Raw genomic sequence first — 115,343 nt, forward strand, 5'->3', positions numbered from 1 at the left:
CAACGAGTCTCCACAACTGGGACATATGGCCCATTTTTGGCTAGTCGCTGGGGACACTCTTCGGCCACTCATTGGGGACGTACGCTGCTGGGGCAGTTGGGGCGACGAGCCGATGATGTCGTGATGCGGGATGGACTGGCACTTGCTACCGACGATTTTGGTGGGGATTTTGCACCCGCATGTTCCGATTCCGCGCCCGTGGAGGCAGCGGAGTTCACGCCCGATGAGTGCCTCGATGCCTTCGTTGCCGCCTTTGGGCTTACAGAGCGCGAGCGCGATATTCTTGAGGTCTTGGTCGTTTCGGACCAGAGCGTTCAGGACATCGCCGCAACGCTCTTCCTTTCGCGCTCAACGCTCTACCGTCACATTTCCTCGATCAACAAAAAGACCGGCACCACCTCACGTGTGGCCCTTATCAACTTCTTCTGGTCCTGGACGCCCAAGGACTAGCTAATCCTCCAATAAGTTGCGGTGGAATAGTCCCTAAATCAAAGTCATGGGGCTTTAAACAGGAACTATTCCACCGCAACTGCTGAGGGGACAGACTGCGGCAGCGGCAGAGGCGTTGGCAGCTGTGGTAGTGGCAACGGCAGCTGGCAGGGTGTTTTCCGTCTGCTCGCTACAGTAGCTCGCCGTGGCGTGCAATGTAGCGGCGCTTTGCCAGCTGGGTGAGCGCGATATAGGCGGTAACGATGCCGATGAGCAGCGCGAAAAAGCTCGCGGGTAGCGTCATGAGGCCGAGTGCATCGGCGATGGGGCTTGCCGGCAGCCAGGTGACAAGCGCCAGGCCTAGCACGGTGAGAGCGCACAGCGCGGGCGCGGCGTGGTCACGCGGGCTCGGCAGGCGCGGGGAGCGCAGCATGTGGATCACGAGCGTCTGCGACCACATGGACTCGACAAACCAGCCGCTCTGGAAGAGCGCGGCGAAGGTCGCCATGCTCGCGACATTGCTCGTAGCGGCGAGCTCGGCCCAACTTGCGCCCACGGCGGCGGGGCACACCACAAAGAAGAGCGCGGCGAAGGTCACGATGTCAAACAGCGAGCTCACGGGGCCCAGCTCGAGCATAAAGCCCTTGATGGACGCGGCGTCCCAGGAGCGCGGACGGGCAGTCCAGGCGTCATCGACGGTGTCCCACGGTAGCGTGATGCACACGATCTCGTAGACGAGCGACAGCAGCACCAGCTGCAGGGCACTCATGGGCAAAAACGGCAAGAACAGGCTTGCGACGGTCACGGACAGCACGTTGCCAAAGTTGGAGCTCACTGTGGTCTTGAGGTACTTGAGCAGGTTGCCGTAGGTGCGGCGGCCTTCGATGATGCCGCGTTCGAGCACGCCCAGGTCCTTCTGAAGCAAGATGATATCGGCGGATTCCTTGGCAATGTCGACGGCCGAATCGACCGAGATGCCGCAATCGCTCGCACGCATGGCGGCGGCGTCGTTGATGCCGTCGCCCATAAAGCCCACGGTGTGGTCGAGCATCTCGCGCATGACGCGCACCAGGCGTGCCTTCTGCAGTGGCGAGAGCTTGGCGAAGAGGTGGGTTTTCTCGGCGCGCTCGGCAAGCTCGGCGTCATCGAGTGCATCGATCTCGGAGCCGAGCAAGACGTTGCTCGCATCGATACCAATCTGCTCGCAGACGGTGGCGGCGACGCGGTCGTTGTTGCCGGTCAGGACCTTGACCGCCACGCCCTTGGCTTCGAGCGTGGCGACGGCTCCCGCGGCACTTGCTTTGGGCGGATCGAGGAAGGCCAAAAAGCCCATCAGCACCATGTCGCATTCGTCGGCGATGCCAAACTCGCCCACGCAGCGCGGATCGGTCTTCTGTGCCACGGCAATCACGCGCAGGCCCTCGGCGTTAAGATCGGCGACCTGCTTGCGAATCTGGGCGAGCTTGTCTTCGGCGAGCGGCCGGGCGATGCCATCGACCTCGACAAAGGAGCAGATCTCGAGCATTTCCTCGGCAGCTCCCTTGGTAACCATCTGGGTTTTGCCTTGGGCGTCGGAGACAACTACGCTCAGGCGACGGCGCGAGAAATCGAAGGGAACCTCGTCGACCTTGGTGTAGCGGTCGCGCAGGCTCTGGCCCAGCATGGAATCGGGTGCGACGGTCGAGGGTGTCACATCGGCACGGTCGATTACGGCCAGGTCGATAAGATTTTTGAGGCCGGTCTGGAAGAAGCTGTTCAAAAACGCATGGCGCAGCACGCGCGCGTCCTCGTTGCCATCGGTGTTGAGGTAGCGCTCGAGCACGATGCGGTCTTCGGTGAGGGTGCCGGTCTTGTCGCAGCACAGGACGTCCATGGCGCCCAGGTTTTGAATCGCCGGCAGCTCCTTGACGATAACCTGGCGACGGGCGAGGTCCTTGGCGCCCTGCGACAGGCTCGTGGTCACGATGACGGGGAGCATCTGCGGCGTGATGCCCACGGCCACGCTCGTGGCGAACAGCAGCGCGTCGATGACGTTGCCCTTGGTGGCGGCGTTGATGGCAAAGACGGCCGGCGCCATAACGAGCATGAGGCGTACGAGCAACATGGAGACGCTCGAGACGCCGCGGTCAAACGCGCTCTTTTCGCCGCGCCCGTTGAGTATCTTGGCGATGCCGCCCAGGTAGGTGTCCGAGCCGGTGGCAACGACAAGCGCCATGGCGGTGCCGTTTTGCACGGAGGTGCCGGTAAAGACGATGTTCTTGCAGGCAGAGAGTGGCGGCGCGGAGCCGTCGGCACCCTCGACGACGGTGACGGCAGCGGTCTTCTCGACTGCCTCGCTCTCGCCGGTGAGTGCGGACTCGATGACAAACAGGTCGCGCGCGGTGATGACGCGGGCATCTGCTGGCACCATATCGCCGGCAGAGAGGCGGATCACATCGCCGGGGACGAGCTCGTCGAAGAGGATCTCGATGCGCTCGTCGTCGCGCAGGGCGGTGCAAGTGTTGGAGACCAGGTCCTTGAGGGCCTCTGCCGCATTGCCGCTGCGGGCTTCCTGGATAAACTTCATGCCGCCCGATACCAGCAGCATGATGCTGATGACGATGACCGTGGAGGGGTCGCGCTGCGGCTCGGGCACGGCGAGCACGTCGATGTAGAGTGAGACCAGCGCGAGCGCGGCGAGGATGCCGGCGAAGGGATCGATGAACGCGCCGGCGATGCGGCGGGCGAGCGTCTTGGTCGGCGCTTCGATGGTGTTGGGGCCGGCGGCATCCAGGCGCTCGGTTGCCTGCTCGGCGGTGAGGCCGTTTGCCGTGGCGTCAAGCAGTACGAGAGCGTCCTCGGCGCTATGGGTGGCGGCGAATATGGTGTTCTTGGACAGGCCGGTGCGAGCGGCAGGGCGCGCCGTGCGGCGGCGCTTGGAGATGGCTTCGAGAACCGTGGCGGTTTTGAGCATCAGCATAGGGTCCTCCTTGTTGAAGGGAGTTAGCGTACGTGTCGTATTGAGTTGCAAAAAACCTAGATGTCGCTCACGTCAAGCTCACGAACTACCACAAAGGGGACAGGCACCTTTGTGGGGGGGTTGACGATCTGCCGGTGGCGTTTATGCGTGTGCGGAGTCCTCGCGGCGTGCCGAGGGCGACATGCAGGTTTTTCGACTAGGACTGCCTTCCATGGCACACCTCCTAAAGGCTGAGCGCAGCGCGCTTTGGGTATCTCGTACCCCTTTTTAATCCGCCCGTATTCTTGATGAGGGGGTTTGACATGTCAACCCCATTGTTCGGAAAACCATTCCCTCTGACAAAGCCTTTACAGAATGCCGTGGCCCCAAAGCGCGCCCGCATCGACGCTTCGCCTGCGCTAAACTGGAAGGCACGTACGCGATTACGAGAGGAGCCCGCATGGAGGCTTACAAGCAAGAGTTCATCAAGTTTATGGTTGAGTCCGACGTCCTTAAGTTCGGCAGCTTTACGCTCAAGAGCGGCCGTCAGTCTCCGTTCTTTATGAATGCCGGCGCTTACGTGACGGGCTATCAGCTCAAGAAGCTGGGCGAGTATTACGCCCAGGCCATCCACGATAACTTTGGCGACGATTTTGACGTGCTGTTTGGGCCGGCCTACAAGGGCATTCCGCTGGCCGTCGTGACCGCAATTGCCTACCACGAGCTGTACGGCAAGGAGGTCAAGTACTGCTGCGACCGCAAGGAGGCCAAGGACCACGGCGCCGACAAGGGCAACCTGCTGGGCTATGAGCCCCAGGACGGCGATCGCGTGGTCATGGTCGAGGACGTCACCACCAGCGGCAAGTCCATCGACGAGACCTATCCCAAGGTTAAGGCTGCTGCCGACGTCGAAATCAAGGGCCTGATCGTGTCCCTCAACCGCATGGAGGTCGGCAAGGGCGGCGTGACCACCGCGCAGAAGGAGATCGAGGCCAAGTACGGTTTCCCCGTCGCGAGCATCGTTTCCATGGCCGAGGTCGTCGAGACCCTCTACAACCACGAGATCGATGGCAAGGTCGTCATCGATGACGAGCTCAAGGCCGCCATCGACGCCTACTACGAGCAGTACGGAGCTCGGGAGTAGGTAGTTACGCGGGTTTACCAACCCGCGTAACCAGTTGACGCTGCAGGCCCGTCAGAGCGGCAATCTGCCTTTCAGCTTCGGCGGCATGACCAGAAGGTCAATGCCGCCTCGTTTCAAGGCACCTTGCTCGCTCTGGCGGGCTTTCGCTCATATGACCCAATCCGCTGTCAAGAGCCACAATGGCCCCGCCGACCGCTTGCAATCGGTCGGCGGGGCCTGCCGTTGAACCCGTCCCGGTCCGCCCCCGGCATGTCGTCGACGCCTTCGGCTCAGTCTCATATCCGCGGATACCGTTCTGTCGGCCCGCACTCCGTTCCTTCGGCGGGGTTCCCCAAGTCTGTCGAGGCGCATGCGGAGGGCTCCGCGCGCACAGCGAAATAGGGGGTATCCCCGAAGGCCGCCCGGCTCGCCGGGACGGGGGCTATGTCTATTCCGCGCCCTCCCGGCACATCATGCCGAGGGCCCAGAGCCACCTCACGAGCTCGGCCGCGGTGGCCGCGTTGGCCTTCGCCGCGGGCACGCCGCGGGCGAGCATCTCCTTGCGCCGCCGCAGGAGCCGCTCGGACCCCTTCCTCCCGTGCATCCTTATCTCGAGGGGCACGCCCGTGTCCCTTGGCATGAGCTTCGGCTGGTGCCGTGCCGCGGCGTAGCACCATGAACCCTCAACGGCCAGCTTCCTCACGAGCGCGTTGCCCGCACCGCTGATGCCTCCGAGCCGCACGGAGTCGCCACTCGACCTCTGACTCGGCGCGAGGCCGAAATAGGCCGTGACCTGCCTTCCGGAACGGAACCTCGTGAAGTCGCCGACCTCGGCCGAGAAGGCTGCGGCCAGCGCGAAGGCGCAGCCCTTGATCGACTGGAGGGCGGCCACCTCCGCGGCGATCGGGCTGGCATCCACGGCGGCCCTGTACTCGGAGAGCAGGTCCGCCCGGGCCTCCGCCGCGGCCTCGACCTCGTTCCTCAGGGCGGCGAGCGTCCGAACCCCGCCATCGTCCTCCGGCCTGACCTTGTCGAGCCACCTCAGGAAGTCGTAGGTCCAGTACTTCCTCGGGTTGCCGGCGGGCGTGGTGCCGCCGTAGACGAACCCTCGCTTTGCGAGGAAGGCGAGCAGCCGCTGCTTGGCGGTCGCCAGGCGCGCGGTCGCCCCGTCGTAGGCGCCGGCGAGGTCCCTGATGCCTTCGACCTCGGGGGAGGGGATCCATACGGGGGAGATGTCGTGGGCGAGTATCGCCTTGGCCATCCTGGCGGCGTCGTTCCTGTCGTTCTTGGAGGCCGAGTCGGCGGCCGACCTGGGGATCTTCGAGACCGCGGCGACGACGCACTCGACGCCGAGCCCGGCGAGCTCCCTTTGCGGGGCGAAGCCGAGGTAGCCGCTCTCGTAGGCCGCGAGCGACGGCCCGGGGAACCCATCCATCCACCCGGCGATCTCGCCCCAGGGGTTGCCGGGGAACCTCCTCGTCACGGCCTCGCCGGTGTCCGCGTCGAGGGCGCAGACGGTGGTCGACCTCAGGTGGACGTCCATCCCGAACGCGGTAGAATACTTTGGCATGGGAGCCTCCCAACCTCGTTGCGGCGCGGCTGCGCCTATGGCACTTCAACATCATTGTCGCAGCCCCGACCCGCGGTCACGAGCGGGGGCTCCTATCTTTTTAGTGCCCTCGGATTGGGTCATAGTGTCTGTCGTTGCCAAAACATCGGCGTTGCCTTGTCGCAAGTAGTCATCGGGGACGTTCTTGTTTGACTAGTCGTTTAAGAACGTCCCCAATGACTAGTCAGAAATGAGCGTGGATAATCTCCCGTTTTTGGCCTGTGTGTGGACTCAAAGTGGGAGATTATCCACGCTCGTTTTAATATGGCTGGGCTGCGGTGCTTATCTAATCGGCTCAGCGTCTTCCCTGAGAATCGAAAGATACTCTTCATACCCGTACTGTCGGTATCTCTGTCTTGACTCGTCGAGTGGACGGAGGATACCCAATTCTTCAAATGATTTGACGAGCGAGCTCGCGGTGCTCCTACCGATATCGAGTCGGGCAGCGATAAATGCGGTGTCGAGGATGGGATGCTCTTCAAGAAGGCTCAGCAGCCTTTGTCCGTTTGCGGCAGTCCTTCCGAGATTTTCGGTAATAGCTGCCGTCGAACGGTTGTGGAGATCAACAAGACTCTTTAAAGACCCTACCGAGTCCTTCGCACTCTCAAGAAGACTGGCGCAGAAAAACTCTATCCATTCCTCGTAAGTGCCTCGCTCCCTTACGGATGTGAGTTGCCGGTAGTACTCGCTTCGATTTTTCTTGAACTGGAACGATGGGTAGAACAAGCAAGAATGAAGAACGCCATCATTGATGAGCATAAGTGTAATGAGAAGCCTGCCCAGGCGACCGTTTCCGTCTAGGAATGGATGGGCAGTTTCAAATTGGTAATGGACGAGCGCCGCCCGCACGATCGGATCCATTTCGACTTGAGGCTCATTGATAAATCGTTCGAGGTCCTGGAGCGTGTTGCTCAAATCTTCAATGTTTGGAGGGACGAACGATGCAGTTGCAATGGTGCAGCCTGAAGGGCCAATCCAGTTTTGTGAGGAGCGCAGCTCGCCTGGATTCTTCTCCGTTCCGCGCACTCCGTCCAGCAGGACCGCATGAACCTGCCTGAGAAGCCTCGTACACAAGGGCATCTTTTTGAGCAGTTCTACGCCGCGGTCGACAGCACGGACATAATTCACGACATCTGCGACATCTTTATGATGGAGTTGGGTTTGCGATGGACTAAGTAGGTCGTCAAACGTGCACTGGGTTCCCTCAATTTGCGAAGAAAGGAGTGCTTCTTTGCGCACATACATTGTCAGATACATGTCGGCGTTGGGAACAAAGTAGAGCATGCCTTCAAGCTCTCCAAGCTTTCGTGAGCATGTGGAAAGCGTGCGATAGGTTTCCTCAGTGAGGTTTAGCTGCCTCAATGATTGCAAGGGCGTTGGCAAAAACGAATAGTAAGCCAATTTCCCCGATAGATTATTGCGGAGCGTTCCCTGGCCGTTCTCCTCGATTTGCATCGCGCCCTCCATATCTTTAGTGCCGGAAACTCGCTATTAGGCTAATCATATCAATTCTAATAACGAGTTTATGGCGAAAATAGTTATTAGAGTCGATTTGAATAATCTAATGACGAGAAGTCGTTATTGCTTTGGTGCAAGGTGGTCGAGTGGTCCCTCGGGCGCAGAGGAAAACGGAGCATTCAACACGAGCGTGGATAATCTCCCGGTTTTGGCCTGTGTGCGGGCTCAAAGTGGGAGATTATCCACGCTCGTTAGATAAGCGTCCGAAAATCCGCGCTCGTCGCTACTTAAGCCCGGGCAGGCGGGTGTAGGGAAACGATCGCTCCAGGAATTCGGCGCAGCGGTCGTAGTCTTTGGCGAAGTAGCTGCTGTAGAGCGAATCGAGCACGTATTGCACGGCGATGTGGCTGGCGAACTGCGTGATGCGATGCGTCATACTCTCGTGGTCACTTACCGTGAGGTAGGCGGCAAAGCCAGGGTGAATGCGAGCGCAATAAGGCGTGCCGATGACGATGACCGGGACATGCCGGCTGCTGAGAATCGGCAAGATGTCCTTGAGGTTGGGGGCAAGGCCGCTGTAGGAGATGACGATTGCCGCATGGTCGGGACCCGAGGCGAGCGCCGTACGCACCTGGGCCTCAGCGCCGTCGTGGCACGTTGCGCTTTTGCCGGCGGAGAGCAGGCGGTCGCGGAACATTCCTGCTGGATAGAGGTTGTGCGAGCCCGTGTAGATGTCGACCTGTCGGGCGTTTGCGATGAGCTTGGCGGCGTGGTCAAGCTGCGTGGGGTCGAGCAGCTCCTGCGTTTCGGCCAGCGTGGTCTGGTAGAGCCCTTCCATGCGCTCCATAACCTGCAGGCGATACTCGGCTTATCGACCCGCGATGCAAAGGAGATACTCATCCCGCGAGCACTACCGGGAAGGGCTTGCGATTCGAGCCCTCACCTTAGCAATTTGATCATTTGGCACTATAATCACCATAGGCATGCGCATAACGTTGCGCTTAATCAAGAGGAGAAAACATATGGGTCTGTTTGACATGTTTAAGAAGAAGGCTGAGCCCGCGGCAGCTGCTGCTCCGGCCTCCATCTCTGCTTCTGCTGGCGCCGACGTGCTGTGCTCGCCTGTCAAGGGCAAGGTCATCAAGATGGCCGACGTGCCCGATCCCGTCTTTGGTGGCGAGGTTCTGGGCAAGGGCTGCGCTGTGTGGCCCGAGGACGACCTGGTCTACGCTCCCTGCGACGGCAAGGTGACCGTCACCATGGGTCACGCCGTGGGCCTGCAGTCCGATAGCGGCATCGAGGTTCTGGTGCACGTTGGCGTCGATACCGTCAACATGAACGGTGATGGCTTCGAGGGCTTCGTCAAGGCCGACGACGTTGTCAAAGCTGGTCAGCCCATACTCAAGATCGACCGCGCCAAGATCGCTGCCGCCGGTTACAAGGACTGCGTCGTCGTGGCCGTGTCCAACACCGCCGAGTTCGCTGACGTCGAGCTCGCCGTCGAGGCCGAGTCTGCCGTCGCCGCCGGTGACGCCATCGTTAAGGTCGTCCGCAAGTAGTCTGCGGCATCCAGAAGATGCGCAAGGGTGGTCGGGTTGTCCGGCCACCCTTTTTTAATAGGCTAAACAGGTGCATTTTATTGCAAGGGGCTTGCTTTACGGGCCATTCGTTCGTCAAATTGAGCCGCCTGCGCTTTTGCGACGCAGGGGGTTGGGCCGGGCCGCTAATATGGACTTGCTGTTACGACGTGCGCTGCGCAGGGAACGCGGCGCCGCTTGTTTGGAGGAATGTCATGAAAAAGAAGCTGCTGCTTGCGCCCCTGATGGCTGCCCTGGTCGCGTGCGTGGTTTTGCTTTCCGGCTGCGGAGGGCCTTCGGTGGAAGAGCTCATCACCAACGACCTTACGAGCCAGTTTGACGAGATCAAGAACGGCGGCGATGATTTCCTCTCCGGTCTGGAAGAGGCTTCGGGCGACGAGTTTGAGCAACTGGGCATCGATCCCAAGGAGTACGCCAAGAGCTATCTCGAGGGCTTTGATTACAAGATCGGCGATGTGACGGTCGATGAGGACAAGGGCACTGCGACCGCCGAGGTTACCATCACCTGCAAGTCCATGAATAAGATCGTCGAAGATTTCGCCACCCAGTATCAGGAGAAGGTCGCCGCACTCGATACGATGCCTTCCGAGGATGACCTGTACAAGATGGCCGGCCAGGTCATGGTCGACGTGACCAAGGCCGCTAAGACCAAGGACACCAAGGTCACCTTTAAATATTCCGCCAACGAGGATAACGAGTGGTCTGCCGACGATTCCGCAACCACCGAGATGATGAATGCGATGATGAGCTAGGGGGTTACGCGGTTCTACGAACCGCGTAACTGCTCGACGCTGCAAACGCCCCTAAGCGGCAATCTGACGTTCAATTTCAAGGGCGCGACCAGAAGGTCAGCGCCCTTTCATTTCACGTCACCTTGCTCGCTTAGGGGCGTTTTCGCTGTCCGTCCTCTACCTGCGGCGTTGCCATGGTAGTCATTGGGGCGGCACTTGGGGACGTTCCTTTTCTGCCGGCAGTTGGGGACACTTCTTTGGTACGGGGGCAGCTAAAAGAGCCCCGTCCCACATTAGCTGCCCGTGGAGGGATGTGCGGTTACTCGCCCAGTACCAGCGCCGTGAGCTCTGCCTGGGTGTCCACCACGTAGTCGGCGCCGGCGGCTTCCAGCTCTGCGCGGCCGCGGAAGCCCCAGCTGACGTCCGCGCTCTTAAGGCCGGCGTTGTGACCGGTCAGGATATCGACATTGGAATCGCCCACATAGAGCGTGGTTGCCGGATCGGCACCCAGCTCTTCCATCACATGCAGCGTGACGGGTGCTTCGGGCTTGGGCGGAAACGCATCGACACGGCCCTGTACCAGCGCAAAGCGCTCGGGACCAAAATACTTCTCGATAAGCGGAGCCGCCGAGACGTGGTCCTTGTTAGTGAGCACGGCTAGCTGCACACCCGCGGCGCGCAGGCGGTCGAGCATCTCGATTGTGCCGGCATAGGGGGCGGTGTGGTCCTCCTTGTGCTCGCCGTAGTAAGCCCTAAACTCGGCGAGCGTCTGCTCAAACATACGGCCGTCGCCCGCGTACTCGGCGGGCATAAAACGCTCAACCAGCTTGAGCATGCCGTTTCCCACCTTGTAGCGGTACTCGTCAACGGCAAACGTGGGCCAGCCGTGCGTCTCGCAGGTATGGTTGCCGGCGGCCGCCAGATCCTCGAGCGTGTTGAGGATGGTGCCGTCCAGGTCAAAGATCACATGGGAAAAAGCTGCTGCCATGAAAGCTCCCGTCATTGGATTTAAAACGCACCTCATAATACTGGGCTTCCGCGTTGGGCGTGCTTGGAATCTGAACATCTCCAGGGATACCAAGCCGCATCGCGCCGACCGTGCGGTTCCGCCCTAGCAAATTCTCGGCAGCTGCTCTCCCACGAGCATGTCGAGGATGCGGGTCGAGCCCCAGCCGGTGCGCACGCGCACGGCGGGACGGGAGCCCTCGGCAAGCGGCAGCACGCGACCGATGATGGCGGCATTCTCGCCGTAGCGGGCGGCGCGCATGGCGCTCAGCGCGGCATCGGCTTGCTCGGCCGGCACCACGGCGACCATCTTGCCCTCGTTTGCCACCTGCAGCACATCGTAGCCGAGCATCTCGCAGGCGGCCTGCACGTCGGGACGCACGGGCACGGCATCCTCGTCAACCTCCATGGCAACACCGCTTGCCTGGGCAAACTCGTTGAGCGTGGACGCCAGGCCACCGCGCGTGGGGTCGCGAAAGCAACGCGTGCCGGGCGCTGCGGCCAGAACGTCGGCAATCAGGTGGTTGAGCGGCGCGGCGTCGCTTTCTATCGTGCTCGAAAAGGCCAAACCCTCGCGCTGGCTCATGATGGCGATACCGTGGTCGCCCAGTGTGCCCGACACCAGGATGACGTCGCCGGGGCGGCAGTTGGCGCCGCTGAGCGCCACGCCCGTGGGAACCTCGCCCACGCCGGCGGTATTGATATAGACGCCGTCGGCCCCGCCGCGCTCGACCACCTTGGTGTCGCCCGTGATTATGGACACGCCCGCCTCGCGCGCCGTCTCGGCCATGGTCTGCACAATCTGGCGGAGCTTATCCATGGGATAGCCCTCTTCGAGGATAAAGCCGCACGACAGGTAGCGCACGTTGGCGCCCGAGGTCGCGACGTCGTTGACGGTTCCGCACACGGCAAGGCGGCCGATGTTGCCACCGGGGAAGAACTGCGGCGAGACTACAAAGCTGTCGGTCGACATGGCGATGCGCCCGCTCGCGGGCAGCGCGGCGACGCCGGCGTCGTTGCCCTCGAGCAGCTCGGGCGACCCAAAGGCATCCAAAAAGACCTCATCGATGATGCGTTTCATCATCTGACCGCCAGAGCCGTGGCCCAACAGGACGGTGCTATCGGTGATGCTATGGGACATATCCAAAACTCCAATCGTGGGTGGTGCCAGTGTGCGGGTGCGTCCAGGCTAGTTACGGTAGCGGTAGTACGCCGCGCAGCTGCCCTCGGAGCTCACCATGCACGGTCCGACGGGGTGCTCGGGCGTGCAGGTGCGGCCAAAGAGCGGGCAGCTGTTCGGCGTAATGGCCCCGCGCAGCACGTCGCCGCAGCGGCATCCACGCGGCTCGACCGTCGCCTCAACGGGCACGTCAAAGCGAGCGCGGGCATCAAAGCGCGAGAACTCGGGGCGGATAGAAAGGCCCGAGTTGGCAATCGGCCCCAGCCCGCGCCACGTGGTGCCGCATGGCTCAAACACCTGCTCGACCAGCTGGCGCGCCACGGGGTTGCCGTCTGCGTTGACGCCACGGCGGTAGGCGTTGTCGATCGCGGGCCTGCCCTCGACAACCATCTGGACCAGCATGCAGATGCCCTGCAGGATATCGACCGGTTCAAATCCCGTGACCACGCCCGGGGTATTGAACTCGTCGACCAAAAAGCTAAAGGGCGCCAAGCCCGTGATGGTGGCGACGTGGCCCGGCAGGATAAAGCCGTCGATGGCGGTCTCGGGGTCGTTGGCGATGGCGCGCAACGCCGGCGGCGTGGTCTTGTGGGCGCAATAGACCGAAAAGTTCAAAAGCCCGCGTGCCTCGGCCTCCAAGATGGCGGCGGCGATGGTGGGCGTCGTAGTCTCAAAGCCCACGCCCATAAAAATGACCGGACGATCGGGGCTTTGCTCGGCGATGTCGAGCGCGTCGAGCGGGGAATAGACGATGCGGATGTCGCGCCCTGCCGCCTTTTGCGCAGCGAGCGAGGTGGACGATCCGGGCACGCGCATCATGTCGCCAAAGGTGGTGATGATGGCGCCGTCTATGTTGGCGAGCGCGATCGCGTGGTCGATGTCGCGGTTGGCGGTTACGCAGACGGGGCACCCCGGGCCACTCAGCAGCTTGAGCCCGGCCGGCATAATGGAGCGAAAGCCATAGCGGCCGATGCTCACGGTGTGCGTGCCGCAGACTTCCATAAGGTTGATGGTGCGGTCGCCGACGAGTTCATGGATGCGTTCGATGAGCTCGCGGGCCAGCTTGGAATCGCGAAATGCCGAAAAGTCGATACCGGAGCGCGCCGGCTGTCCGGCCGCCACTAGTATGCCTCGGCCGGGTTGCTGACCAGTTGGTCTTCTTCGATCAGCTCGGTCATGGCATTAACGAGCTCGAGCGTCTCCTGCGCTTCCTGCTCGTCGACAATCTGGATGCCAAAGCCGGCGTGTACGAGAATATAGTCGCCAACCTGCGCCGTCGGCACGAGTCGTAGCGACACGGGGCGCTCGATGCCCATCATGTCGACGGTGGCCTTGAGGTCGTCGTCGCGTTTGACTACTTTACCGGGAACGGCAAGGCACATATTGTTCCCCTTTTAGACGCTTTGCGCTGGATAGGCGCTCAATAATCCATCAGTTGATGGTAGCGCTCGCGGGGTTTGCGGGCAAACGCGTTACGCCTGTGAGACGGCTGGGCACAGCGGCGTGTGAGGGCGAGCTACTGCGATGCAATCTGCGCAAGACGAGCGCTTGCGACCGCCGCCTGACCGTAGGCGATGCAGCCGTCATTGACGGGTACGGTGTGGGGGACCAAGACAGCAAGGCCCGCGTATTTGAGCTCGCGGGTGAGGAGCTGGAGCAGAAGTCGGTTCATGAACACGCCGCCCGAGAGCGCGACGGTGCCAATGCCCTCGCGCGCGCAGATTTCGGTGGCGATGCGCGCCGAGGAGCGCGCGACGGCGACATGGAAGTCGAGTGCGAGCCTGTCGGCGGGCGCTCCGGCTTCAATTCCCTCCAAAAGTGCCTCAAAGAGTGCTTTCTGGTCCAGCACATCGGGGCCGTCCAGCCACGATGGGCCAGATGTGGAATAGCCGACGTTGTCGTCGGGAAAACGGGCGATTTTGCCGTCCAGTGCACGCCAAGCGGCGGCTTCGAGCTCGATGGCGGGTTCGCCCTCGTAGGTTGCCTGGCCGCAAATGCCCAAAATCGCGGCTGCGGCATCAAACAGGCGACCCATACTGCTGGTGCGCGGACTGTTGATGCCGCGCTCGATCATCGTTGCCGTTATGCTGCGCGTTTGCTCGTCAAGGCTGTTCAAGAGCCCCACGGCTCCCGGGTGCTCGAGCAGGTCGAGCTCGCTGAGCAGGGCAAAGGCGTTGCGGCGGGCATCGTGTACGGATGCGGCGCCACCGGGAAGCGCCCAGGTGCGCAGATGCGCGACGCGCTCAAAATCGGCGAGATGGGCGACAAGAAACTCACCGCCCCATATGGTGCCATCGGTGCCGGCACCCGTGCCGTCGAAGGCGATGCCGAGGACGCGTGTATCGGGCGCAAGCCGGCCTGCGGCAATCGCCTCTGCCATGACGCTCGCGATGTGCGCATGATGGTGCTGGACTTCGATAAGCGGCAGATTGTGCTCCCGTGCCTGCTCGCGCGCCCATTGGCTCGACAGATAACTGGGATGCATGTCGCATGCCAAGGCGGCAGGCGCCAGGTCAAAGAGGCTTTCCAGACGCGTGCGTGCGGCGCTCCAAGCATCGAAAGTCGCGCCGTTTTCGACATCGCCGATATGCTGCGACACAAAACAGGCCGCATGGCCGTCGGTGTCCTCGCGCGTGAGTGCGATCGTGGCTTTTTGCTGCGGCCCGCAGGCGAGCACACAGGGCGTGGCGTTGTCGAGCGCCGGCAACGACAGCGGCTGCGGCGCATATCCGCGTGCGCGGCGCACGGGCATGACGACCCCGTCGACTACGCGTACCACGGAGTCGTCGTAGCGCGACAGAATCGCGCGGTCGTTACCGAGCAGCGCATCGGCGATGCCGGCGGCAACAAGGTGCTCCCATGCAAGGGCATCGTCGGTCTCGATGGGCTCTTCGCTCAGGTTTCCGCTGGTCATGACGAGTGCGCTCATGCCGTGCGCCGCGGCTGCGGCGAGCAGCAAATGTTGAAGCGGGGTGTAGGGGAGCATGACGCCAAGCTCGGGCAAGTCGTGCGCGACGGATGGCGCGAGTTCGAGGGCGTTGGGGGAGCTGTGGGCGTCGTTGCCGGCTGCGCGGCGACGCAGCAGCACAATGGGACGAACACTGCCGGCCAGCAGGTTGCGCTCAATGCCATCGATATGACACAGGCGCTCGGCGTCGGCAAGGCTTCGCACCATAACGGCAAGCGGCTTGTTGCTGCGACGCTTGCGACGGCGCAACTCGCGCACCGCCTGTTCGTTGGTGGCATCGCAGGCCAGGTGGAATCCGCCTAGACCCTTGATGGCGACGATGCCGCCGTCTGCCAGCAGCTCGACGCAGCGTTCGATGATGGCATCGCTGGCCTCGCGCGTGGAGCCGACGGCCGGTGTTGCGTTGACGACCGCTGGCGCAACGCCGCGGTCCGCCTCGCGCCACGTAATATGCGGTCCGCAATCAAAACAGGCATCGGGCTGCGCGTGAAACCGCCGATCGAGCGGGTCGGCATACTCTGCGGCGCAGGTGGGGCACATGGGAAAGCGATCCATCGAGGTGGCCGCTCGGTCATAGGGCAGCGAGCGAATGATGGTAAAGCGCGGTCCGCAGTTGGTGCAGTTGATAAAGGGATAGTGAAAGCGTCGGTCGGCGGGGTCGAACAGCTCGCGCAGGCAGTCGTCGCACGTGGCGATGTCGGGCGAGATGAGCGTCGTGTGGGCAGTTTGATCCTGCGACGCCACAATGCGAAAGCCCTGCTCGTTAGCGGCGTCCCAGTTGCCGGGTGCTAGGTCCACAACCTCGACATGCTCCACGCGAGACGCCGCAGGCGCATGCTCGGAAAGCGCGGCGATAAATTCGTCGAGCGACTCGCTTAGAGCGTGCGCTTCGATATGCACGCCATCGCCCGCGTTGAGCACCCAGCCGCAAATGCCGTGCGCCATGGCCTCGCGATACACAAACGGTCGCATGCCGACGCCCTGCACAATGCCCGTTACATGGATATGCACACGTCGCATGCGACCCTCCTTCATCGAAACCTGTCCCTTATTGGCAGTCGTGTGCCGTTACAGCCCCAGGCTCTGCTCGGTGGCGGCGCAGGTGAGCTCGCCGTGTTTAACGCCGCGCAGGCCCAGTAGACGGTCGGCCAGCTCGTAGACACGCTCGCCGCGACCCTTAAGCGCCAGAATCTCCAAGCAGTTGTGGTGATCCAGATGCACATGCATGGTCGATACGATCTCGTCGGTGTAGTCGTGCTGCACCTCGTCCAGACGGCGCGTCAGGTCGCCGGTGTGATGGTCGTAAATCATGGTGAGCGACCCGATGACCTGCTCGTCGGGCGTTCGCATCTGCTCCTTGGCAATCGAGGTGCGAATCAGGTCGCGCACGGCCTCGGAACGGTTGGCAACGTCGCCGCGGCGCGCAATCTGCTCGTCAAAGCGGCGCAGCAGGTCGTCGGGCGCGGTGACCGAAAAACGGACCAGCTCTGAGGCGGAGCCGCTGCAACGGCAGCCCACGTTGCCGGTCGGCCCGTGCGGATGCTCGTGCTCGCGATCGCAGGCGTGCTCGTGCTCGGCCACGCTACACCAGCTTTACGGAGCCAACAGAGTTATGGTCGGCCTCGATGGCCTCCTCATAGCCCTCGAGTGCGTCGTGTGCCTCGTGGAGCGCCGCCATGGCGGCCTCGAGCTTGGCGCCAATGCGCTCCATATCAAAGTTCTCGGTCGCATGCAGCAGCTGATGGCTCCACTCGTGGGCGAGCTCGATGGTGTCGTCGACCTGCTTGACGCTCATGGCAAGCTGGCTCATGTTCATTCCGACGTCATGCATGGGAAATCTCCTTATGCTCGGGGCAATCCAGTGGTTCAGATTCTACTACGCCCGCACGGGGCGCTACCGCATAAGAAAACGGGTGCGAGTCCGTCTGACCCGCACCCGTTCACTGGGGGCTGTTTGTGATTACCATATTATCCGTGGTCGCGGGCGCAGCACCCGGCTCTCCGGTGAGCGGCGCAAAACCGCTCATGGACGGCAGCACATGACCGGCGTATTACAGGTGCTTCTCAAGCAGCGCCTGCAGCCTGGCCTTGGGCAGCGCGCCAACGGAGCGGTCGATTTCCTCGCCGTTCTTAAAGACAACCAGCGTGGGGATGCTCATAACGCCAAACTTCATGGCCAGGTCCTGATTGTCGTCGACGTTGCATTTGGCGACGGCAAGTTTGCCGCCCAGCTCGTCGGCCACTTCGTCAACAATGGGCGAGAGCGAGCGGCAGGGACCGCACCACGGTGCCCAAAAATCAACCAGCACGGGAAGACTGCCGTTAACGACGGAATCGAAGTTCTCGGGGGTAATCTGCTTAATGTCAGCCATGGTGACCTCCATAGTGCGACGCGGCTCGGCCGCGTAAAACTCAGTACGACCGTGCTTATACCCAACGGCCCGCAATGCAACCACTCGCGGGCGGCTCTTTTATATAATGGTGGGCACGCAAACGATTGGAGAGCGCATGCCCACGTCACAAAGCCAGAAAAAAGAAGCTATCGCCCAGGCGACCGAGCAGGAGCTCGCATCGCTCGCGGGCCGCGGCGTGCGTATCGCAGGAAACGCGTGCTCGCCGATTGTGCTGGTAAAAGGTGATTTAGACGATGCCGAGCGTGCGGGCGGCGAGCTGGCTGCCGGTCCAGACGGCGCCGCGCTGCGCAAGGCGCTCGGTGCCATCGGCTACGCGCCCGAGGATTTCTGCGTGCTGGCAAGTGTTGCCGGCGCGGGCGACGGAGCGGTTGCGATAGGCGAGGGCCTGCCGTGCGAGCTGTTCCGCGAAGCGCTCGAGGCCTTGGACCCCGAGGCGGTCCTGCTGTTGGACGATCGCGCGGCCGATACCATGCGCGAGACCTATGCCGACATGCTCGTGGCAATCGACGACTTCGATACCGCCATGCTCAAGCCCGGCTTGGTCGCCCATGTGCAGGGTCGTCGCGTGCTCGCGCTCGACGGTTTTGAGGCGGCGCTCACTGACAAAGCCGCCAAGCAGCGCATGTGGGCATACATCAAGCAGCTGACCCCGGCAGCCGCGCCGCTGTAGCGGACCGGAGCCGGTAAGGCGGCCCTGACGGGTCGAGCGCGGCGCCGACTTGTCGCGCCCTTACATCACGGCGCGCAGCTCAAACCGGTCGCCGTTGATGCGAAACTGGCAGTTGCCGTTCATGCGCTTCACGGCGAACTTGATGCTCTTGGTGCCAAAGCCGTGGCCCGAATGCTGGGCCACGGGTATGCCGTCGACCATGCGTGGCGGCCGTTCAAAGATGCCTCCTGCGCTATCGAGAGCTCGACTATCCTTAACTTGCCAGCTCGAAAATGGACCTGCCGCATGATTGAATCTTTATTCCAACTTTACACCTAGGTTTACAGCTGTCTTGTCAGCTGTAAACCTAGGTGTCATACTAAAGCCCCAAGATTCGCCAAAAGAGAGGGGCCTTGATGGCACAGAGCGCGAACATGGATGCATCGGAGCTTGCACGCGACATTGCGGCCGGCCTGGCATCGGCAACGACGGCAACGGAGCGCGCGGCATTGGTGCCCGCAGAGCTCGTCGAGGCTATTCAGCAACTAAAAACCCAACGCGATGCGGTGATCCTGGCACACTATTACGTGGCGCCCGAGGTCCAAGCCGTTGCCGATTACGTCGGCGACAGCTTCTACCTGGCTAAGCTTGCCAAGAGCCTGCCGCAGCAGACTATCGTGCTGTGCGGCGTGGAGTTTATGGGCGAGAGCGCCAAGCTGCTCAATCCCACCAAGACCGTGCTGCTGCCCGAGCCGGGCGCGGACTGCCCCATGGCGCACATGGTCAAGCGCGAGACGGTCGATGCGGCGCGCGCCGAGTACGGCGACGACCTTGCCGTGGTCTGCTACGTCAACTCGACGGTCGAGATCAAGAGCTGGAGCGACGTGTGCGTCACCAGTTCCAACGCCGTCAAGATCGTGTCCGAACTGCCGCAGCAACACGTCCTGTTCATCCCCGATCAAAACCTGGGCCGCTTCGTAGCCGAGCAGGTGCCGCAAAAGCACGTCATCCTCAACAATGGCTATTGCCCGCGCCATCACATCATCACCGTCGAGCAGATCGTCGATGCGCAGGAGGCGCATCCCGACGCGCTCGTGCTGGCGCACCCCGAATGCAAGGCCGACGTCCTTGCCGAGGCCGACTACATCGGCTCCACCGCCGGCATCATCAAGTACGCCGAGGATTCGGACGCGAGTGAGTTCATCATCGTGACGGTCCGCGGCGTGCTCTACGAGCTTGAGCGCCGCTGCGAGGGCACCGGCAAAAAGTTCTATTTTCCCGCGGTGCAGCCCACCTGCGTCAACATGGATCTCATCACACTCGAAAAGCTCGTGCGCTGCCTGGAGACGGGCGAGGGCGAGGTACAGATCGGCGTGTCGGACGAGGCGGCCGACCAGGCCAAGCTCACGCTCGACCGCATGCTCGAGTACGCGGCGCGCTAGAACGATGTGACATGAGGGGCAGTCCCTTATGTCACATTACAAGGGAGAGGATTCCTGTGGAAACCAAACAATACCCCGATATGGAGTGCGACGTCGTCATTGCCGGCTGCGGCGTGGCGGGTCTGTACGCGGCCCTCAATCTGCCGACGAGCACGCGCGTGGTCATGCTCTCCAAGGGCGCTGTCGACGAGTGCGACTCGATGCTCGCGCAGGGCGGAATCTGCGTGCTGCCCGAAGGCTCAGACTACGATGCCTTCTTTGAGGACACCATGCACGCCGGCCACTACGAGAACCGCCGCGAGAGCGTCGACATCATGATCCGCTCGAGCCGCTCGGTCATCAACGACCTGCTGGCCATGGGCGTGGATTTTGAGCGCAAGACCGACGGCAGCCTCGACTTTACCCGCGAGGGCGCACACAGCCGTCCGCGCATTGCCTTCCATGCCGACATTACGGGCAAGGAGATCACGACTAAGCTGCTCCAGGCCGTTCGCAAGCTTGATAACGTGCAGATTTTGGAGCACGTGGCCATGACCGACATCCTGACGGGCGAGCGTGACGGCGCCACGGTGTGCACCGGTGTCGTCGCCGTTTCCGTGGACGAGGACAACTCGGTTCGTCCCGCCGACGAGCTGGCAAACGCCGCCGAGGACGTGCATGTCGGCGAGCCGTTTAAGATCCATGCCCGCCATACGCTGTGGGCGACGGGCGGTATCGGCGGCGTGTACGACCATTCGACCAACTACCCGCAGCTCACGGGCGATGCCTGCTACATTGCTCAGGAGCATAGCATTAAGATGGAGCACCTGGACTACGTGCAGATTCACCCCACGGGTCTGTTCTCGCCGCAGCCGGGCCGCACCTTCCTGATCAGCGAGAGCTGCCGCGGCGAGGGAGCGATTTTGCTCAATGCCGCCGGTGAGCGCTTTACCGACGAGCTTCAGCCGCGCGATGTGGTCGCCGCCGCTATTCGCGAGCAGATGAAGCAGGACGGCACCGAGCACGAGTGGCTAAGCTTTGCCCCCGTCGAGCGCGACGTGGTGACCGGGCACTTCGCCAACATCCGCGCACGCTGCCTGGAGGACGGCCGCGACATCTTGGACGAGCCCATCCCCGTTACGCCCACGCAGCACTACTTTATGGGCGGCGTGTGGGTCGACAAGGACGGCCGCACCTCGATGCCCGAGCTCTACGCCGCGGGCGAGACAGCCTGCAACGGCGTTCACGGCAAGAACCGCCTTGCATCAAACAGCCTGCTCGAAGCGCTGGTCTGGGGTCGCCGCGCCGCGTGGTACATGCGTACCGGCGAGTCACTGGCCGTGGAGCAGGCGGGCGATCCCGCGCTCGATGGCCGTCATCGCGCCCTGAGCGCCGACACCCTGGCAATCGATGATTTGGCCCGTGCCGCCGGCACGCAGGCCGTGGAGGAGTAGACCATGAATCCCATTACCATGAAGCTCGTCGTCGATGATTTGATTCTGCAGGCTCTGCGCGAGGACATTACCTTTGAGGACGTGAGCACGGCGAGCGTGTGCCCCACGGCGCGTCCCGCCACGGTGGAGCTTATCGCCAAGGCCGATGGCATTATCGCGGGCCTGGATGTGTTCGCTCGCACCTTTGAGCTGCTGGATTCGCAGAGCTCGGTGCTGTTTGATGTTGCCGATGGTGACGAGGTGCACGCCGGCGACCACGTGGGCCAGGTGCGCGGCGATGCGCGCGTACTGCTTTCGGGCGAGCGCGTGGCGCTCAACTACCTGCAGCGCATGAGCGGCATCGCTACTTACACGCATCGGATGGCAGCTGCGCTAGAGGGCACCAAGACCGTGCTTGTCGACACGCGCAAGACCACGCCGGGCATGCGTGTCTTCGAGAAGGCTGCAGTCGAGATCGGCGGTGGCGGCAACCACCGCTATAACCTGTCGACGGCTGTCATGCTCAAGGACAACCACATCGACGCCGCCGGTGGCGTGGCACGCGCGATTGAGATGGCGCGCGCCCATGCGTCATTTACCGCGACGGTCGAGATCGAGTGCGAGAACCTGGACATGGTGCGCGAGGCTGTGGAGGCCGGCGCCGATATCATCATGCTCGACAACATGACCCACGACGACATGGCTGCCGCGATTGAGCTTATCGCCGGTCGCGCCAAGACCGAGTGCTCGGGCAATGTGGATGCCAGCAATATCCGCGCGCTCGCCGACCTGGGCGTTGACTTTATCAGCTCGGGGGCGTTGACGCACTCTGCGCCGATTCTCGACCTCTCGCTTAAGCACCTGCGTCTGTTGGACGGTAAATAATGGACGCCCGCGAGCGTCGCCGTGCCATCATGGGCGTGCTCGAGCGAGCCAAAGAGCCCGTCTCGGGCAGTGCGCTTGCTCGTGAGGTGGGTGTGAGCCGCCAGATTGTCGTGCAAGACATCGCCCTGCTGCGCGCCGATGGGCACGATATCGTGGCGACCAATCGCGGCTACGTGCTGCAGGAGGCCCCCAGCAGCCCCGCCGTGCCCACGCGCCTGGTCAAGGTGCACCATGGCGTGGAGCAGGCAGGTGACGAGCTCACGAGCATCGTCGACGCGGGTGGTGCCGTGCTCAATGTAATCGTCAACCATCGCGTGTATGGCAAGATCACAGCCGATCTGGACATTCGCAACCGTCGCGATATCGAGCGCTATCTTGAGGGCATTGCCAGCGGCAAGAGCTTCCCGCTGCTGACGGTGACGAGCGGCTACCACTTCCATCGCATTGCGGCAGAGGATGAGCAGACCCTCGACGAGATCGAGGCGATGCTTAAGGAGAAAGGCTACCTAGCAGACCTGATGCCCTACGAGGACGATTTGTCCTAGTCGACGCCGCATCTATAAGTTGCGGTGAAATAGTTCCTAAAATCGGCATCCAAGCCATAAAACAGGAACTATTCCACCGCAACTGCCAAGGGTCCCGCTCCAAATTAGCTGCCCATATAAGCAAAAGGAGGCCTCCGCGGCGATGCGGAGGCCTCCTTTTTGTGCACGGTGTACTTTTGAGTGTGCAAGTGGGGAGTTGTTACTCCTCGACGATCTCGGTGATCGCGCCAGCGGGGCAAGCGTCCTGGCAAGCGCCACAGGCGACGCAGGAGTCCTCGTCAGCGACGGTAGCGACGTCCTGGAGCTCCAGAACGCCAGCGGGGCAGGTGTCGACGCAAACGCCACAAGCGATGCACTCGTCGGCATCAATTACGGGATGAGCCATGGTAGTTTCCTCTCTGTTGACCGACGCTACAGACGATGCGCGCCGGTTTGATTCGGGCAAAAAGATACCACGGGAGCGACTGCTTGCAATACCCTCTGGCCGGCATCTTCATACCGTTCGCCGAGTATGCCAAGGTTTACTAAAAAACGCGCAGGTGGGGCCGGTGAGCTGCGTAAATGTTAGCTAAAGGTGACTCGTAATATAGGGCGATTGAGCGTGCTTGCGGAAACCGCATCCCGTAATCCACGTCCAAAACGGGACACAGTTTCAGGCTCACACCTCAGTCAACTCTACATAGATCTCAATAGATTTGCCGAGAACTCAATCAGCGCATCTACCTGCGCATTTAAGAACCTAAACTCTCAGAGATAAGAAATCTTATATGAATTGACTTAGATTTTGTATATTCCGGCCCATAAGGGGATACACTACATCCTGAAAGACAAGCCGAAGCGCCGCGCGAAAGACCGTCGAGGCGGCGCGAACGCACAAGAGAGAGGGAATTTCTAATGAGTAAGATTCTTGGTATCGACCTTGGTACTACTAACTCCGCTATGGCCGTCCTCGAGGGCGGTTCTCCGACCATTATCGTGAACGCCGAAGGCGACCGCACCACTCCGTCCGTTGTTGGCTTCCGTGCTGACGGCGACCGCGTCGTGGGTAAGGCCGCTAAGAACCAGGCTGTCACCAACCCCAAGAACACCGTGTTCTCCATCAAGCGCTTCATGGGCCGCAAGTACTCCGAGTGCACCTCCGAGATTAAGACCGTGCCGTACGAGGTCAAGGAGGGCCAGGGTGGCCGCGCCGTCGTCGACATCGAGGGCAAGGATTACACCGCCGAGCAGGTGAGCGCCATGACGCTCGCAAAGATGAAGGCCGACGCCGAGAAGTATCTGGGCGAGACCGTCACCGACGCCGTCATCACCGTCCCGGCCTACTTCAACGACGCCCAGCGTCAGGCCACCAAGGACGCCGGTAAGATCGCCGGCCTCAACGTCAAGCGTATCGTGAACGAGCCGACCGCTGCTGCTTTGGCCTATGGCCTGGACAAGCAGGGCACTGACCAGCGCATCCTGGTCTTCGACCTGGGCGGCGGCACCTTCGATGTCTCCATCCTCGACCTCGCCGACGGCGTGTTTGAGGTTCTGTCCACCTCGGGCGACAACCACCTGGGCGGCGACGACTGGGATCAGCGCGTCATCGACTGGATGGCCGATAAGTTCCAGCAGGAGAACGGTGTCGACCTGCGCCAGGACCCCATGGCCCTGCAGCGTCTGAAGGAGGCCGCCGAGAACGCCAAGAAGGAGCTCTCCGCCGCCCAGCAGACCACCATTAACCTGCCGTTCATCACCATGAACCAGTCCGGTCCGCTGCACCTCAACTACACGCTGACCCGCGCCGAGTTCGAGAAGATCACCCGTGACCTGCTCGAGCGCTGCAAGCAGCCTGTCACCAACGCCCTGCGCGACGCCAAGCTTAAGCTCTCCGATCTGACCGAGGTCATCCTCGTCGGCGGCTCCACCCGTATGCCCGCCGTCCAGGAGCTCGTCAAGACCATGACCGGCAAGCAGCCCAACATGTCCGTGAACCCCGACGAGGTCGTTGCCGACGGCGCTGCCGTCCAGGGCGGCGTGCTCACCGGCGACGTCGAGGGCATCCTGCTGCTCGACGTTACCCCGCTGTCGCTGGGCGTCGAGACCATGGGCGGCATCATGACCAAGATGATCGACCGCAACACCACGATCCCGACCTCCAAGACCGAGGTTTACTCCACCGCTGCCGACAACCAGACCAGCGTCGAGATCAACGTGCTCCAGGGCGAGCGCGAGCTTGCCCGCGACAACAAGTCGCTCGGTAAGTTCCAGCTGACCGGTATCCCGGCTGCCCGCCGCGGCGTGCCGCAGATCGAGGTCACCTTCGACATCGACGCCAACGGCATCGTCAAGGTCTCCGCTAAGGACAAGGGCACCGGCAAGGAGCAGCAGATTACCATTTCCGGCTCCACCGCTCTGTCCGACGACGAAGTCGATCGTATGGTCAAGGACGCCGAGGCTCATGCCGAGGAGGACAAGAAGCAGAAGGAAGAGGTCGAGGTCCGCAACCAGACCGACAGCCTGTGCTACTCCACCGAGCAGACCCTCAACGAGCTGGGCGACAAGGTTTCCGCTGACGTGAAGTCCAAGGCCGAGGCCGCTATCGCCGACGCCAAGAAGGCGCTCGAGGGCTCTGACGTCGAGGCCATCAAGGCCGCCGGCGAGTCCCTGCAGTCCGTGGCCTACGAGCTGGCCCAGGTTGTCTACGCCGACGCTCAGCAGCAGACCGACGGTGCCGCCGGTGCCCAGCCTGCCGACGATGACGTTGTCGACGCCGACTACGAGGTTGTGGACGACGAGGACAAGTAATCATGTCCGCCCGTAAAGCTCGCACGGAGACGGCTGCCGCTGGCGCCGCCCCCGTTGACTCTGAGGAGAAGGACGTGAAGATTCCCGTAGAGGCCGTCGACGATACCGAGGCCAACGAGGCCCCGGCCGCCGAGGCTGCCGAGAACCAGGTAGAGGATTCCAACAAGGAGGCGACGATGACCGAGGACGAGATGGTGGAAGCCGCTATCCGCGCCGGTGAGGAAGCCGCCGACAACGACTTTAAGCTCAAGTTCGAGCAGGCCCAAAAGGAGCTTGCCGACGTGCGCAATGAGCTCGATGCTGCGGCAGAGGCCCAGAAGGCCGCCGAGGACAAGGCGAAGGACGCTACCGAGCGCACCGCTCGTCTGCAGGCCGACTGGGAGAACTTCCGTCGCCGCACCGCCAACGAGCGCATCGCCGAGCGCGAGCGCGCGACCGAGAAGCTTGTCACCGCGCTGTTGCCGGTGATCGACGATATCGAGCGCGCGATCGACCATGCCCGCAGCCAGGAGCTTTCCGACGACTTTAAGCAGTTCGTCGATGGCGTTGACGCGGTACATGCCAAGCTGCTCGACGTGTTTGCGCACGAGGGCGTTGAGCCCATCGACCCCAAGGGCGAGGCGTTCGATCCGCTCGAGCACCAGGCTGTGGGTCGCGTCGAGGACGCATCGCAGTATGACGAGACCGTCAACGATGTGTACCAGAAGGGCTACCGCATGGCGGATCGTATCCTGCGCTCCGCGATGGTGACGGTGACCTACGGTGGCGAGAAGCGCCCCGCACCGGAGCCCGAAGCGGCGCCCGAGGATGCTACGGCCGATACGGCCGAGAGCACCGAGGAGTAATTGAGAAGGGCCCCGGGGCAACACCCGGGGCCCTTTCTGGCCTAGTGCCATATGACAGTATGAGCCGCCGTCCGCAGGGGCGGCGGATATAACAGGAGAGGAGCTACGATGGCTGCAGGCAAAACCTTCTATGACATCCTGGGCGTATCCAAGAGCGCCTCCGACAAAGAGATTAAGAGTGCGTTTCGCAAGCTCGCGCAAAAATATCACCCCGATGCCGGCGGCGACGAGGCCAAGTTTAAGGAGATCAGCGAGGCCTACGAGACGCTTTCGGACGAGAAGAAGCGCAAAGAGTACGACCAGATGCTCATGTTTGGCGGCATGCCGGGCGCGGGCGGCGCGTATGGCGGCGGCTACGGTGCCGGCGCGGGCGCCAGCGGCTGGGGCGATATCTTCGACAGCATCTTTAGCGGCAACGGCGCTTGGGGCAGCGATTGGGGCTCGGGCTTTGCCGGGGCTGCGGGCGCTGCCGGTGCCGGCGCGGGCCGCAGCCGTGCTCGCAAGGGCGGCGACCTGTCGCTGACCGTCGATGTTTCGGCCGAGGACGCGTTCCGCGGCGTGACGCACAAGGTCACCTATCGCATTCCCTCGACAGGCGAGCAGCAGACCATTACGGTCTCGGTGCCTGCGGGCGCGGTCGACGGCGGCAAGCTGCGCTACAAGCGTCGCGGCGAGTATGGCGTTGCGGGTGGCGAGCGCGGCGACCTGGTCGTGACCACGCACGTGGAGGAGCACCCGCTGTTTAAGCGCAAGGGCGCCGACGTGACCATGGAGGTACCGGTCTCGGTCTACGAGGCGGCGCTCGGCTGTACGGTGGACGTGCCGACGCCCGGCGGTGCGACGGTTCGTCTGAAGGTGCCCGCGGGTACCCAGACAGGCAAGAAGTTCCGCTTTAAGGAGATGGGCGCGCCCGACGTTAAGCACCGTGGCCGTACGGGCGCGCTGCTCGTCGAGATCAAGGTGCAGGTTCCCACGAACCTGTCTGATGACGAGCGCGATGCCATGACCAAGCTGCGCGAGGCCGACACGCGCGACTATCGCGAGAAGGTCAATCGTTACAAGGCGACGTACTAGGGCGGTCGCGGCGCACGACCACGCCCGCGGGCTTATGATGGACGATAACGAGACGGAAAGGGGTCAGGTAGCATGGCCGAGGACAATAGGAACAAACCGCTGTACATGATCAGCGTGGCGGCCGAGCTGACCGGCATGCATCCGCAGACTCTGCGCGTCTACGAGTCCAAGGGCCTGGTGAACCCCCAGCGCTCGGGCGGCAACACGCGCCTGTATTCGCGTGCCGATATCGAGCGCTTGGAGCTCATCAACCAGCTGACCGACGAGGGCATCAACCTTGCCGGCGTGGTGCGCATCCTCGATATGAAAGAGCGTGCCGAGGAGCGCGAGCGCGAGAACGAAAAACTCCGTGCTCGCGTGCGCCAGCTCGAGGACGAGCTGCACGAGTACAAGATGCAGAAGAAGATCACCTGCCTGGCCCCGCGCGACGGCTCAGTTAACCCCGAACAGGTCATGCGCAAACTTTTGGGCGCAGGCGGGGATCTGTAGGTTACGCCGTTCTGCCGAACGGCGTAACGGCTCGACGCTGCGCGCCGCCCAGAGCGACAATTTGTCATTCAAAAGGCAAGGCATGACCAGAAGGTCTATGCCTTGCCTTTTTCATGCCAACTTGTTCGCTCTGGACGTCGCTCGCTGTCCGTCCTCTACCTGCGGCGTTGCCTTGCTCGCTCTGGTAGTCATTGGGGACGTTCCTTTTGTGCCGGCACTTGGGGACACTCCTTGCGCCAAACCTGTCTTCCCGTCCCCGGCTCGTTCTATGCTTTACCGAGATAAAGTGAACGTGCAGATTCGTAACCCACTCGCAACCGTTCTATGGCACGATATTGAACGAATGTATGCTATGCGCCCGAGCCTTTCGGGCAGAGTGGGAGACAGTATGGTTAAGCTGTACGAGGACGGCATCTACCTGTGCGGCGGCAGCGAGGTTGTGCCTGTGGCCGAGGCTGCCGAGCGCGGTATTACGCAGACGCCCGAGGATGCCAAGCGCGGCACCATCGCGTATTCGATCCTTCAGGCACACAACACGTCCGGCGACCCCGAGGCGCTCAAGATTCGCTTCGACGCCATGGCGAGCCATGACATCACCTTTGTCGGCATCATCCAGACGGCGCGCGCCTCGGGCATGGAGCAGTTCCCGCTGCCCTACGTGCTCACTAACTGCCACAACTCGCTGTGCGCCGTGGGCGGCACCATCAACGAGGACGACCACGTCTTTGGCCTTTCCGCGGCCAAGAAGTACGGCGGCATTTTCGTCCCCCCGCATATCGCCGTCATCCACTCCTTTATGCGTGAGAACTTCGCCGGCTGCGGCAAGATGATCCTGGGCTCCGACTCGCACACCCGCTACGGCGCCCTGGGCACCATGGCTGTGGGCGAGGGTGGTGGCGAGCTGGCAAAGCAGCTGCTGCGCGACACCTACGATGTCGCCTATCCCGGTGTCGTTGCCATCTACCTTACGGGCGCCCCGCGTCCCGGCGTCGGCCCGCACGACGTGGCGCTCGCCATTATCCGCGCCGTCTTTGCCAAGGGCTACGTCAAGAACAAGGTCATGGAGTTTGTGGGCCCCGGCATCGCGAGTATGACGACCGACTACCGCAACGGTGTCGACGTCATGACCACCGAGACCACCTGCCTGTCGAGCATCTGGGCCACCGACGAGGATACGCACGCGTTTTTGACCATGCATGGCCGCGGCGACGACTACCGCGAGCTCAAGCCCGCCGATGTTGCCTACTACGACGGCTGCGTCGAGGTCGATCTGTCGAACATCAAGCCCATGATCGCGCTGCCGTTCCATCCTTCCAACGGCTTTGAGATCGACGAGCTCAACGAGAACCTCGAGGACATCCTGCACGAGGTGGAGCTCGAGGCTGCCAAGATCGGCGAGGGCAAGACGCACTTTAGCCTGCTCGACAAGATCGTCGATGGCAAGCTGCACGTGCAGCAGGGCGTTATCGCCGGCTGCTCGGGCGGCAACTACGACTCCGTGGTCCAGGCTGCCCGCGTGCTCAAGGGCGCCAACACCGGCTGCGGCGAGTTCTCGCTGTCGGTCTATCCCACGAGCCAGCCCGTGGCGCTCGAGCTCACGCGTCGCGGCTATATCTACGACCTTATGGAGGCCGGTGCGATCGTGCGCACGGCGTTCTGCGGCCCGTGCTTTGGCGCCGGCGACACGCCCGCCAACAACGGCCTTTCGATCCGCCACACCACGCGCAACTTCCCCAACCGCGAGGGTTCCAAGCCGGGTAATGGCCAGCTGAGCGCCGTGGCCCTGATGGACGCCCGCTCCATTGCGGCGACGGCTGCCAACGGCGGCATCCTGACGCCGGCGACCGACCTGCCCGAGGAGACTTGGGACGAGGCCTGCGAGTACACCTTTGACGATGCGCCGTACAAGAAGCGCGTGTACTGGGGCTTTGGCAAGGCGGAGCCTGCCGACGAGCTGGTCGAGGGTCCCAACATCAAGCCGTGGCCCGCGATGGAGCCCCTCGGCGACGACATCCTGCTTAAGGTGTGCTCCAAGATCATGGACCCGGTCACCACGACCGACGAGCTTATTCCTTCGGGTGAGACGAGCTCCTTCCGCTCCAACCCGCTGGGCCTGGCCGAGTTTACGCTCAGCCGTCGCGATCCGGCCTACGTGGGTCGCTCCAAGGAGGTTGACGTGGTGGAAAAGCGCCGCGTTGCCGGCGAGGCAGCAGGCGACCTGGCGGCACTCGATGCCGAGCTTGCCGGCGTGTTTGAGGCGCTGGCCGGCGCGGGTGTCGCGACCGATGCCAAGGCGACCGAGTACGGCTCCATGCTCTACGCCAAGAAGCCCGGTGACGGTTCCGCCCGCGAGCAGGCCGCGAGCTGCCAGCGCGTAATTGGCGGCCTGGCCAACATCGTCCACGAGTACGCCACCAAGCGCTATCGCTCCAACGTGATGAACTGGGGTATGGTGCCCTTCCAGATGGAGGCCGAGCCCAACTTTGAGGTGGGCGACTACGTCTTTGTGCCGGGTATCCGCGCCGCGCTCGATGGCGACCTGAAGAACATCGCCGCCTACGTGGTGCGCGCCGATGGTGTGGTTGAGCAGATTAAGCTCTACATTGCCGATATGACGGCGGAGGAGCGTGCCATCGTCAAGGCCGGCTGCCTGATCAACTACAACAAGTTCAAGGCCGCTGCCGAGTAACGTTGCTGTACGCCCCGGACACACCTTTCCCTCGTGCTCACGCGCTTCGCGAGGGTCGCCCGAGGGAAAGGTGTGTCCGGGGCTACCGCGACGTTCTCGTTGGGTCTTGAGGGACGCCAAAAATAGACCTGCTTGATGCCGCCTCTTTATATTGGGGCGGCTTCTTTTTGTCGAAAACCACCACAAAGGGGACAGGCACCTTTGTGGCGGTGGGGAACGAGCTCGATGTTGTTGTGATCGTTGAGCGGTATGTCAATGAGCGGCTCTACAGAATTTCATCCGGGTTGGCGGGTTTGGTTGTTTTGGGGATGCCGAGTTTGGATGACGCGAAATCGTCAACATCGTCCTTGATTCCATCTTTGGTGTAGACGGTGACCGTATAGGTGCTGTGCCCGAATTCGCTCTTGTCGCGTGTCGCCCAGGCCTGCCAGTAGGCAGCCCCGTTTCGCCCTTTGATTTTTCCGACACGGCGGAGTTCTGTTCGCTTTAATTGCTGGTTGCTATAGATGGTTCGACCGGCCTCCTCGGTGAGCCCGCACTGTCCAAGCATCTTGTCGAGGACTTGGTTCATGTGGCGCTCATCGGTGTTTGGTGCGTAGTCGTAGGCGAGGGTGATGGAGTCGAGGGGCTGGTCGTCGATCAAATAATTCATCGTCTGAGGTTCAAGGCAGAAATAGGGGGAGCATCCGTCGACCTTGCCGAGCAACGGTAACTTGGACTGCCAACTTCCGGTGGGAATTGCATATTCGTAGAACACGCCACGGCAGACAAAGGAGAGCGAGGTGGCACGCGAGCCGGCGTCGATCATCCCGCAAAGATCGAAGGGCGAGTCGATACCAAAAGAAAAGGGCGTGATGACGATAAGGAAGAGCTCACGATGGGTATGGCGAGAATGGCGATGACGTTGCGACCGGTGGAATGAGACGGCTTCATATGCGCTCCTCGAGAGAAAGAGCAGGCAAGCTCGATGACAAATGAATAATCTCAGCTAACGATTCAATTTTAATCCCATAACGTGTGACAGCTGGACGTCGAAACCGAGAACCACCACAAAGGTGCCTGTCCCCTTTGCGGTGGTTCTCGGTTTGTCTCGATCTGTAACAGTTAGACCCTAATTTGCCGAGTAGATGTTACAGATTGAGACAAACGGTTGCCGCTGGCCATTTTCTCTCGATCTGTAACATCTAGGATCAAAAATGGCTGCTAGATGTTACAGATCGAGACGGTAGTGCGCCTGGGCAGCGGCGGGCTGACATCTCAGTACCCTATCCCTCAATCACTCATAAAATCTTATATATAGAGACTTAGATTTATGTATAAGATCGCACAAAGCTGGCAACAATACTTCTCGAACAACGTGAAGCCGCCCCGTAGGGCGGCCGCCCCAAGAGAGGTGATTCCATGAGAATCGATAAGCTAGCAATGACGTCGCGCGAGGCGTTGCAGACCGCCATGAGCACGGCTGCCGATGCGCAGGCCGGCGCGGTGGAGCCGATTCACCTGCTGTCTGCCCTGCTCGGTGCCGGCGAGCGCAATATCTCCGTGATCATCGAGCGCATCGGTGCCGACCCGGCCCAGCTTGCACGCTCCACGCAGGATGCCATCGACCATGCGCCTAAGGTTTCGGGCGAGGGCCAGCAGATGGGTCTTTCCAATGAGCTCGTCCGCGTCATCGAGAAGGCCGAGAAGAAGGCCACCAAGATGGGCGACAGCTTTGTGGTGACCGAGCATCTGCTGATGGCGCTTGCCGAGGACAAGGGTGAGGCCGGCCGCGTTCTGCGCGACGCCGGCGTGACCAAGGAGCGCATCGAGCAAGTCTACGAGGAGCTGCGTGGCGATGACCGCGTGACGTCTGCCGAGGACAAGACCCAGTTTGAGGCGCTGGAGCAGTACGGTCGCAACATTTGCGACCTCGCCCGCGCCGGCAAGCTCGACCCGGTCATCGGCCGTACCGATGAGATCCGTCGTACCATCCAGGTCCTGTCTCGTCGTACCAAGAACAACCCCGTGCTCATCGGCGAGCCGGGCGTCGGTAAAACTGCTATCGTCGAGGGCATCGCCCAGCGTATCGTGGCCGGCGACGTGCCAAGCACCCTGCGCGACCGCGACCTCATCGAGCTCGACATGAGCGCGCTGGTCGCCGGCGCCAAGTACCGTGGTGAGTTCGAGGACCGCTTAAAGGCCGTGCTCAAGGAGGTGCAGAAGTCCGAAGGTAAGGTCATCCTGTTCATCGATGAGCTCCACACCATCGTGGGCGCGGGTGCCACCGAGGGCTCCATGGACGCCGGCAACATCCTCAAGCCGGCGCTCGCCCGTGGCGACCTGCACGCGATCGGCGCGACCACGCTCGACGAATACCGCAAGTACATCGAGAAGGACGCGGCGCTCGCCCGTCGTTTCCAGACCGTTATGGTGAGCGAGCCTACCGTCGAGGACACCATCTCGATCCTGCGTGGCCTCAAGGAGAAGTACGAGATCTTCCACGGCGTGCACATCACCGATAGCGCGCTCGTGGCTGCCGCCGACCTCTCCGATCGCTACATCGCCGACCGTTTCCTGCCCGACAAGGCCATCGACTTGGTCGATGAGGCTGCAAGCCGCCTGCGCATGGAGCTCGACAGTATGCCGGTCGAGATCGACGCCACCACGCGTCAGCTCACCCAGCTGCAGATCGAGGAGCAGGCGCTCATGAAGGAGACCGACGACGCCTCCAAGGAGCGTCTGGAGGCTCTGCGCCAAGAGATTGCCGAGGTCCAGGAAAAACTCAACGTGCAAAAGGCTGGCTGGCTCAACCAGAAGAACGCCATCGACCACGTGCAGGAGCTCAAGGGACAGCTCGACGAGGCCAGGAGCGAAGAGGAGCGCGCGACGCGCAACGGCGATCTGGGCCGCGCGTCCGAGCTGCGCTACTCTGTGATTCCGGGCCTGCAACAGCAGATTCAGGATTCCGAGGCTGCGCTCGAGGCACAAAAGCAGCAGGACGGCGAGGGTCTCAACGAACAGGTGACCTCTGATGAGATCGCCGAGGTCGTGAGCGCCTGGACCGGCGTGCCCGTCTCCAAGATGATGCAGGGTGAGCTCGACAAGCTGAAGGGTCTGGAGGGCGAGCTGCATAAGCGCGTCATCGGCCAGGACGAGGCCGTCTCCGCCGTTGCCGCAGCTGTGCGCCGCAGCCGTGCGGGCCTCTCCGATCCGGACAAGCCCATCGGCAGCTTCTTCTTCCTGGGCCCCACCGGCGTGGGCAAGACCGAGCTCGCCAAGGCGCTTGCCGAGTGCCTGTTCGATGACGAGCGCGCGCTCGTGCGTATCGACATGTCCGAGTACATGGAGAAGTTCAGCGTCCAGCGTCTGATCGGTGCGCCCCCGGGATACGTGGGCTACGACGAGGGCGGCCAGCTCACCGAGGCCGTACGCCGTCGCCCCTACTCCGTGATCTTGCTCGACGAGATGGAGAAGGCCCATCCGGATGTCTTTAATGTGCTGCTGCAGGTGCTCGACGACGGCCGTTTGACCGACGGTCAGGGTCGCCAAGTGTCCTTTAAGAACACGATTATCATCATGACGTCTAACGTGGGCTCCAAGGCTATCGCCGAGCTTTCCGGCAAGGACGAGGAGGAGATGCGCCATCAGGTCAACGCGGCCATGGCTCAGACCTTCCGTCCCGAGTTCCTCAACCGTATCGACGATATCGTGGTGTTCCATCCGCTCGGCATGGCGCAGATCGAGAAGATTGTCGACATCCAGCTCGCCGACGTCCGCGCGCGTCTGGCCAAGGAGCGCATGACGCTTGCCATCACCCCGGCGGCCAAGCAGATGCTCGCCGTGGGCGGCCTGGACCCGGTCTTTGGCGCCCGTCCGCTCAAGCGTCTGGTGCAGCGCGAGGTCGTGGATGCCATCGCCGCCGCTATCATCGACGGCACGGTGCGCGAGGGCGATCAGGTGACGGTCGATGTCGACAAGGACGGCGGCTTTACCGTCGTGTGCGACAATACGCCGGCGGCCACCTACGAGGTCCCCGACGCTCAGTAGATTTTGGGTCATGCCTTAAAATCTGCCAGTCGTCTCTAAACGCCAAGGGCGGCGGATCCAATTGGGTCCGCCGCCCTTTTTCGTGCGACAATCGATGATGCTGAACGGATGCGATGCAAGGAGTTATGCAGATGAAAGACGAGATCAAGACAAGCGCGCCGGCGCCCAAGCCCACGTCCAGACCGGCACCCAAGCCGCGCGACCCCTATATCCGTGCCGAGAACGAGGACGACGACGGCTACGATCCCTACAGCGACCGCCGCCCCGAGCGCGAGCCGATGTTCGAAGCCGACCCGTGGCGCTGAGTGCCACCCAAAAGGCCACCAATAAGTTGCGGTGAAATAGGGACTGTTTTGCAGTTTGATCAGCAAAAACCGTCCCTATTCCACCGCAACTGCGTTAGGGATGTGGGTGTTGGGCGGCTGTCTTCGGGCCGGCTAGTCCTGGGCTTTGATGCTTGGCAGGAGAATCTGGGCGAGGTAGTCGGTCTCGAGTTTGGTCGCGGCGTCTGCGTTGCCGTCTTTGCCAACCAGGTCGTTCTTAATCTGGCTATAGGTGTAGCGGTTGCCGGTCGTAAGCTCGACAAGTTCAATAGCCTGGTCCATGGGGTAGGTCGACACGGGGTTCTGCGTGCGCCCGTTGATGGTTTGCGGAATCACGTACGGATAGACAGGGCCGCTGGCGTAGACGGTGTAGCCGTTGCCCAGGCTGACCGTGCCCAAAACCGTATCGCCGTCATCGGGGGTAAAGGTCTCGCCGTCGCGCACTGCGACAAGCGTCACGAGCGGTGTGTTGGTGTCGCTGTCCAGATAAATGCACAGCGTGCTGCCGTTTTGCCAGGTTGCGACCTTGCCATACCACTCAACCGGAATATCGAGCTGATACAGGTTCGTCGCCTTGTGCCGAGCGTCGGCATCGCGGGCGGACTGAGCCTCGCTTGCGCTTACGGCGTTGGCGGCGGCATCGCGGCGCGTAATTGCCGCCTGCTGGAGTATCTTTGCCGCGGCGGCAGAGCTTGCGCCCCCTTCCTCGGCATACTTGGCGGCGGCATCGATCTGGTCGTCAGTCACCGTGTCGGCCGAAGGTACCTTGAGCTTAAAGGTGGCTTGAGCGCGCAGATCCTGCCCATCGCTCTTAATGGTGACCTGCGCCTTGGTGGTCGGGACGGTGTAGATGGTGCCGTCTTCCGCGATGGGGGATCCAGCAATGGAGAACGTGTAATCGCCGGGCAGCAGCTTAATGCCGCGACCATGCTCGTCAACGTAGAGCGTTTCGCTCACGGAAGAACCGTCGGAATCCTGTCCGCTCACCTGCACGGGAATCTTGGAGCCAGTTGAGCAGTCGAGGCCCGCGGCATGCACGCCAATTTGCACCGACATCATCGTGTGCGCACTGGCGGCGACAGCGGCAGCCTGCTCTTGCTGATATCCGTTCCAGGCAGCATAGCCTGCGCCGCCGGCGACGAGCGCGACGGCCACAACGCCGGCAACCATCAGGTTGCGGCGCTTGGGCGACATCTTACGATGACGAACCTCGGCTTCGCGTGCCGAGGGAACGGACGGCAGGGGAATATCGCCCATGGCGATGGTCTCGTCCACGGCAGGCGCAGAGCCTAAGCCAGGGAGCTCGCGGGTCAGCGAATCTTCGGCCGGCAAGTTGTCGAGCAAGATGGTTTCCTCGCTCGTGTCGGATTCGGGCTGGTCGTCGGCCTCGCATTCGGATTCCTCGTGCCCCGCCTCGTCTTCGGTGGGCGCGGCGCCATCGTCTTTTGCATCCTGATCATCGGGCTGCGCCTCGATTTCCGACTCATCCTGTACATCAACGCTCGAATTGCCAAACGCAACATCGTCAAGCGAAATCCGGTCTAGGCTCTCCAGGGCCTCGGCACACGCTTCTGCATCTTGGACCGCGTCCTCTTGGCCCGTCGTCTCATCTTTCATATATCCCCCAAGCTCAATATCGGGACAACACTGTACCCAAAAACGGGACCCTATAGAGCCGCCGCATGATTTGAAATCCGATTTTATATATGCGCATGTTTTTGAATAGATGAATAGAGACGCAATGACAAAAGCCCCCGAAAAGCGAGCGAAACGCTTTCCGGGGGCTCTGCGAGACATTGGATTGAAAATCTGGCGAGCGGGCCTATGCCCAGGCGCCAACAGCGACCAACATGTTACTCGGCGTGCGCGTAATCCACCTTGGCGCGACGAGCGGTAGCCTTCTCCCAATCGCTGGTGCCCTCAAAGACATCCTGCTTGTAGGGATTGCGGCCGAGCTTCTTGGCGCGGTAGGCGATGTAGATGATCGCGGCGACGTTGGCGACCAGCGCGGCAATCGAGACCGCGGTGGCGGCGCCGGGGTCGAGCGTGGAGTGGGTCACAAAGATGGACTCCTCCTGGAAGTACGGGAACACCTGGGCAAACATGCACCAAATGGCCAACGTAAAGGCGCGATTCTGGATCCAGCCGCCTTTGTTCCAGATAAAGGCGGCGACGGTGGGCGCCAGCAGCAGCGCAAAGCCGCAGAACCAGGAGTGGGTGGGCAGGCAGTTGTAGGTGTAGCAGAAGTTCCAGATATCGTAGGCGATGATGTAGACCCAGGTCATGTCGGGCCACAGCATGTCGGTCTTGTCCTCGGAGGCGTAGACGCTCCACCAACCGGTCATGCAGAAGATGTTGATGATACCGGCGATGCCGTTGAACACGTTGTTCCAGCCGGCCAGCTGCCTGGCGCCCTCGGAGGTGACCCAGGTGGACTCGCCCAGGACAAAGAAGTGATAGGCGCTCTCGAAGTCGGACACGACGGCGATCATGATGTTGATGGCGACGATCACAAACGGCCATGCGCGGAACCAATGCGCCTTGCCGATCTTGCCCCACTGGTACTTAATGGCAATGAAGCCCCAGCAACCGGCCAGCGCCGCGTATACCTTGGCGTAGTGGAACCAGCTGTTCTGGTACACATGGGTGGGGTTGGCGAGCGCCCACTCGGCGCCCTGTGAGACGCCGATGGCGATGGAGACGCAGTAGATGGTCATGGCCAGCGGAGCCACGCCAAAGATGATCGCCGCGCCCAGCTTGGTGCGGCGGCCGACCTCGTTGAGCACGATCAGGCCAATAAAGACCATGGCCCAGCCGGCCCAGTGGATAAGGGTATCGCTACCCCAAACATCGAACAGCATGCTGCTCTCCTTTCACACGCCCGCGGCCCCTCTTCTGATCGCGGACAGTTTGGCCAAATGTCGTCAGTTCTGGGGTTTGCGCTCCGGATACTTGGCGGTGTAGCCCTCGATGTGGAGCGTCGAGGCGATGATTTCCTTGACCGTCTCGTCGGGCACATCGGGGTGCGTGCGGATATACATCAACAACCCCATGATGAGGGTGTAGAACGTCTCGTAGACATGGTCGATGCGTAGCTCATGATGGGTGACAAAATCCACCACGGTGGTGTCGCAGATATACTGCGCCACGCGCTGGACTACGTTGTGCAAAAAGCCGCCGTAGAGCGCGCCGCTGCTTGAGGTGAGCGTACTCGGCAGCTCGTGGCCGCTGGCGACCAGGCGCTTAAAGAGCGGGGCGACGGTGTCGAGTGCGCCTTCGATGTCGCCAACCGTGCGGTTGGCATTCCACTGCTCGAGCTCGGAGATAAAACCGTCGATTGCCTCGTCCATGACGGCGGTGACGGCGGCGTCCATGTCAGCGAAGTAGTGGTAGAACAGCGAGCGCGTGCAGCCGGCTCGCTTGGTCACGGCCGATACCGAAAGATGAGACACGCCCAGCTCGGAGCTCACGGTGCGCACGGCATCGAGGATCTCGCGACGGCGTTCGTCGCCCGTCAAGCGCTTTGCCGTGCTGTCGGGCGCGGGGACGGCGTCGGCCACAGAGGTGTTCGCTGCGTTACTGCTCATGTGCTTGCCGCCTTTCATCCGTTTGAGCCTGACCGTTCGCCTAACAGTCTTGAATATTGTTGACGGTTCGTCAATACTGTTTTTGACACAATGTCAACAATAACGGGTGAACGGCGTGGGGGCATGTCGAGCCCGTAAAAAGAGGGGCGCTGCGTGCCTGCCAGGCTGCGACAAGAGAAGGGACGACTATGATTCTCAACGGACCGGGGATTAGCTACACCGAGCCCGATATCGGTGCGGAGTTTGTGCCGCCGCTGCCGGAGCATCCGCGCGAGGCCATCGTCAAACTGTGCGAGCACTGCACTAACCGCCTGCTGCATCGCGACGAGCTGCTGGGCTACGAGTACTGGTCGTTTGCCGAGGCCGCGACTGACGAGCAGGCCGAGGTACTCTGCAAGATGAAGATGCGCCGTCCCTACACGCTGCCCGAGATGGTCAAGCTCACCGGCATGCCCGAGGCCCAGATCGAGAAGATGCTCGACGACATGAGCTACACGGGCTTGCTCGAGTACAACTGGGAAAACCCCGAGCGCGCCAAGCAGTGGGTGCTGCCCATGCTGGTGCCGGGTTCTGCCGAGTTCCTCAACATGCGCGTGAGCCAGCTCGAGGAGCATCCGGTCTATGCTAAGTTCTTTGAGCAGGCGTCTAAGGGACCGCTGTCCAAGGCCACGCCGATGGTGCCGCCCGGCGGCGCTGGCATCGGCATGCACGTCATTCCGGTCGAGAAGGCTATCGATGCTTCGAGCACCTCGGTGCCGATCGAGCATATCGAGCATTGGCTCGACAAATACGAGGGCAAGTATGCCGCCAGTACCTGCAGCTGCCGCGCGAGCCGTCGCGTGATGGGCGAGGGCTGCGCCGACGACCCCGCCGACTGGTGCATCGCCGTGGGCGATATGGCCGACTATGTGGTTGAGACCGACCGCGGCCACTATGTGACGCGCGAGGAGGTCTACGACATCTTGCGCCAGGCCGAGGACAACGGCTTTGTGCACCAGATCACCAATATCGACGGCGAGAACAAGATCTTCGCCATCTGCAACTGCAACGTCAACGTGTGCTACGCCCTGCGCACCTCGCAGCTGTTCAACACGCCCAATCTTTCGCGCTCGGCCTATGTCGCTAAGGTCGAGAAGGACAAGTGTGTGGCCTGCGGTCGCTGCGTTGAGGTGTGCCCGGCCGGCGCCGCCAAGCTCGGCCAGAAGCTCTGCAGCAAAAAGGCCGGCGGACGGGTGCCCGAGTATCCGCGCCAGGAGCTGCCCGATGCCACCAAGTGGGACCACACCAAGTGGTCGCCCAACTACCGCAACGATAACCGTATCGAGACGCACGAGTCCGGCACCGCGCCCTGCAAGACGGCCTGCCCCGCGCACGTTGCCGTTCAGGGCTATTTGAAGCTCGCGGCGCAGGGTCGCTATGACGAGGCCCTAGCACTCATTAAGCGCGAGAACCCGCTGCCCGCCATCTGCGGGCGTGTGTGCAATCGCCGCTGCGAGGATGCCTGCACCCGTGGTCGCGTGGATGCCGCCGTGGCTATCGACGAGGTCAAGAAGTTCATCGCCCAGCGCGATCTGGATGCCGCGACCCGCTATGTCCCGCCCGTGGTGACGCCGACGCGCGCTGGCGGCTTCGATCAGAAGATCGCCATTATCGGTGCCGGCCCGGCCGGTCTGTCCTGCGCCTTCTATCTGGCCGAGAAGGGCTACAAGCCCGTCGTATTCGAGAAGAATGAGCGCCCGGGCGGCATGCTCACCTATGGCATTCCCAGCTTTAAGCTGCAGAAGGATGTTATCGAGGCCGAGGTCGAGATCATTCGCCTGATGGGTGCCGAGTTCCGCTATGGTGTGGAGGTCGGTCGCGATGTGACGCTCGACGAGCTGCGCGAGCAGGGCTTTAAGGCCTTTTATGTTGCCATCGGCTGCCAGGGTGGTCGCCTCGCCGGTATTCCGGGCGAGGATGCCGAGGACGTGACCGTGGCCGTCGACTTCTTGCGCGAGGTCAACAGTGGCAAGATCGACGCGCTGCCCGGCCGCACCATCGTGGTGGGCGGCGGCAACGTGGCTATCGACGTCGCACGCAACGCCTGCCGTCTGGGCTCCGAGCACGTTGAGATGTTCTGCCTGGAGAGCGAGGCTCAGATGCCCGCCAGCGAGGAGGAGCGTCGCGAGGCCGTTGAGGACGGCGCCCACATCAGCTGCGGCTGGGGCCCCAAGGAGGTTCACCTGGACGAGGCCGGTCGTGTGTGCGGCATCACCTTCAAGCGCTGCACGCGCGTCTATGACGACGAGGGTCGTTTTGCGCCCGAGTACGACGAGAACGATCTGCGCCGTGTTGATGCCGACCGTGTCGTCATGTCGATTGGCCAGTCCATTGTGTGGGGCGACCTGCTGGCTGGCTCCAAGGTGGAGCTTGGCCGCGGCCAGGGTGCTCTTGCCGACCCCCAGACCTATCAGACTGCCGAGCCCGACGTCTTTGTGGGCGGCGACGTCTACACCGGTCCGAGCTTTGCCATCGACGCCATCGCCGCCGGTCACGAGGCCGCCGTGTCCATCCATCGCTTTGTGCAGCCGGGATCCACGCTCACCATCGGCCGCAATCAGCTTCGCTACACCGCGCTCGACCGCGACGATGTCGTGATCGAGAGCTACGACAACGCGAGCCGCGAGGTGGCGCATGTCGACCGCGACCGCGAGAAGGCTGCACCCTTTAGCGAGTACGTCGAGACCTTTACCGAGGAGCAGGTGCGCGCCGAGACCGCCCGCTGCCTGGGCTGCGGTGCCTCGATCGTCGATCCCAACAAGTGCATCGGCTGCGGCCTGTGCACCACCAAGTGCGCGTTCGACGCCATCCATCTGGATCGCGACCGCCCCGAGTGCTCAACGATGGTCAAATACGAGCAAAAGCTCCCAAGCCTCGGCAAGTACGCATTGAAGCGTGCAATTAAGATTAAATTTGGGAAGAAGTAAAAGAACCTGACAAGTCAGTGAGCGGCGCAGAGCGTCGCTCACTGACGTTTGGCTGACATCGCACTAACCGTTGTTGAAAGGTTTCTACCTTGCATGAATTGGGAATCGTCTATCACATCATTCGCGATGTCGAGAACGTGGCGCGCGCCAATGGCGTGAGTCGCGTTTCGAGCGTCACGCTGCTGCTGGGCGAGGTCTCGGGCGTCGTTCCCGATCTCCTGCTCGACGCCTGGCGCTGGGCGGCAGATAAAAAGTCCATCGCGCAGGGTGCGGAGCTTCTTGTGGAGCTTGTCGAGGCCGTGACGCATTGCGAGGTGTGCGGCCGCGACTATGCGACCGTCGAGCACGGCAAGACCTGCCCTCATTGTGGCAGCGGCGAAACATACCTGCTGCAGGGCCAGGAGGTCATGATTAAGCAGATCGAGACCCCCGACGAGGACCCGGCAGGCGCTGTCCCCGATGACCCCTCCGACGCCCCCGATGCCGTCGATGCCGCCAACCCTCTCCACATCGCCTAGAATCCCCTATAAGTTGCGGTGAAATAGTTCCTAAATCCAGCCTTCTGGCTCTTAAACAAGAACTATTCCACCGCAACTTTTTTGAGTAGTTTCGTAGTGCATAAGTCACGAAAATAGTCAAGTCATGTCTGTTTAAACAAAATAGCAGTAGTACAAGTACATTCGCACTTGCTTAAAATCATTATTAATGAACAGCCTGCTTGTATCTGTAAAGTACATGGCTTGATGAGCGACGCTCTGGCGGGTAATGAGTCGAAAACCAGCAACGTAATCAATTTGTAACAAACTTAGACGTTTAAACAAATAATCCAACCTTTTGCGGATTTAGCTATAATTCCACAAACCAAACAGGTATACTCCTTTCATGTCGTGTAGGAATTACGTAGACAAAAAGGAGGTTATGTGATGGTAAGTATTGTTCTTGCTAGCCACGGGGACTTGGCAGCTGGAATCAAGCAGACGGGCTCGATGGTCTTTGGCGATCAGCCGTCTGTGGCCGTGGTCTCGCTCGAGCCGAGCATGGGCCCCGACGACTTCCGTGCTAAGGTCGAGGAAGCAGTCGCTTCCTTCGACGACCAGGAGCAGGTACTCTTCCTCGTTGATCTGTGGGGCGGCACGCCGTTCAACCAGATCAGCGGGCTCATCGAGGGCCACGATTCCTGGGCTATCGTCACCGGTGTCAACCTGCCTATGCTCATCGAGGCATATTCGCAGCGCTTTGACGCAAAGAACACTGCACATGCGATCGCAAAACATCTCGTGACTGAGGCTAAGGCTGGCGTGCGCGTCAAGCCCGAGTCTCTGGAGCCCGAGGAGAAGAAGCCGGCTGCGGCCGCCGCTGCTCCTGCAGGCGCCATCCCTCCGGGAACGGTTATCGGCGACGGGCATATCAAGATTGCCCACGTCCGTATCGACACCCGTCTGCTGCATGGTCAGGTGGCTACCACGTGGACCAAGCAGATCAACCCCAACCGCATCATCGTGGTTTCCGACGGCGTTGCTCACGACGAGCTCCGCAAGACCATGATCGAGCAGGCTGCCCCTCCGGGAGTCCATGCCAACGTCGTGCCTATCAAGAAGATGGCCGAGGTCGTCAAGGACACGCGTTTTGGCGACACCAAGGCCATGCTGCTCTTCGAGAACCCGCAGGATCTGCTCAAGGCCATCGAGGCCGGCGTCGACATCAAGGAAGTCAACATCGGTTCCATGGCTCACTCCAAGGGCAAGGTCGTCGTCACCAACGCCGTCGCTATGGGCGATGACGACGTTAAGACCCTCGAGGCCCTCAAGGCCAAGGGCGTCAAGTTCGAGGTCCGCAAGGTTCCTTCGGATGCCTCCGAGGATCTCGACGCCATGTTGAAGAAAGCTAAGGCCGAACTGGCCGCTCAAGCATAGTAAAGGAGGGTCCGATACATGTCTGCAATCACTATTCTGCTTGTTGCGATTGTCGCGTTGCTTGCCGGTATGGAAGGCATTCTGGATGAGTTCCAGTTCCATCAGCCGCTCGTGGCATGCACGCTTATCGGTCTCGTAACCGGTCACCTTCAGGAGGGCATCCTCCTGGGCGGTTCGCTCCAGATGATGGCCCTTGGCTGGGCTAACGTCGGCGCCGCCGTCGCGCCTGACGCCGCTCTGGCCTCGGTCGCTTCTTCGATCATCATGGTGCTCGCCCTCAACGGCGGCGCCACTGATTCGGCCAAGGCCGTTACCGCGGCCATCGCCGTCGCCGTCCCGCTGTCGGTCGCTGGTCTGTTCCTGACCATGATCTGCCGTACCATTGCTACCGCTATCGCTCACGCCATGGACGGTTGCGCCGAGAAGGGCGACTTCTCCGGCATCGAGCGCTGGCAGTACGCTGCCATCCTCATGCAGGGCCTTCGTATCGCCATCCCGGCAGTACTTCTGTGCGTTATCCCGGCCGAGGCTGTTACCAACGCGCCTAACGCTATGCCCGACTGGCTGTCCGGCGGCATGGCCGTCGGCGGCGGCATGGTCGCTTCCGTCGGTTACGCCATGGTCATCAACATGATGGCCACCAAGGAGACCTGGCCGTTCTTCATCCTCGGCTTTGTCCTTGCTGCCATCCCTCAGCTCACGCTGATCGCCCTTGGCCTCATCGGCATCTCCCTTGCCCTCATCTACCTTGGCCTTAAGGATCTGGCCAAGCAGGGTGGCGGCACGGGCGGTGGCTCCGGCGACCCGCTCGGCGACATTCTGAACGATTACGAGTAGGAGGGGAGTGATACATATGGCAGAGAACAAGATTCAGCTCACCAAGGCTGACCGTAAGAAGGTTTGCTTCCGTCATCAGTTCCTTCAGGGCTCGTGGAACTACGAGCGTATGCAGAACGGCGGCTGGTGCTTCGCAATGATCCCTGCGATCAAGAAGCTCTACACCAGCAAGGATGACCAGATTGCCGCGCTTAAGCGCCACCTGGAGTTCTATAACACCCACCCCTATGTTTCCGCCCCCGTCATTGGCGTTACCCTCGCCCTCGAGGAGGAGCGCGCCAACGGTGCTCCGATCGATGACGTCGCCATCCAGGGCGTCAAGGTCGGTATGATGGGCCCGCTCGCCGGCGTCGGTGACCCCGTCTTCTGGTTCACCCTTCGCCCGATTCTGGGCGCTCTGGGCGCTTCCCTGGCCATGTCCGGCAGCATCGTCGGTCCGTTGCTGTTCTTCTTCGCGTGGAACATCATCCGTTACGCTTTCCTGTGGTACACACAGGAGTTTGGCTACAAGGTCGGCTCCTCTATCGCCAAGGACCTCTCCGGCGGTCTGATGGGCAAGGTCACCGAGGGCGCTTCCATCCTGGGTATGTTCATCATCGGCGCCCTGGTCGAGCGCTGGGTGTCCATTTCCTTCACCCCGATCGTCTCCACGGTCAAGCAGTCTGCTGGCGCCTTTATCGACTGGGCTAGCCTGCCTTCCGGTTCCGAGGGTATCAAGGAAGCGCTGACGATGTACAACTCCGTCGGTGCTACCGCCCTTGATCAGATGAAGGTCACCACGCTCCAGGGTAACCTCGATCAGCTCATCCCCGGCCTTGCCGCCGTGTGCCTGACCCTGCTGGTCTGCAAGCTCCTCAAGAAGAAGGTTAGCCCGATCGTCATCATCCTGGCTCTCTTCGCCGTCGGCATCATCGGTCGTTTCTGCGGCTTCATGTAAGCACGCTTCGGCTTAAGACCGAGAGTTGCTAGGTAAGGGCTTTTGAGCCATTGAAACGGACCGCACCCGGTGGGTACACTGGATGCGGTCCGATTGTTTTAATTGGAGGGCGAGGCGCGTATGGCGCAATCTCAGAACAGCACGGTCGATCTGGCAACGCCGGCAACCTGCCTGATGGGGCTTACCAGCCACGGTAACGTGATGGTGGGCAATAAGGCGTTCGAGTACTATAACGAGCGCAATCCCGAGGATTATATTCAAATCCCGTGGGACGAGGTCGACTATATTGCCGCCGAGGTTTTGCGCGGCACCAAGAAGATCACGCGTTTTGCCATCTTCACCAAGGACAACGGTCACTTTACGTTTTCGACGCGTGACGACAAAGAGACGCTTCGCGCGGTCCGCAAGTACATCGACGAGAATAAGCTCGTGCGTTCGCCCGACTTTATCGATGTGACGGCCAAGGGCGCCAAGAGCATCCCCTCCGTCATCAAAAACCTCTTCCACAAAGGCAACTAGCTCCTCATAAGTTGCGGTGAAATAGTTCCTAAATACGGCTTTAGATGCTTCAGACAGGAACTATTCCACCGCAACTTCGAAGTCTAGTCATGCGACGTATGGCGATGCAGTAAATCTGCTACACTAGTACAACATGCCTCCGTAGCTCAGGGGATAGAGCACCGCTCTCCTAAAGCGGGTGTCGACGGTTCGAATCCGCCCGGGGGCACCAGAGAATATGACGGCGTCGCGATAGCGGCGCCGTTTCTGGTTTGTGGGGACCGCCGGCGGATTCGGACCGTCGACGCCCGCGTCACCAATTTCCCCGCGGGGGGAGTTTTCGAATCCGCCCGGGGGCACCAGAGAAATATCGAGCCCGGTACCGCTATGGTGCCGGGCTCTTCTGGTCTAAAGGCATGCCGTAGTTTTTGCTGCTTCAGATAAAGAAAGCGCCCGTTTGCCGGGGGGACAAACGGGCGCCGTTGAGCGAATGTGTTTGCGTCATCAGCCGTTGTGGGCAACGTCTTGATGACTAGTTGGTCGTGCCGGAATCGTCGCCTGAATCAGTACCAGAGCCAGAAACCGAAACCGTCAGCGTGATCGTGTTGTCGGTAGACTGCTTGCCGGTGGGGGAGACGCCCGTCACGGTGGCGTTTTCGTTGCCACTCACGGGGTTGCCGTTCTGATCGCAGAATGCGATGTTGTAGAACCCGGCGTTGTTGAGCGCGGTGACGGCGGCGGAGATGCTCTTGCCGTACAGGTTGCCCGGAACGCTGGCCTTGCCGGACTTCTTGGCGATGACGACGGTGATCGTGGCGCCGGGCTTCTGCTTGCCGCTGGGGTTCCAGCTAATGACGGTGCCCTCGGTGACGGAATCGTTCTCCTGGTAGCTCACGTCGACGCCAAAACCGGCCATGTCAAGGGCGTTGCGTGCCTGGGCCTCGGTCATGTCGGTCAGATCCGGGACGGAGGTGGTGTCAGGACCGCTGGAGACCTTATACGAGATGGTCGTGCCCTTCTCGACTTCCTTGCCGGCATCAGTGCCCTGCTCAAAGACCTGGCCTTCGTCAGCCTCGTTGGCCTCCTCGGTTGCGTTGCCCTTCAGGCCCACGCTTGCCAGCGCGGCCTCGGCCTGGTCCTTGGTCAGGCCGACGAGCTGCGGAACCTCAACTTTCTCGGAGGGCTTGGGGCCCTTGGAGATCACCAGGTTCACCTTGGAGCCCTTGGGCTTCTTAGTGTTGCCGTTGGGGGTCTGCTCGGCAACCTTGCCCTCGTCGACATCGTCGTTATAGCTCTGGTCGACGGTTCCGACCTCAAGGCCGGCCTCCTTGATCTGTTCGATAGCGGTCTGCTGGTCTTTGTTAAGCACATCGGGCACCGTAACCTGCTCGCCCCCGAAGAGTCCGGTGGCGAAGGCCACCACAACGCCAACCACGGCGATTGCGGCGACTACGGCGGCGATAATCTTGTTCTTGTTGGACTTGGGCTGATCGACCTCGTAGGAGCCCGTGGAACCCGAAACGGCGCTGCGGGGGTTGGTCTGTCCGCTTACGCCCGATACGGGGCGAACCATAGCACGCGTGGAGTCAGACAGCTCACGGGTCTTGGTGGCGCCCAGGTCGCCCGCGGCGCCAATGATGCGCGTGGGCTCGGAGACGTTGACGGCGCGGCCGGACAGGTAGTTGTTGAGCACCTGGCGCAGCTCGTCTGCCGTCTGGAAGCGGTTCGCCGGGTCCTTCTCCATGCACTTGAGGATAATGCGCTCCAGATCGGCATCGACGCCGGAGTTGATCTGGCTCGGCGGAACCGGCAGCTCGTTTACCTGCTTGAGCGCAACCGAGATGGCGTCGTCGCCGTCAAAGGGGACGCGACCGGTGGCGCACTCGTACATCACGACGCCCAGGGAGTAGATATCCGAGGTGGGACCGAGGTCCTGACCGCGCGTTTGCTCGGGGCTTACGTAGTGGGCGGTGCCCAGTACATTGTTGTCCTGCGTGAGGTGGCTGTTCTTTGCACGCGCGATGCCAAAGTCCATGACCTTGATGTTGCCGTCGGGCAGCACCATGATGTTTTGCGGCTTAATGTCGCGGTGGATAATCTCGTGCTTGTGGGCGACCGAAAGCGCAGAGCTGATCTGCGAGCCGATCTGCGCGACCTTCTTGGGATCGAGGGCGCCATGGCTCTTGATGCCGCTCTTAAGGTCGGTACCGCGCAGGTACTCCATGACGATGTAGTAGGTATCGCCATCCTTGCCCCAATCGTAGACGCCCACGATATAGGGGGAGGAGAGACCTGCTGCTGCCTGGGCCTCCTGCTTAAAGCGGGCGGCGAAGGTGGCGTCGCCGGCATACTGCGGCAGCATGATCTTGACGGCAACCGTGCGGTCGAGGACCTGATCTTGCGCACGGAAGACGGTCGCCATGCCGCCCGTCCCCACCTTATCCTTGAGGAGGTATCTTCCCCCGAGGACCCTCTGTTCCATTCCTGCTCCTAACTAACTTATTCGCTCAACGATGTGTGTAGTACCAAATCTATGGCCGCTGGGGCCGCGTGGCGCCTTGCCGCTAGCTCATCGGCCGCGGCGCGCCCCAAGTATCCGCTTCGATCACGGGCATCACGCTCCTTGGGCGGCAAGTGCCGCGGTCAGGACGATGCCGGCGATCTTGGCTGCCTTGACGTCGTGTTTGTCGTAATCCTCCAAGGCCACCGAGATGGCGACCGTGGGTGAATCGTAAGGTGCGAAGCCGACGAACATCGAGTTGACGTTGGTGCCGCCGGTCTCGGCCGATCCGGTCTTGCCGGCGACCTTGACGCCCGGAATCTGGGCATCGGTGCCGGTGCCGGACTGGACAACCGCGAGCATGGCCTGCTTGACCTGATCAGCCGTGGTGGCGCTGACGGCCTGGCCGAGCGAGCGAGATTGCGTGGTCTTGACCACGGTTCCGTCGGGGGCGAGCACCTGGGCCACGAAGAACGGGTCCATGACCACGCCGCTGTTGGCGATGGCCGCAGCTATCACGCAGTTTTGCATGACGGTGGTCTGCGGACCTGGCGTGTGGTCCATGCCGACAGGCTGACCGGCGCCTGCCCAGGCGGTCTCCCACTCGGTCATGAGCGAGGGGTCGGCCATGATGGAAGCCGCGGTGGTCAGGTCCTGACCGAGTTTTTGGCCGTAACCAAAGGCGTTGGCAAACTGGACGAGCGAGCTGGCGCCGATCTCGTTGGCCACCTGGCCAAAGACGACGTTGGACGACACGGCAAAGGCCTGTTGCAGGCTGATGGTACCGTAGCTCTCGTTGGCGTAATTGGTGACCGGCGCGTTGCCGATATCCATGGAGCCGGGCGCCTGGTACGTGCTGGTAAGGCTGGCGGTGCCGGTTTCGAGTGCCGCGGAAAGCGTGACGACCTTAAAGGTCGAGCCCGGGGTATAGAGAGCGTCCATGGCGCGGTCGTACATGGAGCCGTCCTCGCCACCGCCCGACTGCATCAGGGCATCGATGTTGGTGTTGTCATAGGTGGGCGAGCTTGCGCATGCGAGGACCGCGCCGGTGCGCGGATCCATAACCACCACGGCACCCTTAAAGCCCTTGAGTGCCTGCTCGGCAGCCGTCTGGATGCGCGAGTCGATGGTGAGCTTGGCGGTGTTGCCCGGTTGGTTTTGGCCCGCGAGCGACGCGAGGGCGTTGTCCCAGCTGGAGTAATCCTTGGAGCCGGTGAGCGTTTCGTTCATGACGCTCTCGACACCAGCGGTGCCGTACTGCTGGCTTACATAGCCCACCACGTGAGCGGCCATGTTTCCGTTGGGGTAGGAGCGGGCGTAGGTGCCGTCTTCCTGTTGCAGCGACTCGGCCAGCGTCACGCCGTCGGACGTGATGATGGAGCCGCGCTGGATGTACTTGGAGCGGGCGATGGTGTGGTTGTTGGTCGGCATGTCCTGATAGTCCTTGGCCTTGATGACCTGGACATAGGTGAGGTTGCCGATAAGGATGGCGAATAGTGCCGTAAAGGCGAGCACGGCGCGGGTCAGTCGATTGGCGAGCGCCACGCGGCCGAGCACACCGGATTCGGGCGTGTCGAGCAGGCGACGGCGCATGCGCGAGCCGGCGGAGTGGCTGCCGCGGTTGTGCGAAGACGAGGTGGCGAAGCGCGTGCCAGCCGGGGAGACCGCCGAGGCGACCTGGTCGTCGGTGATGGCGGCCATGGTGCCGGTGCCGGTGAGCTCGGCCTCGCGACCGGTTGCCTCGTCACCGGCGCGCAGCAGCAGCGCGACGATGATAAAGCTTGCCAGCAGCGAGGAGCCGCCCTGGCTCATAAAGGGCAGGGTGACGCCGGTCAGCGGGATCAGGCGGGTAACGCCGCCAACGATCAAGAACGCCTGGAAGCTGATGGCGGCCGTAAGACCAGTGGCGCTAAAGGCGGCAAGGTCGGACTTGGCACGGGCTGCCGTGGTCAGGCCACGTACGGCAAAGAGCATAAACAGGATAAGAACGGCGCCACCGCCCAAAAGGCCCATCTCCTCGCCGATAGCCGAGAAGATAAAGTCGGACTCGACGACGGGGATGTTGTTGGCCATGCCGTTGCCAATGCCGACGCCAACAAGGCCGCCGTCGGCCAGCGAGAAGAGGGACTGGACAATCTGGTAGCCCTGGCCCTGTGCATCCTTAAAGGGATCGGCCCAGATCTGGAAACGAACCTGGACGTGCGACAGGAACTTGTAAGCACCCACGGCCCCCACGGCCAAGAGCACAAGGCCGATGATGACATACGAGAAGCGACCCGTGGCAACGTAGAGCATCAGCAAGAAGATGGTGTAGAACAGCAAGGCCGAGCCCAGGTCACGTTCGAAGACAACGACGAGCAGGCATACGCCCCAGACTGCGAACAGCGGCAGCAGCAGGCGCAGACGCGGAATCTTAAGACCCAAGATCTTGCGGTTGGAGATAGAGAGCAGTTCGCGGTTCTCGGCCAGGTAACCGGCTAGGAACAGCACGATAAAGACCTTGGCGAACTCGCCGGGCTGAATGGTAAAGCCGGCGATGCGAATCCACAGTTTAGAGCCCGAGATCGTGGTGCCGATAAAGATGGGCAGCATCAGCAAGATGATGCCGATGATGCCAAAGGTGTACTTGTAGCGCATGACTACGTCGAGGTTTTTGACCAGCGCAAGCGTACCTACCATCAACGCCACCGAGATAAACAGGATGACGAGCTGCGAGATGGCGAGCGTGGGCGCCAAGCGCGTCACAAACGTGATGCCAATGCCCGAAAGAACAAAGACGATGGGCAGGATGGCCGGGTCGGCGCCGGGTGCCAGAATGCGCACGGCGATATGCGCCGCGGCGAAGGCGGCAAAGAGACCGATCGGAACGGCAAGTGTCTCAAACGAGATGGCGGCGCCTGCGGTGAGCACGTACATCGCATACAGCAGGATGACGGGGAACGCCGAGGCGATGAGTAAGAGCAGTTCGGTATTACGGCGACTCATAAGCGGCACTCCCTTTCTAATTCTTATCGGAGGCTTCGGCCTCGGCGGACTGTTCGGCGGTATTCTCGGAATCCGATTCGGAGGTCGAACCCTGGTCGGTGTTATTGCGGATCGTTTGCGCGTCGATCACCTGACGGGTCTGCTCCTCGTCGATCTGATGGCGGTACTTGGAGATGGTGTCCTGTGCGTCGTCGATGCTCGTCTGCTGAATACCTGCCTTAAGGCGATTTTGTGTGTCTTCGGGCAGGTCGGACAGTTTGATGGTGGTCGTGCTGTCGAGCCAGTGCAGCTTAAGGCCGAGCGGCTTGCCGGGAATGCCCCGGTAGACCGCGACGGTGTCCTTGTAGGTGCCCAGGTAGTACGAGCCGGTGATGCCTGCGTAGGCCCAGATGGCTGCCGCCAGCACAAAAGCGATGCCCAGTACGGTGGCAATGGTGATGTTGCGGCGGCGGACGCGCTTTGCCTCGCGCATGACGCCATCGTCGACCAGGTCAACGACAAGCACGGTGACGTTGTCATGCCCGCCGGCGACCAGTGCCGCGTCAACAAGGTTGTCGACGCAAATCTGCGCGGTCGAGGACTGTGTGGCGATGTTTTCGATATCGCTATCGGGAATCATGCTCGAAAGACCGTCCGAGCACAGGATCAGGCGGTCGCCTTCCTCGATATGCAGGGTAAAGTGGTCGGCATACATGGCGGGATCCGAGCCCAGCGCGCGGGTGATGACTGAGCGGTTGGGGTGGACGCGAGCCTCGTCTGCCGTAATTTCGCCGGCGTCCACGAGCTCCTCCACATAGGAGTGGTCGCGGGTCACGCGGATGAGCGTGCCCTCGTGGAGCAGATAGGCGCGCGAGTCGCCCACGTGGGCGATGGCGAGCATGTCGTTTTCGATATAGGCGCAGGTTGCCGTGCAGCCCATGCCGGGCTTGCCAAGCCCGTTGAGCGCAGCCTCGATGACCGCGGCGTTTGCAGCTTCGACGGCGGCTGCCAGTCGTGCGGCGTCGGCTGCCTGCGGCGCTGTCTTGGCAATGGTCTCGACGGCGATGGAGGAGGCTACCTCACCGGCGGCGTGGCCGCCCATGCCGTCGCATACGCAAAAGAGCGGCGATTGCACCAGATAGGAGTCTTCGTTATGAGGGCGCACACAGCCAACATCGGAGCGGGCGCCCCACATGAGCTGCGTGGTCGTGCCGGCGTCGTAGGTCGAGTCGGTCTCGACGCGCTCGTCGGTCAGCGGCTCAAAACTCATGGTCGAGCCGGGGTCCTTAAGCTTGGCCTCCACGGCGGCAACGTCAATCTCGGCCGTATCGCCGGGCGAGACGGTGTCGGCATCGTTGCTCGGGTCGTTGACGTTGGGCGTGGCGGGCTCTTCGGTTGTACGGTCGACAGGCTCGTCGTCTTGCGGGGCGACGGCTGCAGACTCGGGCGTCGCGAAGTGCGCGGGCGCGGGCGTGCCGTGGGATTGGGAGACATCCTCCGTCGTTGCTGCGGGTACGTCTTCGGTTACAGACTGCATGGCTTCGGGCGCCGATGCGTCCGCGGGGGAGGGCGCCGCCGCGGGTTCCGGTGCAGATGCGGACTCGGGCGCTGCGGCGGGTGCCGGCGCTACGGGAAACACCGGTGCCGCGGGCTCGGGAGCCGCAAATACCGCGGAGCTCTCGGTAATCGCCGTGGCGACGGGTTCGGCAAAGTGAGCCGGCGCGGGCATGTCTTGCGGGACCGCGGGCTGCTCGGCAGCGGCGTGCACGCCGATGGGGGCGGTGCCGCCGTCAGCGTTGTCCTCGGCATCCTCGTCGTCGGTCAGCGTCGGATATTCTTGCGTTACATGCGAAAGAGGCAGGGAGAACACAGTGTCCTCGGGCTCCACGGGCGCAGGGCCCGTCGGGGCGGCATGAGCCGGCGCGGCCGCGGGGGCGGCCGACGTCTCTGGCATGGTTGCGGACTTGTTCTCCTCGTCGATCATCGACGGTTCACCTTCATGACCACGTCGCCAATCTGGACTTCGTCGCCCTCGCGCAGCGTTGCGGGCTCCACCAGCTGGCGGCCGTTGACGAGCGTGCCGTTAAGCGAGTTGAGGTCCTCGATAATAAGTGCCGGGCCCTGCAGCGAAAAACGCGCATGCGAGGCCGAGACAAACGGTTCGTTAATGCAGATGTCCGACGACGGCGAACGGCCGACGATGACGGGGCCGAGCATATCCACGTGGATGCCGCGGATGCCGCGCGGGCCCTTGTCCACATCGATCGTCCAGATGGCCGAGTCGCGGCGTTGACCGCGGACGAGCCCCACGCCGGTCTTCATGACGGCAAACAGGAAGATATAGAGCAGGACGACCAGGACGATGCGGCCTGCAAACAGGACGATATCGATGTTCATAAGCGACTATCCCCTAAATTCGAACGTGCTCAGGCCAAACGTCAGCAGGTCGCCGTTGCGCAGCGGGCAGCGCGTGATGCGGCGGTTGTTGACGAGCGTGCCATTGGTGGAGTTGAGGTCCTCGATCGACCAGTCCGAGCCGGTAAAGGTGAGCTGGGCATGACGGCGCGACACGTTGGGGTCGCGCAGGGCGATGTCGGAAACCGAGCGCTCGCGACCGATGGTCACCTGTGCGGAGGTGATGGCGTGGCTCTCGCCGCTCACGACGTCGACGAGCTGGGCGAGCGGACGCTGCGGGGCGCGAGAGCTTGCCATGTTGGAGGCGATGCCGGTTGCGGCGCCAAGGCCAGCGGCGGCGCCGGTCGCGGCGGCTCCGCCCATGCCGGCAAGCGCGTCGCGCGAGACGGTTTGGGGCACGGGAATGGGTGCGGCGGCAGGGTCGGGCATATTGGGCGCAAAGGGGTCGGCCACGGCAAGCGGGTCGGGAGTGGCAGCACGAGGTGCCGGCTGCTGCTGCGGCATAGCAGCGGGGTGTTGCTGCGGAGCGGCAAACTGCTGCTGGCCGGCGCGCGGGGCGCTGGCGGCACGGCTCGCGGCCGAGTTGTTCTGGCCCAGGCCGTTTTGGTAGGCGCGCTCTTCCTCGTACAGGCGACCGAGCGTGGGGGCATCGACGTTCTCGGCAAAGACCGAGAACTTGCCGCCGCGCAGCTGCGGGTCGATCATAAAGCGAACGAGGGGCTCGCCGACAAAGACGTAGCGGCGCTTTTCGGCCTGCGCTTTCACAAACTCGCGGACCTCGCGCGAAAGCTCGGGATAGAACGGGGCGAGCATGGGATCGTCGTCGGCGGCAATCAGGATGGTATAGAGCGCCGGCGCGGTGTTGACGCCGTTGATCACCAGAGTCTGATCCTCCATGTCGCGAGCGGCCTGCTTGGCAAGCTTCTTAAAGGAGAACGGGGCACGGGTGGCACCGAAGATGCCGGCCACGTGGTCCTCGAAGATGTTCAGGAAGTTCACGAAAGATCACTCTCCGTATAGGTTCTTTGGTATCCGAGCAAATAAAGGCATATCCCGACGATTATAGAGGATAGGATTCCCGTAACCGCCGCCTTGGCGACGACCGGGCCCGCAAGGCTGGCAATTTCCATATGGTGTGCAAGACAAAACGATACGGCCGAGCCGATGCCGGCAACGGCAATTGCGACGATGGCGGCAAGGTTCGATCCCTGCTCGGCGCGCTTGGCATGAGCATTGAGCAGCAGCGATGTTGCCGCGGCTGTTGCTGCAACCAGCACGATTGCAGCGAGAAGGAGCGCGTCTCCCAGCGCTGCGGCGACATTGCTAAGCCCCAGTACGCCTCCCGCAGAGAGAGCCGCTGCAGCAAGGCGGGCAAAGAGTGCGCCCATGCCCGTGGCTGCCGCGGCGCTTGCCGGGCCGAGCCAAAACGCCGCGATGCTCGCGGCGGCTCCGGCGGCAAGGAGGGCGTCGCCGGTGAGGCAGCCCAGCGCAAGCGCGCAGGTGAGCGTCGTGCTCGCAGCTGCCTCGGTGCGGCCCCAGGCGATCCACCAACCGGACATGGTGGCGGCAAAGAGCACCGCGACGGGCAGCATCGACAGGATGCCCTGCGCCTGCATGGTGGCGTTGGCCATGAGCACCAAAAAGCCCACGGTCGAGATGGCCGAGCCGATCTGCGGGGCCAGGCCGGCTGCCGCACCGATCGCGATGGCCGCCACGACCAGCCCGGGAAGCGCCGCGACGCCGGCTGTCTGCATAAGCAAAAAGCTAAAGGCTCCGCATGAGAGCGCTGAGATGCCGCGCATGGTGTAGTTGCGCGCGTGGCTCCAGCGCGAGCCCGCCCAACCAAGCGCGGGGTCGATCTCGACGGTGTCATCTTCGTAGGGTAGCGACTCCATATCGTCTGCCGCGCACTCGTCATCTGAAAGTTCGCCCACCATCTGCTCCAAGCTGCGACGGCCTTCGCGCACGCTTCCTAAGCCGGCAAGGAGTCGGTCGCAGAATGCCTCAATGCTATCGGGGCGGTCTTGCGGCATGGGGGAGAGAGCGCTCATGAGCGCCGCCTCGGCCCCCGGGGGAAAGTGAGGGATCAGTTCGCTGGGATAGGTGGCGCCGCCGATGATGCGGTCGAGCGAGTCGGCAGGCGTGGCCGCCATAAAGGGGGCACTGCCGCACAGGCCCTCGTAGATCACGCAGGCAAGGGCAAAGACATCGGCACGTTCGTCGACCGTGCCGGTCTCGATATCGAGCTGCTCGGGCGGCATGTAGCCGATGGTGCCGCCGCGCGATCCGCCAAAGCCGCCGGCGGACGACAGCCGCGCCATGCCAAAGTCGGTGAGCTTTACATTGCCCGAATGGTCGATAAGCACATTGGCGGGCTTTATGTCCAGATGAAGCACGCCGTTTGCATGGGCAAAGGTGAGTGCCTGACCCAGCGCGTCGGCAATGGCCGCGGCCTCGTCAAAGGTGAGCGAGTGGCCGTCCACGCGATGCAAAAACTCGGCCAACGACATACCGTCGACATACTCCATAACCAGGTAGGCATAGGCGGTGTCGTGCGTAAAGTCGATAACCTGCACGATATTGGGATGTTGAAGCATGGCGGCGGTATGCGCCTCGCGCAGCACGTCCATGATGTCGCTGGCGGGCATGCCGGCGCCGTTGATAAGGGGGATGCGCTTAATGGCCACGCGACGGCGCAGATGCGTGTCGCGGCAAATCTCGATGGAGCCAAAACCGCCGGTCGCAAGCGTCTCGAGCGGCTGGTACCGCTTGAGCAGCTCGCGAGAGCTAGTGCCCTCCAAGGGAACGTCCGGCGAGAACCGGGCGGTATGTTGCGAGAAAAGCGGCATGGCCAACCCTCGTGCGTTTAAAGTTCGTTTGCGAGCGGCGGGCGCGGGGCCGAGCCGTTCGCGGTGGCATAGATGCTGCTAGTGTAGCACGCTCAGGCGGATGGCGAGGATGGCGGGATGCGAGGCTGCCTGTCTGGCTTGGCCTTCGTCTCGACCCATCCGGAAAGCGCGCCCCAGTTTGCGGCCAAATACTGGGACACGCTTTCCGAATGGGGTGTGCTGCGGAAACTGCGTCCCAGAATATTGACTCAGAACGGGATACAGTTTCCAGATCGACGCTCAAAAGGAAACCGCATCCCGCTTTGATGCGGGGACTGCGGACAAAAGCTGAACCGTGATCTGGCTCGGATTGGAGTTCGCCTGAATCGTTGATGCTGGCTGGTGTGGGCGTGGAGATAAACGAGCAGCCCGAGCGATATAATGACACGTTATGGAGGTCATATGCTCTTTTCCCGCTGTTCTGCCACATCTGCTTTCGCCATTGCGCTCGTCGTAATGGCGGTTACCCCTTATCACCGGTTTTCATCTTCAATCGGCTTGGCATCAGGTGCAATGACCTGGCTCGTTATCCTTGGCGCATGCCTCGCGGCGTTTGGTCATGGTGTTGCGCTCCGCAAGGGGAGAGAAATAAGACGGCCGGGTCGCCTTGGCGTCTTCGGTGTTTTCCTTGCTGCTATTGCGGTGGTTCCCGAATGGGTCGACTTGGCCTTCTATGCTCGCGGAGATTCTATTCCAATCGTGTTTGCACCAATCTGGTTGTTGCATCGTGTTTCGTGTGCCTTGTGCTTCACTGGGTCGTTGCTCCTCTCATATGTAATTTGGGATACGGCGGGCTCTCCTTTGATACGGGGGGCGGCGCGGGACGGCGAAAGGGGGACCCGCCGATCGCAGAGCACGCTTTTTGCAGAAACAATAGTTGTCCTGTCTTGCCTGCTGTTTTGCTGTCGAATTTCATGGAGAGTCGTTCCCGAGCCATGGGGGATGCCCTCTGTAACGGCCGCATCAATTGGCCTCGTGCTTTTAATTCCGCTGGTCTATCTCGTATTGGCTGCGGTCCCGCTGCTTTGCTGTCCCCGCGCCTTTGGTCGGGGGCAGGGCGACGTGTTTGCCCGTTCTGTGCTTGTAGCAGTTCCCATTGGCCTTGTTCTGGCTGTCGAGGTGGCATACTTTGCAAGCGATGCCGCAGTCATTGCATCACTGTCGATGGGGTCCGCTATTGCTGTTGCCGCCTTCGTATGCACATTGCTAAGGGAGAAACGGGACAACAATTCGGATACCCCTCGCACGTCCGACCCATTCGATGCGGGGGTGTTTTCCCCTGCCCTGTCGCCTCGAGAAGAGCAGTTTGTTCGACTGCTGCTCAAAGGGAAAACGCCGGCGGAAATTGCCAGGGAGACGGGTACGAAGCCATCGACGGTGCGAACAACGCTTCACCGAGCATACGGGAAGGCATCGGTTGCGGGCTCACGCGAGCTCGTGGCATTGTTTGCGGGTGAGGGTGATGCTACAGGGCCTGGTCTGCTGCAGCGGCATGCTGGTGATATGTTGACATCAGTTCGGACGCGCCGGCTGTTTCGATACCTGCTCACAACATTTTTTATCCTCCTTGCGGCGGGCCCCTTGGTAATGGCGGATAGCGATTGGGGATCCGGTGTTTCGCGGGCAGTCGCCTTTTCTCTCGCAAGCTATGCATTGGGTCTCGGACTGCTTCTGTCGCTGCACTACGCGGGTGAAAAACTGAATCGTGAAGTTGCGCTGACTAGAACGGATGGGGCGATTGGGCTCGGAAGCCCGTGCGTATGGGCGGTGCTGTCTGCCGTGGAATGGTCTTTTGTCTATATCGCGGCATGGAGGTGTATATGCGATCCGTTGATGGCTGCGCCGGTCCTGCTGTGCGGCGTGGCATCTACGGTCTCGCTCGCTGTTGGGCTGCGTCCGTTTAAGGTGCATGCCCGTGTCCGGGCTATCGTGCCGTTGGTGTCAATAGGTGCGGCTACTTTAATCCATGCGGCCACTAGGGGGCGAATCCATGGGTTCGCGGTGCTGACGGGGATGTTGCTCACATACATAGTGCTGCGTAGCTGTCCGCAGCGCAAAATGCTTGGGATATGGATGCTTTGCTTTGGGGCGGCGGCTCCTGTCTGGGTTGTCTTGCTCAACATGGTGCAGGATCTGACGGTTTTCGAGCCTCTGTTCCTTGCGTCGTTGCTGGGGCAAAGTTCGGCCGTCAATGTCGTCGTGGCAACGGTGATTGTTTGCTGGTCTGTGCCCATGCTCGTTACGCACATCGTGCTCGTACGCTCGGTTGAGGACGAGAAGGCCGTCTTGAAGTACCGTGCGAACGGGTCCACCGAAGCAGCTCACGTGCGCCGGCTGGCTCTGCTTACGTCGCGCGCCCTGTCCGATGTTCAGGCCCGAATATTGTTGATGACGGCAGAGGGCACAACGACAAAGACCATTGCGCAGGATGTCGGTTACGCTGCATCTACGGTGCAAGCGCTGCGATCCGCGTCCTATCGCCAGTTGAAGATCAAGAACAAAGCAGAGCTTATTTCATTGTTATCGCAGGTAGATAACGTGTAAACGCCTGGATTATCAACTCAATAGCGAGTGTTTACAGACATCTTTCTCCATTCATGCAAAGGTTGCTGTGCGTCGACGCATTGTTAGCCGCTTTTGATTGGAGAAGGCCATGATTAAGCCAAGGAGCGCTATTACTCGAATCGGAGTCGGGTTGGCGATTGCTGCGGGTCTGTCCCTAGGGGTTCCCGCTGCATCGTTCGCGCAAGAGGAGTTTGACACCTCTCAGGTTTCTAGCATTACTCAAAACGCCGATACGGGAATTACGACCTGTACGAACAATGCCGATAGGGCATTTAGTTTTCAATGTGCCGGGACGAGTGCAACTGGTTACCGTCAAAAGGATGATTCCTCATCGCTCTATCTGGATATCCAAGGTTATACGGGAAATCCGCTTCGGTTATATACAGACGGTGCGTATAACACAAGCGGTAGCGGCAGCATGAATTGTACTCAGGGAACGTATCGTTCGAATCACAAGGGACAGTGGGAAATGTATAACCTCGTCCGTGAGAACGGGCGATCTGCGGCGCGACTGACTGCATGGGCGGAGTCTGGCTACGGCACTGTTATTGGTGTATGGAGCCCCGACTGCGTCGGGCATTTCCGCAAGCTTCCCGCATAGTTGTTTGAATTGGCTCCCTTCCGGCTTTCTGGGTCGGAAGGGGGAGGAGGACGTATGAACCAAAGGCTCGTAAGATATGAGCTGTCGAAAACGATAAGACGCCCAGCTTTTATCTTTGCTCTCTTGATTGCAGTCGCAGTTGCAATAGCTGCTGCGCTGGAGCCGTGGGCAAATTTGGAAAAAGAACGTCACAACCTTCTTTCTTTTGGTTACGGCGTTGGCATGCAAGCCAAAAACTATCTCGGTCAAACACGTGAAAGCAGCTTCGGTAACTGGATTGTTGTGAGCGCGAACGCGCCACTGTCTGCGTCGGTGTTTTTCTATGCACTGCCCCTGCTTGCAATGTTGGCCGGATCTTGGTCGTGCCTCTTTGAGCGTTTGAGTGGTTATGACATGCAGATATGCACGCGCGTTTCCAGAAAGGCATACGTGAACGTAAAGGTGCTGTCTGCTTTCCTCTCCGCGTTTACAGTGACTGCCATTCCTCTGCTCGTCAATTTCCTGATTGTCTCGATGCTTTTTCCTGCGTATCTTCCTCGGGTCGATGAGTCGACCTACGTAGGGCTTTACCTACATAGCTATTTCTCCGGTCTATTTTATTCACATCCTTTGTTATATGTGCTTGCATACACGCTGTTCGATGCGGTCACGCTCGGGACTTTATCCATGGCTGTAACTGGCTTCTCAATTTTGTTTCGTAGCAGAATCAAAGCGATAATTGTCCCGTATCTGCTAATGGTTGCGTGGCATTTTGCAAATGGCTGGATCTTCGGCGTAATGGCTTGTGTGGGGTTTAACTGCAATATCTTCAACAGCATCAGGTCGGAATCGCTGAATAACTGGCCAGACATTCGAGCCGGTTTTGCGGAAATCATATTATTGACCCTTGCTTCGTTGGCTTTTTCTGGGGCGTGGAAAAGGCGGGAGATGGTCTGATGCTGTTTAGGCTGGTCGCCGCGGACCTGAGGACCGTTTTGAAGAAGAACATCATTACCTTTATTGCGATTGCGGCAGTGACCGTTGCGAACCTGGTGTACGCCTACGGTTTGTCTTCTGTGTATGGGGTCAGGACGGATGCCTTGGGGTTTGCGGACAATCTTGCGCTCGTGTTTGCCGGATCTGCTCCGTTTGAGCCTAGGCCCGGGGTCATGTTTGTGCCTCCGCTAGGATGGCTATTTCTCATTCTGCTTATTCTCTATACAACACTCGATTATCCCGCCGAATCGTTGCACGGGTTTGGTTTGCAAACGCTTGTCCGATGCCGGGCGAGAACCCTTTGGTGGGTCTCGCGTTTTATCTCAGTGGCGGCGATAACAGCATTTTCGCTGCTCGTGGTGGTTTGCTCTGTTGTGATTTGGAGCTTGATGGTGAGTGCCTCGTTCAGCGCGGTCATCCATGGCGAGTCGCTTCAGCTGGCTAATTTGGCGCCGTGGTTTCTCAAGGCGAGCGAAGCAGGTGCACTGCCGTTTTTCGCAGGTCTCTTTCTTGCTTTTGAGGCGCTTGCGTTTGTGCAGGCAACGGTTGGGTTTGTGCTTGGGCCGTCAGTTTCATTTGCGGTTGTAATGAGCTACCTGATCTGTTCGGCATATGCGCGGCATTGGGCGCTACTGGGAAATGCCTTGATGCTGTTGCGCTGGGGTGGAATCGTCAAAGAAGGAATTGCGACGGGCTCGAGTGGCTTGTTTTCAATTGTGATTATGTCGTTATGCCTATCGTTGGGTGGACTGTGGTTTCGAAGGGCCGACCTTATCGAAAAGAGGGACAAGATATGAGTGTGATCGTTAGGGACGTATCGAAGCGCATGGGCAAAAACGATGTCCTGCGCAACGTGTCTATCGAGGTTGACCCTGGGACTGTGGTCGGGCTTCAGGGGATAAACGGTTCGGGTAAGACCATGCTCATGCGAGCGGTCTGCGGATTGATTAGACCCACCGAGGGCGAGATTATTATCGATGGCCAAAGACTTGGGGCGGATATCTCGTTTCCGCCGAGTCTGGGGATGTTGATAGAGGCGCCTTCCTTTTTAGGATATCTGTCTGGTTACGACAATCTGGAGCTCATAGCTCAAATCAATGGCGTTGCCACCCCCGAGGACATTCGCTCTGCCCTGCGGCTCGTGGGGCTCGATGCAGACGAAAAAAAGAAGTTTCGAGCATACTCGCTTGGGATGAAGCAGCGTCTGGGAATAGCTGCGGCAATTATGGAAAAGCCGAAGCTGCTTGTTCTCGATGAGCCAACGAATGCCCTCGACGAAGCGGGCGTGGAAATGCTCAAGCGCGTTGTGGCGATGGCGGCATCAACGGGTCGCGAGGTTCTTCTGTCTAGCCATGACGGAGAGGTGCTCGAGGAGCTAGCCGATCGTGTTTACTGCATGCGCGACGGTGCCGTTGTGAAAGTTCGGGAAAGGTCGTGAGCGCGATGAAGAAGGCCCTGTTGACGAGAAGGTCGATGCTCGCGCTTTTTGGCTGTGCTGTTACCGGCCTTGCGGGCATGAGGGTGAGCGTCGTTAACGGGAACCGGACAGTCATTCCTGAAAAATATTACGCGGAGGGCGAATGGCTCTCGATGGATGGGGCGTTTCTGGGGTCGAAGGATGTGGCGACTGACGGGTATTCGTTTTGCATAGACGGGGCAGAGCTGCTCACGCCGCGCGAGTATCTCAAGCGTGCGCATGATGATTATTCAAAATATGGCATCGTAGATACGAAAACGAAATTGAAGGACGCCGACATCACGTGTGTTATCGCCGTAAAGATGCGTGTCAGGAATAAGGACAATGTCGAAGGCGGAATTAAAGCGTATGTTTGGCATTTGGTGCCGGAGTCTGCGCCAAACTATGACTTTGTGGTCAATACCGATCTGATAACGCAGGCAATGCCGGTGCTGGGCGGTTCTGCTGCGTTTGCTGTACAGGTTGGGGCGGAGAACGAGTTACTCGTCCCATTCATGATGCAAAACACCAACGACTATTTCGAAGGTTACGAGACCGTCCGTTTTGAGAAAGCGTTTCCCGGGACCTATACGATGAAGATGACCGATCTGCCGGAGCGAAGGCTCTTCAGGTTTGAAGTTAAATAGCTCGAAGGCCCTGTTGGGGGAGCCTCATCCTACGCTGAAGCGGGATGAGATTCCCTTCGCAGTGGCGCTCGGCCCTAGCGCTTCTTCTTGCTCTTCTTCTGCTTGCGCCGCTTGCCCTTGTTGTCCTGGGGCTTGTCGGCCTTGTCGCCCTGCTTAGCTTCGGCTGCGGCCTTCTCGGCCTTCATTTTCTTCTTCTTGGTCTCGATGCGGAGCTTTTTGTTGATGCGCGCCTTAAGGAAGGGACCAAACCGCTCGGCATCGCCGCGGACAAAGGTGTCCTTAGGAATCGTCACGCCCTGGTCGGCGAACATGGCTACAAAGATGTGCTCGCCGTCGAGCACGTGGTCGAGCTTTTCAAACGGGAAGAACTGCGACTTGCCGCTCTTGCCCCAAACCATCAGGCCGTCCTCGTTGGCGGCGACGCGGCGATAGCGGCCACCCATGGACTCGTCGGCCTCGACGGCATCGATAAAGTCGCGGGCGAGGGTGTGGTGCAGGTTTTTGCTCCACCAGGCCAAAAAGGCGCCGAATACGATCAGGACGACGCCAAACTTGATCCAGTTGCCGCCGGCCACCAGCATGCCAATGCCGAGCAGCGCGGCAATTGCCGCGGCGACATACAGCGAGCCGCGACGCCTGGGTGAGGCGACCAGGCGGGCGAAGTCGGTGACCAGGTCGTTTTCGTACTGGTACTCGTTGAGGTACAGGATGCCGTCGTCGGCTGCGGCCTGCTTCTCGAGCGCGACCTCGACCTGGTCGGCTGCTTCGGAGGGAACGAGGTTGCTCTCTGCGTCTGCCATGCTCTTTGGACTCCTATCGCGGCGGGCTCGCCGTACGGGTTATTATGAGTGAAGTATGCCGTGCGACCGCATGGCCGTCGCGGCAACAAGACTCAGTATACCCGGGGGAGCACCCATGGAATCGTTGTACCGAAAGTATCGCCCGCTCACCTTCGACTCCGTGGTGGGCCAGCAGCATATCGTCTCGACGCTCGAGCACGCCATCACCGAGGGACGCCTGTCCCACGCGTACCTGTTCTGCGGACCGCGCGGCACGGGCAAGACCACCATGGCGCGCATTCTGGCCAAGGCGCTACTGTGTCGCAACGCCGAGGCGGCGCGCGCCGAGGGTGCAAGCGGCTGCATGCCCGACGGCACCTGTGAGGAGTGCGAGCTCATCGCCGAGGGCAACCACCCCGATGTCTACGAGCTCGATGCCGCAAGCCGCACGGGCGTGGACAATGTGCGCGAGGAGATCATCAACTCCGTCAACTTTGCCCCGGTGCGCGGCAAGTACAAGATCTATATCATCGACGAGGTTCACATGCTCACGACGGCGGCGTTCAACGCGCTGCTCAAGACGCTCGAGGAGCCGCCGGCGCACGTGATCTTTGTGCTGTGCACCACCGACCCGCAAAAGATTTTGGAGACCATCCTCTCGCGCTGCCAGCGCTTCGATTTTCATCGCATCGGCAACGAGGATATTGAGCATCGCCTGTCCTACGTGTGCGAGCAGGAGGGCTTCGATTACGACGACGAGGCGCTGGCTATCGTGGCGCGTCATGCCAAGGGCGGCATGCGCGACGCGCTCTCCACGCTGGAGCAGCTGAGCGTCTTCGGCAACGGTACCGTGCACGCGGACGATGCCCGCTCGCTTTTGGGCGAAGTTTCGGACCAGATTCTGGGCGAGTTTGCGCGCGCCATCGCCGAGCGTGATATTGCTGAGCTCTATGGGCTCATTCGCGCACAGGTCGAGGAGGGCAATGACCTGCTTGAGCTGACGCGCGACCTGGTGGCGCATGTGCGTGACGTGTATGTGGCCTGCGTTGCCGGTGCCCGTGCCGAGCTGTTTGAGGGCGGGGCCGAGCAGGCCGAGGCGCTTGCTGCCGAGGCTGCTGCCTTTGGCGAGCATCCGGCCGACCGTCTGGCCCGCGTGTTGACGGTGCTCGACGATGCCGCGCTGGAGATGAGGGGCGCGAGTGACGTGCGCCTGGTGCTCGAGATCGCCTGCACGTGCCTGGCACGTCCCGAGGCCGATCTGACCATTGAGGCCCTGGCCGAGCGCGTGGCGCGCTTGGAGGTCATGGTCGCCAACGCCGCGGTGCCGGCGAGCGTGGCTGCTGCAGGTGCCGCGCCTGCGGTTGTCGCGGCTGCACCTGCGGCGATGCAACAGCCGACACTGATCTCGGGTGCCCGAGCTGCCGCTCCTGTGGCATCTGCCGTGCCCGCCGCTGCGTCTGCGCGCCAGGGCGGCATGCCCTGGGACCGAGGCACTGCCGCTCCGGCGACCCAGCCTGCGCCCGCGCCGACCCCCAAGCCTGCCGCGCTGACATCTCAGCCTGCATCGGCTCCGATGTCTCAGCCCGTTGCGGCTCCCGCGCCTGCCGCCGCTCCGGCACCTAAGCCCCAGCTCAACAACGCCGCCCAGGTTGCTGCCGCCGGCGCCGCCGAGACCCCCGCGGTTGAGGATGCCGGCGAGCTCCAGCGCAAATGGGCCGAGGTCGTCGAGCGCGTCAAGGCCCAACAACCTTCTTATGCGGCTCTCCTGTTGAACGCTCGCGCTACGGCAGACGATGGTTCTAAGCTCACGGTCTCGTTCCCTACGGCATTTGCTATCAAGATGCTCGGGCGTGCTGATACACAGGCGGTGTTTTTGCCGACAGTCAGTGCGGTTTTCGGTCGTCGCACCGTCGACTATGTCTTGGATGGAGGTGGCACGCCGGCTCCTCAACATGAGGAGCATTCTCCATCTGCACGGGCTGCGGCATCTGCGGACCCGCAACCCGTGTCCTCGGCGGCCCCTGCATCCTCGAACGCCAGCGCGATGCAGCCAAAAGCGGCACCGGTAGCGGCACCGACCCCGTCGGCGCCTGAACCCGCTGCGCCCAAACCGGCTGCTCCGGTCCCCGCGCCCAAGCCCGCTGCCGCGCCTGCGCCCGAGTCATCCGACCTGGCCAAGGCCCCCTGGCTGCGCTCCGACAACCCCGCCGGCGCCCCCGCTACGGGTAAGCTCCCGACCGAACCCGCGCCCCGAGCGCCCGAGCGCGCGTCCGCTTCCAAGACTCAGCCGTCTGCGCAGGCTGCGTCGTGGGAATCCGAGCAGGTGCCCTACGACGACGCCATGGTCGGCGGCTTCGCCGGCGATACGAGCGGGGAGGATCTTCCTCCGTTCGACGTGCCTGCCGCGGTGCCTGCGCCCAGCCCTGCCGCTTCAGCCGCGGCTCCCGCAGCTGCGACGTCCGCTCCCACAAGCGATGACGCCCCCGCTGCCCCTTGGGAGTCCAACCCCGGCGCCGGCAGTCCCTTCGGCCACCAGGGCGCAGCCCCGAGCATCCCGCAGACCGAGGATGAGGCCAAGGCCCTCATCCGCAACGTCTTTGGACAGGCCACCATCTTCAAACCGGTGGAGTAACTGTGCGGGCGGGTACGCTGCTCAAGAAGAGATCTCTTTGTCCGGGCGCATCTGTATTTCGGACATGTGTAGTGTGGTGCCGCGTATATCGCATTCGAGCAGACAGGCGCGTGACGGTCGGCCTAGGATGCTGAGGTCGATACGATATGTCGCATGGCTGTCCGTGTATTCGACTTGCTCGGCGTTGACGGTTGCTCCGATTGTAAATAAAGAGCCCAGTTCGGCATCGACAATCTTGGAGTCCTTTATCTTGACCTTGAACTCTTGGTAGAGGGACGGGCTGTTGTAGTAAATGGTTCGGGTTCCGTCGGTGCACTCATCGGTCGCTTCCCATTTGACGACGGGCTGGTCCGAGCTGGCTATCAGTAGTTCTGCTCCAAAGGCTATGGCATGGGTGATGACAACCAGCAATGCCCAGCCGACAAAGAGATAGAGAACCACATATGCAACGGGGTGTTTTGAGCGGATGTTTTGGAGCGCGTCGGGGGCATTCATGGGGCACCTCCAAATTGCTATCTTTGACAATCAAATTTTACCATGCCGTCATGAGCGCCACCTCGAGCGGCGGTTTAGCATTTTGCTATCTAGCTGGATGCAGCAAATGCCGGGTTCCGGTTCTACAAGATTTAGCTTTCGATATTATGTAGATGCGAATTATTCAACTTTGCATAATCTTTGGACGCGGCTTGCACTCCAGGACATGTATATCGACTGGGGTAGCGTGTCCGCCCCGCTCGCTGACCTCGTGCCGTGGTACGATTTTTGAGTTTGAAAGCCCCGCCGCGTCCCGGCTGCCTTTGCAGCTCGTCGCGCGGCCGCACGTAAAGGAGCCATCATGGCCGGTATGAACATGCAGCAGATGATGAAGCAGGCCCGCAAGATGCAGGAGCAGCTTGCCGCCGCGCAGGAAAACCTCAAGTCCCAGACCGTCGATGCCTCTGCCGGCGGCGGCATGGTCAAGGTGACCGTTAACGGCGAGATGGAGCTCGTCAACCTCACCATCGACCCTGATGCGCTCGATCCCGAGGACGTCGATATGCTGCAGGACATGATCATGGCTGCCGTCAACGAGGCCGTCCGCGGCGTCAACGAGCTCGCCAACAAGCAGATGGGCGCCATCACCGGCGGCCTCAACATCCCGGGCATGCCGTTCTAAGACACGCATATATATGAGTGCCAACCATAGCCTGCAAAAACTGCTCGATGAGTTGGGCCGCCTGCCGGGCATTGGCCCCAAGTCGGCCCAGCGCATCGCCTACTACCTGCTCGAGGCCGATGCCGAGGAGGCCCGCCGCCTGGCCGAGGCCATTCTGGAGGTTAAGCAGGAAGTGCATTTTTGCAGCCGCTGCTTTAATTACGCCACCGCTGACGAGTGCTCCATTTGCCAAGACTCGATGCGCGACACCACCCGCATCTGCGTGGTGGGTGAGCCGCGCGATGTCCAGGCGATTGAGCGCACGGGCAGCTACCACGGCCTCTACCACGTGCTGGGCGGCGTGATCAGCCCCATGGACAAGATCGGTCCCGAGCAGCTGCACATCCGCGAGTTGCTGGCGCGCTTGGGCCACGAGGATATCCACGAGGTCATTATCGCCACCAACCCCAATATCGAGGGCGAGACCACGGCGAGCTACCTTGCTCGCACCATCAAGCCACTGGGCGTCGAGGTGTCGCGTCTGGCGAGCGGCCTGCCCGTGGGTGGCGACCTGGAGTATGCCGACGAGCTCACGCTCGGCCGCGCTATCGAGGCCCGTCGCGCGATCTAGGATCTAGATATCGGTCCACCGACCTCGCGTTTCCCTGCGCGTTGCACGCGGTTGCCATAATTGGCCCCATGTTTGTGCATTTGTTGTGCAACAAATGCACTTTCCATCCGCTTATCGCATGGATGCCCCTGTTCGCGTCCCGTATTTGCGCGTTCGTTGCGCAACCTTTTGTGTTCGCTGATACACTCAACTATGGGTTTGAATGAATGCGCCGCTTTCGAGCGGCGTGTTTTTGTTGGAGGAGATCGCATGCGGCCCGGGGGCACTCAGACAAAGCATGGCGCCGCGGTGCGTATGCGGCGCCGGTTGGGCCTGGCGCCTCGGGCGTGTGTGCTGCTGTCCTGTTCGCTGGCGCTGGTCGTTGCCGGCGTTTCTGCCTACGGTTTGGCTGTGCCACCTATGGTGCAAGCGCGTACCGCGCGCGAGTTGCGCGTGGGGCACAAGGCCAAAAGCGATTTGGGCACCACAACCGGATACGCCTGGGCGAGCGTAGTCACGCACGTCGTGTTTGGTGTCGACGACGCGGGCAGCGCCGAGGCGTCGGACAACGAAATCGCGCTTGCCAACGGCAAGACCATCGTGCTCACCAACACCAAGATCATCCATCACCTTTCCGATAACAGCGTTTCGACCGTCGTAAACAAGGCCGAGCAGCAAAAGGGTCAGGATACGCAGCAGTCGGGGAAACCTGGCGGCTCCGGTTCGTCTGGCTCCAGCTCCGATTCGTCGAACTCGAGCGGTGGCTCCGGTTCGGGCTCCGCCTCCGGCGGGTCTGGGGGCGACAGCTCGACGGGCGGCAACACCGGTGGCAATACAAGCTCCAGCGGCCTTTCGACCGCCGAGGAGGAAAGCATACACAGCTGGCTCGTGACCAAGTGCAATATGCTCGACGGCTATGTCTCTCGGGCAAATAGCGCGGTCTCGACCTATAACGCAACAGGCGATACCGGGCCGTGCGATAGCCTGGCCAACGATATGTTTGTCATCCGTGCCGAGTTTGGCCGGCAAACGTTTTCTCCCCACTCAAAGTGGTATCGGCAGTACGCCAACCTATGGGGCTGCTACACCAACCTGTGCCAATGGGTGGGGCATTACGGCGATGATGACATTGCGCTTAACAACTTCAACAATAGCCTGGCGGCGATCGCCCTATGACGAACGATCTCGCTTCTGCGGCAGCCCAGTCGCTCAACCGTGATCCCATGGTGGGCCTGCGCCTGGCGCGCGTCGACGGGTTTGAGCCGGCCGTCGCCCTGGGCACGGACGAGCTTCCCGCCTACCTTCGCCGTTTTACGATGCTGTTTGCCGATGACGCCACCATGCGCCGTGGTGGTATCGGCCGTGTGACGCGTGCCGTCAACGCGCAGGGCGAGGCCGTGGCGCTCAAGCAGCTCATCTTGCCAACGCGCGACGAATTTGATGACGATGTCGCCCACGAGGCGCTGGTCACCAAGTTCAAGGCGGCGTTTCGCGAGGAATATGAATGCCATCGTGCCCTTTCGGGCCTTAAGGGCTTTCCCCGCTTGTACGGGTGGGGCGAGGTCGACGGCGTGCCCGCGATTGTCATGGAGTGGGTCGAGGGCGAGACGCTCGCTCGCCTGCGCCCGCGCTTTGCCGTGGACGATGCCGGGTGTCTGTCGCCGCTCGTGGCGGCGCGCCTGGGTCGCGACCTGTTCGATCTGCTCTGCCGCATGAGCTTGGTGGGGGAGGGGTTCGTCCATCGCGACATCTCGCCGGCCAATATTATGGTGCGCACGGCGCGCCTACCGCTCGACCGACAGCTTGCCGAAGGCACGTTCGATTTGTGCCTCATCGATTTTGGCTCGTCGCTGGCGCTCGAGCCTGCCTCTGCGGTGGCGGGAACCGGCGGCAGGGAGTCCTTTACAGAGCGCTACGCCACGTTGCGTCGCGCGACGGTTGCCTACGCTCCGCCCGAGATGCTCACCGACGATATTGCCGACCTGCGCGTTTTGCGCATGTCGCCGGCAATCGACGTGTATGCCGCGGCGAGCACGGTCTATGAGCTCATCGCCGGTGTCGCGCCGTACGAAGTAGCGCCGGGCACGTCGGGTACTTCGGGCTCGCGCAAAAAGACGCGCGATATCGCCAGCCCTTATCGTCTCAAGATGGATACGCTGCCCGATTATCCCGTCGGCGCCCACGCGCCCGGCTGCGACTTGACGCAACTGCTGCGACGCGAGCCCGATGTGGCACTTGCCGCGGCCGAACAGGCTCAGCAGCTGGGGCTCGATCCAAATTCCGAGGATCTGCGCGATGCGCTGGCGTTTGTCGACGCTCAGCTGTTCGATGTGGTGATGGCCTGCCTGTCCTGCCATCAGGAAGATCGTCCCGAGCCGGCTGCGGTGGAGGCGGCGCTCTCGGCATTTTGCGACCACTATGCGCAAAATGTCGCCCGCTCGCTTCGCGCCGAGCCGCTCATGCCCTGTCCCATGGACGCGTCCGGTCGCGCGGTCCGTCGCGCTGCGATGATTGGCGCTGCGGCTGTCTGCGGCCTCGTATGGGCCGTTGTGGTGGTGTCGGCGGCGCTGCTGGCGTCGGGTGCTCGTATGACGGTTGCCGTGGGGCACATTTCGTGGTCCGGCACACTGCCGGGCATCGTCGCCGTGCTGGCGTTGGCGCTGCCGAGCGTGGCGGGCATTGCCGTCGGAGCTTTGGCGCGCAATCGCCGCGCGGGGTTCCTGCAGGGCGTGTTGGCCCTTTCCGCCTGTGAGGTTCCGGCTCTGGCCGCACTCGCATGCGCCGTGTTTTCCCAGCGCGCCGTGGCGAGCGGTTTCGTTGCCGCCTTAATTGCAACCTATGCGCTCACGTGGTTTTTGCTGGCGATGGGGTTTGCCTTTGAGCTTCCCGTCGTGTCAGCACGACGTGCGAAAATTCCCATGGCGACGCCGCTTGCCGGCGGAGCCGCGGCTGTTCGCGCCTTTGGCGGGCCGGCCGAAGTATCCGACACTATCTCTGCGACCAAGGAGGGCTAAGCCATGGCTTCTCAAGCTGAGCTCACCCCGTGCGGGGCAATGTTTGACATCTTTAAGCGCGCAGCGCACCTGAGCCATATCGAACTGTGCGGCCTGGTGCTCTCGAGCCGCCCGCTGGCCGATGGCCGCAGCCCCCAGAGCCGCGCCGCCGATCGCTCCTGGGTCTCGCGTTTTATCGTGCGCGCTCCGGTCGGCACGCTGCAGGAGCGCTATTTTGCCGATTACGGCACCTCGGCCGCGCGCATCATGTCGCATCTGGCCCTGCGCCGCCGCAATCCCATGAATGCCACGGCGGTGATCAACATGGTGTGCGGGCCCGCTGGCGAGCCCATGGTGCGGGCGCTCGAGGAATGCCATCAGGATACGAGCCTCTACCGCAATGCGGTCGAGCGCCTGTCGCAGGCGGCGGAGCTTATGCCCGCCGAACGTGCCGAGGCCGTGCTGGTGCTGTTTGTCGCCGTCGGTTGCTCGGCAGATGTTCGATCCTCGGTGACCTATGCCATCGACTACGCTCATGCGACCTGTGGCGGCGCCACATCGACGCCGCGCTCGCTGAGCACCTCGACGGTCACGGGCGAGCACGAGGCGGCGCCGACGCATCCGCTGGGACTGCTGCGCGTGCAAAACGGTTACGTGGTAAGTGCCCCGCGCTGGATTCAGCCGAGCGAGCAGGGCGTGGAGATCGGTGCGCTGGCGACGGGGGAGGGCGATATCACCGATGTGGGCGATGACGTTTCGGCTCGCCATGCCCACGTGTGGTGCGATAACCAAAATACCTGGTACGTCGAGGATCTGTCGTCCACCAACGGAACCGTGGTGGTAAACGGCGCGACGAACGTCTGCACCCAGGTCGAGCCTGGCCGCTCCGCTCAGCTCAACCCCGGTGACGAGCTCAAGCTCGGCGAATCCACCACCTACGCCATTCTCCTCGGCGCCCTCTAGCTCATCTCCTAAATAAGTTGCGGTGAAATAGAGACTGTTTAAGGCCGCGACCGGCAAATACAGTCCCCATTTCACCGCAACTGCCGTGTGGTCGGCGATAGAGAAACGAGAGTGGATTTCCGGACGCACGAGAGAGGATTTTCGGACGCACAACCCATGAGAGTGGATAATCTCCCACTTTTGGTCAAGATACAGGCAAAAAGTGGGAGATTATCCACTCTCGATGCAGGCTGCGACTTTTCCGTCCGAGGGGCCATCTCGCCCCTTGGCAGTCACCCGAGGTAAACCTTTACCTCCCACCTATATTTGTCGAAATTACACTTGACGGCGGGGTACAATAAACCCGCATGCGGATTTCCGTTGCGGGCGCTTCCCATCGCCGGGGCGTGCCCGGGAGCATCCGGCATGCGGCCTTTGCGGCGCTCGGCCATGTGCAAGACGGGTAGCTAGGCCTGCGGTGCGCAAGCGCCCCTCGCCTTGGCATGCCTTCTCTCCACGCCATGTACCTGCTGCTCAGTCTGCCTGCCAGATGATTGGAAGCAACAGCGAAAATCCCATCACGCCAACATCCCGGCAATCGCCGGGGCCTGTATACCTATATGAGAGGAGAGGGGTATATGGCGCGTAAGTTTAAGTCTATGGACGGCAACGAGGCGGCCGCATATGTTTCGTATGCGTACACCGAGGTAGCGGGAATTTATCCCATTACGCCGTCCAGCCCGATGGCCGACCACGTCGACCAGTGGGCGGCCCAGGGTCGCAAGAACATCTTTGGCACCCCGGTCAAGGTCGTCGAGATGGAGTCCGAGGCAGGTGCAGCCGGTACCGTTCACGGTTCGCTGGGCGCCGGTGCTCTGACCACCACCTACACGGCTTCTCAGGGCCTGCTCCTGATGATCCCGAACATGTACAAGATCGCGGGCGAGCAGCTCCCGGGCGTCTTCCACGTCTCCGCGCGTTGCGTCGCTTCCCACGCCCTGAACATCTTCGGTGATCACTCCGACGTCATGGCCTGCCGCCAGACCGGTTTCGCCATGCTCGCCGAGGGCAACGTCCAGGAGGTCATGGACCTCTCGCCGGTGGCTCACCTTGCCGCCATCGAGGGCAAGACCCCGTTCCTTAACTTCTTCGACGGCTTCCGCACCAGCCACGAGATCCAGAAGGTCGCCATGTGGGACTACAAGGATCTGGCCGAGATGTGCGACATGGACGCCGTCCAGGCTTTCCGCGATCACGCGCTCAACCCTGAGCACCCGCACACCCGCGGCAGCCACGAGAACGGCGACATCTTCTTCCAGAACCGCGAGGCCTGCAACAAGGTCTACGACGAGCTCCCTGCCGTCGTCGAGGGCTACATGAAGAAGATCAACGAGAAGCTCGGCACCGATTACGGCCTGTTCAACTACTACGGCGCTCCCGACGCCGATCGTGTCGTCGTGTGCATGGGCTCCTTCTGCGACGTGCTCGAGGAAGTCATCGACTACCTCAACGCTCACGGCGAGAAGGTCGGCCTGGTCAAGGTTCGCCTGTTCCGTCCGTTCTCCATCAAGCACTTCGTCGACGTTCTCCCCGAGACCGTCCAGAAGATCGCCGTCATGGACCGCACCAAGGAGCCGGGTTCCATCGGCGAGCCGCTCTACCAGGACGTCGTCTCCGCTCTCTACGAGGCCGGCAAGACGGGCATCAAGGTCGTCGGCGGCCGTTACGGCCTGGGCAGCAAGGACACGCCTCCCGCGTCCGCGTTCGCTGTCTTCGAGGAGCTTAAGAAGGACGAGCCCAAGCGCGAGTTCACCATCGGCATTGTCGATGACGTGACCAACCTGAGCCTGCCCGAGGCCGAGGATGCGCCCAACACCGCAGCCCCCGGCACCATCGAGTGCAAGTTCTGGGGTCTGGGTGGCGACGGTACCGTCGGCGCCAACAAGAACTCGATCAAGATTATCGGCGATCACACCGACAAGTACGTTCAGGCCTACTTCCAGTACGACTCCAAGAAGACCGGCGGCGTCACCGTTTCGCACCTGCGCTTTGGTGATTCCCCGATCCGTTCGCCGTACTACGTGACCAAGGCCGACTTTGTCGCCTGCCACAACCCCAGCTACATCGTCAAGGGCTTCAAGATGGTCCGCGACGTCAAGCCGGGCGGCACCTTCCTGGTCAACTGCCAGTGGAGCGACGAGGAGTTTGCCGAGCACATGCCCGCCGTGGCCAAGCGCTACATCGCGAACAACAACGTCAACGTCTACCTGATCGACGCTATAGACCTGGCTGCCAAGGTCGGCATGGGCAAGCGCACCAACACGGTGCTCCAGTCCGCCTTCTTCGCGCTGGCCAAGGTCCTGCCCGCAGAGGACGCTCTGCAGTACATGAAGGACGCGGCCACCAAGTCCTACATGAAGAAGGGCCAGGCCATCGTCGACGCCAACCACAAGGCCATCGATGCCGGCGCTACCGCCTTCCGTAAGTTCGAGGTTCCGGCCGACTGGGCAACTGCCGAGGATGCCGCTCCCGTCGAGCTCTCCGAGGAGACCAAGTCCGCCATCGCCCAGCAGGTCAAGAACCTGCTCGAGCCCATCGATCGCATGGATGGTGACAGCCTGCCTGTTTCCGCCTTTGTCGATTGCGCCGACGGCCAGTTTGAGCTGGGCGCCTCCGCATACGAGAAGCGCGGCGTCGCCGTGGTCGTTCCTCACTGGGACGAGACCAAGTGCATCCAGTGTAACCAGTGCGCTTATGTGTGCCCGCATGCCACCATCCGTCCGTTCGCGATGACCGAGGACGAGGCTGCCGCCGCGCCCGAGGCTACCCGCACGCTCGACGCCATGGGCCCCAAGGCCAAGGGCATGAAGTTCACCATGGCCGTGTCCCCGCTCGACTGCATGGGCTGCACCAACTGCGTCAAGGTCTGCCCCAAGGGCGCCCTCGAGATGGTTCCCACCGAGCAGGAGATGGACCAGCAGCCCGTTTGGGACTACATGGTCGAGAACGTCTCCGAGAAGAAGGAGCTCATCGCGGCCAACGTCAAGGGCAGCCAGTTTAAGCAGCCCTACCTGGAGTTCTCCGGCTCCTGCGCCGGCTGCGCCGAGACCGCCTATGCACGTCTGGTGACCCAGGTCGCCGGCGACCGCATGTTCATCTCCAACGCCACCGGCTGCTCCTCCATTTGGGGCAACCCCGCTGCCACCGCTCCTTACTGCAAGGACAAGGACGGTCACGGCCCGGCGTGGAACAACTCCCTGTTCGAGGACAATGCTGAGCACGGTCTGGGCATGGCCGTCGGTTACGAGGCCGTCCAGAAGAAGCTGATCGCCGCTACCCAGGACATCATCGCTGCCGATGGCCCGTCCGATGAGCTCAAGGCTGCCGGCCAGGCTTGGATCGACTCCGTCAACGACGCCGAGGCTTCCAAGACCGCTGCCGCTGCCTACGTTGCCGAGCTCGAGAAGTGCGGTTGCGACGCTTCCAAGGCGATCCTCGCCGACAAGGCTTACCTCACCAAGAAGTCCTTCTGGATTTTCGGCGGCGACGGTTGGGCCTACGACATCGGCTTCGGTGGCCTGGACCACGTCCTGGCTTCCGGCCACAACGTCAACGTCTTCGTCTTCGACACCGAGGTTTACTCCAACACCGGTGGCCAGGCCTCCAAGGCCTCGAACTTAGGCCAGGTCGCTCAGTTCGCCGCTGCCGGTAAGGTGACCAAGAAGAAGTCTCTGGCCGAGATTGCCATGAGCTACGGCTACGTCTACGTGGCGCAGGTCGCCATGGGTGCCAACCCGGCTCAGACCCTCAAGGCCATCCACGAGGCCGAGGCCTACGACGGCCCGTCCCTCATCATCGGCTACAGCCCCTGCGAGATGCACTCCATCAAGAAGGGCGGCATGCAGAACTGCCAGGCCGAGATGAAGAAGGCTGTCGAGTGCGGTTACTGGAACCTCTTCCGCTTCAACCCCGAGGCTGCTGCCGGCAAGAAGTTCTCGCTCGATTCCAAGGAGCCCGCGGGCGGTTATCAGGAGTTCCTGATGAACGAGGCCCGTTACGCTTCGCTGACGCGTTCCTTCCCCGAGCGCGCCGAGGAGCTCTTCAAGGAGAACGAGCAGGCTGCCATGGACCGCTACGCTCACCTGCTGAAGCTCAAGACGGTGTACAACGAGGCCTAGGTCTCCCACCGCAGGATCTGAGGGCTGACCTTCGCGGACGTCCTCGGACATGAAAGAACCCCCGCTGCGCACTACGTGCGGCGGGGGTTCTTTCGTCCTGCGGAGTGTCCGCGAAGGTCAACCCTCAGATCCTGCTACGACTACCTCCTCGGATTGTGTGGGCTGATGAAGGACGTGGTTGTGGGGGCCTTTTGTCCCTTTCGCTGTTTCGCGGCTTTGCCGCGAAACCTCGCGCCACTTTGGGGATGGATGGAGGTTTTGGCTGTTGCTGCCTTCTATCCCTGTGCTTTGGGGCTGGTTGCCTTTTTGGAGCTCATCTTTATTCCTTATGCTGAATGAAAAGCCCCATGTTTTTGCAGGGGTGCATACTCGTCTTATTAATGCATAGAATCTCGTATAGTGCGAGTAAGATATTACGCTGTCTGTTTTGTGTTTAGCAGAGATATAGTTTGCATAATCTGGTCGAATCCCTGCTCTATTAAAATAAAGTCGCACGTAAATGGCGTAGATATGCCTAAGCTGGGCTTCTTTACGCTGAGCGGGTAAAAATGACCGTTCACCGTTCAACTGTTTTCAAAATGAATAAAATAAGGGATAACAGGAATATAAACCTTAATAAACTCGTGTATCGCACGGACACGGGTTATTAATGGGTTGTAGGCCTTTTACAGAAAGGATTCCAGCAATGTCTAAGCCTCTTGGCAAGCCCGATCGTATTGTCGTCGCCCTTGGCGGCAACGCCCTCGGCAACAACCCCGTTGAGCAGATCGAGGCCGTGAGCAACACCGCTCACGCTCTCCTCGGCCTGATCGAGCAGGGTAACGAGATCATCATCACCCACGGCAACGGCCCGCAGGTCGGCATGATCCAGAACGCCTTCGCCGCTGCCCACGACGCCATCGGCACCCCCGAGATGCCGCTGCCCGAGTGCGGCGCCATGTCCCAGGGCTACATTGGTTATCACCTGCAGCAGGGCATCGGCCGCGAGATGCACAAGCGCTATAAGCGTTGGCACGCCGCCACCGTCGTCACCCAGATCGAGTGCGACCCGGATGATCCCGCGTTCAAGAACCCGACCAAGCCGATCGGCCCCTTCTATACCGAGGAGCAGGCCAAGGAGTTCATGGCCGAGGATCCCTCCAAGGTCTTCGTCGAGGATTCCGGCCGCGGCTGGCGTCGCGTCGTCGCTTCCCCCGATCCCAAGAAGATCGTCGAGGCTGACTCCATCCTCAACCTGCTCGACAACGAGTTCATCGTCATCGCCTGCGGTGGCGGCGGCATCCCCGTCGTCCGCGACTACGAGAACAAGGGCTGCTACAAGGGCGTTCCCGCCGTCATCGACAAGGACCTGGGCGGCGAGCTGCTGGCTGAGGACTGCGACGCCGACGTTCTGTTCCTGCTGACCGCCGTTGAGCATGTCGCCATCAACTTTGGCAAGCCCAACCAGGAGGAGCTCGAGGAGCTCACCGCCGACGAGGCCGAGCGCCTGGCCGACGAGGGTCAGTTCGGCAAGGGTTCCATGGAGCCCAAGGTCCGCGCTGCCATCAAGTTCGCCCGTTCCCGCAAGGGCCGCACCTGCATCATCGGTGCTCTGGACAAGGCCGCCGAGACCATGGCCGGCCTCTCCGGTACCCGCATCCACGAGTAGTCTCTACTCTGTTGCATCTCTCGTGGGCGCCAGGCAAAGCGCCCACAAACTAGCCTCTCTTCATGAGCCCCGCAGTCCGCTCCGACTGCGGGGCTTTTGCTATCCATCTAGTCATCGGGGACGTTCTTAAACGACTAGTCAAAAGGGACGCTCTTGCCGCGGGCAGGTACGGCACCTGGTGATTTACGACTAAGAGGCTAGTACGTCAGATCGTGAGTTGCCTGAAACCAAACGACGACACCTAAAATACGAAGGCGACGCCTGTCTAGAGTGAAGTCGGGTTCTTCTGTCAAATAGGAATACGTTGACAGCGCAATCGTGTTCCCTCGGATTTCATATCGCCGAATAACTATGGCTGATGCGTCTACCATGGCAACGACGGTGCATCCGTTCCACGGTTTAGCAACAGGATCGACCAGCAGAACACTGCTTTGCGGATAGCAGCGTGACATGCCGCTGCCGTTCATCTGAACTAGAAAGCCTCCCGGGTGCCTTTCGAGAACGGGTCCTGGAACGAAGGTGCGCCCACTGTTCTTAAGACTAAAGCCACCGTTGCGGCGTACGATTTTATAGATTTCGCATTCTTCGTTTTGGGCCACGTTCTGGCTATTCTCAGGCCGCGAGCTTAAGCCGGCAGAAGCAAGGCCGCTATTACTTGCGGCGAGCTCATCAAACGTTACATCGAAAAGCTCGGTCAGCTTATCGAGAGTCGACACCTTGACGGCGGTGTGTCCACGTTCCCAACGGCATACCGTTTCTTTGGTAACGCCGAGCATGTCGGCAAATTGCTGCTGCGTCAAGCCTTCGCGGGTTCTAAGGCATTTAATGTTATCCCCTTGGGCCATGTTATTCATCACGCCTAAGTGGCAAGCACAAACAGTTGGGCCCGCCAAAGCCGTTTGTCAGCTCGTGTATGGAAATGGGGACAAGATCGATTCCGGCCTGTTCAAGAGCAGCGTTCGTCGCTTGATTCTCTTCATAGACACAGACTTTGCCCGGTCGGAGGCACAGCACGCTGGCTGCGTTATTCGTGCACTCTTTTTCTGCCAAATTGGGATTAGATCCACCGCAGGGAATAAAACGAAGCTCGGGTATGCCGAGCGCGGCGGCCAGTGCCTCCTTGACTCCTTTTTCGACGGCGTGAATCTGGCAGAGATTCTCTGCTCGATTTCGCGTAATCTGATAAGAGCGAGATTCCGCGAGTAGCTGGGGGTCGACAACAAAAGTATCGTAGTCGACCCGGCTTAGGTACGTATCAAGATGGATACACAGGCTCCGCTCGGGTACCTCAATTGCCCATACGGCGTCGATGCTCGAGTCAGGATTCCACAGGAGAGTACGAGCGAGCATATCGATGGCTGCAGATTCGGTTCTCTGAGAGATGCCGACTGCGACATTATGAGCATCAAGATTGATGATATCGCCCCCTTCAATATGGAAGGTCGAATCGTGACGATAAAACGAGGGCGTGTCCTTGAAATTGGGATGGTATTTAAAAATCGTTTGGTAGAGCGCTACTTCGCGATTGCGCTCGGGCCAATACATGTGGTTGAAGGAGATGCCGGAGCCGATGGTGCTTACCGGGTCGCGCACGAACCACATGGTGTTTAATGGGCTAACGAGCAGCTCGTCAGGGGCATAGGCCTCGCCGGTTAATTCGGCGAGTCTGTCCCCGCCGTCGAAGCAGTATGTAACTTGCCCGTGGCGGATGCCGCCAATCGATGCCGAGACGAGCTCCTGCGCCGATCGGGTGTGTTCAAGATGCTCGCGGACTGCTTGCTGCAACTCGGCGCCAATCGCGCCGCATTCATCGACAAAGGAATCGACAAAAGATGCTCGAGCTTCGGGGCACGAGTCAAGCGCTTCTATAAGAAGTTGGTCGAGATACAGAACCTCTACGCCTTCATGCTCGAGCACTGAGGTATAGGCATCACACTCAGCTAGGGCTCTATCCAAGTCAAATAGGCTGCTCGATGGTCTTAGGTTAAAAACTTGGCCAAAATGGCCTTCGGGATAGTTTTGGGTTTCGATACCGGGTCGATATAAAAGGGCCTGTTTAAGCTTACCGATTTCGCTGGTGACATGAATTGGCATTAGAACGCTCGCTTTAATTCGGATGATGACTGATGTCAATTATCGTTCTGCTGGGAGAAGTTTAAGTGAGTATGTTGTGGGTATCGGTGGACGGCTTAAGCTCTTGATTGAAAGTCACCAATTGATAAAAAATATCAATTTAGTTCGATAATTGAGCTTATATATCAACTAAAGCCCGTCTGCCTTTTAATACTATCCATTCGCATAAATATCTAATGTCAACTGGCGTGAAAACCGAATAATAAGGTTGCCGGCGAAAAGCTCGTATCGAAAACCTGCAAACTAAAGGAGGCATAATGGCCGAAGTGCAAAAGAAACGTGGGCTACGAATTCCGCACGTCTACACCATTATCTTCATTCTCATGGTGTTGACCGCAGCTCTTACGTGGATCGTTCCCTCCGGCTCGTTTGAGAGGCAGGAGCTCAACGGACGCGAGGTCACTGTTGCCGGAACATATGAGTCCGTTGAAAAGGTTTATGCGGACGAAGACGGCGCTGAGGTTGACCTGAAGCAAGGCCTGTTCGATGTGCTCGAGGCTCCTGCGGTGGGAATTCAGCAGGCAGTTGAGGTCGTTGCCTTTATTCTGATTGTCGGCGGATCCTTTCAGGTCATTACTGCCACTGGAGCTATCACCAGCGGCGTGGCGCGCATCGTTAAGAAGTTCAAGAGTAAAGACATCCTGATTATTCCGATTTTGATGGCGGTTTTTGCGCTGGGCGGTAGCACGTTCGGCATGGCGGAGGAGACCCTTCCATTTTTTGCCATCTTGCTGCCGATTGTTATGGCTATGGGATATGACTCCATTACGGCCTTTATGATCGTGTTCGTTGGCGCCCGTATTGGCTATATCGCATCGACGGTCAACCCCTTCAATGTTTTGATTGCTCAGGGAATTCTGAATATCCAGGGTAATCCCCAGCTCTGGCTTCGCGTTGTTGCCCTTGTTGTGCTGACCGCCATCGCTATTGCCTGGGTCGTGTTGTACGCTCGAAGGGTGAAGAAGAACCCCGAGTCCTCGATTGCTTACGCTGATGATATCGAGAAGCGCAAAGAGCATGCATCAAATGACGAGCTGCTCGAAGCCGATTTCACCGGGCGCCAGAAGGCCGTAATCATCGTATTCGTGCTTGGAATCGTCGCCATTGTCTGGGGTCTTGTCACCCAGGGCTGGTATATGAACGAGATCTCTGCAGTCTTTATGGCTATGGCGCTCCTGTCTGGCATCGTATCGGGCATGAGCGAGAAGGAGATTGCTACAGAGTTTGTTAAGGGTTTGGGCGACTTTGTTTTCTCTGCGGTCGTGGTCGGTCTTGCTCGAGGCATTTTGGTTATCGCCAACGATGGCTTGATTATCGATACGGTCCTAAACGCTCTTGCGACTGGCCTTGCCGGAATCCCCCCTGTTCTCTTTACCAGCATTTTGTATGTCGTTGACAACTTGCTCTCGATTCTGGTTCCCAGCTCTTCGGGCATCGCGGCGCTCACCATCCCCATCTTTGGGCCTCTGGTTGAGCTCATGGGGCTAAATCCAGAAGCTGCGGTTACTGGCCTTTCGATGGGATCTGCAGCGATGTCGCTGATTTCTCCCACCAGCGCAATGCTTGTCGCCGGTCTTGGTGTTTGCAAGATCTCTCTTGGCCAGTGGTGGCGAGTTTCCTGGAAGTTCTTCCTTGTGGTCAGTGCGGTCTGTCTCGTATTTACCGCGGTATCCGGTCTGCTTCCGATTGTCTAGCAAGCGAAAACGACAACTTTGAAAGCCGTTGCAATAACTATTGAGCTCTAATCCAGAAAGGAACGATGATGAGTAAAGGTCTGAACGTTCATAGTGAAATTGGTGCCCTCAAGAAGGTATGCGTGCACCGACCGGGCTTGGACCTGGTAAACATGAAGGCGGAGGATTTTGAGCGCGCCTGGATTCATGACGCGTTTTATCTCGAGTATGCCCAGCGAGAGCATGACGAGTTTACTGATCTTCTTCGCGGTGCCGGCGCCGAGGTCGTTTATATGGAGGACTTGCTTGCCGAGACTTTCGATCAGGTTGAGGGTTCTCGTGCCGAGTTTATGAGCAAGTTCGTTCCCGAGGCCAAGATCGAGAATCTGGCACTTCGTCAGGCAGTCGTGGAGAAGCTCGACTCCATCAAGGACAACAAAGAGTTTGTCCTTACCGCTATGGGCGGCCTCTACGTACGCGATCTCGAGATTCCGCATGTGAGCGGTTCCCTTGCGAGCATGGATAGCGACGAGCTGAAGCCCGACGAAATGGTCTTGTTCCCGATGCCCGCCTCCTACTTCTCGCGTGATCCGATCGCTGTGGTCGGCAAGGGCGCGATGATGAACCGCATGTACTGGCATCAGCGCAACCGTGAGGTCGTATTCTATGAGACGATCATGCGCCACCATCCTGATTATGCTGGGGCTCCGCTTTGGTACGACCACAATAGCGATTGGCATATCGAAGGCGGCGACGTTCTGAACATTAACGCCACCACGCTTGCAATCGGTATTTCCGAGCGTACCCAGACCGCAGCCATCGACCAGCTTGCCAAGAATCTGTTCTGGGGCACGGGAGAGTCCGAGATCGAGCAGGTATTTGCCATCAAGATCCCCCACGGCTATGCCTATATGCATCTTGATACGGTTTGTACTCAGGTTGATTACGATAAGTTTACCGTCTACCCCGGTATCTACGAGACGCTTCGTGCCTATCGACTCACCAAGGGCGATTCGGATGGCGAGGTCTTTATCGAGGAGATCGAGGGAACGATTCAGCAGATTCTTGAAATGGCAACCGGTATCGACCATATCACGATGATCGAATGTGGTGCCGGCGATCCGATCGAGGCATCCCGTGAGCAGTGGAACGATGGTTCCAACACGCTTGCTGTTGCGCCGGGTAAGGTGTGCGTCTATGAGCGCAACGTTGTTACCAATGATGCGCTTTATAAGGCGGGCGTTGAGCTGCTGGTTGCTCCTTCCGAAGAGCTGTCTCGTGGTCGTGGTGGCCCGCGCTGCATGACCATGCCGTTCTGGCGCGAAGAGATTTAATTCCGTTCTGGTCCGAGATGCGCGGATGCGCGTCCCTCGCGCGCCGCGCACTCATCAATCAATTAGGTTAATAATGAAAGGAACCCACCATGGCACTGAATCTTTCTGGTCGTAGTTTTCTGACCCTGCTCGATTTCACTACCGAGGAGATCGAGTATATGCTCGAGCTTTCGAAGGACTTTAAGAATCTCAAGCGCATGGGCGCCCCCCATCGTTATCTTGAGGGCAAGAACATCGTTCTGCTGTTTGAAAAGACCTCGACGCGTACGCGCTGCGCTTTCGAGGTGGGCGGCATGGATCTTGGCTTAGGTGTAACCTACCTTGATCCCGGTTCGTCGCAGATGGGCAAAAAGGAGTCCATTGAGGATACCGCCCGCGTGCTTGGTCGCATGTACGACGGTATCGAGTACCGTGGCTCTGACCAGTCCATTGTTGAGGAGCTTGCCGATAAAGCCGGCGTTCCCGTGTGGAATGGTCTCACCAATGAGTATCACCCGACCCAGGCTTTGGCGGATATCCTTACGATGCGCGAGGAATTCGGTGACACGCGTGGCCTCAAGCTGACCTATCTCGGCAAGGAGCAGGGCAATGTAAGCGATTCCCTCATGGTGATCTGCGCTAAGCTCGGCATCAACTTCTGCTCTTGTGGGCCGAAGGGCGATGTTGAGGGTGCTACCCACTTTGATCCCGAGCTGCTTGAGACTTGCCAGAAGATCGCCGAGGAAAATGGCTGCACCATTCAGCTTACTGACAACATCGATGAAGGCGTAAAGGATGCCGATGTTATTTATACCGATGTCTGGGTTGGCATGGGCCAGGCTGAGGAGCTCTGGAAGAGCCGTATCAAGCTGCTCTCCCCGTACCGCGTAACCTCGGAGGTCATGGCGAAGGCAAACCCCAACGCTATCTTCATGCATTGTCTCCCGAGCTTCCACGATACCAAGACCACCATCGGAGCGGAAATCGCGGAGAAGTTCGGCGTAACCGAGATGGAGGTCACCGACGAGGTCTTCGAGTCCGATAAGTCTCGCGTTTTCCAAGAGGCAGAGAACCGCATGCATACCATTAAAGCCGTGATGTACGCTACTCTTCGATAAGGAGGCACGCATGTCCAAACCCTACGGTAAGCCCGATCGTATCGTCGTCGCCCTTGGCGGCAACGCCCTCGGCAACAACCCCGTTGAGCAGATCGAGGCCGTGAGCAACACCGCTCACGCTCTCCTCGGCCTGATCGAGCAGGGCAACGAGATCATCATCACCCACGGCAACGGCCCGCAGGTCGGCATGATCCAGAACGCCTTCGCCGCTGCCCACGACGCCATCGGCACCCCCGAGATGCCGCTGCCCGAGTGCGGCGCCATGTCCCAGGGCTACATTGGTTATCACCTGCAGCAGGGCATCGGCCGCGAGATGCACAAGCGCTATAAGCGTTGGCACGCCGCCACCGTCGTCACCCAGATCGAGTGCGACCCGGATGATCCCGCGTTCAAGAACCCGACCAAGCCGATCGGCCCCTTCTATACCGAGGAGCAGGCCAAGGAGTTCATGGCCGAGGATCCCTCCAAGGTCTTCGTCGAGGATTCCGGCCGCGGCTGGCGTCGCGTCGTCGCTTCCCCCGATCCCAAGAAGATCGTCGAGGCTGACTCCATCCTCAACCTGCTCGACAACGAGTTCATCGTCATCGCCTGCGGTGGCGGCGGCATCCCCGTCGTCCGCGACTACGAGAACAAGGGCTGCTACAAGGGCGTTCCCGCCGTCATCGACAAGGACCTGGGCGGCGAGCTGCTGGCTGAGGACTGCGACGCCGACGTTCTGTTCCTGCTGACCGCCGTTGAGCATGTCGCCATCAACTTTGGCAAGCCCAACCAGGAGGAGCTCGAGGAGCTCACCGCCGACGAGGCCGAGCGCCTGGCCGACGAGGGTCAGTTCGGCAAGGGTTCCATGGAGCCCAAGGTCCGCGCTGCCATCAAGTTCGCCCGTTCCCGCAAGGGCCGCACCTGCATCATCGGTGCTCTGGACAAGGCCGCCGAGACCATGGCCGGCCTCTCCGGTACCCGCATCCACGAGTAGTCTCTACTCTGTTGCATCTCTCGTGGGCGCCAGGCAAAGCGCCCACAAACTAGCCTCTCTTCATGAGCCCCGCAGTCCGCTCCGACTGCGGGGCTTTTGCTATTGAGGTGGCTGTTCATGAGAAGCATTGCAGACCGCGGAAACCCAGCACTTGGGGACGTTCCTTTCTGCCGGCATCTTGGGACAGTTCTTTTCGACAGTGCGAGCGGTCGTCTGCAAAGGCCGTCCCCAGTGGCCAGTCATTTAAGTCTGTCCCCAATGACTAGTAGTAGGCCCACATGGCTTCGATTTCGTTGAGGACTTCTACGACGCCCCAGCGGCGGGCGCCGCGGCTTTGCGAGTTGGGGTCGTAGACTCCCACTTGATCGGCATCGTCGATGCCCCAGAGCACGATATAGTGTCCAACGCTGGTAAAGGTGCCGGGACGAACCGATGCGATGATGGGCGCGCCCGAGCGCAGCGCCTGGGTGATGGAGCTGCGATCGATATGGAGCTCAGTTCCGTTAAGGCCCAGCTGCCATGCGCCGCTCGTCATAAACGACCACTCGGTGGCGCCGGTGGGGGCATAGTTGCCCGCCTCGGAAAGAGCGCACATATCGACCGGCGTCATATCGGTGTGGCCGGTCTTATAGATGTAGACCATGGTAAGACAGGTAGGGCCGCAGGCATTTTGGCGGATGGTACCGCCGGCGTAGGGCAGCTCCGACCATGCCGGGTCAATCTGATAGATGTGGGGCATGGTGCCGGCTTGCCACTGCGAACGCGGGGTCGAAAACGCAAACGAATAGCCGGGCGCGACCGGGGCCTTGAGCAGCTTATCCTCGGCGGTTGGATCGAGGCCGGCCGAGCCGTGGGAGATACAGGAGCTCATAAGCACAAAGACCAGACAGGTGAGGATAGAGCACAGTGCGAGGCGAAGTCGACGAGCTGACAGGGCGGGGGCATTCACGTACGATGTCGAGCGGTAAGGCTTGCCGTCGCGTCCGCCTTGGGGATGCGAAAAGAAGCGGTTGATATGGATGCCGGGCTGACGTGCGCCGTTGCGGCGCAGTTGCGGAACCTCGGCCTGACGCTGTCGAGTGCGCGCGCCCAAGCGGCTATCTTGCTGCGCGCTTGTGGCCGTACTCGGACGGCCGCTCTGCCGTGCTCTGCTTGTCTGCTGCCGAGACGAAGGTCTGGGTTGCTCTTGAGGGCGTTGCGGATTGCTGCTCGTGGCCCTTCTGGGCGTCGGCGTGGTACGGCCAGCAAGGCGAACACTTTGTCGCCGTTGATCACCGTCGTTGTATCCGTATGCCATTCGTACCGCCTTGTCTCATGTATAACCTGTCTATCCTACAAAAAAGATGTGCAACAAAGGGGTCTGCGCGTCAAAAGCTCGGTAAACGGTACGAAAGGCGCAAAACACACGGCCTCAAAAACATCTCTATATGCGTCCGATGAGCGTACGCCCGTCGGGCGGGCGGCAACAATGGGCTGCAAACTGTGCCGTTCGTCCCAAAAATGGCGCCGCTCGTTTTGCAGTTCTGCCATCGGTCGAGCTACAAGCGGAGCTGCTGTGCCAAGGCCGTATCTTAAAGCCACGGAATAAAAGCGCGCGGCAAAACGGACCGCGCAAGGGGTGACGCCAAGGGCGTCAAAAAGGAAAGGAGGGGAACAATGGCGGACAAGAACGCAGAAGTTGCAGTCGAGGATAACGGCGGCATGAAGAAAACGCTTTCGCTCTGGAACTTCTTCACCATCGGTTTCGGTGCCATCATCGGTACCGGTTGGGTTCTGCAGGTCGGCGACTGGATGGTCGTGGGCGGCGGTCCCGTTCCCGCTATGATCGCATTCCTCTTGGGTGCAATCTTCCTCGTGCCCGTCGGAGCTGTTTTCGGTGAGCTCACGGCTGCTATCCCCATCTCGGGTGGCATTGTCGAGTATGTCGATCGTAGCTTTGGCCGTACGCTGAGCTACATCACCGGATGGCTTTTGGCCCTGGGCAACGGCATCCTGTGCCCGTGGGAGGCCATCGCCATTTCGACCCTCGTGTCCGAGATGTTCGGCAGCCTGCCCGGCCTTGAGTGGCTGCGCGCCGTCAAGCTCTACACCATCCTGGGCGCCGACGTTTACCTGTTCCCGACGCTGATTGCGCTCGGCTTTGCAGTCTACGTCATCTTCCTCAACTTCCGCGGTGCCAGCTCGGCCGCCAAGCTCCAGGCCTTCCTGACCAAGGCCCTGCTCTGCGGCATGCTGCTCGCCATGGGCGTCTCGCTGTTCACCGGCTCGCCGGACAATGCCATGCCTGTGTTCTCCCAGGTTGCCGGCGCTGGCGGCGGCAAGGCCGCTACCGAGAGCACCAGCCTGTTCGCCGGCATCGTGTCGGTCCTGGTTCTGACTCCGTTCTTCTACGCCGGTTTCGACACCATTCCTCAGCAGGCTGAGGAAGCAGCCGAGGGCCTCAACTGGAACAAGTTCGGCAAGATCATCTCCCTGGCCCTGCTGGCCGCCGGCGGCTTCTACATGGTCTGCATCTACTCGTTCGGCACCATCCTCGACTGGCATGAGTTTGTTAAGAGCCCGGTTCCCGCGCTTGCCTGCCTCAAGGGCATCAACATGCTCCTGTACCTGGCCATGCTCGTCATCGCCACGCTTGGACCCATGGGCCCGATGAACTCCTTCTACGGCGCCACGAGCCGCATCATGCTCGCCATGGGCCGCAAGGGCCAGCTGCCCGAGCAGTTCGCCGAGGTCGACCCCAAGTCCGGCGCTCCCAAGCTCGCCTGCGTCGTTCTGGGCGTCATCACCGTCGTCGGTCCGTTCCTGGGCAAGAACATGCTCATCCCTCTGACCAACGTGTCGGCTCTCGCCTTCATCTTCTCCTGCGACATGGTCGCCCTCGCTTGCCTGCGCATGCGCTTCACCGAGCCCGACCTGCCTCGTCCCTACGAGGTGCCCGGCGGTAAGTTTGGCATCGGCCTCGCTATCGCTGCCTGCGCCATCATCATCGGCCTGCTCGTGATTCCGTTCTCTCCCGCCTCCCTCAACATGGTGGAGTGGAGCATCGTGATCGGCTGGTTGGCTATTGGCCTGGCCCTCATGGCTTTCACCAATTCCCGCAAAAAGTAACGCCTAGCCGGGGCGGATCAGGTGCGCGGGACCCTCTCTTCCGCGCACCGAACCCGGCGCCACTTGGGTAGCTTTGTGAGGCCTTAACCCAACACGGCCTCGCCCACTATATGGATCCATAAGGAGGAACCATGTCCACTAAGTATGCAATCGTTGGCGGTAAGCTCATCGACGGTACCGGTGCCGAGCCGGTCGAGAACTCCCTCGTTCTCGTCGACGACAACGGCAAGATCGAGTACGCCGGCGCCATGCAGGACCTTCCCGAGGGCGTTGAGGTCATCGACGCCGCCGGCAAGACCGTCCTTCCCGGCCTGATCGACACCCACCTGCACTTCTCGGGCAACTTGACCGACGATGACACCGACTGGGTCATGCAGCCGCTCCTCGAGAAGCAGGCCGTCGCCGTCAAGCAGGCCTACGACTGCCTCACCCACGGCCTCACCACCGTCTGCGAGATCGGCCGCTTTGGTATCCAGATCCGTGACTGCATCGACAAGGGCGTCTTCAAGGGCCCGCGCGTTCTGGCCACCGGCCTTGGCTTCTGCCGCGTTGCCGGCCACGGCGACTCCCACCACTGCAGCCAGGAGCTCAACAAGGAATCGCACCCCTGGGGCGATCAGGTCGACGGTCCTTGGGATCTGCGCAAGGCCGTCCGTCGTCGCCTGCGCGAGAACCCCGATGCCATCAAGATCTGGGCTACCGGTGGCGGCATCTGGCGCTGGGACTCCGGCCGCGACCAGCACTACTGCTCCGAGGAGATTCAGGCCGTGGTCGAAGAGGCCAAGATGGTCGGCATCCCCGTGTGGAGCCACTGCTACAACAACCACGCCGCTGCCTACGATTCCGTTCGCTTTGGCTGCGAGCAGTTGATTCACGGCTTCGATATCGATGAGCGCACCATGGACCTCATGGCCGAGCAGGGCACTTTCTTCACCCCGACGATCGCCTTCCTGCCCACCTGGTACGCCACCTATCCGCCCGTCTACGTCCCCGAGCTGCACGACAAGTACGAGGGCACCCTGGTCGAGAAGGAGCTGCAGCGCAACTACGACTGCCTGCGCGAGGCTAAGAAGCGCGGCGTCGTCATGACGATCGGCTCCGACTCCTTCTCCTTCGTCACCCCGTACGGCACCTGCTCCATCGAGGAGATGTACGAGTTCGTCGACAAGATCGGCTTCACCCCGGTCGAGACCATCACCTGTGCAACCCTCAACGGTGCCAAGATGTGCCACATCGAGGACGAGACCGGTTCCATCGAGGCCGGCAAGTGCGCCGACCTGCTGGTCGTCAACGGTGACGTCGCTGCCGACATCCACGTGCTCAACACTGACAACATGGACGTCATCATGAAGGACGGCTGGATTGTCGAGGCCGGCACCTTCGGCGAGGCAAACAAGTACAGCGCCTAAGCTACCGTTCATCGATGGCTTGATGTAAAACACAGTATTTGATTGCATAATGCAATGGAGAGGGTCGCTTGCGGCCCTCTTTATTGCTATGGGGTGCGTCAGTAAGAAGGAGATGACGGTGGATCTCAATAGGCTGATTCTAGGCAAGAGCTACAACTCTACCAAGGTCTTTCGTACCGCTCAGCATGTGGTTCAAGCCATCTTGCTCGGTATTGTCGTCCCGCTGCTTATCCTGCTGCTCATCTGGGATCTAACCGATAATCCCAATCCCGTTCCGGCCGTTGTCGTCATTGCCGGCTTGGTCATGCTGTGCTTCTTCTTCTCGTACGTCTTTGTCGTTCCCGACGACCTCACATCGAGCGCAACCGACCGCACGCTCGCCATCGCTTCAAAAATATTCGCCTATACGTCGCGCGGCCTTACGCCCGAAGCTGCCTTGGGCGCCTCTAAGATCATCCTGTCTGAAACTATCGCCTCTGCCATCTGCTTTACCGACGGCAAGCAGGTGTTGGCGAGCTGGGGCGAGGACTCGGCAAAATGCCCCGCGGGCACCCCGGTGGTACTGCGGACTACGCTCAACGTGATCAACAGCGGCGAGCAAAGCGTGTTCTCGCGCGATGCCTCGACCGAGACGGGTGGCTACTTTCCGCGCCTGCGCGCCGGTATTGTCGCACCGCTTACCGTGCGCGGGCATTGCGTGGGCACGCTCGAGCTGTATTATCCCCGTCTGAGCAGCATCGATATGCGCCAGACGGCGCTTGCCTCGGGCTTTGCCGACCTCATTTCCACGCAACTTGCGAGCTTTGAGCTCGAGCGCCAGGACGAGCTTACGGCCCGCGTGGAGCTGCGCGCCTTGCAATCGCAGGTCGATCCTCATTTTCTGTTTAACACCATCAGCACCATCGTGTCGCTCGTACGTACCGAGCCGGACAAGGCCAGGTCGCTGCTGATTGACTTTTCCAATTACTACCGTCAGACGCTTTCTGATTCCGATACCCTCACAACGCTCGAGCACGAGGTGGAACAGGGCACTCGCTATATCAATCTTATGCAGGCTCGTTATGGCGACGGTCGTCTGCGCGTCTCGGTCGATATCGACTTTGAGGTGCGCGATTGCATGGTACCGCCGTTTATCTTGCAGCCGTTGCTCGAAAACTGCATCAAGCACGCGCAGCGCGAGACCGAGCCGCTTTCTATTCATGTTAGGGCTTTCGAGACCGATGACGGTTTGGAGATCATCGTCGAGGACGATGGCATCGGTATGAGCGAAGAAGTCTGCGCGCATCTGTTTGAGCAACATCGCCTGGAGGAGCCCGAGAGCATTACCGCCGACGGTTCCATCAAACGAGGCTGCGGCTTGGCGCTCTTTAACGTACTTCAGCGCATCCATTTCTTTTACGGAGAAGATTCCGGCATGCGCGTGAAGTCCCAGGAGGGCGTGGGAACGCAGGTCATCGTCGAGCTGAACGGCGAGCCGCATGAGCCGGCGCCGTTGACGGCGTAGCACGCGGTTGGATTGAGAGAAAAAGAGGGGAAGCACATATGTCCGAAGGCTGGAACATCTTGGTGGTTGATGACGAGCCTCCCATTAGGGCTGAGCTACGCTATCTGTTGGAAAAGGATGCGCGTGTGGGTCAGATTGCCGAGGCGGGCAATGTCACCGAAGCCGTGGAGTCGATTCTGTCGAACAAGCCCGACGTGCTGTTTTTAGACATTACCATGCCCGGTCGCTCGGGAATTGAGCTTGCCGAGACGCTGCAGAACCTAAAGACGCCGCCGGTGGTTGTGTTTGTGACGGCGTTTGCCGAATTTGCCGCCGATGCGTATAACCTCGATGCGGTCGACTATGTCGTCAAGCCGGTCGAGGACGCACGCCTGTCAAAGGCACTCGACAAGATCGAGACAGCCTTGGGTGCCCGTCGTGTTATCCATGCTCCGCGCCAGCCTTTGCGTCTGACGGTGGACCGCGGGGGCAAAAAGGTGTTCATTCCCGCCGCAGACGTCTGCTACTTTGAGGCGCGCGCCGATTTTTGCAACGCCATCTGCGCCGAGGGAACGTACCTGATCAATGAGTCGATCTCTTCGCTCGAGCGTCGCCTGGACTCCGAGGGCTTTATTCGCGTTCATCGCAGCTACCTGGTCAATTTGGAAGACGTGCACAATGTTGAGATTGGCTCCACGGGGTTGATGGAGCTCAGGCTCGACCGCGTGAACTCGACGGTGCCGGTGTCCCGTCGTCGTGCCGCCGAGGTTAAAGCACACTTGGGGCTTGCGTAGACGGTCTGCATGCCGTCGTTTACCATCGCAGGTTTGGCATGGGCGCGCGGTGGGCATAATGGGTGGCATCGAATGAAATCGAAAGGATCATTATGCCCGCGCTTATCACCCATCATCTGTTTGGCGAGGAAAGCATCGACCGTCTTCCACAGGGCGTCATCACGTCCGATGAAGAGCGCATTGCCTTTATCTTGGGCAACCAAGGCCCCGACCCGTTCTTCTTTCACATTCTGACACCGCGTGTTTCCGACTGCACGCTGCTGGCGCAGGTCATGCATCGGTCGCGCATGTCTCGCCAGTTCGCGTGCCTACGCGACGGCGTGTCGCATCTGCTGCCGCGCGACGCCAGCTTGGGTCGCGCCTTTGCGCTGGGCCTGCTGTCTCATTACGTGCTCGACCGCAACGCTCATCCCTTTGTCTATGAGCAGCAGTTTGGCATTGTCGAGTCCGATTCAGAGCTTGAGGATTCGAGCAGTCAGGTCCATGCCGTGATCGAGAGCGACCTGGATGTGCTGATGCTGCAGCTTAAACGCGATGGCGCTACGGTTGACGATTACCCGCCGGCGGGCGAGATCGTCACCACTGATCGCATCAATCGCGTGGCCGGCGTGCTGATGAGCTATGTTGCCGGACGCGTGTACGGCATTGACATTCCGGCGGGGGAGTACGGTGCTGCCGTTGCCAATATGCAGCGACTTTACCGCGCGATTGAGCCGGCCGGCTCCGCAAAGACGCGCGCGATCTCGCTGGTTGAGGGCTTGGTGCACGATTACTCGCTGCTCGACGGCCTTGCTCATCGCGTGACGACGGAGTTGCCCGAGCGCACCGGTAACCTGGGCCATCTGACATGGAAGAATCCCTTTACCGACGAGGTCTCGAACGAGAGTTTCCCCGAGGTCTTTGATCGCGCGCTGGTCGATTACGAGTGCACGGTCGCACGTTTTATCGAGACCGGTGACATGGATGCCGTGACCGGCCACGTCAACTACAGCGGTCGCGTGCTCAATGCCGATGAGGAGTTCGACCGCGAGGAATAGGGCCCGTGCGTGCCCCTTTGCCGAATCCTTACCGGCGGTTCTGGACAATTGGGGTACGATGAACTAACTGCATATCGGGCGAATACGAAGGGTCCCTGTCCATGAAATACACCAAGCTCGAGCGTAACTGGGTTATGTATGATGTGGGCAATTCGGCCCTCGTGCTGCTCAATACCTCGGTGGTGCCCATTTACTTTAACGCCATCAATACCGGCGCTTCTTCGGCCGACCTGGTGGTCGCCTGGGGCAATGCGCAGACGATTGCCTCGCTGGTCATCGCCATGCTCATGCCCATTCTGGGCGCGCTTGCCGACTACGCCGGCAACAAGATCAAGTTCTTCTTGGGCTTCTTCCTCACGGGCCTGGTGCTTTGCCTGGCGCAGGCTATCCCAATGTCCGCCATGGCATTTTTGACCGTGTACGTGCTGTGCACCATCGGCCTTAACTCTTCTATGACGTTCTACGACGCCATGCTGCCCGACATTACCACCGACGAGCGCATGGACGCCGTGTCCAGCTCGGGCTATGCCTGGGGCTACATCGGTTCCACCGTGCCGTTCGTCATCTGCCTGGCGCTCATCATGGGCGGCCCCGCTCTTGGCGTCCCCACCATGCTGGCAACGCGTCTGTCGTTTATCATCACTGGTGCCTGGTGGCTCATCTTTACCCTGCCGCTCATTCGCACCTATAAGCAAAAGTACGGTCGCGAGCGCGGTCCCGAGGACACTATCGGCCACATCGTGGGCGGTGTGTTCTCCGAGGTCGGACACACCATGCGCGAGATCGCCCACAACAAGACCGTGCTGGTCTACATGATCGCGTTCTTCTTCTATATCGACGGTGTGCACACGGTCATTTCCATGGCCACCAGTTACGGATCGGCCTTGGGCATCGATTCGACGCAGCTGGTGCTGGCGCTGCTCGTCACGCAGTTCGTGGCCTTTCCGTCCGCCATCATCTACGGCAAGCTCGCCGGACGCGTGGGCACGCTCAACATGATCTTGGTGGCAGTCGCCGCCTACATGGGCATTGTGCTGTTCGCCGCGTTCTTCCTAAAGACCGCCTTTGAGTTTTGGGTGCTTGCCATTATGGTCGGCCTGTTCCAGGGCGGCGTGCAGGCGCTTAGCCGTAGCTACTTTGGCCGCATTATCCCCAAGGAAAAGTCCAACGAGTACTACGGCTTCTTTGACATCTTCGGTCGCTATGCAAGCGTCATGGGCACCTTCCTGGTGTCGGTCGTCACCTCGCTGACCGGCAACCCGTCGCTGGGCGTCCTTTCCATTGGTGTGCTGCTGGTCGTTGGCTTTATGCTGCTGGTCCGCCTGTCCCGCATGACTCGGGCGGCAGGGCATGCCGCATAGGAGCGAGCGGCTATTGTGCCTGTCCACGGTACTCTTTTGGGGTTATCCGCAATAAACATTGCGACTTGCGAGCAATGATTTGCCCAAGTGGGTATGATGGAATCAGCTAGGTCGCGGGGCGTCGCCTGTGTTTGGCGGCGTCCCGTTTTTGTGTTGCAGGGAGGGTAAGGCATGAACGCCACAGTCGTGATTCCAACGTATTGGGCGGGCGATGACGCTTGCGCAAACGCCCCTGGCACTTATGACCATTCGACGCGACTCAACGCCGACAATCCCGAACTCGACCGCTGCCTGGCCTCGCTTGAGCAGGTGCGTAACATCCCACGCATCATCCTTTTGGTGGTCTGTCCCGTTTCTGCCACAGCCGATGTGTCGCTGCGCGTGCACGAGATTCTCGACGCGCATCCCACGCTCAAGGTCACCGTTGTCACCAACACCCAGGCCTCGCGCATCGCAGACCGGGTTGCTCAGATCGCGCCCAAGGGTTCGGGCGAGTGCGTGAGCCTGCGAGGCTACGGTGCCATCCGCAACATGGGGCTAGCCTGTGCCGCTGTGCTGGGGCATGACGCGGTTATCTTTTTGGATGACGATGAGACTGTCATCGACGCCGACTTTATGAAGCGCGCGACCTATGCGTTGGGGCAGCAGACGCGTCAGGGCTTGCCGATCTTGGTCAAGAGCGGCTATTTCTACGATCGCGACGGCTCGCCGCTGGCTCCCACGGACAAGGCGGGCATCTGCCATCGTTGGTGGACCAAGCGCATCGAGTTCAACCGTTGGATGAAAAAGGCGCTCTCGGGCACCCGCATCTCGCGCTCCAACTACGTGTGCGGCGGCCTGATGGCCCTGCACGCCCGCGCCTTTACGCGTGTGGCCTTTGACCCGTTTATCACCCGCGGCGAGGACTTGGATTACCTCTTTAACATGCGCATGTTTGGCTACGACGTGTGGTTCGATAACGAGTGGACCGTGCGCCATCTGCCTCCGGAGTCCGAAAAGCGCTCACCGCGCTTTATGCAGGATGTATACCGTTGGTACTACGAACGGGCCAAGTTGACATTCGCCGCGCATCAAAAGGAGCTCATTCCCGTTACGGCGGCATCGCTCATGCCCTACCCGGGCCCGTGGATTTCGCGCGAGCTCGACGACCGCGTGCGCAAGACCGCTATGGTCCGCAGCGTGTTTACCCGCGAGCATGAGGGCTACCTGCGCATTTGGCGCCATGGTATCGGCGAGGCAAAGGCCTATGCGCGCCAAAACGCTGCAAGCTACCTGCGTTTCCAGAGCTTTTGGCCCAAGATCATGGACGGGCTTTGGCGTGACGCACAACTGATCAGTATCCTGGAGGGGGCCGAATGATCGACCGCCGCGCCCAGCGCGATAGTTCAATATCAATCTTTCGCATCATTGCCGTTGCCTGCGCCATTTGCGTGCTGGTGTACTTTATTTTTGCCTTGGTGACCGGTATCGAGCCGATCGCCACGGTGATTGCCTGCGCGCTGCTGTGCATCTTTCTGTGCATCTTTATCTTTTTGACGCTCAATCCCGATTCGGTGCGCTCCCAGTACACCGAGGAGACGCTCTCGGTGGCCTCGGCCATGCTCGAGGACATTAAGGGCGGTCTGACGCAGGAATCGGCGCTTTTGGTGTGCCGGCGTATCCTGCCCGAGACGCGCGCCATGACGGTGGCCATCACCGACGAGGGCAACGTGTTGGCCTGCGCGGGCGAGTTTGAGGAAAAACTACTGCCAGATTCTCCCATCCACACGCTTGCCACACGCTACGTTATCGAACATGGCATCGTGCAGTCGTTCAACCGTATGGTGGATGTCGTGGGCTCGGATGGCTCGCACAACCAAGTCCCCGCCGGCATTATCGCCCCCATCAAGGTGGGCGATCGTACCGTCGGCACGCTCAAGTTCTACTACAAGACCCCGCGCGCCGTCGACCGTACCCAGTACGCGCTTGCCTCGGGCTTTGCCGAGATCTTGTCCACGCAGCTCGCCATCCACGAGCTCGAGGTGCAAAAGGAACTCACAGCGCGCGCCGAGGTGCGTGCGCTGCAGGCGCAGATTAACCCGCACTTCCTGTTCAACACGCTGAACACCATTGCATCGTTTACGCGCACCGACCCGCTGCGGGCCCGCGAACTGCTTCGTGAGTTCTCATCGTTCTATCGTGCCACGCTCGACAACTCGGGATCGCTTATTCCGGTCTCGCGCGAGGTCGCACAGACCAAGCGCTACCTTACCTTTGAGAAGGCCCGCTTTGGCGAGGATCGCGTGCTTGCGACGTTCGATGTGTCCGAGGACGTGGAAGATACGCTGGTGCCGGCGTTCGTGATCCAGCCGATTGTCGAGAACGCCGTACGTCATGGTATGGGCGATGACGACGCCCTGAGGATCGACGTGACCGTTCACCAAGACGGCGAGGATGCAATCTTGATTGCCGTGGCCGATGATGGCGTGGGCATGGATGAGGGTACCGCCGCCAGACTGTTTGACGAGCGCTCTGCCCGTCCCGACGCCAGCTCTCCCCAGGGTGGCGGCGCCGGTGTGGCCATGCACAATATTTCGGAGCGCATCCATCGCTTTTATGGGCCGCACTCCTATACGCGTGTCGAATCGGCGCCGGGCAAGGGCACCAAAGTGCTCCTTCATCTTGATTTGTCAGAGAGCATCTTTGACATTCAAGAGTAAAATAAAAGGCTACGGGCTCAACGTCATGCGACGGATGCCCGGCGTAGTTAGTTGACGAAAGGTTTTATCCCTATGCTGCGTGCGATGATTGTGGATGATGAGGCGCCGGCTCGCTCGGAGCTTCGCTTCCTGCTCGAGCAAACGGGCAAGATCGGCACGATCACGGAGGCGTCGAGCGTCCGCTCCGCCATCGAGATGCTTATGGAAAGTCGCGTGGATGTCGTGTTTCTCGATATCTCGATGCCCGGTGCCTCGGGCCTGCAACTTGCCGAGGCGCTGCATAAGCTCAAAAATCCGCCGGCGATCGTGTTTGTGACTGCGTATAGTGACCATGCGGTCGAGGCATTCGACGTGGATGCCGTCGATTATCTGATGAAGCCGGTCGAAGAAGCTCGCTTGGATCGCGCGATCGAGAAGGTCATGCAACGCGCCAAGCCGGTAACGGACAGCAAGGTGACCATCGAGCGTATCCCGGTGGAAAAGGGCGGCCGCAAGGTGCTCATTCCCGTGGACGACATTCGCTTTATCATGGCCAAGGACGATTACTCCTGCATCTATACCGTCGATGATCGCTTTTTGTCGACGACCTCGCTGGCGCAGTTTGAGGCCAAGCTCTGCGACTTTGGCTTCTTCCGTGTTCACCGCCGTTATATCGTCAACTTGGCGTGCGTTACGGACGTCGAGACGGTGCCCTCGGGCGCCATCCAGCTGGGCATTACGGGCGTCGACGAACGCGTGCCGGTTTCGCGCCGCCGCGTCGTGCCGCTTAAGAAGGCTCTGAGTCTCTAGCACACTGGCCCCGCAGCCCTGTAGACCCATCGTCTGCGGAGCCGTGGGGCCTTTTTGTATGTATCTGCCGAATCGTTTTTTGCGGAAGGGATCCCATGAACAGTGCAAGCGCCAAGCGCATCGACATCATCTCGGACACCCACGGCTATCTTTCGCCTGCGCTCTTGGATGAGCTTGAGGGCGCAGACCTGATTATCCACGCTGGCGACCTCACGTCAGAGATGGACTACGAGCACCTATGCACCATCGCCCCCGTGCGGGCCGTACTGGGCAACAACGATTACTACCGCGACTACGGTCCCGATGTAGACCGTCTTGCACTCTTTACCTACGAAGGCCTCAAATTCGCCGTAGCCCACTACCGCGAAGACCTTCCGGTGGGATCCGTAGACGTAGCCATCAACGGCCACACCCACGTAACCAAAGAAGCCCAAGTGGGCCGTTGCTTAGTCCTCAACCCGGGCAGCGCCAGCTACCCCAGAGGCACCCGAGGCCCCACCATGGCCAGAATGCTCGTCAAAGACGGCAAGATCATAAGCACCAAATTTATTGATCTAGAGTAACCACAACAAAAACGGGGGATGCAAATGCGTCCCCCGTTTCCATTTGAGCCAAAGGCAGAGCTTCAACAAAAACAATCAGACCAACCCCGCCGAGGAGCACGCGGGCTAGCCGCGCAGCGGCGCACGCCCGCAAAACTGGTTGAATAATGTGACGGCAGGGAGGGCTTCCGGGGCTGAGGGCGGGGGTTAAGTTTGTCGCGAGTTCCGCACGCAAAGGAAAGCACTTAATGTGCTTTCCGTCTTGCGCAGGACTGTAGAGCAGCAAACTTAACCCCCGCCCTCAGCCCCGGAAGCCCTCCCGGATGACCCCAAAAAATTTTTCAAAAAAGTTGTTGCGCGCCGGACAGACTTCTGTGTATACTAATCCCCGCAGCGCACGCGAGCGGAAACAAACGCGAACGTCTGCCTGGGGAGTTAGCTCAGTTTGGTTAGAGCGCCGGCCTGTCACGTCGGAGGTCGCGGGTTCGAGCCCCGTACTTCCCGCCAACGCAATTAAAGCCACGTCTTCGGACGTGGCTTTTTGCGTTTGATGCGCTTTGTTTCGATAGAACGATCGCCCTGGTGCATCTTCGCCCAGAACCCCCGCGCCTTCGGGAACGCAAGTAAAATCTAATGAGTATATCTGTCTGAACAACAGCTTTGTTGCGCAACACCTGTTCTACGAGACAGGGGGTTAGGTTATACTAAATTGCACTGTGCGCCGCATCTGATGCATTTCGCTCCAAGCGCGGCACTCAGTGGATATCCGATTTACCATTTGGATGTCCTGGCGGTCATTTAGCGTCTCGACACAAGCTCGGCCCCGGAGCTCGTTCGAGCTGTTCGTATTCCTTGAAAGGGGAAAAATGGACATATCGAGGAAGACTGATTACGCCCTTCGTATGCTGGCGATGCTTGCCGAGGATCCGGAGCGTTTGCTTTCTGTTCGCACCGCTGCCGAAGAGGTCAATGTTCCGTATTCGTTTGCCCGCTCGATTCAGCACGGTTTGGTCCAGGCCGGTATTGTGGAGAGCCTGCGTGGCGTCCACGGTGGCATACGTCTCAAGGTCAGTCCGGACGACGTCACTATCCGCCAGGTCGTCGAGGCCGTTCAGGGTCCTATGGTTATGAACGATTGCACCGCGCCCGATGGTGACTGTGCGCGCATGGGCGCGTGCTGCTATCATCCCCTGTGGGCCGGAGCTCAGGCGTTGATGCGCGACTACCTCGATTCCGTTTCGCTCGGCGACATCGTCGCTCACCGCCAGTTCCCGGCCGTCGATCCCAAGTTCGCCGACCGCGAAGCGTTTCCCGAGTACGCCACCTGCGCGTGCGCTTACCGGGAGGAATAGCGCCGCATAAGGAGCATAGCCATGATTCAGGACCCCTTTCGTTCGATGATTCGTTCGGAAGGGGTCCTGCGTTATCGCGACCTTCCGTGGCGCCGCACACGCGATCCGTACATCATTTGGCTTTCTGAGGTCATGCTGCAGCAAACACAGGTGCCGCGTGTGGAGGCGCGCATGCCGGTGTGGCTCGATCGCTTTCCGACTGTGCAGGCGCTTGCCCAGGCCGCGCCTTCCGATGTTTTGGACGCTTGGCAGGGCATGGGCTACAACCGACGCGCTCTGGCGCTTCACGGGGCCGCTCAGCGCGTTGTAGAGGACTGGGACGGGGAGTTTCCGCGTGAGACGCGTGACTTGGTCGCTCTGCCTGGTATTGGCCCGGCAACGGCGCAGGGTATCCGGTCGTTTGCGTTTGATCTTCCGGGTGTGTATCTAGAGACCAACGTGCGCACGGTCTTTTTGCATCATTTCTTTCCCGATGTGCCGGCTGTTCCCGATCGCGAGCTGGTGCCGCTGATTCAAGCCGCCTGTCCGGCGGCCCCCGGTGCGGTGGCGGATGAGATCGCGCCCTTTGCCGTGCCTCAAGACGATGCCGACACGCCGCGCGCGTGGTATTACGCGCTGCTAGATTATGGCGCGTATCTTAAGAAGATGCTGCCCAATCCGTCCAGGCGCTCGGCGGGCTATAGTCGTCAGTCCAAGTTCGAGGGCTCGCGTCGCCAAAAACGCGCCCATATTGTGCGCATGCTACTGGCTGCGCGCGATGGGCGGCCGGCGGGGATAACGCTTGCTGATGCCGTGGTGGGCGTTAACGAAATGGAGACGGCAGCCGGTCGCGGGCCGGTCGAGTGCGAGCTTGTCGCGGGCATTCTAGCCGACCTGGAGCGTGAGGGCTTTTGCCGAGCCGAGGGCGATCGCTGGTTGAGTGTGTAGCCCGCTCAAATCTGAAGAACGGGATTGTAAGGTTTAAATTCGCGGCTTGAGGGCATCCTAAAGACAAGGTCGCTCAAAGCCTATGGGCGGCACGTGTTGAAGGGAAGTACACCTATGGATTTTGAGAATTCCCAAACCAAGAAGAACCTCGAGACCGCTTTTGCCGGTGAGTCCCAGGCACACACCAAGTATCGCTACTACGCATCTAAGGCCAAGAAGGATGGCTACGTTCAGATTTCGAATATCTTTGCCGAGACGGCGGGCAACGAGTCCGAGCACGCCAAGCTGTGGTTTAAGTATCTGCACGACGGCGCCGTTCCGGGCACTCTGGACAACCTGCGCGACGCCGCCGCGGGCGAGAACTACGAGTGGACCACGATGTACGACGAGTTCGCCAAGACCGCCGAGGAGGAGGGCTTTGCCGAGGTCGCCGAGAAGTTCCGTGGTGTCGCCGCCGTCGAGAAGGCCCACGAGGAGCGCTACAACAAACTCGTCGAGCGCATCGAGTCGGGCGAGGTGTTTGAGCGTGAGGGCGTGAAGGTATGGAAGTGCCTGAACTGCGGGCACCTGCACGTTGGTGCCGAGGCGCCTGAGGTGTGCCCGGTGTGTAACCACCCGAAGGCGTACTTTGAGGAGCAGGTGGTGAACTACTAGCGCTTGGCGCTAGCGTGAGCTGGGCCGGGAGGGCCGGACTACCTTCCCTCCTCGCTCACGGCTTCGCAGGGTCGCGTTGAGGGAAGGTAGTCCGGCCCTCCCGGCCCGCTTTGGGTCGTCGCGTGCTCGCTACAGAAAAGCTGATAAAAAAGTTTGTGTGCCGCCCCTTATGGGGCGGCACGTTTTTGTGGGGGCCGGTTGGGGCGGTGACGTTGCTTAGAGGGTACACTGGGTAGCGTTGGCTATTCGTTTCCTCTTGTGAGGTGTTGGTTATGGGTAAGAAGTCTCGGGCTCGGGTTGCTGCGGCGGGAACTCGCAAGGATCCTGGTCGTCGGGTTGCCGAGGGTGAAAAGGCCAATCGTGCTGAGAAGGGCAAGAAGGTCGGTGCGCATGCTCATCCTGAGTGGGCGCCTCATTTGAATTCGGCTAGTGAGGATTTGACTGCCAAGTTGTTTACTCTGGTCGAGGTAATTTTGGGCGTGGTGCCCCTTGTGGTTATCGGTTTATTCTTGGCTTCGAAGGACGCCACGAGTGTCGATAAACTCACCGATGTCTTTTCTCAGGACCCCTCGATGGTGGTCACGTTCATTTCTGCGTGCTTGCAGCCGTTTGTGGCGTACATGCTGTATATGGTCTACCGCAAATACTGCGAGGGCGATGCTGGTTTTGTTGCCGGCAACCTGATCGGTCTTTTGTGCTCCGAGATCCTACTGCTCAATATCCCGGGCGTCATCGGTATGGGCATCTTGCTGTGGCGTGTTTGGCGCAACGTCGCCCCGCACTTTGAGAGTTGGCTGTTTGAGCGCCGCGTAATGGGCGTGCTGGCAGACATCGCCGGGTCGCTCGTGATTCTCGTCTTGGCATTTATGTGCGCCACCGCCGCCCGCGGTCTCGCGGGCATGTAGTCTGTTCTCACCGACCACGGGGCGCAGGGCGGGGAAACCTTCCCCTCTCGCTCACGGCTTCGCAGGGTCGCGCGAGGCAAAGGTTTCCCCGCCCTGCGCCCCGGCGTTGAGTCGTCGCATGCTCGTTACAGAAAAGCTGATAATAAGTTTGTGTGCCGCCCCTTTGGGGCGGCACTTTTTGTGTGGGGTCCCGGTCTCCACAATTTTCGTCAAGCTATTGGTTAGATTTTGGTCAGTTGGCGTAAGGGTGGAAGGCCAAAAGATTGTTGGCGAAAAAAGCTCAGAGAAAGTGCTGGTAGGGGAGTTGTTGAGCTTTTCGACAGCTTTTGAGCAGAAGAAACTTTGTGGCTATTGCCGGCGATTGCGTTGTCGCGGTCATGGCGGTGCGGGATGCTGGTCGTAAGCGTCGAATGCTCCGATTTTGGAGGCCAGCATGGATCTGTTTCTTGAGACTCCGCAGCAACAAGCCGAGCGCATGTTGCGCCAACAGCAACGGCTTATAGAGATGCAAATGCAAGGGGCGGCAGCCCAGCCCTTTGCGCAAAATGTCGTGCCCGCTGCTGTACCTGCAGCTGTGCCCGGGTGTAAATCGGCGCCAGAGGCCTATTCCGTACAGCAAGATTCATATGCGCAGGAGCTCGCGTTCGACAAGCGTCGTGCGCGTCGTCGCCGTGTGGGCCAGCGCTTGCGCATATTGGCGATGATCGTGCTCATCCCGTTAGGGCTTGCGGCCATCTTTCTGGCGTCGTATGCCCTCACGTGCATCCTCAACGGCGCATCGCCCAACGAGGTGCTCCAACATCTGTCAGCCCTCGGCCAGCGCCTAGGCGATGTCATAACAACAATCCGCGCCGGCTGGGAGAGTTAGCGTTTGTCACATTAGGACTTCTAGGGTGTAGGGATTATCGCCATGAGTAGAATCCTCGCATCCTGTGGGTCCTGTCATGCGACTTAATAGTATTATTGAAGATGAATAATAATAGGATTTGTTATGTATAAGCAGGATTTAGAGCAGACTCCTCTTGGAGGACCTGGCGGTAATGAAGCTCTATGCCTACCGTCCGAACGACATCATCGATCTTCATAGCCAGGCATTCGTCGACCGACTTGATTGGGGACTGCTCGAACGGCTTATATTCGACGAGGGCGAGGCGCTGGCGTCGTCGCCTTCGGAGCGGAGTTATCAAGAGATGGTCTGCGCATACAGCCAATACAAAAAGGAGGTGCTCGGTTGAATCTGACCTTTGAGGGATTCTTAAAAGGCTATTGCCGAGAGCTATCCGGACAGCAGTCGCTCAGTTTTAGAAAACTGGTTAAGCAAGCGACGACGGTTGCGCCGCGCGTGGCGGAGCCCCTGTTTTTGCTCGCTTTGGCACAGGGTAAAGCCGAATACGTTCTGGGCTTATCCGAGGGTTCGTGGATGGAAGAGGGTTACCGAGGCGTTTTGTCCTTGTACGCCCAAACGGGTAGCCTGGCATCTCTATGCGCCGAGGATAAACTTCCTAATCGTTATGCCAACGTTTGGCGTGCGTATAGAGCGGTGAAGGAAAAGCCAGTGGCGGACAGAAGAATCAACGCCCTGATGCGAAAAAGAACATTGGGGGCGCTAGGGGAATCGGGCGTAACGCGCTACGGTCTCTGCCGCGATTTGAATCTGAATAAGGGAAACGTTTACGCATACTTAGCCGGTGATGACTCAAAAGTGAGCAGGGAAACGGCACGCCGCATTATGGAATATGCGGAGGGGGGCGGCGCCAAAGAAGGGGCCGGGCGCCCGGTGCGTGTGGCGGGGTAAGATTGATCGCGGTTTTGATTGATGGTCGATTGGATTTGTTGGGCGGAGTCTATGTCTGCTATTGATATTGCGCTTGTTGTGATCGCCTTGGTGGCGGTGGGGGTTGCTGTGGCTTGTGCCCTGCAGCTTAAGGGCCTTCGTGCCGAGCTGCAGGAGCGCGGCGATAGCGGGGCAGAGATGCTGACCGCGCTCGAGCAGGCCAACAACGCGCTCGACACCCTGAACGTCGCGTTGGCAGAAACCCGCCGTACGGCAAATGCCATCGCGCAGCAGCAGACGACCGATGCGGCCGTAGGGCAGCAGCGCTACCTGACCATCGCGCGTGAGTTCTCGCAGGCTGGCGACCGTATGGATGACCTGCGCCGCGAGACGGCCCAACAGCTCGGTGCCAACCGCGAGGGCATCGAGCACCGCTTGGACAAGGTGTGCGAGACGGTCGATGCCCAGCTGGGCGCCATCCGCAAGGACAACAACGTGCAGCTCGATCAGATGCGCGCGACGGTGGACGAGAAACTCTCCCGCACGCTCAACGATCGCCTGTCTGCATCGTTTAAGCAGGTGAGCGACCAGCTCGAGGCTGTGTACAAGGGTTTGGGCGATATGCAGTCCATTGCCACCGGCGTGGGCGACCTCAAACGCGTGCTGGGCAATGTAAAAGCGCGTGGCATTTTGGGCGAGGTGCAGTTGGGTGCAATCCTGGCGGACATCCTTACGCCCGACCAGTATCTGGAAAACGTCGCCACCAAGCCCGGCGCCTCGGAGCGCGTTGAGTTTGCCGTCAAGCTGCCGGTAGACGAGGGCGATCCCGTGCTGCTGCCGATCGACTCCAAATTCCCGGGCGACGCGTACGAGCATTTGCTCGACGCGCAAGAGTCGGGTGACGCTGAGGCCGTCGCCGCAGCGCGCAAGACGCTCGATATGATGGTAAAGCGTGAGGCAAAGGACATCTGCGAAAAGTACCTGAGCGTGCCCGCGACCACCAATTTTGGCATCATGTTCGTTCCGTTTGAGGGGCTGTACGCCGAGGTCGTCAGCCGCCCCGGGCTTATCGAGACCCTGGGCCGCGACTATCACGTCAACGTTGCCGGCCCCAGCACCATGGCGGCCATCCTCAACAGTCTGCAGATGAGCTACCAGACGTTTAAGTTGCAAAAACGCACCGACGACGTGCTACGTGTGCTCTCTGCCGTCAAGGCCGAGCTGCCACGCTATCAGGCGGCCCTGCGCCGCGCCCAGCAGCAGATTGAGACTGCGGGAAAGACGGTCGAGGGCATCATCACCACGCGCACCAACGTTATGGAGCGCAAGCTCAAGGATATCGATGCGCTGGAAGATGCCGGGGAGGCCGACGCGATCTTGGGGCTCACGTCCGCGAGCCTGCTCGCAGACCAAAAAGACGAGGACTAGCTGCATCTGACGGCGGGGCGCTTGCGCAAGCACGGCGCGGGCGCTTTTCGCATCGTGCTTGCCTGGAGTGCGCTTTAGTGTGCAACAATGGCGTTTCGCCCTATCAGACGCGAAAGGAAGCCCATGTCTCAGAGAAACACCAGTCCGCTCAAACGCTCCACCGTGCGCCGCACGCTGCAGCGTTTTTGGGACGTCACGCGCACGCAGCCTCTGATCGTCTTTCTCTCGGTGTTCTCGTCGGCGGGCTACATCTTTTTGCTCACGTTTGCCAACACCTACGTGATGGCCCTTATCGTCGACCGCGTCCAGGCCGGCCCCGTGGCGGGCGACCAGGTGTTTGAGGTCTTTGGCCCTTACATTCTGGCGCTCGTGCTCGTTAACCTAGCGGGCCAGATCCTCTCCAAGCTACAGGACTACACCGTCTACAAGCTCGAGATTGCGGGCAACTACCACTTGGCGCGCCTGTGCTTCGACACGCTCTCCAATCAATCCATGACATTTCACACCAGCCGCTTTGGCGGATCGCTTGTGAGCCAAACGAGCCGTTTTATGAGCGGCTACACGGGGCTGGTGGACGTGACGGTGTATTCGCTCATTCCCACTATCACTTCGGTTGTCTGCACGGTGGCGGCGCTCGCCCCGGTGGTGCCGACGTTTACCGTGATCCTGGTGGGCATCATGGTCGTCTACATCGCGTTTGTCTGGCTTATGTACAAGCGCATCATGCCGCTTTCGGCCGCGACGTCCGCTGCTCAGAACAAGCTGTCGGGCGTGCTGTCCGACGCGGTCACGAACATCCTGGCCGTCAAGACTTGCGGGCGCGAGGACTTTGAGCGCGACCTGTTCGATACCGCCGACCGCGCTGCGCGCGACGCCGAGACGGTCTCGATGCACGCCATGATGCAGCGCAACTTTACGACCTCGGGCCTTATCGTCATCACCATGGCCGTGGTGAGCGCGTTCGTCGCGGGAGGCAACGCGTGGTTTGACATCTCTGCCGGCGCGCTCGTCATGATTTTTACCTATACGTACAACCTCACCATGCGTCTGAACTACGTAAGCTCCATGATGCAGCGCATCAACCGTGCGCTCGGTGATGCGGCCGAGATGACGCGCGTGCTGGACGAGCCGCGTCTGGTGGCAGACGACGAGAACGCTCCCGAGCTTAAAGTGACCGAAGGTGCGATTGATTTTGAGCACCTGAGCTTTGCATACCGTGACGCCGCGGCGGGCGAGAACGTGTTCGACGACCTGACGCTTCACGTGGCGGCGGGCCAGCGCGTGGGCCTGGTGGGTAAATCGGGCTCGGGCAAGACGACGCTCACCAAACTGTTGCTGCGCCTGGACGACGTACAGGGCGGCCGCGTGCTCGTGGACGGCCAAGACGTCTCGCGCTGCACGCAGCAGAGCCTGCGCCGCCAGGTTGCCTACGTGCCGCAGGAGGCGCTGCTGTTCCATCGCTCCATTCGCGAGAATATCGCCTACGGCCGCCCCGACGCCACCGACGAGCAGATCCGAGAGGCCGCGCGCCTGGCAAATGCCCTGGAGTTTATCGACCGCCTGCCCAACGGCTTTGACACCATGGTGGGCGAGCGCGGCGTCAAGCTCTCGGGCGGCCAACGCCAGCGCGTGGCCATCGCCCGCGCTATCCTGACCGACGCGCCGATTTTGGTGCTCGACGAGGCGACGTCTGCCCTGGATAGCGAGTCCGAGGCGCTGGTGCAGGAGGCGCTCGAGAACCTTATGCGCGGCCGCACCTCCATTGTGGTGGCGCATCGCCTGTCCACCGTGGCGGCGCTCGACCGCATCGTGGTGCTGGCGGACGGCGAGATTGTCGAGGACGGTACGCATGCGCAGCTTGTCGAGGCGGGCGGCGAGTACGCAAGCCTGTGGGGCCGCCAGACCGGCGCATTTTTGGAGGCGTAAAGACCCCATACGTGGGACAATCGTGCCAATAGGTTTGTTATGCCGCTGAGCCGAGGAGTCGTTATGCCACGCGAGACCAATGCCGCCAAACGCGAGCGCGCCGTTGAGGTGTGCGAGCGCCTTAACCGTCGCTATGGCCCGGTCGAGTGCTTTTTGGACCATGAGAATCCCTTTAGGCTGCTCATCGCGGTGCTACTCTCGGCGCAGACGACCGACGCGCAGGTCAACAAAGTGACGCCGAAGCTGTTTTCCCAGTGGCCCACGCCCGAGGCCATGGCGGGGGCGAGCGTGGCCGATGTGGCCGATACCATTAAGTCGCTTGGCTTTTATAAGAGTAAGGCCAAACACGCCGTGGAGGCCGCGCAGATGATCGTCGCCGATTATGGCGGCGAGGTACCGGCCGACATGAAGGAGCTCGTCAAGCTGCCGGGCGTTGGCCGCAAGACGGCGAACATCGTGCTCAACGTGGGGTTTGGCATTGTCGAGGGCATCGCGGTCGACACGCACGTCAACCGCATCGCGCACCGCCTGATGCTGAGCCCCAAGACGCATGCCAAGGAGCCGCTCAAGACCGAGCAAGATCTGCTCAAGATTTTGCCGCACGAGTATTGGGAGTCGGTCAACCACCAGTGGATCACCTTTGGCCGCGAGGTCTGCGACGCCCGCAAGCCTAAGTGCGACGAGTGTCCGCTGGCGGATTTGTGTCCCAGCGTGCGCGTGGCGGGGTAGGGCGGAACGCATTTTCGTCTGGCGTTTTTTGCGGGGCTGGGTTTGCCCTTGAGCCGGAGTCCTCTCCATGCGCTACCATGACAACAATGATCTTTGACGTACGACCCGCCGAGCTTGCCTCGGCGGGCTTTTGGCGTTGCGATGCCGGAGGAACAGCATGCTCATTCACCGTATAGCCGCGCAGCTCTACACTGCCGAGGCCTTGCAGGCCGTCGAGGCCGGACTCGATGCCGGCGAGGACGTGACGCTGGCCGTGTCGCAATCGGGCCGTACGCTTATGGCGGCAGCCCAGTTTGCGCGCCGTCCGCGCCCCACGGTCTACATTGTGAGCGGCGAGGACGCGGCCGATCGCGCCGCGCGCAGCCTTGCCGCCTACGTGGGTCTGGCACACGTGTGCCGTTTTCCCGAGCGCAAGGACTATCCGTGGCGCGAGCAGGCGCCCGACGATGCTGTGGTTGCCCAGCGCTGCGAGGCCCTGGGACGCATCGTTCGCGGTGACAACTGCATCATGGTCGCCTCGGCCCGCGCGCTGCTGCGCTGCGTGCCGCCGGTCGAGAGTCGCTATTGGGAGTCCACCACTTTTGCGGTGGGCGAGGAGATTCCTTTTGACGAGGTGCCGCAGCGCCTGGTGGGCATGGGTTACACCAATGCCGGCGCCGCCGACGCGCCTGGCCTGTTCCACGTGCACGGCGACACCGTCGAGGTGTTCCCCGCGCAGGAAAAAGCGCCCGTGCGCATCGAGTTCTTCGGCGACGAGATCGATCGCATCCGTCGCATGGTGAGCTCAACGGGGCAGACCATCGGCAACGAGGACAGCATCGAGATCTTCCCCTGCCGTGAGCTGGCGCTTACCGACGAGGCCGTCCACAACATGCATGTGGCGCTTTATCGCGCCAGCCAGGACGACAGCAAACTGGCCGCATTGCTCGAGATGGTGGATGCGCGCATCGTCACGCCCGAGCTCGACCGCTTTTTGCCGGTGATGTACGGCCAGACCGTGAGCCCGCTGGCGCACGTGAGCGGCAAGGCGCTCGTGGTGCTGTCCGAGCCGCGCTCGCTGTTCGACGATTGCCTGCGTGCCTACGAGGATATCGAGGCCCGTGCCGGCGAGGCGGGGGTCGACCGACTGGATGGCCTGTATGTACGTGCCCAGCAGCTCGATTTTGGTGCTCAGCAGCGCCTGAACTACGTAAGCCTCATCCGTGCCGGCGGTGCGGTTACGGCCGAGCTCAAGATTGAGCAGCCGGCCATCGCGGGTTCGGACAATCGCTTTATGACGCGCATTCAGGAAGTCGTGGGCAAGCGTTACGCCTGCGTGTTTGCCATTCCCGACCGCGGTGCGCGCGAGTCGATGGAGCTCACCTTTGGCGACGAGGGCATTACCTTTGAGGAATCGCTGACCGCGGCGCCCGAAAACGCCGGCGTCATTGGCGAGCGCGTGCGCGTGGCGGCGGCAGATTCTGCCGACCGTGCTGCCCGTCAGGATGCCCATGCTGCAATTCGCGAGCGCAAGGCCGACGCGCTCAACGCCCGCTCGCTCGAGGCAGGTGCCGCCCAGGCAGCCGCCGGCGCCGCCGTGCCTACTATCTCGCGTGGACGCGTGACCTTTGTCGATGCCGCCCTGCCGCAGGGCGTGGTGGTGCCCGATGCCAACCTGGCCGTGTTCTCGATCGCCGACCTCAACGCCCGCATGGACGCCAACCGCGCGCGCAGCCGCCGCAAGGTGGACATTACGCAGATCACGTTCCCGTTTAAGCCGGGCGACTACGTGGTGCACGCCACTCACGGCATCGCGCTCTTTAGCGAGATCGCGCGCCAAGAAGTGGGCGGCAAGGAGCGCGACTACTTTTTGCTGGAATATGCCGACGGCGACAAGCTCTACGTGCCGTTGGAACAGATCGACCGTATCACGCGCTATGTTGGCCCTGACGGCGACAAGCCGCGTCTGACCAGACTCAACACCGCCGACTGGACGCGTGCCACCAACAAGGCGCGCAAGAACGCCAAAAAGCTGGCGTTTGACCTGGTCGATCTGTATACGCGCCGCTCGTCGATTACCGGTATCGCCTGCCCGCCCGACACGCCCGAGCAGATCGAGATGGAGCAGAGCTTCCCTTACGACGAGACGCGCGACCAGCTGGAGGCCATCGCCGACATTAAGGCCGACATGGAGGCGCCCAAGCCCATGGACCGCCTGCTGTGCGGCGACGTGGGCTTCGGCAAGACCGAGGTCGCCCTGCGCGCGGCGTTTAAGTGCGTTGACTCCGGCCGCCAGGTCATGGTGCTCTGTCCCACGACCATTCTGGCCCAGCAGCACTACGAGACGTTCTTTGAGCGATTTGCCCCGTTTGGCCTTGAAGTCGAGGTGCTCAGCCGCTTCCGCACCCCGGCGCAGCAAAAGCGCGCGCTCAAGGCGTTTGCCGAGGGCACGATTGATGTGCTTATCGGCACGCACCGCCTGCTTTCGGCCGATGTGAACCCCAAAAACCTGGGCCTGGTGATCATTGACGAGGAACAACGCTTTGGCGTGCAGCACAAGGAGCAGCTCAAGAACCTGCGCGAGCAGATTGACGTGCTCACGCTTTCGGCCACGCCTATCCCGCGTACCATGCAGATGGCCACGAGCGGCGTGCGCGATATGAGCCTGATCACCACGCCGCCGACCGGGCGTCGTCCCGTGATCGTGCACGTGGGGGAGTACGACCCCGATGTGGTGAGCGCGGCGATTCGCCTGGAGGTGGGTCGCGGCGGCCAGGTGTACTACGTGTCCAACCGCGTCAAGACCATCGACGACGCCGTGGCGCGCGTGCGCGAGGCCGCGCCCGAGGCGCGCGTGGGCGTGGCGCACGGCAAGATGAGCCCGCGCGAGGTCGAGGACGTGATGATCGAGTTCGCGACCAAAAAGATCGACGTGCTCATCGCCACGACCATCGTGGAGAGCGGTATCGACAACGCGACCGCCAACACACTGATCATCGAGGACTCGCAGCGCCTGGGTCTGGCGCAGCTCTACCAGCTCAAGGGCCGCGTGGGCCGCTCGGCCACGCAGGCCTATGCGTACTTTATGTTCCCGGGTGAGCTGCCGCTTACCGAGGAGGCCACGGCACGCCTGACCGCACTTTCCGAGTTCCAGGACCTGGGCAGCGGCATGCGCATCGCCATGCGCGACCTGGAGATTCGCGGCGCTGGCTCGCTTATGGGCGCCGAGCAGCACGGCAATCTGTCGAGCGTGGGCTTTGACCTGTTTACGCAGATGCTGGGCCAGGCCGTGGCCGAGGCGCGCGGCGATGACGACGCCGGCGTGGAGGCGGTGAGCGTGGGCATTAACCTGCCGGCCGACTATTTCTTGTCCGAGGAGTACCTGCCGGCGGTGGACCAGCGCGTGCTCGTATACCGCAAGCTCGCGGCTGCAGAGGACCTGGAGAGTATCGACGAGGTACAGGAAGAGACCGAGGCCGCGCATGGTGAGCTGCCGTTGGCGGGGCTTAACCTGTTCAATCGCGCGCGCATCCGCATCCGCGGCGAGCGCCTGGGGCTCGAGAGTGTCACGCTCAGCGGCGGACGCATCACGTTTTTGGGCGTCGACGTGCCCAAGAAGGTGGCCTATGAGCTTAAGACTCGCTATGGCGCGGTGAACTTTCCCAAGAGCCGCAAGCTGTCGGTGCCCTACAAGGCGGGCGCCGGCGCGGGCAGCGGCCTGGGTCGCGGCCTCGACGCCAACGACGGTACCGGTCCCGTGGCGGCGGCGCTCATGCTACTGCAGCAGCTGGGCGCTAGTGATGATGACTAGCGAGTCGACGCTGCAAACACCCCATTTGGGCACTCTGGCTCCATCGAAAGGAAAGCATGTTCGGATACATCTATAAGAAAGATGTTGCCATTATCGCGGTTGTCCTGTGCCTTTGTCTGGGCGTGGGCAGTTTCTTCGATTATCAGATCTCGAGTGCGCTGTTCAACGTCGGCAGCATGTACGGCCGCTTTATCGAGGCCGCCGGCGAGCTGCCGTTTGAACTGACGGCGAGCGTCGCGGGCGTTATGCTCGTGCGCGCGGTGCGTCCCGACTCCAGGGGGAGCAAATGGCTCGCCGTGCTCGGCATCCTCGTCAACGTTGGCCTGGCCGGCTACGAGATCGTCTCGTCCCTGAAGGTTGGCGGCAAACTCATCGCAGCTCAGTTGGTGCTGACGTTGGTGCTGGTCATCGCTGCCAACCTTATCGTCTATCGCCTCACGCGCGCGACCGAGCCCGATGAGCTCGCGCGCTGGGCGTTGATGGTACTTGCCGTGTGGGTCGCTCAGGCCATTATCCTCAACGTGGTCGTCAAGCCGCTGTGGTCGCGCCCACGCATGCGCGTGATCGAGGTCACGCCAGGGCTCAATTTTCAGCCGTGGTGGGTGATCGGCAACCCCGACAAGTGGGCCTATATTGCCGCCGGTGTGATCAAGGACGGCTTTAAGTCGTTTGCGAGCGGACACACGGCGCACGCGGCGATCGGCCTTATGCTCGCAGGGCTTCCCGCGGCGGCCTTTAAGGAAAAGCCGTCGCGCCGTCGCGTGGTCTTTTGGACGGCGGCTGTGGTCGCGGCGCTCGTCGCCTTTGGCCGCATCGTGATCGGAGCTCACTTTTTGAGCGACGTGAGCTGCGGCTTTGCCCTGGTGCTGGTGCTTGAGTGCCTTGCCGCGCGCATTGCCTATCCCAACGGCGTACAATAGCCCCGTTTGAATCATCGGGCCCGTGCCCGGCTAGAGAGGATTGCCATGCTCGCGTTTAACAACGACTATTCCCACGGCGCACATCCGGCAGTGCTGCAGGCACTCGTCGACACCAACATGGAGCCGCAGCTCGGCTACGGTACCGATGCGCACACCGAGCGTGCCAAGCAACTTATTCGCGAGGCCTGTCAGGCCCCCGATGCCGACGTGTTTTTTCTGGTGGGCGGCACGCAGGCCAACGCGACGGTGATCGACATGCTGCTTGCGCCTTACGAGGGCGTTGTTGCTGCCGAGACTGGCCACGTCGCCTGCCACGAGGCGGGCGCCATCGAGTTTGGCGGCCACAAGGTGCTCACCATCCCCGGCTACGAGGGCAAGATGCACGCCGAGGACCTCGAGAACTATATCCAGGTGTTCTACGAAAACGAGAGCTACGAGCACACGGTGTTCCCGGGCGCCGTGTACGTGAGCCTGTCGACCGAGTACGGCACGCTGTACTCCAAGGCCGAGCTCGCGGCGATTCACGCGGTGTGCCAGAAGCATGAGATTCCGCTGTTTGTGGACGGTGCTCGCCTGGCCTATGCGCTGGCGGCCGATGAGTGCGACATTACCCTGCCCGAGCTGGCGCAGCTGTGTGACGTGTTCTACATCGGCGGCACCAAGTGCGGCGCGCTCTGCGGCGAAGCTGTGGTGTTCTGCGGCATGCACGCCCCGGCGCATCCCATTCCTCGCATTAAGCAACATGGCGCGCTGCTTGCCAAAGGCCGCCTGACGGGCGTGCAGTTTGAGGCGCTCTTTACCGATGGCCTGTATTTTGAGATTGGTCGACAGGCGATCGAAACCGCGCAGGCGCTTCGTCGCGTGCTGCACGAGCACGGCTACCGGTTCTTCTTGGAGACGCCGACTAACCAGCAGTTTGTGATTCTGCCCAACGAAGATATGGCCCGCATTCGCGAGCATGCCTCGATCGAGTACTGGGAAAAGTACGACGAGACCCACACGGTGGTGCGTTTTTGTACCAGCTGGGCCACGACGCAGGAGGACATCGACGCGCTGGCGGCTGTCCTGTAGTCTGATGTAATGACGAGGGGCCGCCTTGCGCTGGGTTTGGCGCAGGGCGGCCTTTGCTTTTGAGGGGGAGGGGCTGTATGCCCGAGATGTCCGAGCCGACGATTCGTCTGGCGACGCCCGAAGACGCGCCGGCGTTGCTTGCCATCTATGAGCCGTATGTGCGCCAGACGGCGATTACCTGCGAATACGAGGTGCCGAGCGTTGAGGAGTTCGCCGGGCGCATCGAGCGTACGCTCAAGCGCTATCCGTATTTGGTGATGGAGCTGGACGGGCATCCGGTAGGCTATGCCTATGTGAGTCCGCTTAACAGCCGCGAGGCATACGACTGGTCGGTCGAGACGTCGATCTACCTGGCGCGCGACGTGCGCCACGGCGGGTTGGGCCGCAAGCTGCACGACGCGCTCAAGCAATGTCTGATCGCGATGGGCATCACCAACATGTGCGCGCTCATTGCCGTGCCGCACGACAAGGACGACGAATATCTGACGCATAACAGTCAGGATTTCCATGCCCATATGGGGTATCGCCTGGTGGGCGCCTTCGACCGCTGTGCCCAAAAGTTCGGCCGCTGGTACGACATGTGCTGGATGGAGCTAGTCCTAGCCGAGCGCACACCCAACAAACCCAAGCCAATCTGGTTCCCCGACCTCCCCAAACCTACCATTTAGGGACAGGTCTATTTTGGCAGGTTAGCCGATGGGCTCGGTGTATTTGGCGCGGTCGGTGCGCTGGATGCGCTTGGAGACATGGAGCGGGCGGCCGTCGGTGTCGTAGACGTAGTCGGTGATCAGGATCAGCGCCTGCCCGCGCTCAACGTTGAGCAAAAACGCCTCGTTTTGCGAGGCATAGCACACCTCAAAGGTCTTGTGCCCCTGTGCCGGCGCGCGATGGAATTCTTGACGCAGCGTGGCGTAGAGCGAACCGTTGATATCGCGATCGATGAGCGCCTCAAAGCTTGGCGGCAGATAGGTGGTCTCCAGGCACAGCGGCGCATCGTCCAGATAACGCAGGCGGACAAGTTTGACGAGCTTGCTGCCCACGGCGACATCAAAAAACCTGGCCACATTGCCCGCGGCCTTGGCAAAGCCCGAGTCCACCGTGCGCGTGGTGGGCTTCATGCCCTGACCCTGGACCTGTGCCGTATAGCTCGAAAACACCAGGTTGTTTTCGTGGAGCGCCGGCGTGTCGGCCACAAAGGCGCCACGCCCGCGCTCGGTGCGCACCAGACCCTCATCGACGAGCACCTTAAGGGCATGGCGCACGGTGCTGCGCGACAGCCCCGATTCGTCCATGAGTTCCATTTCGGACGGCAGCTTGTCTCCGCGTGCGTAGGTGCCGGAGGCAATGCGGTCGCGCAGCATGCCCGCCAAGCGCTCGTATTGGGCCAGTTTCTTTCTAGACGAAGCGTTCATGCGATCAACCTGTATCTAACCTGTATGCAAATCTAATTGAGCATGTATCCAATACAATAACAAAACCGCTGGTAGCTAGTTATCGAAAACCGCATCAGCAAAATTTCTAAGACAAATATAGCATACAACTAGTCGACATAGCCAAAACATGTATGTAACTTGTATGCCTGTGATGAGCATCAAACGAGAAGAAAGGCTGATGCACGATGACTACTCAGGAACAGGTTAAGGATGTCGTCTCCCAGGTTTTGGCTGACAAGGCAGACAAGGGCGGCATCAAGCGCGTCGTGTGGATTGGCGCCGGCGGATCCAACGGCGGCAACTATCCTGCCCAGTACTTTATGGAGCACGAGGCCACGCAGGTCGTGAGCTCCAGCTACACCAGCAACGAGTTCGTGCACGCAACCCCTGCCTACGTCAACGAGAACACCCTGGCCGTCGTCGTGTCCATGCGCGGCACCAAGGAGACCATCGTCGCCGCCCAGGTCGCCAAGGACCACGGCGCCAGCACCATCGCAATCTATGTTGACGAGTCCGGCCTCACCGAGGTCTGTGACTACAAGATCCAGTATGACAGCCTGGCCGTCGACGAGTCCTGCATGGGCCGTACCAACTCCGCCGTCGTGACCATGATCGCCATGGAGCTTACGCAGCAGACCGAGGGCTATGCCGAGTACGAGACCGCTATGGCCGCGTTCGACTTGGTCGACCCCATCTATCGCAAGGCCGTCGAGT

General features: G+C 60.8%; 95 protein-coding genes and 2 tRNA genes (1 of these 97 running past the window's edge). 67 read left to right on the forward strand and 30 right to left on the reverse strand.

Features of this window, described 5'->3' with window-relative positions:
- Positions 1 to 123: 123 nt before the first annotated feature.
- Positions 124 to 450 carry a LuxR C-terminal-related transcriptional regulator gene (locus tag ACKUUJ_RS02425; protein ID WP_409064540.1) on the forward strand — a complete coding sequence of 109 codons (327 nt, stop codon included), beginning with the start codon at positions 124 to 126 and terminating at the stop codon, positions 448 to 450.
- Positions 451 to 619: 169 nt separating this feature from the next.
- Here ACKUUJ_RS02425 and mgtA read toward each other — a convergent pair whose 3' ends face one another.
- Entirely contained in the window at positions 620 to 3,388 is a 2,769-nt protein-coding gene (mgtA, locus tag ACKUUJ_RS02430) for a magnesium-translocating P-type ATPase (protein ID WP_409064541.1), read from the reverse strand.
- A 439-nt stretch (positions 3,389 to 3,827) separates the two neighbouring features.
- Here mgtA and pyrE point away from each other — a divergent pair, with 439 nt between their 5' ends.
- Positions 3,828 to 4,511, forward strand: a complete 684-nt coding sequence (gene pyrE, locus ACKUUJ_RS02435) for an orotate phosphoribosyltransferase (RefSeq protein ID WP_117630014.1) — start codon at positions 3,828 to 3,830, stop codon at positions 4,509 to 4,511.
- A gap of 427 nt (positions 4,512 to 4,938) precedes the next feature.
- Here the strand turns inward: pyrE and ACKUUJ_RS02440 are convergent, their stop codons facing one another.
- The 3 genes from ACKUUJ_RS02440 to ACKUUJ_RS02450 form a co-directional block, all read right to left on the reverse strand.
- On the reverse strand, positions 4,939 to 6,060 hold the full coding sequence (locus ACKUUJ_RS02440; protein ID WP_349089033.1) for an IS110 family transposase: 1,122 nt from the start codon (positions 6,058 to 6,060) through the stop codon (positions 4,939 to 4,941).
- Positions 6,061 to 6,381: 321 nt separating this feature from the next.
- On the reverse strand, positions 6,382 to 7,554 hold the full coding sequence (locus ACKUUJ_RS02445; RefSeq protein ID WP_409064542.1) for a Fic family protein: 1,173 nt from the start codon (positions 7,552 to 7,554) through the stop codon (positions 6,382 to 6,384).
- Between the two features lie 286 nt (positions 7,555 to 7,840).
- Entirely contained in the window at positions 7,841 to 8,395 is a 555-nt protein-coding gene (locus ACKUUJ_RS02450; RefSeq protein WP_409064543.1) for a MurR/RpiR family transcriptional regulator, read from the reverse strand.
- Between the two features lie 184 nt (positions 8,396 to 8,579).
- On the opposite strand from ACKUUJ_RS02450, the gene ACKUUJ_RS02455 reads away from it, so the two are divergent.
- Positions 8,580 to 9,116, forward strand: a complete 537-nt coding sequence (locus tag ACKUUJ_RS02455) for a PTS glucose transporter subunit IIA (protein WP_022093778.1) — start codon at positions 8,580 to 8,582, stop codon at positions 9,114 to 9,116.
- Positions 9,117 to 9,349: 233 nt separating this feature from the next.
- The gene (locus ACKUUJ_RS02460; protein WP_117583656.1) at positions 9,350 to 9,907 is read left to right on the forward strand and encodes a hypothetical protein; all 558 of its coding nucleotides are present in this window, start codon (positions 9,350 to 9,352) and stop codon (positions 9,905 to 9,907) included.
- Between the two features lie 298 nt (positions 9,908 to 10,205).
- On the opposite strand, the gene ACKUUJ_RS02465 is transcribed toward ACKUUJ_RS02460, so the two are convergent.
- From ACKUUJ_RS02465 to trxA, 8 genes are all read right to left on the reverse strand, one after another.
- Positions 10,206 to 10,874 (reverse strand): HAD family hydrolase, encoded by a 669-nt coding sequence (locus tag ACKUUJ_RS02465; RefSeq protein ID WP_409064544.1) that lies wholly within the window; start codon positions 10,872 to 10,874, stop codon positions 10,206 to 10,208.
- 123 nt (positions 10,875 to 10,997) lie between these two features.
- Positions 10,998 to 12,032, reverse strand: coding sequence for a hydrogenase expression/formation protein HypE (hypE, locus tag ACKUUJ_RS02470; protein WP_409064545.1), 1,035 nt, complete (start codon positions 12,030 to 12,032; stop codon positions 10,998 to 11,000).
- Between the two features lie 48 nt (positions 12,033 to 12,080).
- Positions 12,081 to 13,193, reverse strand: a complete 1,113-nt coding sequence (hypD, locus tag ACKUUJ_RS02475) for a hydrogenase formation protein HypD (RefSeq protein ID WP_409064546.1) — start codon at positions 13,191 to 13,193, stop codon at positions 12,081 to 12,083.
- On the reverse strand, positions 13,193 to 13,453 hold the full coding sequence (locus ACKUUJ_RS02480; protein WP_409064547.1) for a HypC/HybG/HupF family hydrogenase formation chaperone: 261 nt from the start codon (positions 13,451 to 13,453) through the stop codon (positions 13,193 to 13,195). The genes hypD and ACKUUJ_RS02480 overlap by 1 nt, the downstream gene beginning before the upstream one ends.
- Before the next feature lie 134 nt (positions 13,454 to 13,587).
- Positions 13,588 to 16,059 carry a carbamoyltransferase HypF gene (gene hypF, locus ACKUUJ_RS02485; protein ID WP_409064548.1) on the reverse strand — a complete coding sequence of 824 codons (2,472 nt, stop codon included), beginning with the start codon at positions 16,057 to 16,059 and terminating at the stop codon, positions 13,588 to 13,590.
- Positions 16,060 to 16,107: 48 nt separating this feature from the next.
- Entirely contained in the window at positions 16,108 to 16,620 is a 513-nt protein-coding gene (gene nikR / locus ACKUUJ_RS02490; protein ID WP_409064549.1) for a nickel-responsive transcriptional regulator NikR, read from the reverse strand.
- A gap of 1 nt (position 16,621) precedes the next feature.
- Positions 16,622 to 16,870: a hypothetical protein gene (locus tag ACKUUJ_RS02495; RefSeq protein WP_006235225.1), complete on the reverse strand. Its 249-nt coding sequence runs from the start codon at positions 16,868 to 16,870 to the stop codon at positions 16,622 to 16,624.
- A gap of 220 nt (positions 16,871 to 17,090) precedes the next feature.
- Positions 17,091 to 17,411 carry a thioredoxin gene (gene trxA / locus ACKUUJ_RS02500; RefSeq protein ID WP_409064550.1) on the reverse strand — a complete coding sequence of 107 codons (321 nt, stop codon included), beginning with the start codon at positions 17,409 to 17,411 and terminating at the stop codon, positions 17,091 to 17,093.
- A 136-nt stretch (positions 17,412 to 17,547) separates the two neighbouring features.
- Between trxA and ACKUUJ_RS02505 the strand changes: the two genes are divergently transcribed.
- Complete coding sequence (locus tag ACKUUJ_RS02505) at positions 17,548 to 18,123, forward strand: hypothetical protein (RefSeq protein ID WP_368156339.1); 576 nt, start codon at positions 17,548 to 17,550, stop codon at positions 18,121 to 18,123.
- Between the two features lie 60 nt (positions 18,124 to 18,183).
- Here ACKUUJ_RS02505 and ACKUUJ_RS02510 read toward each other — a convergent pair whose 3' ends face one another.
- A complete protein-coding gene (locus ACKUUJ_RS02510) occupies positions 18,184 to 18,306 on the reverse strand; it encodes a hypothetical protein (RefSeq protein ID WP_409064551.1) in 123 nt (40 codons plus the stop codon).
- A 212-nt stretch (positions 18,307 to 18,518) separates the two neighbouring features.
- Here ACKUUJ_RS02510 and nadA point away from each other — a divergent pair, with 212 nt between their 5' ends.
- From nadA to ACKUUJ_RS02530, 4 genes are read left to right on the forward strand one after another with little or no spacing between them, the layout of a single operon-like run.
- Positions 18,519 to 19,544: a quinolinate synthase NadA gene (gene nadA, locus ACKUUJ_RS02515; RefSeq protein ID WP_390396589.1), complete on the forward strand. Its 1,026-nt coding sequence runs from the start codon at positions 18,519 to 18,521 to the stop codon at positions 19,542 to 19,544.
- 56 nt (positions 19,545 to 19,600) lie between these two features.
- The gene (locus ACKUUJ_RS02520; protein ID WP_409064552.1) at positions 19,601 to 20,977 is read left to right on the forward strand and encodes an L-aspartate oxidase; all 1,377 of its coding nucleotides are present in this window, start codon (positions 19,601 to 19,603) and stop codon (positions 20,975 to 20,977) included.
- Positions 20,978 to 20,980: 3 nt separating this feature from the next.
- Positions 20,981 to 21,841, forward strand: a complete 861-nt coding sequence (gene nadC / locus ACKUUJ_RS02525; protein ID WP_409064553.1) for a carboxylating nicotinate-nucleotide diphosphorylase — start codon at positions 20,981 to 20,983, stop codon at positions 21,839 to 21,841.
- Positions 21,841 to 22,386, forward strand: a complete 546-nt coding sequence (locus ACKUUJ_RS02530; protein ID WP_409064554.1) for a transcription repressor NadR — start codon at positions 21,841 to 21,843, stop codon at positions 22,384 to 22,386. The genes nadC and ACKUUJ_RS02530 overlap by 1 nt, the downstream gene beginning before the upstream one ends.
- Positions 22,387 to 22,585: 199 nt before the next feature.
- Here the strand turns inward: ACKUUJ_RS02530 and ACKUUJ_RS02535 are convergent, their stop codons facing one another.
- A complete protein-coding gene (locus ACKUUJ_RS02535) occupies positions 22,586 to 22,771 on the reverse strand; it encodes a DUF362 domain-containing protein (protein ID WP_118080210.1) in 186 nt (61 codons plus the stop codon).
- A gap of 509 nt (positions 22,772 to 23,280) precedes the next feature.
- On the opposite strand from ACKUUJ_RS02535, the gene dnaK reads away from it, so the two are divergent.
- The 5 genes from dnaK to ACKUUJ_RS02560 all read left to right on the forward strand — a co-directional run bounded on the left by dnaK (position 23,281) and on the right by ACKUUJ_RS02560 (position 30,270).
- Positions 23,281 to 25,173, forward strand: coding sequence for a molecular chaperone DnaK (gene dnaK, locus ACKUUJ_RS02540; RefSeq protein WP_055310046.1), 1,893 nt, complete (start codon positions 23,281 to 23,283; stop codon positions 25,171 to 25,173).
- Between the two features lie 2 nt (positions 25,174 to 25,175).
- Complete coding sequence (locus ACKUUJ_RS02545; protein ID WP_409064555.1) at positions 25,176 to 26,018, forward strand: nucleotide exchange factor GrpE; 843 nt, start codon at positions 25,176 to 25,178, stop codon at positions 26,016 to 26,018.
- 108 nt (positions 26,019 to 26,126) lie between these two features.
- On the forward strand, positions 26,127 to 27,092 hold the full coding sequence (locus ACKUUJ_RS02550) for a DnaJ C-terminal domain-containing protein (RefSeq protein WP_006235211.1): 966 nt from the start codon (positions 26,127 to 26,129) through the stop codon (positions 27,090 to 27,092).
- A 72-nt stretch (positions 27,093 to 27,164) separates the two neighbouring features.
- Positions 27,165 to 27,581 carry a heat shock protein transcriptional repressor HspR gene (locus ACKUUJ_RS02555; protein WP_409064556.1) on the forward strand — a complete coding sequence of 139 codons (417 nt, stop codon included), beginning with the start codon at positions 27,165 to 27,167 and terminating at the stop codon, positions 27,579 to 27,581.
- Between the two features lie 388 nt (positions 27,582 to 27,969).
- Positions 27,970 to 30,270, forward strand: coding sequence for a hydratase (locus ACKUUJ_RS02560; RefSeq protein ID WP_409064557.1), 2,301 nt, complete (start codon positions 27,970 to 27,972; stop codon positions 30,268 to 30,270).
- Between the two features lie 265 nt (positions 30,271 to 30,535).
- On the opposite strand, the gene ACKUUJ_RS02565 is transcribed toward ACKUUJ_RS02560, so the two are convergent.
- The gene (locus tag ACKUUJ_RS02565) at positions 30,536 to 31,078 is read right to left on the reverse strand and encodes a hypothetical protein (protein ID WP_409064558.1); all 543 of its coding nucleotides are present in this window, start codon (positions 31,076 to 31,078) and stop codon (positions 30,536 to 30,538) included.
- 593 nt (positions 31,079 to 31,671) lie between these two features.
- Between ACKUUJ_RS02565 and clpB the strand changes: the two genes are divergently transcribed.
- Both clpB and ACKUUJ_RS02575 read left to right on the forward strand, forming a co-directional pair.
- A complete protein-coding gene (clpB, locus tag ACKUUJ_RS02570) occupies positions 31,672 to 34,299 on the forward strand; it encodes an ATP-dependent chaperone ClpB (RefSeq protein WP_409064559.1) in 2,628 nt (875 codons plus the stop codon).
- A 131-nt stretch (positions 34,300 to 34,430) separates the two neighbouring features.
- Positions 34,431 to 34,604: a hypothetical protein gene (locus ACKUUJ_RS02575; RefSeq protein WP_196022358.1), complete on the forward strand. Its 174-nt coding sequence runs from the start codon at positions 34,431 to 34,433 to the stop codon at positions 34,602 to 34,604.
- 132 nt (positions 34,605 to 34,736) lie between these two features.
- Here ACKUUJ_RS02575 and ACKUUJ_RS02580 read toward each other — a convergent pair whose 3' ends face one another.
- The 3 genes from ACKUUJ_RS02580 to ACKUUJ_RS02590 all read right to left on the reverse strand — a co-directional run bounded on the left by ACKUUJ_RS02580 (position 34,737) and on the right by ACKUUJ_RS02590 (position 38,209).
- A complete protein-coding gene (locus ACKUUJ_RS02580; protein WP_409064560.1) occupies positions 34,737 to 36,239 on the reverse strand; it encodes a hypothetical protein in 1,503 nt (500 codons plus the stop codon).
- A gap of 236 nt (positions 36,240 to 36,475) precedes the next feature.
- Positions 36,476 to 37,483 (reverse strand): DUF5692 family protein, encoded by a 1,008-nt coding sequence (locus ACKUUJ_RS02585; RefSeq protein WP_409064561.1) that lies wholly within the window; start codon positions 37,481 to 37,483, stop codon positions 36,476 to 36,478.
- Between the two features lie 63 nt (positions 37,484 to 37,546).
- Positions 37,547 to 38,209 (reverse strand): TetR/AcrR family transcriptional regulator, encoded by a 663-nt coding sequence (locus ACKUUJ_RS02590; RefSeq protein WP_409064562.1) that lies wholly within the window; start codon positions 38,207 to 38,209, stop codon positions 37,547 to 37,549.
- 188 nt (positions 38,210 to 38,397) lie between these two features.
- On the opposite strand from ACKUUJ_RS02590, the gene ACKUUJ_RS02595 reads away from it, so the two are divergent.
- The 7 genes from ACKUUJ_RS02595 to ACKUUJ_RS02625 all read left to right on the forward strand — a co-directional run bounded on the left by ACKUUJ_RS02595 (position 38,398) and on the right by ACKUUJ_RS02625 (position 45,592).
- Entirely contained in the window at positions 38,398 to 41,175 is a 2,778-nt protein-coding gene (locus tag ACKUUJ_RS02595) for an FAD-dependent oxidoreductase (RefSeq protein WP_409064563.1), read from the forward strand.
- Between the two features lie 89 nt (positions 41,176 to 41,264).
- Positions 41,265 to 41,693, forward strand: coding sequence for a hydrogenase maturation nickel metallochaperone HypA (locus ACKUUJ_RS02600; RefSeq protein WP_409064564.1), 429 nt, complete (start codon positions 41,265 to 41,267; stop codon positions 41,691 to 41,693).
- A 405-nt stretch (positions 41,694 to 42,098) separates the two neighbouring features.
- Positions 42,099 to 43,088 carry a PTS sugar transporter subunit IIB gene (locus ACKUUJ_RS02605; RefSeq protein ID WP_329738902.1) on the forward strand — a complete coding sequence of 330 codons (990 nt, stop codon included), beginning with the start codon at positions 42,099 to 42,101 and terminating at the stop codon, positions 43,086 to 43,088.
- Positions 43,089 to 43,106: 18 nt separating this feature from the next.
- Positions 43,107 to 43,925 (forward strand): PTS mannose/fructose/sorbose transporter subunit IIC, encoded by an 819-nt coding sequence (locus tag ACKUUJ_RS02610; protein ID WP_409064565.1) that lies wholly within the window; start codon positions 43,107 to 43,109, stop codon positions 43,923 to 43,925.
- 16 nt (positions 43,926 to 43,941) lie between these two features.
- On the forward strand, positions 43,942 to 44,862 hold the full coding sequence (locus ACKUUJ_RS02615; protein WP_035136639.1) for a PTS system mannose/fructose/sorbose family transporter subunit IID: 921 nt from the start codon (positions 43,942 to 43,944) through the stop codon (positions 44,860 to 44,862).
- A gap of 120 nt (positions 44,863 to 44,982) precedes the next feature.
- Positions 44,983 to 45,381 (forward strand): DUF956 family protein, encoded by a 399-nt coding sequence (locus ACKUUJ_RS02620; RefSeq protein ID WP_409064566.1) that lies wholly within the window; start codon positions 44,983 to 44,985, stop codon positions 45,379 to 45,381.
- A gap of 135 nt (positions 45,382 to 45,516) precedes the next feature.
- Positions 45,517 to 45,592 (forward strand) — tRNA-Arg (locus tag ACKUUJ_RS02625).
- 300 nt (positions 45,593 to 45,892) lie between these two features.
- On the opposite strand, the gene pknB is transcribed toward ACKUUJ_RS02625, so the two are convergent.
- The 6 genes from pknB to ACKUUJ_RS02655 all read right to left on the reverse strand — a co-directional run bounded on the left by pknB (position 45,893) and on the right by ACKUUJ_RS02655 (position 56,088).
- Positions 45,893 to 47,842, reverse strand: coding sequence for a Stk1 family PASTA domain-containing Ser/Thr kinase (gene pknB, locus ACKUUJ_RS02630; protein WP_409064567.1), 1,950 nt, complete (start codon positions 47,840 to 47,842; stop codon positions 45,893 to 45,895).
- 132 nt (positions 47,843 to 47,974) lie between these two features.
- Positions 47,975 to 50,845: an FtsW/RodA/SpoVE family cell cycle protein gene (locus tag ACKUUJ_RS02635; RefSeq protein ID WP_409064568.1), complete on the reverse strand. Its 2,871-nt coding sequence runs from the start codon at positions 50,843 to 50,845 to the stop codon at positions 47,975 to 47,977.
- Positions 50,846 to 50,861: 16 nt separating this feature from the next.
- Positions 50,862 to 52,808, reverse strand: coding sequence for a Stp1/IreP family PP2C-type Ser/Thr phosphatase (locus ACKUUJ_RS02640; RefSeq protein WP_409064569.1), 1,947 nt, complete (start codon positions 52,806 to 52,808; stop codon positions 50,862 to 50,864).
- Entirely contained in the window at positions 52,805 to 53,221 is a 417-nt protein-coding gene (locus tag ACKUUJ_RS02645; RefSeq protein ID WP_055250779.1) for an FHA domain-containing protein, read from the reverse strand. Before ACKUUJ_RS02645 ends, ACKUUJ_RS02640 begins: the two co-directional genes overlap by 4 nt.
- Before the next feature lie 6 nt (positions 53,222 to 53,227).
- Entirely contained in the window at positions 53,228 to 54,238 is a 1,011-nt protein-coding gene (locus ACKUUJ_RS02650; RefSeq protein WP_409064570.1) for an FhaA domain-containing protein, read from the reverse strand.
- Positions 54,235 to 56,088, reverse strand: coding sequence for a serine/threonine-protein kinase (locus ACKUUJ_RS02655; protein ID WP_409064571.1), 1,854 nt, complete (start codon positions 56,086 to 56,088; stop codon positions 54,235 to 54,237). The genes ACKUUJ_RS02650 and ACKUUJ_RS02655 overlap by 4 nt, the downstream gene beginning before the upstream one ends.
- 441 nt (positions 56,089 to 56,529) lie before the next feature.
- Between ACKUUJ_RS02655 and ACKUUJ_RS02660 the strand changes: the two genes are divergently transcribed.
- From ACKUUJ_RS02660 to ACKUUJ_RS02685, 6 genes are all read left to right on the forward strand, one after another.
- Positions 56,530 to 58,671, forward strand: coding sequence for a LuxR C-terminal-related transcriptional regulator (locus ACKUUJ_RS02660; protein ID WP_409064572.1), 2,142 nt, complete (start codon positions 56,530 to 56,532; stop codon positions 58,669 to 58,671).
- Between the two features lie 109 nt (positions 58,672 to 58,780).
- Entirely contained in the window at positions 58,781 to 59,293 is a 513-nt protein-coding gene (locus ACKUUJ_RS02665; protein WP_148315808.1) for a hypothetical protein, read from the forward strand.
- A 54-nt stretch (positions 59,294 to 59,347) separates the two neighbouring features.
- Entirely contained in the window at positions 59,348 to 60,229 is an 882-nt protein-coding gene (locus tag ACKUUJ_RS02670; RefSeq protein WP_118098139.1) for a hypothetical protein, read from the forward strand.
- Between the two features lie 38 nt (positions 60,230 to 60,267).
- Positions 60,268 to 61,065, forward strand: coding sequence for a hypothetical protein (locus ACKUUJ_RS02675; protein ID WP_147356338.1), 798 nt, complete (start codon positions 60,268 to 60,270; stop codon positions 61,063 to 61,065).
- Between the two features lie 29 nt (positions 61,066 to 61,094).
- Positions 61,095 to 61,706, forward strand: coding sequence for an ATP-binding cassette domain-containing protein (locus ACKUUJ_RS02680; protein ID WP_270226310.1), 612 nt, complete (start codon positions 61,095 to 61,097; stop codon positions 61,704 to 61,706).
- The gene (locus tag ACKUUJ_RS02685) at positions 61,703 to 62,371 is read left to right on the forward strand and encodes a hypothetical protein (RefSeq protein ID WP_373205084.1); all 669 of its coding nucleotides are present in this window, start codon (positions 61,703 to 61,705) and stop codon (positions 62,369 to 62,371) included. The genes ACKUUJ_RS02680 and ACKUUJ_RS02685 overlap by 4 nt, the downstream gene beginning before the upstream one ends.
- Positions 62,372 to 62,445: 74 nt before the next feature.
- On the opposite strand, the gene ACKUUJ_RS02690 is transcribed toward ACKUUJ_RS02685, so the two are convergent.
- A complete protein-coding gene (locus tag ACKUUJ_RS02690; RefSeq protein WP_409064573.1) occupies positions 62,446 to 63,171 on the reverse strand; it encodes a hypothetical protein in 726 nt (241 codons plus the stop codon).
- A 115-nt stretch (positions 63,172 to 63,286) separates the two neighbouring features.
- Between ACKUUJ_RS02690 and dnaX the strand changes: the two genes are divergently transcribed.
- Positions 63,287 to 65,782: a DNA polymerase III subunit gamma/tau gene (dnaX, locus tag ACKUUJ_RS02695; protein WP_409064574.1), complete on the forward strand. Its 2,496-nt coding sequence runs from the start codon at positions 63,287 to 63,289 to the stop codon at positions 65,780 to 65,782.
- A 21-nt stretch (positions 65,783 to 65,803) separates the two neighbouring features.
- On the opposite strand, the gene ACKUUJ_RS02700 is transcribed toward dnaX, so the two are convergent.
- Complete coding sequence (locus ACKUUJ_RS02700; RefSeq protein WP_118098127.1) at positions 65,804 to 66,277, reverse strand: hypothetical protein; 474 nt, start codon at positions 66,275 to 66,277, stop codon at positions 65,804 to 65,806.
- A gap of 340 nt (positions 66,278 to 66,617) precedes the next feature.
- On the opposite strand from ACKUUJ_RS02700, the gene ACKUUJ_RS02705 reads away from it, so the two are divergent.
- The 7 genes from ACKUUJ_RS02705 (at position 66,618) to arcC (ACKUUJ_RS02735) (ending at position 77,288) form a co-directional block, all read left to right on the forward strand.
- Positions 66,618 to 66,938, forward strand: coding sequence for a YbaB/EbfC family nucleoid-associated protein (locus ACKUUJ_RS02705; RefSeq protein ID WP_006235174.1), 321 nt, complete (start codon positions 66,618 to 66,620; stop codon positions 66,936 to 66,938).
- A gap of 13 nt (positions 66,939 to 66,951) precedes the next feature.
- Positions 66,952 to 67,548: a recombination mediator RecR gene (recR, locus tag ACKUUJ_RS02710; RefSeq protein WP_099432550.1), complete on the forward strand. Its 597-nt coding sequence runs from the start codon at positions 66,952 to 66,954 to the stop codon at positions 67,546 to 67,548.
- A gap of 249 nt (positions 67,549 to 67,797) precedes the next feature.
- Complete coding sequence (locus tag ACKUUJ_RS02715; protein WP_409064575.1) at positions 67,798 to 68,703, forward strand: hypothetical protein; 906 nt, start codon at positions 67,798 to 67,800, stop codon at positions 68,701 to 68,703.
- Positions 68,700 to 70,541 (forward strand): serine/threonine protein kinase, encoded by a 1,842-nt coding sequence (locus ACKUUJ_RS02720; RefSeq protein ID WP_409064576.1) that lies wholly within the window; start codon positions 68,700 to 68,702, stop codon positions 70,539 to 70,541. The genes ACKUUJ_RS02715 and ACKUUJ_RS02720 overlap by 4 nt, the downstream gene beginning before the upstream one ends.
- A 3-nt stretch (positions 70,542 to 70,544) precedes the next feature.
- Complete coding sequence (locus ACKUUJ_RS02725; RefSeq protein ID WP_409064577.1) at positions 70,545 to 71,483, forward strand: FHA domain-containing protein; 939 nt, start codon at positions 70,545 to 70,547, stop codon at positions 71,481 to 71,483.
- 617 nt (positions 71,484 to 72,100) lie between these two features.
- On the forward strand, positions 72,101 to 75,640 hold the full coding sequence (nifJ, locus tag ACKUUJ_RS02730; RefSeq protein WP_342996857.1) for a pyruvate:ferredoxin (flavodoxin) oxidoreductase: 3,540 nt from the start codon (positions 72,101 to 72,103) through the stop codon (positions 75,638 to 75,640).
- Between the two features lie 685 nt (positions 75,641 to 76,325).
- Complete coding sequence (arcC, locus tag ACKUUJ_RS02735; RefSeq protein WP_260700059.1) at positions 76,326 to 77,288, forward strand: carbamate kinase; 963 nt, start codon at positions 76,326 to 76,328, stop codon at positions 77,286 to 77,288.
- Between the two features lie 197 nt (positions 77,289 to 77,485).
- On the opposite strand, the gene ACKUUJ_RS02740 is transcribed toward arcC (ACKUUJ_RS02735), so the two are convergent.
- Both ACKUUJ_RS02740 and ACKUUJ_RS02745 read right to left on the reverse strand, forming a co-directional pair.
- Positions 77,486 to 78,133, reverse strand: a complete 648-nt coding sequence (locus ACKUUJ_RS02740) for a helix-turn-helix domain-containing protein (protein ID WP_409064578.1) — start codon at positions 78,131 to 78,133, stop codon at positions 77,486 to 77,488.
- A gap of 1 nt (position 78,134) precedes the next feature.
- Positions 78,135 to 79,382 (reverse strand): arginine deiminase family protein, encoded by a 1,248-nt coding sequence (locus ACKUUJ_RS02745; RefSeq protein WP_409064579.1) that lies wholly within the window; start codon positions 79,380 to 79,382, stop codon positions 78,135 to 78,137.
- Between the two features lie 296 nt (positions 79,383 to 79,678).
- Here ACKUUJ_RS02745 and ACKUUJ_RS02750 point away from each other — a divergent pair, with 296 nt between their 5' ends.
- The 4 genes from ACKUUJ_RS02750 (at position 79,679) to arcC (ACKUUJ_RS02765) (ending at position 84,498) form a co-directional block, all read left to right on the forward strand.
- The gene (locus ACKUUJ_RS02750) at positions 79,679 to 81,115 is read left to right on the forward strand and encodes a YfcC family protein (protein ID WP_409064580.1); all 1,437 of its coding nucleotides are present in this window, start codon (positions 79,679 to 79,681) and stop codon (positions 81,113 to 81,115) included.
- A gap of 68 nt (positions 81,116 to 81,183) precedes the next feature.
- The gene (locus ACKUUJ_RS02755; protein ID WP_409064581.1) at positions 81,184 to 82,428 is read left to right on the forward strand and encodes an arginine deiminase; all 1,245 of its coding nucleotides are present in this window, start codon (positions 81,184 to 81,186) and stop codon (positions 82,426 to 82,428) included.
- Positions 82,429 to 82,517: 89 nt separating this feature from the next.
- Entirely contained in the window at positions 82,518 to 83,525 is a 1,008-nt protein-coding gene (gene argF, locus ACKUUJ_RS02760; RefSeq protein ID WP_409064582.1) for an ornithine carbamoyltransferase, read from the forward strand.
- A gap of 10 nt (positions 83,526 to 83,535) precedes the next feature.
- Entirely contained in the window at positions 83,536 to 84,498 is a 963-nt protein-coding gene (gene arcC, locus ACKUUJ_RS02765; RefSeq protein ID WP_409064583.1) for a carbamate kinase, read from the forward strand.
- Between the two features lie 262 nt (positions 84,499 to 84,760).
- Here arcC (ACKUUJ_RS02765) and ACKUUJ_RS02770 read toward each other — a convergent pair whose 3' ends face one another.
- Positions 84,761 to 85,591, reverse strand: a complete 831-nt coding sequence (locus ACKUUJ_RS02770) for a C39 family peptidase (protein WP_409064584.1) — start codon at positions 85,589 to 85,591, stop codon at positions 84,761 to 84,763.
- A 563-nt stretch (positions 85,592 to 86,154) separates the two neighbouring features.
- Here ACKUUJ_RS02770 and ACKUUJ_RS02775 point away from each other — a divergent pair.
- The 25 genes from ACKUUJ_RS02775 to ACKUUJ_RS02895 all read left to right on the forward strand — a co-directional run bounded on the left by ACKUUJ_RS02775 (position 86,155) and on the right by ACKUUJ_RS02895 (position 113,864).
- On the forward strand, positions 86,155 to 87,606 hold the full coding sequence (locus ACKUUJ_RS02775; protein ID WP_409064585.1) for an APC family permease: 1,452 nt from the start codon (positions 86,155 to 86,157) through the stop codon (positions 87,604 to 87,606).
- Between the two features lie 131 nt (positions 87,607 to 87,737).
- Positions 87,738 to 89,015, forward strand: coding sequence for an amidohydrolase family protein (locus ACKUUJ_RS02780; protein WP_117633809.1), 1,278 nt, complete (start codon positions 87,738 to 87,740; stop codon positions 89,013 to 89,015).
- Positions 89,016 to 89,127: 112 nt separating this feature from the next.
- Positions 89,128 to 90,519, forward strand: a complete 1,392-nt coding sequence (locus ACKUUJ_RS02785; protein WP_349087486.1) for a histidine kinase — start codon at positions 89,128 to 89,130, stop codon at positions 90,517 to 90,519.
- A 38-nt stretch (positions 90,520 to 90,557) separates the two neighbouring features.
- Positions 90,558 to 91,292 (forward strand): LytR/AlgR family response regulator transcription factor, encoded by a 735-nt coding sequence (locus ACKUUJ_RS02790; protein ID WP_409064586.1) that lies wholly within the window; start codon positions 90,558 to 90,560, stop codon positions 91,290 to 91,292.
- 92 nt (positions 91,293 to 91,384) lie between these two features.
- Entirely contained in the window at positions 91,385 to 92,329 is a 945-nt protein-coding gene (locus ACKUUJ_RS02795) for a zinc dependent phospholipase C family protein (protein ID WP_409064587.1), read from the forward strand.
- Positions 92,330 to 92,430: 101 nt separating this feature from the next.
- Positions 92,431 to 93,690 (forward strand): MFS transporter, encoded by a 1,260-nt coding sequence (locus ACKUUJ_RS02800; protein WP_225094149.1) that lies wholly within the window; start codon positions 92,431 to 92,433, stop codon positions 93,688 to 93,690.
- Positions 93,691 to 93,861: 171 nt separating this feature from the next.
- Positions 93,862 to 95,049 (forward strand): glycosyltransferase, encoded by a 1,188-nt coding sequence (locus ACKUUJ_RS02805; protein WP_409064588.1) that lies wholly within the window; start codon positions 93,862 to 93,864, stop codon positions 95,047 to 95,049.
- Positions 95,046 to 96,389 carry a histidine kinase gene (locus tag ACKUUJ_RS02810; RefSeq protein WP_409064589.1) on the forward strand — a complete coding sequence of 448 codons (1,344 nt, stop codon included), beginning with the start codon at positions 95,046 to 95,048 and terminating at the stop codon, positions 96,387 to 96,389. The genes ACKUUJ_RS02805 and ACKUUJ_RS02810 overlap by 4 nt, the downstream gene beginning before the upstream one ends.
- A gap of 72 nt (positions 96,390 to 96,461) precedes the next feature.
- Complete coding sequence (locus tag ACKUUJ_RS02815) at positions 96,462 to 97,178, forward strand: LytTR family DNA-binding domain-containing protein (protein WP_006235156.1); 717 nt, start codon at positions 96,462 to 96,464, stop codon at positions 97,176 to 97,178.
- 95 nt (positions 97,179 to 97,273) lie between these two features.
- On the forward strand, positions 97,274 to 97,741 hold the full coding sequence (locus ACKUUJ_RS02820) for a YfcE family phosphodiesterase (RefSeq protein ID WP_022094114.1): 468 nt from the start codon (positions 97,274 to 97,276) through the stop codon (positions 97,739 to 97,741).
- Between the two features lie 408 nt (positions 97,742 to 98,149).
- A tRNA-Asp gene (locus ACKUUJ_RS02825) sits at positions 98,150 to 98,227 on the forward strand.
- Between the two features lie 359 nt (positions 98,228 to 98,586).
- A complete protein-coding gene (locus ACKUUJ_RS02830) occupies positions 98,587 to 99,072 on the forward strand; it encodes an RrF2 family transcriptional regulator (protein WP_409064590.1) in 486 nt (161 codons plus the stop codon).
- 21 nt (positions 99,073 to 99,093) lie between these two features.
- Positions 99,094 to 99,999, forward strand: coding sequence for an adenine glycosylase (locus ACKUUJ_RS02835; protein WP_409064591.1), 906 nt, complete (start codon positions 99,094 to 99,096; stop codon positions 99,997 to 99,999).
- Between the two features lie 114 nt (positions 100,000 to 100,113).
- Positions 100,114 to 100,653 carry a rubrerythrin gene (gene rbr / locus ACKUUJ_RS02840; RefSeq protein ID WP_409064592.1) on the forward strand — a complete coding sequence of 180 codons (540 nt, stop codon included), beginning with the start codon at positions 100,114 to 100,116 and terminating at the stop codon, positions 100,651 to 100,653.
- Between the two features lie 272 nt (positions 100,654 to 100,925).
- On the forward strand, positions 100,926 to 101,558 hold the full coding sequence (locus ACKUUJ_RS02845) for a hypothetical protein (RefSeq protein ID WP_409064593.1): 633 nt from the start codon (positions 100,926 to 100,928) through the stop codon (positions 101,556 to 101,558).
- A gap of 433 nt (positions 101,559 to 101,991) precedes the next feature.
- Positions 101,992 to 102,426 carry a hypothetical protein gene (locus tag ACKUUJ_RS02850; protein ID WP_195364160.1) on the forward strand — a complete coding sequence of 145 codons (435 nt, stop codon included), beginning with the start codon at positions 101,992 to 101,994 and terminating at the stop codon, positions 102,424 to 102,426.
- 154 nt (positions 102,427 to 102,580) lie between these two features.
- The gene (locus ACKUUJ_RS02855; RefSeq protein ID WP_373092791.1) at positions 102,581 to 102,793 is read left to right on the forward strand and encodes a DUF6036 family nucleotidyltransferase; all 213 of its coding nucleotides are present in this window, start codon (positions 102,581 to 102,583) and stop codon (positions 102,791 to 102,793) included.
- On the forward strand, positions 102,790 to 103,353 hold the full coding sequence (locus tag ACKUUJ_RS02860; RefSeq protein ID WP_409064594.1) for a hypothetical protein: 564 nt from the start codon (positions 102,790 to 102,792) through the stop codon (positions 103,351 to 103,353). The genes ACKUUJ_RS02855 and ACKUUJ_RS02860 overlap by 4 nt, the downstream gene beginning before the upstream one ends.
- A gap of 51 nt (positions 103,354 to 103,404) precedes the next feature.
- Positions 103,405 to 104,760, forward strand: a complete 1,356-nt coding sequence (locus tag ACKUUJ_RS02865; protein ID WP_409064595.1) for a DNA recombination protein RmuC — start codon at positions 103,405 to 103,407, stop codon at positions 104,758 to 104,760.
- Positions 104,761 to 104,883: 123 nt separating this feature from the next.
- Complete coding sequence (locus ACKUUJ_RS02870; protein ID WP_409064596.1) at positions 104,884 to 106,686, forward strand: ABC transporter ATP-binding protein; 1,803 nt, start codon at positions 104,884 to 104,886, stop codon at positions 106,684 to 106,686.
- Between the two features lie 63 nt (positions 106,687 to 106,749).
- Positions 106,750 to 107,415, forward strand: a complete 666-nt coding sequence (nth, locus tag ACKUUJ_RS02875; RefSeq protein ID WP_373092799.1) for an endonuclease III — start codon at positions 106,750 to 106,752, stop codon at positions 107,413 to 107,415.
- Positions 107,416 to 107,572: 157 nt separating this feature from the next.
- Positions 107,573 to 111,205, forward strand: coding sequence for a transcription-repair coupling factor (gene mfd / locus ACKUUJ_RS02880; protein WP_409064597.1), 3,633 nt, complete (start codon positions 107,573 to 107,575; stop codon positions 111,203 to 111,205).
- A gap of 56 nt (positions 111,206 to 111,261) precedes the next feature.
- Complete coding sequence (locus tag ACKUUJ_RS02885) at positions 111,262 to 112,125, forward strand: phosphatase PAP2 family protein (protein ID WP_409064598.1); 864 nt, start codon at positions 111,262 to 111,264, stop codon at positions 112,123 to 112,125.
- A gap of 45 nt (positions 112,126 to 112,170) precedes the next feature.
- On the forward strand, positions 112,171 to 113,196 hold the full coding sequence (locus ACKUUJ_RS02890) for a threonine aldolase family protein (protein ID WP_409064599.1): 1,026 nt from the start codon (positions 112,171 to 112,173) through the stop codon (positions 113,194 to 113,196).
- Between the two features lie 77 nt (positions 113,197 to 113,273).
- A complete protein-coding gene (locus ACKUUJ_RS02895) occupies positions 113,274 to 113,864 on the forward strand; it encodes a GNAT family N-acetyltransferase (RefSeq protein WP_409064600.1) in 591 nt (196 codons plus the stop codon).
- A 21-nt stretch (positions 113,865 to 113,885) separates the two neighbouring features.
- Here the strand turns inward: ACKUUJ_RS02895 and ACKUUJ_RS02900 are convergent, their stop codons facing one another.
- The gene (locus tag ACKUUJ_RS02900; protein WP_409064601.1) at positions 113,886 to 114,608 is read right to left on the reverse strand and encodes a GntR family transcriptional regulator; all 723 of its coding nucleotides are present in this window, start codon (positions 114,606 to 114,608) and stop codon (positions 113,886 to 113,888) included.
- Between the two features lie 206 nt (positions 114,609 to 114,814).
- Here ACKUUJ_RS02900 and ACKUUJ_RS02905 point away from each other — a divergent pair, with 206 nt between their 5' ends.
- Positions 114,815 to 115,343, forward strand: partial view of an SIS domain-containing protein gene (locus ACKUUJ_RS02905; RefSeq protein ID WP_006235139.1) — the 5' portion only. It continues 464 nt past the right edge of the window; 529 of the gene's 993 nt are visible here — the first part of the coding sequence; the start codon lies at positions 114,815 to 114,817; the stop codon falls past the right edge of the window.

The sequence above is a fragment of the Collinsella sp. wc0583 genome (assembly GCF_046116915.1).
Classification (GTDB): domain Bacteria; phylum Actinomycetota; class Coriobacteriia; order Coriobacteriales; family Coriobacteriaceae; genus Collinsella.

Coding starts and splice junctions, on each gene's coding strand:
- clpB (WP_409064559.1), top strand. CDS start 31,672: ATGAGAATCGATAAGCTAGCAATGACGTCGCGCGAGGCGTTGCAGACC.
- ACKUUJ_RS02820 (WP_022094114.1), top strand. CDS start 97,274: ATGAACAGTGCAAGCGCCAAGCGCATCGACATCATCTCGGACACCCAC.
- pknB (WP_409064567.1), bottom strand. CDS start 47,842: ATGGAACAGAGGGTCCTCGGGGGAAGATACCTCCTCAAGGATAAGGTG.
- ACKUUJ_RS02690 (WP_409064573.1), bottom strand. CDS start 63,171: ATGGCAGACGCAGAGAGCAACCTCGTTCCCTCCGAAGCAGCCGACCAG.
- ACKUUJ_RS02740 (WP_409064578.1), bottom strand. CDS start 78,133: ATGGCCCAAGGGGATAACATTAAATGCCTTAGAACCCGCGAAGGCTTG.
- ACKUUJ_RS02785 (WP_349087486.1), top strand. CDS start 89,128: ATGACGGTGGATCTCAATAGGCTGATTCTAGGCAAGAGCTACAACTCT.
- ACKUUJ_RS02795 (WP_409064587.1), top strand. CDS start 91,385: ATGCCCGCGCTTATCACCCATCATCTGTTTGGCGAGGAAAGCATCGAC.
- pyrE (WP_117630014.1), top strand. CDS start 3,828: ATGGAGGCTTACAAGCAAGAGTTCATCAAGTTTATGGTTGAGTCCGAC.
- ACKUUJ_RS02755 (WP_409064581.1), top strand. CDS start 81,184: ATGAGTAAAGGTCTGAACGTTCATAGTGAAATTGGTGCCCTCAAGAAG.
- recR (WP_099432550.1), top strand. CDS start 66,952: ATGAGTGCCAACCATAGCCTGCAAAAACTGCTCGATGAGTTGGGCCGC.
- ACKUUJ_RS02595 (WP_409064563.1), top strand. CDS start 38,398: ATGATTCTCAACGGACCGGGGATTAGCTACACCGAGCCCGATATCGGT.
- nth (WP_373092799.1), top strand. CDS start 106,750: ATGCCACGCGAGACCAATGCCGCCAAACGCGAGCGCGCCGTTGAGGTG.
- argF (WP_409064582.1), top strand. CDS start 82,518: ATGGCACTGAATCTTTCTGGTCGTAGTTTTCTGACCCTGCTCGATTTC.
- ACKUUJ_RS02445 (WP_409064542.1), bottom strand. CDS start 7,554: ATGCAAATCGAGGAGAACGGCCAGGGAACGCTCCGCAATAATCTATCG.
- ACKUUJ_RS02815 (WP_006235156.1), top strand. CDS start 96,462: ATGCTGCGTGCGATGATTGTGGATGATGAGGCGCCGGCTCGCTCGGAG.
- ACKUUJ_RS02870 (WP_409064596.1), top strand. CDS start 104,884: ATGTCTCAGAGAAACACCAGTCCGCTCAAACGCTCCACCGTGCGCCGC.
- ACKUUJ_RS02720 (WP_409064576.1), top strand. CDS start 68,700: ATGACGAACGATCTCGCTTCTGCGGCAGCCCAGTCGCTCAACCGTGAT.
- rbr (WP_409064592.1), top strand. CDS start 100,114: ATGGATTTTGAGAATTCCCAAACCAAGAAGAACCTCGAGACCGCTTTT.
- ACKUUJ_RS02580 (WP_409064560.1), bottom strand. CDS start 36,239: ATGAAAGATGAGACGACGGGCCAAGAGGACGCGGTCCAAGATGCAGAA.
- ACKUUJ_RS02460 (WP_117583656.1), top strand. CDS start 9,350: ATGAAAAAGAAGCTGCTGCTTGCGCCCCTGATGGCTGCCCTGGTCGCG.
- ACKUUJ_RS02845 (WP_409064593.1), top strand. CDS start 100,926: ATGGGTAAGAAGTCTCGGGCTCGGGTTGCTGCGGCGGGAACTCGCAAG.
- ACKUUJ_RS02715 (WP_409064575.1), top strand. CDS start 67,798: ATGCGGCCCGGGGGCACTCAGACAAAGCATGGCGCCGCGGTGCGTATG.
- ACKUUJ_RS02550 (WP_006235211.1), top strand. CDS start 26,127: ATGGCTGCAGGCAAAACCTTCTATGACATCCTGGGCGTATCCAAGAGC.
- ACKUUJ_RS02455 (WP_022093778.1), top strand. CDS start 8,580: ATGGGTCTGTTTGACATGTTTAAGAAGAAGGCTGAGCCCGCGGCAGCT.
- mfd (WP_409064597.1), top strand. CDS start 107,573: ATGCTCATTCACCGTATAGCCGCGCAGCTCTACACTGCCGAGGCCTTG.
- ACKUUJ_RS02545 (WP_409064555.1), top strand. CDS start 25,176: ATGTCCGCCCGTAAAGCTCGCACGGAGACGGCTGCCGCTGGCGCCGCC.
- ACKUUJ_RS02745 (WP_409064579.1), bottom strand. CDS start 79,382: ATGCCAATTCATGTCACCAGCGAAATCGGTAAGCTTAAACAGGCCCTT.
- ACKUUJ_RS02480 (WP_409064547.1), bottom strand. CDS start 13,453: ATGTGCCTTGCCGTTCCCGGTAAAGTAGTCAAACGCGACGACGACCTC.
- ACKUUJ_RS02850 (WP_195364160.1), top strand. CDS start 101,992: ATGGATCTGTTTCTTGAGACTCCGCAGCAACAAGCCGAGCGCATGTTG.
- ACKUUJ_RS02800 (WP_225094149.1), top strand. CDS start 92,431: ATGAAATACACCAAGCTCGAGCGTAACTGGGTTATGTATGATGTGGGC.
- ACKUUJ_RS02425 (WP_409064540.1), top strand. CDS start 124: ATGCGGGATGGACTGGCACTTGCTACCGACGATTTTGGTGGGGATTTT.
- nifJ (WP_342996857.1), top strand. CDS start 72,101: ATGGCGCGTAAGTTTAAGTCTATGGACGGCAACGAGGCGGCCGCATAT.
- ACKUUJ_RS02805 (WP_409064588.1), top strand. CDS start 93,862: ATGAACGCCACAGTCGTGATTCCAACGTATTGGGCGGGCGATGACGCT.
- ACKUUJ_RS02725 (WP_409064577.1), top strand. CDS start 70,545: ATGGCTTCTCAAGCTGAGCTCACCCCGTGCGGGGCAATGTTTGACATC.
- mgtA (WP_409064541.1), bottom strand. CDS start 3,388: ATGCTGATGCTCAAAACCGCCACGGTTCTCGAAGCCATCTCCAAGCGC.
- ACKUUJ_RS02680 (WP_270226310.1), top strand. CDS start 61,095: ATGGGCAAAAACGATGTCCTGCGCAACGTGTCTATCGAGGTTGACCCT.
- arcC (WP_260700059.1), top strand. CDS start 76,326: ATGTCTAAGCCTCTTGGCAAGCCCGATCGTATTGTCGTCGCCCTTGGC.
- ACKUUJ_RS02835 (WP_409064591.1), top strand. CDS start 99,094: ATGATTCAGGACCCCTTTCGTTCGATGATTCGTTCGGAAGGGGTCCTG.
- ACKUUJ_RS02670 (WP_118098139.1), top strand. CDS start 59,348: ATGAACCAAAGGCTCGTAAGATATGAGCTGTCGAAAACGATAAGACGC.
- ACKUUJ_RS02665 (WP_148315808.1), top strand. CDS start 58,781: ATGATTAAGCCAAGGAGCGCTATTACTCGAATCGGAGTCGGGTTGGCG.
- ACKUUJ_RS02560 (WP_409064557.1), top strand. CDS start 27,970: ATGGTTAAGCTGTACGAGGACGGCATCTACCTGTGCGGCGGCAGCGAG.
- nadC (WP_409064553.1), top strand. CDS start 20,981: ATGAATCCCATTACCATGAAGCTCGTCGTCGATGATTTGATTCTGCAG.
- ACKUUJ_RS02865 (WP_409064595.1), top strand. CDS start 103,405: ATGTCTGCTATTGATATTGCGCTTGTTGTGATCGCCTTGGTGGCGGTG.
- ACKUUJ_RS02575 (WP_196022358.1), top strand. CDS start 34,431: ATGAAAGACGAGATCAAGACAAGCGCGCCGGCGCCCAAGCCCACGTCC.
- nadA (WP_390396589.1), top strand. CDS start 18,519: ATGGCACAGAGCGCGAACATGGATGCATCGGAGCTTGCACGCGACATT.
- ACKUUJ_RS02450 (WP_409064543.1), bottom strand. CDS start 8,395: ATGGAAGGGCTCTACCAGACCACGCTGGCCGAAACGCAGGAGCTGCTC.
- ACKUUJ_RS02495 (WP_006235225.1), bottom strand. CDS start 16,870: ATGCATGACGTCGGAATGAACATGAGCCAGCTTGCCATGAGCGTCAAG.
- ACKUUJ_RS02830 (WP_409064590.1), top strand. CDS start 98,587: ATGGACATATCGAGGAAGACTGATTACGCCCTTCGTATGCTGGCGATG.
- trxA (WP_409064550.1), bottom strand. CDS start 17,411: ATGGCTGACATTAAGCAGATTACCCCCGAGAACTTCGATTCCGTCGTT.
- ACKUUJ_RS02645 (WP_055250779.1), bottom strand. CDS start 53,221: ATGAACATCGATATCGTCCTGTTTGCAGGCCGCATCGTCCTGGTCGTC.
- ACKUUJ_RS02615 (WP_035136639.1), top strand. CDS start 43,942: ATGGCAGAGAACAAGATTCAGCTCACCAAGGCTGACCGTAAGAAGGTT.
- hypF (WP_409064548.1), bottom strand. CDS start 16,059: ATGCGACGTGTGCATATCCATGTAACGGGCATTGTGCAGGGCGTCGGC.
- ACKUUJ_RS02555 (WP_409064556.1), top strand. CDS start 27,165: ATGGCCGAGGACAATAGGAACAAACCGCTGTACATGATCAGCGTGGCG.
- ACKUUJ_RS02705 (WP_006235174.1), top strand. CDS start 66,618: ATGGCCGGTATGAACATGCAGCAGATGATGAAGCAGGCCCGCAAGATG.
- ACKUUJ_RS02790 (WP_409064586.1), top strand. CDS start 90,558: ATGTCCGAAGGCTGGAACATCTTGGTGGTTGATGACGAGCCTCCCATT.
- ACKUUJ_RS02535 (WP_118080210.1), bottom strand. CDS start 22,771: ATGGCTCATCCCGTAATTGATGCCGACGAGTGCATCGCTTGTGGCGTT.
- ACKUUJ_RS02700 (WP_118098127.1), bottom strand. CDS start 66,277: ATGAATGCCCCCGACGCGCTCCAAAACATCCGCTCAAAACACCCCGTT.
- ACKUUJ_RS02780 (WP_117633809.1), top strand. CDS start 87,738: ATGTCCACTAAGTATGCAATCGTTGGCGGTAAGCTCATCGACGGTACC.
- ACKUUJ_RS02775 (WP_409064585.1), top strand. CDS start 86,155: ATGGCGGACAAGAACGCAGAAGTTGCAGTCGAGGATAACGGCGGCATG.
- ACKUUJ_RS02620 (WP_409064566.1), top strand. CDS start 44,983: ATGGCGCAATCTCAGAACAGCACGGTCGATCTGGCAACGCCGGCAACC.
- ACKUUJ_RS02565 (WP_409064558.1), bottom strand. CDS start 31,078: ATGATCGACGCCGGCTCGCGTGCCACCTCGCTCTCCTTTGTCTGCCGT.
- ACKUUJ_RS02885 (WP_409064598.1), top strand. CDS start 111,262: ATGTTCGGATACATCTATAAGAAAGATGTTGCCATTATCGCGGTTGTC.
- ACKUUJ_RS02640 (WP_409064569.1), bottom strand. CDS start 52,808: ATGATCGACGAGGAGAACAAGTCCGCAACCATGCCAGAGACGTCGGCC.
- ACKUUJ_RS02655 (WP_409064571.1), bottom strand. CDS start 56,088: ATGCCGCTTTTCTCGCAACATACCGCCCGGTTCTCGCCGGACGTTCCC.
- ACKUUJ_RS02610 (WP_409064565.1), top strand. CDS start 43,107: ATGTCTGCAATCACTATTCTGCTTGTTGCGATTGTCGCGTTGCTTGCC.
- ACKUUJ_RS02440 (WP_349089033.1), bottom strand. CDS start 6,060: ATGCCAAAGTATTCTACCGCGTTCGGGATGGACGTCCACCTGAGGTCG.
- ACKUUJ_RS02660 (WP_409064572.1), top strand. CDS start 56,530: ATGCTCTTTTCCCGCTGTTCTGCCACATCTGCTTTCGCCATTGCGCTC.
- ACKUUJ_RS02900 (WP_409064601.1), bottom strand. CDS start 114,608: ATGAACGCTTCGTCTAGAAAGAAACTGGCCCAATACGAGCGCTTGGCG.
- ACKUUJ_RS02530 (WP_409064554.1), top strand. CDS start 21,841: ATGGACGCCCGCGAGCGTCGCCGTGCCATCATGGGCGTGCTCGAGCGA.
- arcC (WP_409064583.1), top strand. CDS start 83,536: ATGTCCAAACCCTACGGTAAGCCCGATCGTATCGTCGTCGCCCTTGGC.
- ACKUUJ_RS02895 (WP_409064600.1), top strand. CDS start 113,274: ATGCCCGAGATGTCCGAGCCGACGATTCGTCTGGCGACGCCCGAAGAC.
- ACKUUJ_RS02590 (WP_409064562.1), bottom strand. CDS start 38,209: ATGAGCAGTAACGCAGCGAACACCTCTGTGGCCGACGCCGTCCCCGCG.
- ACKUUJ_RS02635 (WP_409064568.1), bottom strand. CDS start 50,845: ATGAGTCGCCGTAATACCGAACTGCTCTTACTCATCGCCTCGGCGTTC.
- ACKUUJ_RS02505 (WP_368156339.1), top strand. CDS start 17,548: ATGCCCACGTCACAAAGCCAGAAAAAAGAAGCTATCGCCCAGGCGACC.
- hypE (WP_409064545.1), bottom strand. CDS start 12,032: ATGTCCCATAGCATCACCGATAGCACCGTCCTGTTGGGCCACGGCTCT.
- ACKUUJ_RS02750 (WP_409064580.1), top strand. CDS start 79,679: ATGGCCGAAGTGCAAAAGAAACGTGGGCTACGAATTCCGCACGTCTAC.
- ACKUUJ_RS02465 (WP_409064544.1), bottom strand. CDS start 10,874: ATGGCAGCAGCTTTTTCCCATGTGATCTTTGACCTGGACGGCACCATC.
- ACKUUJ_RS02605 (WP_329738902.1), top strand. CDS start 42,099: ATGGTAAGTATTGTTCTTGCTAGCCACGGGGACTTGGCAGCTGGAATC.
- dnaK (WP_055310046.1), top strand. CDS start 23,281: ATGAGTAAGATTCTTGGTATCGACCTTGGTACTACTAACTCCGCTATG.
- dnaX (WP_409064574.1), top strand. CDS start 63,287: ATGGAATCGTTGTACCGAAAGTATCGCCCGCTCACCTTCGACTCCGTG.
- ACKUUJ_RS02810 (WP_409064589.1), top strand. CDS start 95,046: ATGATCGACCGCCGCGCCCAGCGCGATAGTTCAATATCAATCTTTCGC.
- ACKUUJ_RS02890 (WP_409064599.1), top strand. CDS start 112,171: ATGCTCGCGTTTAACAACGACTATTCCCACGGCGCACATCCGGCAGTG.
- ACKUUJ_RS02585 (WP_409064561.1), bottom strand. CDS start 37,483: ATGCTGTTCGATGTTTGGGGTAGCGATACCCTTATCCACTGGGCCGGC.